Origin of the sequence: Methylobacter sp. Wu8, from assembly GCF_036440755.1 — a bacterium.
GTDB classification, from domain to species: Bacteria; Pseudomonadota; Gammaproteobacteria; order Methylococcales; family Methylomonadaceae; genus Methylobacter_A; species Methylobacter_A tundripaludum_A.
The window spans coordinates 1-115,343 of sequence record NZ_JAZGVT010000070.1; the positions used below are offsets into that span (position 1 = coordinate 1).

Here is a 115,343-nt window from a genome sequence, read left to right on the forward strand (position 1 = left end):
CACCCCCACTTTCGTCCCAACGATTAACAACTGTGCAGTATAAATATCGGCTAACGCGTCGTTAGAGCGTACACGATGCGCAAAAAGCGCGCATCGCGACGCTCAACTCAAAACGTTAGCGCCTTCACCCAAGGGGAATCCATATGAATAGATTTGCTTATCGCGTGTATTACGAATACAACGGCCCATCAAAATCCGATCCGCTCCGCTCGCCCAAAGATCCACATGAAATTGCCGAAGCACTGAAAAATTTCCCAAATGAGTTACCACATTTTCTTTCCGACCAAGACGCTACGGTCTCCGATGAGCCAACCCAAACGGATGCCAATTCAATCATTGTCTTTGTCGTAACAACCCTAAGCGAAGCAGCAACGGACGAAGCCGTTAAACGGTGCCTAAACGGACTCGACCTATTCGGCCAAAAGCTGAAGAACTTCCAAGCGGGCCGGGGTTTGTAACCCCGGCCTTAACGTTTTTACAGTGTTTGAGTTAAGTGACTACAGTTAACCAACGCAAAACATTATGGACGGAGCAATATGCCCCGACTGGCGGGGGGGCTGGTAGCCTGTAAGATGAACCGTTTGTAGATACTAAGGTTGGACGTGTCTTTTATACTCAATATCACGCTGTTTCAACACAGCAGATTTCGAAATTGACGACGGTTATTCCTCCACGGTTTTTCCAAAATGTTGGGCAACGAAAAGCTGTTGCCCAACCTGCACGAAGAGGCGAAAAGCCGCACAGTCAGATAATTTTAAATGTTAGGCATAATCGGGTATGCTTGTCCCTCTCTTTTACCCGGCGCGCCGATGCTCACGAGCCTTGCCTAAGGTACAAGACTGATCGTTTGATTATGAAATACGCCTATTTACCACTCTAAAAAACGGAGCCGCTCATGTCTGAAACTAACCGCACCACTTGGGATTTTCTGGTCGACACATACTGGTATGTGACTTACCCGGATCTGCCCGCTCTTCAATTTTCGCCCGATGATAATGCGTTGACCTGGAAAGGTGATCAAACCGTGTGGCATATTTCCGGCTATAAAAACGGCTATTTCTGGGGCGTATCTTCCGCTCTTTTGTTTGATCAGGGGGAAAATAACAGCAAACATTCAGGCTCTCCCCGGCAGTGGAGCCTGTTGGGTACGGTGACCGCCGACGGGCAGGTGCAAATTACCTTTATTCGCAGCGGTCGCCGAGAAGATGCCATCATCACCGGCTTTGGCCGTATGAGTAAAATCGGCGAACAATGGGTGTTTCAAATGCAAATGAGCACATCGTCCAGCGGCAACCAAACCTTGCATTGGGCTAATATGATGCAAACAAAAGAAGGCGAGGCCAGTTGGGATCAATTGCCCGGTGTGAATTATTCAGTGCCGGCGATGCTGGAAGGGGCGAGCTATCCTCAATTTGCCGATGCGTAAGTGTTAGTCTTGTAGGTTGGACATGGTTTTTATGCCCAACATTACGATGTTTAAATATGACGGCGATTTGGGATTTGATTACGGTCATTCCCGTCACTGGTGTCAAAATGTTGGGCAACGAAAAGCTGTTGCCCAACCTACGCTCTGGGTCGCTTTACCACTTAACCGCAGCGAAAGCGCGCGACAACACGGCTCGCGCCTCGAACATTGAATTTTTCGTATCTTCGACGCCGCGCCTGGCTTCGGCTTCGGCTTGTTCGGCGCTACGGGCGTGTTCCAGGGTGCGAGCCGAAGCCTCTCGCGCCTGATCCCGTAACGACTGTGCCTCGTCACGCAGTCTCTGGGCGTCATCGCGCGCTTGTTCAGCTTGGCGCTGGGCATTCTGCGTTTCCGCAAGCGCTTGTTGCAGCTGTGATAATACGAACTCGGCCTGGCGATGGAGTCCCCGTATTCTATCCGTCGAAGTTCGCGCTTCGCTGAGCCGTTGTCCAATTTCTTGAGCTCGACTGGCCGACTGTTCGCTAAATTGGGTCGATTGGGAGGCGTGTTCCTGAGATTGTCCCGCAGCCTGACCGGCTGTATCGGCGGATGCTTGAGCTTGACCGGCAAACTGAGCGGCTTGTTGCGCTTCGTTCTCTGCCTGACTTGCTGCTTGGGCTGCGGTTTGGGCGCTGCCGTTTGCATCCTGGGCCGAGTTACCGGCATTTTCAGCCTGTTGTTGGGCCTGTTCGGCACAATCTTGCGCCGTCCGCGCATGAGTCCCGCTCTCGGCTGCGGCCTGTGCGGCCGACTCGGCGTAAGCGCGGGCTTCTTGCCCGGCGCTGTTCGCATTGTCGGCGATGGCTTTGGCTTGCTCGGCATTGCCGGCTGATGTCTGGGCGTGTTCTTGAGATTGACCCGCCGCCTGATCGGCGGCATAGGCGGATGCTTGGGCCTGACTGGCAAATTCAGCGGCTTGTTGTGCTTCGTTCTCGGCTTTAATGGCCGCTTGGGCTGCGGTTTGTGCCTGTAGTTCAGCGGCGCGTTGGGATTGTTCAGCGTATTGAGAGAAATCTTCACAACGGTTTGCCGCCTGTCTGGCGCGGTCGGCTTCTTGATTGGCGATATCGACGGCTTCGGAAATATATTCGGACATGAGCGTTACCTTCTAGTTTTAATTTATTATTGTTTAAGGTCGATTCGATTCTATCAGCAAAAGTATTGTCTGAACAGCATCGGTATTATCCCGATAATCAGTATCTTGCCTGTTTTCGATAGCCGGTCATGCAGATTGAATACCGATATTACGATGATTCGATATGCGGCAGATTTCGGATTTGTCCGTGGTCATTCGTCACTAAAGACTAAGATATTGGGCAAGGAAAAAGCGGTTGTCCTTAACAAATCGCTTTCGTTGATGGTTCGGCAGGACCCACCACGAACGGAATCGACATACTAATTATTCCAGCAATGCGGCCAATTTCAGCGCCCGGTCAAGTTCCTCAAACGTATTGTAAAAATGCGGCGAAAAACGTATACCGCCGCCGCGCAAGGCGCAAACCACGCCGTTTTTCTGTAAATGCTGGTATAGCACCTCGTTTGCAACCGTCCGGTGCTTAAAGACGACAATGCCGGATTTGAGCCGGTTTTGCTTCGCCGACAGTAAAACCAATTGCCCGTTTTTATCAATCGCATCCGTTAAATAGCCGGATTTTTCTAAAACTTGCGCTTCGATAGCGGCCATGCCGGTTTCCAGCAACAACGACAAGCTGGCGGAATAGGCATGGATGCCCAGCATGTTGGGGCTGCCGCATTCAAAGCGGCGAGCGGAGGGGTGGGCTTCCCACGGCTGGTTTTCGTAATTATGAATATCTTTCATCATGTGCCAGCCGTACTGGGTCAGTTTCAGTTTGTTCCTGGCTTCGGGCGTGGTGTAAAAAACGCCCAAACCTTCGGGACCGAACATCCATTTATGGCCGTCGGCCATTACAAAATCCGCCTGATAAGCCTGCACATCGAACTGCACTGCGCCCAGGCTCTGGATCGCGTCGACGCAAAACAAGATGCCGCGCCGCTTGCAGAATTCTCCGATCCTTTCCAAGTCCATGCGCAGCCCCGAGGCGAATTGTATGGAGCTGATGGTCAATAAGCGCGTGTTACCGTCCACCAGCGCAAACAAAGCATCCTCGGGCGCATCCGCGCCGTGTAAATCGGCTTGGCGGAATTCCACGCCCTGATCGGCCAGGGATTCCCACGGCAACCGGTTGGAGGGGAACTCTTCGTTGCTGGACACGATGTTGTCGCCGGGTTGCCAGGTCAGGCCGTAGGCGACAAAGGACAAGGCTTCCGACGTGTTTTTAACCAGGGCGATATCATCGGCGGAAGGGGCGTTTAACAAAGTCTGCAATTGCGTGTGCAACTCGGCTTCCTTGTTCAGCCAGTCCAGGTAGAAATGCGAGCCGAAACGGGTGTTTTGTTCGGCAAACTTGATCACCGCGTCGCCGGTTCTTTTAGGCCAGGGGGCTACGGCGGCGTGGTTGAGGTAAATCAATTCGTCGGTCAGCGGGAATTCGGGGTGTTTCATGGTATCCATCTGCAAGTTGCAAGTTTAGGTTGGGATGGGTAATTTAATCACAAATATCGGGTTCGCAGTTTACAAACTGTTTGTAGGGCTGGATTGGATGACGAATCGGAACGGCGCTTGGTGCGTGCAAGCAACCGTTGCGGTTTCCGGCCGGATTTTCAAGCGCTGAATTCAATTCGGAAGATTATTAGGCGATAATAGCCGCTTTGCCCCGCCCGTATAATAATCAACAACAGGAACGATATTTTATGTCCACATGGTTAGCCTCGTCTTTTTTATCAAAAGACCGAATTGTCGCCAAACCGGGTTTTAACCGCTGGTTGGTGGCTCCCGCCGCATTGGCTGTGCATCTGTGCATCGGCCAGGTTTACGCCTTCAGCGTTTTTAATTTGCCGTTGACCAAGGTATTGGGCGTGACCGAGTCGTTGCCGGAAGATTGGAAGTTGACCGAATTGGGCTGGATCTTCAGTCTGGCTATTATGTTTTTAGGGCTCTCGGCTGCCTTTGCCGGAAAATGGTTGGAGCAAGTCGGGCCGCGCGTGACGATGTTCTGCTCGGCGCTTTGCTTTAGCGGCGGTTTTTTCATTGCCGCGGCTGGAATAGCGCTGCATGCAATCTGGCTGCTTTACTTGGGTTACGGCGTGTTGGGCGGCATCGGTTTGGGGCTGGGTTATGTGTCTCCGGTTTCGACTTTGATTAAATGGTTTCCCGACCGGCGGGGCATGGCGACAGGCCTCGCCATCATGGGTTTCGGCGGCGGCGCAATGATCGGCGCGCCGTTAGGCGTGTTGTTGATGAAGCATTTTGCGTCGGCGACATCGGTCGGCGTTGCCGAGACTTTCATGACCATGGGCGGTATTTACCTGGTGTTTATGATGATCGGCGCTTTCACTATCCGCTTGCCGGAAGAGGGCTGGTTGCCGGTGAATTTTCAGCCGGACACCCGGAAAAATAAGTTGATAACGGACAAGCACGTGCATGTCGAGCAGGTGCTTAAAACGCCGCAGTTTTATCTGTTGTGGCTAGTGTTATGCCTGAATGTGACCGCCGGAATCGGCGTGCTGGGCCAAGCCTCGGCGATGAGCCAGGAGATGTTCAAGGATCAAATCACGCCGGAAAAAGCCGCCGCGTTTGTCGGTATGCTCAGTTTCTTCAACATGGGCGGGCGTTTTTTCTGGTCTACGCTGTCCGATTACCTGGGCAGGAAAAGCACGTATTTCACCTTCTTCATGCTGGGCTGCGTGCTTTATTCGATAGTGCCTTATACCGGACGGATGAACAATGTCTGGCTGTTTGTCGGCTGCTACGCGGTGATTATGAGTATATACGGCGGCGGCTTCTCGACCATACCTGCCTATCTGGCCGATATTTTCGGCACCCAATACGTCGGCGCGATTCATGGCCGATTGTTGACCGCCTGGGCCACGGCGGGGGTTGCGGGGCCGGTGCTGGTCAATTATCTCAGGCAAAGCCAGATCGATCAGGGGGTACCCAAAGCCGATGCCTATAACATGACCATGCAGATCATGGCCGGCATTTTAGTGCTGGGATTTTTTTGCAATCTGGGCATCAAGGCGGTCGATGAAAAACATCATCTTAAGCATGATCAAGTGAATGATGAGTTTGATGCGGCGTAATGTTGCGTTAGGTCAATTCAAGTTCAGGTCTTTTTAAACAGCCCCGAGTCGGCGCTTGCGTGATCAGTTGAGGGATAGCCGACAACGGCAGAATGCTATCGACGCCGCCGAACTTAAAGGCTTCTTTGGGCATGCCGTAGACCACGCAACTGGTTTCATCTTGTGTGATAGTCAAGGCGCCGGCATCGTGCATTTCTTTCATGTCATGGGCCCCCGTCATCGCCCATGCCGGTCAGGATAATGCCGAAACCTGATATTGCGTGTCGCTACGTTACAGCAACATGCGTTTTCCGCTCTACTCGGCGCAACGCGTTGACACTGCATTCTCAGGCAACGCGTCACGGCCATTAAGTTAAGCGGGTTAGACAAAATGATTGCTGATGTGGGGAGACTTTAGTTGGCCTACACTTTGTAGCTGGCGCCTCTTTCGCCACTGTTGCCGCCTGATTCACTTGAACAGGTGCTCAATGGAGCGTTTACGCAGCCTGTACGACTGCCTGCGATTGCTCGCATCGAGCGCTGAGCAAAGCGGCGATAGTCGCAATGGTGCGGATTTCCCTGATGTCGTCGGTCAGGCGGCTTTCCAGGCCAAAATGTTCGCGCAGAACGGCCAAAATCTCGCCCAGTTTTACCGAGTCGATGCCCAAGTCCTCTTCCAGATCGGCATTGGGGGCCAGTAGTTCAATAGGGTAACGGGTCACTTCGGCTACCACGTTGGTTACCTGCGCCAGCAAATCCTGCTGATTGTTTGCCGCAGGCAATTGGCTGACGATGATCGCCGGTGCCGCCGCGGGCATTGCCTGAGGCCGGTCCAGACGGTCTTCAAGCAAAGCGGCGATAGTCGTAATAGTGCGGATTTCCCTGATGTCGTCGGTCAGGCGGCTTTCCAGGCCAAAATGCTCGCGCAGAACGGCCAAAATCTCGCCCAGTTTTACCGAGTCGATGCCTAAGTCCTCTTCCAGCTCGGCATTAGGCGCCAGTAGTTCGATAGGGTAGCGGGTTACTTCGGCTACCACGCTGGTTACCTGCGCCAGCAAATCCTGCTGATTGTTTACCGCAGGCAATTGGCTGGCGGCGGCTGGCGGTGCCTGAGGCCGGCCCAGCCGGTCGTCAAGCAAAGCGGCGATAGTCGCAATGGTACGGATTTCCCTGATGTCGTCGGTCAGGCGGCTTTCCAGGCCAAAATACTCGCGCAGAACGGCCAAAATCTCCCCCAGTTTTACCGAGTCAATGCCCAAGTCCTCTTCCAGGTCGGCATTAGGGGTGAGCAGTTCCCGTGGATAGCGGGTTACCTCGGCAAAAAGGTGCTGAATAGTGTCTAAGGTGGTGCTGTTAGTCGTCATAAATAAAGTCCTTTCATGGATTTTCAGAAGTTGATTAAACGCAAAGATAGATAATGGTAATTACGCACTGCCCGTTGAAACAATAAGCCGCACGCACATGGCGATGCTGCGGCAACGAATTGGAACGGAGTTGAACAGGCAGCAGGGTCACGGTGTTGGGTTGTGACCAATCCGAGTGTTGATCGTTGATGAGATCGGGTAGATCGACAATGATCGTGTCTGCGGCGCCCATGCTTGGCTGTGGCAGCCGGCCGGTCTTGAACAACGATTCTTTAAACGCCCAAAGCAGGGTGTAGCCGAAAATTTTCCGGTTTTGGTCGCTTCCCCCCAGTTGTTGCGCCCATCGGTGTTCGGATTCGGCGAATGAACTGCGGTAATAGGCCGCCTCCCGAAGCTCACAGGTTTCGACGTCAATACCTATTTCGCCGGTCGGATTTATGCCGACGCAGACCAGCCCGCCGGCATGAGCGACGGAAAGACCGCCTTTCACCGGCGATCCCTTCCAAAACAATTGCGGCGCTTTGCCCCGCTCGGGTGCCAAAATCTCGATTTGATGTAGTTCCTTCATGGGCAACGCCGCCAATGTTGATGGCGTCAGCTGTTGTACTTGATGGGATTCTGACGAGTCGGCAGCGCCTGACCGTTCCAAGCGTTGCCAAAAAAGGGCTTTAGCGGCCAGACGCCCGGCCAGCCACTCGCGCTGACGCCGGTGGTGCCGGAATTGTCGCCAACACTGTGTTTCACGGGCTGAGAGACAAGCCGGAGCCGCCAACACATGTTCGCAGCCCTCCATATCGATTAAGGCGACGTTGGGGGCGCGGTTCGAGCTATTCACAGAACCTCCTCCAGATTACTTGGAGCGGCGGCAGTCAACAAGGTTACCGAGTCGACCACGCCATAAGGCTGGGCAACCGTGCCGGTTATGGTCATCGCCAACTTGCCGTCGGCAGTGCGAACCTCCATCCAGTCGCCGAGTATTCGGCCATTGACGTGCCGGGAAGCGCTGGTGGTGATCGTCACCGGTTGCGGTGCGCGATTCAGCGCGTTGTCATTCAACGGCGCATCCCAGCGGATTGAACCGATTTCAGCCGCGACGCAGACCGGCATGGAACCGTCCGAATTCCAGGTGAGGATCGATAAGGTGAGCGCAGCGTCAATGGCTAAGAACGGCGTAATGCACTTTTCCAGCAGCGCTTCGTATTGGTGGTCGACAAACCGGAAATTGGCTTGGTGAGCACTCGTCCCTAAGGTGATCCAATGCAAGTGATGAAAAACTCCGCCGTGATAAACCGCAGCGCCGTCAGCGTTGTACGGATCCATGACGGTCATGCCGGAGACCGGTTGATCGCCTTGGTTTCTGGGTTGCAGCGCCACACCCGGTAATTCGCCCAAAACCACCTCGCATTCCAGATGACGCACATCGGCTTCAAGAACGACGCCTGAGCTATGCACAAAATCCGACAGCAACACGACTTCCACGCGTGCCTGCCGTCCTGTGCGCTCCAGAATCCGAATTTGGCTGCGTAGATTGGTCGGCGCGTCGCCGCTTAACTTGACGAAACGCAGGAACCGGCAATGGTCGAAACCGATGACCGGCAACTCCGGCAGCGCCGCTTTTGCCGCTTGGGCCGCCAGCTCCAGCTCGTAAGCGCCGGGTATGGTCGGTTTGCCGTTGACCTGATGCCCGACTGCAAAAGGAATGTCTGCTAAAGACAGCGACCAAGCGGGCGGGGCTGCCTGCGTTGGGACGCTGTCGGTCAGCGGGACTTGGAAAAACTCAAGTTCGCCGGCCGTCAGCAGGACATTGATCGGTTGGGCAGGCGGTCCCGCCAACAGCGATTGGAACAGCGCCTTGCCTTCCTCCGCCGTGACCCCGCGAATCTGCCGCTCACTACCCAATGCGGCAAATTCCGAGCCTCGGGTCATGCCGATGCTGTCCCAACCCAACCAAGCGATTGTCGACCAAGTGCTGGAGCCTCCGTCTGCGGTCATTCGCGCGGCAATCCGGTTCAAGGCCTCATTGGCGGCACCGTAATCCGGTTGGCCGTCATTGCCCATTACGCTGAACGCCGAGGTGAGCAAGTGATAATGCACCGTCCGGTTCGGCAGGTGGCGCCGGCAGGCCCCGTAAATGTGATGCAGGCCGGACACCTTGGTGGCGATGGTGCTGCGGATCTCATACAAGGTTTTCTTGGGTAAACGCCGCGAGGTCTGAATGCCTGCGCCGTGGACAACTAGGTCAATTCGGCCCAGTTCCTTGGCGACGTCGGCGATGACGCCGTCGACCGCCTTCTGGTTGGTAATGTCAACGGCACGATAGATGACAGTTCCGCGAAGCTTGCCCAATTGATTCAAAATCGCCTGTAATTCTCGGGCCGCTGCCAAAGCTTGATAACGCTGTCTGCTTTCCGACAGTCGGGCACCCGGTTGCAAGGTCATCTGTTCGCGGTAAAAAAGCGTCTCGTAATCCCGGAACGTTTGATCATCCATTGTCAGCACGGTTGCCGGTATCGCCGACAGGTCGGTTCGTCCGAGCAGGACTACGGTGCAGCCGATGCTTTCAAGCATCGATTCGACCAGGACGGCGGTCACGCCGCGGCCGCCGCCGGTGGCTACCACGACTGACGAGGCATTGAGCAGCGGTTGTCCCGGCGCTGCATAGGTCGGCCTTTCGGACAACATTAAGACGTGACGCCGACCGGCAAGATAGCAGGTCTCGACCGGCAAACCTCCGGTGCATCCATCCCCGAGTTCGGCAGACAGCTCCTGCAAACCGGTTTTTAGGTCAAGGGCGGTGGTCTGGACTATGCGGCAGGTTGCCGTAGGCAGTTCACGGGTTAGCGATTTGAGAAAACCGGCAACCAGGCCGGTTTCAGGATCAAGCAGGCCGTTCGTATCGGTTCCGCCCAAACATAAAGCGCCCAGCACCACCTGGCCGGTGCCAAGGTTTTCGTAGGCGTGTTGTGCAACAGCAAAAATCAACTCGACGAAACGGCTGTCCCAAGGTTGTTCCAGCAAGGCTTTTCCTGTTTGACGGCTTAAATCACGGACGGCGATGAGCGTATCGAAAGGAAAATCGGCCAAGGCGCGTAGCGACTCGGCAATGCTGGACTCGGATGTGGTGTCGACGGTCAAGGCGGCAGAACCCGGCAGAGCAATGGGGCTGACGATCCGATAGTTGAGGCCGGTCAGGCCGCCGTCAGCCGCCATCGCTTGGAAGCTTTGCGGATCGTCGGTCAGGAACAGAATGCGTCGGCTCGCCAGGGACAGGGCAGGGCGTTCCAGAGTCAGCGATTCAGGCACCAGGGTCGGCGTGTAATTGATGATCGGGGTCCCCGTTACGAAACTGTTGTGCTGGATTTCCGCAGGACTTGTTGTTCCGTTGGGCAGCAGGCGTATCTGCCGTTTAGCGGTAGCGCCCCAACGCAAGATCGTTGCCTGGCCCGATTGGGCGCGATCCAGCGCCGCCATCAATTCAACGACGCCTTCGGCTCCGCGGTAGTCCCACGCCGTAGCGCCGACCGCTTGAGCGATTCCGTCGGGTCGGCTTGCGGCGGTTTCGAGCTGTACCGTGCCCAGCACCGGCCAGCCTTGTGCCGCCGCTTCGGACAGCGTTGTCACGGCCAGCATCAGCGCCGCTTCGCCGACCGGTTTTGCGCCGCCTGCCGACTGACGCGGACTGGACAGGGCGGCCAGATTGCCGCCATGACTGTTGATTGCGCCCAGCAAGGCCAATTTACAGTCGCCGTGGCGCAGCAACTGGGTGGCGACTTCAAAGGTTTGCGCTAACGACTCGGCGCCTTTGTCGATCACCATATTCGGACCTTTAAGATTGAAGTAATTGGCTACCCGGCCGGCGACGACATTAGGCATGCAGCCGGGCAAGGTGTAAGACCCCGACGGACGGTTGCGGGTTTGTATCGCGGTATCGAGCTGTTCCAGCAGGGCCGACCACTCGCTGTCGTTAACCGGGAACTCGTTACGTCGGCCGCGTAACTGTCGGAACAAGCGGTCTTTGAAGATCATTTCGTTAGCGCTGATGCCGAGCGCTGTCTTGCCCTCGATTCCAACGATCACAGCGATGGATTCGGCGATGGATTGCCAATCCTTAAGGCCTTGCAACGCCTGCTCGACGACGAGTAAAGCCAACAGTTGGGCGGTGTCCATTTGATCGACCGCATCCGGCAGCAACGGCTTGCCGGTCGGCAAGCCCAATGCCGATTTGACAAAACGATGCGGAACGCCGCCCGACGCGGGTAGTCCGGCAACACCGCCCAAGGCATCGGGAAACAGGCCGCCGACGCCGACGATAGCCAGCGTGGTTGTCGTTGGCGGGTTTGCGGGAAGTACCGGCAAGCGATCATGGTAAGCGGGGAGATATTGATCCACGATCAAATGGGCGTTGGTTCCGCCGAAGCCGAAGCCGTCAACCCCGGCACGGCGCGGTTGACCGTCGCTGTTAGGCAGCCACGGCTGTGCTGCGGCGCTGATGCTGAAAGGCGAGTTGGCCAGATCGATTTTGTCGCTGGGACGCGTCCAAAGATGCTGGGCTGGAATCAGGCTTTGCTCCATGGATTTGCACAGTTTGATGACCGATGCGGCGCCCGCCAGCCAGCCGGTATGGCCTACGGTTGCCTTAACGCTGCCGAGGATAATGGCGGGATGACGGCCGCTAAGATGCCCGAACATTTGGCTCAATGCCTTAAATTCAGTGGCATCGCCGACTGGCGTGGCAGTGGCGTGGGCTTCGACGACTTGCACGGTGGCGGGGTCAATGCCGCTGTTTTCGTAGGCCCGGTGCATTGAAAGAAGCTGGCCTTCAGCTTGGGGTACGTTGACCGAGGGGCTTTTGCCGTCGCTGGAAAGGCCGATGGAGCGGATGACACCCCATATTTTATCGCCTGCGGCAACGGCGTCAGGTAAACGTTTGAGAACTAAAATAGCGGCTCCGCTTCCGAACACCACGCCGTCCGCACTGGCGTCCAAAGGCCGGCTACCACTGGATGACAAACCTTTGAATTGTGAAAACAGGCAACTGTTTGCCATATTGGCTTCATAGACGCCGCCCGCCAAGGCCACATCGCATTCGCCGTCGCGCAAGGCATGGATTCCGAGCGCCGCCGTATAGAGCGACGAGGAGCAGGCCGTGTCCACGACGTAACCGAATATCCCCTGGCCCACCTGACGGTCGACTACCGCTTCATACATATCGGATTGGGCCAGTGAGCGGATCGTCTCGGCTGAAACGCCGAGGGCAGCGTCCAGCGCGCCGATGAATCGCTCTTCGGCTGAGTCCGCAGCCGGTTGCAACATGTCGGCAATACAGGCGGAAAATTGGGCCATATCATGATCGATGGAACCATCGGCTGTAGCGCCGACCAGACATCGAATTCGTTCTGCGGCGATATTCGAGAGAGCCGCGGCTGACTCGCCGAGTGCTTCTGCCAAAGCAACGGCCAAGTATTGTTGGACTTTCGGCAGGGCAAGGAATTCGGCCCGGCTGTAGCGTAAGCCCGGATGATCGGCGTGATCCAGCTCGGGAGCCTGTCCAATCAGTAGGGAATAGGCTTTGTCCGGTTGTACCCCCTCCGGGCTAAGAAAATCATCGCGCATGTCAGGGTCAAGTTCGCCGAGATCGACGATGCCGCTCACGCCTTCCACAACATGATGCCAAAAGCCGGCGACGTCTTTAGCTCCTGGGAAGACTCCGCCCAGGCCGACGATGGCGATAGGTGTTTCCATCGCAGCCTGATCGGAGTGCGGAACCTCGGGATTGACTGACGCAATCGCCTCGGTCTGGCGGTCAGCTTGAGCGGCTATAGGCGTGGATGGGACCGGGGAACTGACCTGATCGGTTATTTTCAAACGGTCGATGCTGACCGATGCAGAGGTATCTTCGACCAGGGCGGGCAATGCCCGTAAATCGGCCGGTTCGCCAAGCGCTTTGGCAATGATCGTGGCGATCGAGTTGCCCTGTCCGCAGTGAATGAAGGTTCGGACGCCCTCGTCGTACAACTGGGTTAACGCAGTTTGGAAATCCAACGGGGTAATTAAGTGCGAGGGCAGTTGCTCTAAAATATCGCGACCATGACTATGCCAATGACCGTCCATCGGGGAAAAAAGATCGATTGTAGTGGCCCGGGCAGTGATGTGGCCTAGGCTGGCAGCAAACGCTCCGACGGCCGGACTCAGCAAAGAGGAATGAAACGGATAATGGCTGCGCAATGGCGTAAAACCAATCCCCTGTGTCGCCAAATGTCGGCCAAAACGGTCGGCATCCGCCGCATTTCCCGACACGACGGTTTGACGGGCATGGTTAACCACGGCAATTTCCAAACTGGAAGACCCCAGTTCGGCTAATGCCAAGCTCACCTCTTGGCGTGATTTGGGGATCGCAGCCATAATTCCACAACCCTTCAGGTCGCGAAGCGCGATGATCCGCCGGCAAATGATTTCCAGACCGGCGTCCATTGAAATCGCTCCGGAAACCGTCAAAGCGCCAATCTCACCAACGCTATGGCCTAGGACGCCGTCAACTTGGAGCCCGGAATTTAGCACCGCTTGAGCCGTTAAGACGCCGGATAGGTAAATGCCGATCTGGTCGAGGTTCGGACACTGATTGAGCAGGTTGTCATGCTCGGCATCGGTTTTTGCCATGACCAACGGCAGGAAGGCGTAGCCGAAATATTTCAGGGCCAGACGATCTGCGTCTGCAAAGGTCGCGTGAAATTCAGGGTAGGCCTCGTAAAGCGACCGTATAGTGTCGCGTTGATAGGAGCCTTGGCCGGGCAGCACTAAGGCGGTACGTGGGCTCGACGCCTTCAAAAGCGGTTTGGCGGCGGATTTATCGGTTTGGATATCGCCGGAATCTAAGGCCGTCGTGGGTTGGACATTGTCAAAATCGAAGAGCGTTTCGCCGGAGAGGTTGATAAATGCAGCGCCGTGATTTTTGCCTGCGGTCACCCGTTTTCCTAAAGCGCAGACTTCATCGGTGAACAGTTTCTTCAGAGCGCTGCCGCCTTCCAGCGCTGCCGCTGCGAAACCGGCTCCAGTCAGCGGCTCGTCAATGATCCCGTAATACTGGGAGAGCGATTCGGGCACCACCAAAAACTCTTTGGTATCTTTCTCCACGCAGAGAATTCGCTGAAAGCCGACGGTGACCGGCGTTCCGTCTTCTTTCACCGCCCTGACGCACAGTTGCAAGGAGGAGCGGGTGACTTCGCCATAGGTCAGCAGCAGGGCCAGCTTGTCGCCCAACCTGACTGGGGCAAGGTTGCGGCTGTAACCTTCGTAGGTCAGCATGACAAGATTCGCCAAGTCATCCCGCCAGCGGTTTTTGCCGTCCAATCCCGGCCCAAAGTAAAACGCTTCTCTCGCTGCGCATTGAAAACGAAAATTGGTCAGATAATGGTGTGATCCGTAAGCCATTGTGTCTTCGAAATGGATTTGATAGGGAATTGTGAAAAATGACATCGTGGTGTAACTCCTGGTTATATTAATGGTAAGTTTTGTTGTTTCTTTCATTTGAGGCTTAGCCGGGTTTTGAACGGTTCGTTGAAAACTTCGGTTTTGGCTGTAGATTGCTCTTAGTTCAGACAATAAGCATTGAGCCTAAGACGGCCTGTTTTACGCAGTGGAATGGCGCTGCCCCGGTTGTGCTTTAATTCTTAAGTGAGTTGTTTTGTCTCGCTGATCTTCTCTACAATCCTTGTTCCGTCTCCTTTTGCTGTGCGAAACAGCTGCGTAGGTAAGACATAAATTATTGGTGAGAGACTTCGGCTACCCACCCGCCGCCAAAAGCCCGGTAAATTGAAACCAGGGCAACGTACACCTCAGTCTCGGCCTTGGCTCGCTCATCGGCGACGGCAAGTTTGGTGCGCTGGGCGTCCAGTACGGAGAGATAATCGCTGGCGCCATGCTGATATAAGCCATTGACGAGCCGGTAGGCTTCTTCAGCAGCGGTTTCGGCTTCGGTCATTCGGTTGCGGCGCTCCAGCGACGAGACGTGCGCGACATAGGCGTTTTCCACGTCTTCCAGTGCGAGCAGAAAAGTCTTCTCGTAGTTCGCCGCGACTTGATCCAGCCTGGCGTCGGCGGCGGTAATGTGGGCCTGGATGCGTCCGGCATTGAATATCGGCGCGGTAAGGCCCGAACCGAGCGTATAAACACTCTCGGCAATACTTGAAAACCCGCTCGAAGCCAACGCGCCGAAACCGCCGCTAGCGGACAGCACCAGCTTGGGCAGCAAATCGGCCCGCGCCGCGCCGAGACGGGCGGCCATTGTAGCGACTTCGGTCTGCGCCAAGCGCAGATCCGGTCTTTGTTCCAGTAAGTCCGAGGGCAGAAGACGGGGGATGTCCGGCGAATTTGTAGGCAATGGCTCGGCATGAGCCAAGCGGATTTGCATTTTTTCCGGCGGCTCGCCCAGTAACACGGCAAGACGATGAATCAGGTTTGAGCCGGCGCTCTTGAGCGTAGGAAGCGCACCGGCAGTGGTGTTCACCAAGCTTTCCTGACGGGCGATGTCCCATTGGTTGGTCAAGCCGGTGCGGTTGAATACCTTTAACACTCTCAGGCGTTCCTGCTGGATGGCGATGTTTTTCCGCAAGATGGCTGTGCGTTTTTGTATCCCGCGCAGCTCTAAATAGTGGGTCGCTACTTGGGCCAGCAGTCCCACTTGGGCGGCATGTAGGGCCTGTTCGGCCCCTTCCGCCTGAGCGGCGGCAGCTTCCGCTTCCAACTGTCGGGTGCCGAACAGGTCGATTTCCCAGCGGGCGGACAACCCGCCGCTGATAATATCGGCAGTGGGTGTGAATAGCCGGATGCCTTGATCGCTCGGTACGCCGATGATCCGGTCGATCTTTTTTTCCCGACCGCCGCCGGAGTACAGGTCAATGCTTGGATAGAGCATCGAGTCGGCGACGGTGGTCATGGCTTTTGCTTCACGAACACGCGCTATGGCGCTCCTGAGATCGTGATTGTTCGCCAATGCTTGGCTAAGCAGGGCGTTCAGTTTCGGATCCTGGAACCCTTTCCACCATTCTTTAAGATCGGCCGGGTTAGAACGTGTTTGGGCATCGGGGGCGTGATGCCAATCTTTGGGGGGTGTTATCAAGTTCATTGGATTGTCGACACGGGTTGGGGTGCAGGCGCTCAAGTTAAGCAACGCCGCCATAATGGGGATCGGTAGCCAATGGCGTCTATTCATTGGGAGACTCCCTTGCTAGGTAACGTTGTGTTGACGGATGGCAAAAGCACCGATGTTTCGGCATTTAGCGGCGAGCGTTTCACCCTGAACCAAGCCGCATAGAGCGCAGGCAAAAAGAAAACCGTCAGGAAGGTGGCGATAGTGAGCCCGCCCATAATCGCGATAGCCTGCGGGCCGAAAAAATCGTTGCGCGATAGAGGGATCATCGCCAGGATGGCCGCCGCCGCAGTCAACAGGATCGGCCTAAAGCGCCGCACCGTCGATTCGACGATGGCGGTCCAGGCATCGAGCCCGGCTTTTTGATCCTGTTCGATCTGATCCACCAGGATCACCGAGTTGCGCATAATCATGCCGGACAGGGCAATGATGCCGAGCAGCGCCACGAAGCCGAAAGGCGCGCCGAACAACAGCAGGGCGAACGCCGCGCCGATTACGCCCAACGGCGCGGTGATGAACACCAAAAAGGTTCGGGACAGGCTTTGCAATTGCATCATCAACAGGGTCAAGGTAACGATCAGAACTAACGGAATCCAGACCAGAATCGATTTCTGCGAAGTCCAGGCGTCTTCTTTGGAGCCGCCGGTTTCGATAAAATAGCCGGTCGGCAGTTGCTCCTGGATAGGTTTAAGTTTCGGGATAATCTCAGCCGCCACGTCGGGAGCCATCTTGCCGTCGACGACGTCGGCGCGCACCGAAATGGCGGGGAAGCGGTTGCGCCGCCAGCGGACGCCGTCCTCGAATGCGGTTTCGAAGGTGACGAACTGCGACAGCGGCGCCGATCGACCGTTGCCGGTGCGCACAGTCACATCGGGCAGCTGGTCGGCGGCGGTGCGCAGGTTGTCTTGCGCCCGCCAGACGATGTCGATCAGCTTGTCGTCCTCCCGGAATTGTCCTGCGGGAATTCCCGTGTAGTGGGCTTGCAAGGCTTGCGACAGGCTTGAGGTGGAGACGCCGAGCGCACGGGCCTTGTCTTGATCGAGTACCAAGCGTAGCGACGGAATGCGGTCATGCCAGTCGTCGTTCACGTCCACGGTGCTGGGATTGGCGCGCATCACCTCGGACACGCGGTCGGCAATGCTCCGAACCGTCATGGGATCTTCGCCGAACACTCTGAACACCAACGGATAATCTATCGGTGGTCCGACGTTAAGACGCATGACACGTCCCCGCAGTTCCGGAAAATCGGTGGCAAAAGTGAGCCGAATGCGTTGCATGACCCGCTCGCGGGCCGCATTGTCTTTGGTCATCACCACAAACTCGGCCAGATTGGTATTGGATAACTGTTGTACGATCAGCAGGAAGAAGCGCGGAGTGCCGCTGCCGATATAGGCGGTGTAATTCACCACGTCTTCGTCTTTGCTCAAAATCGCTTCCATATGCTTGGCGGTCGCTTCGCTATGCGCAAAGGAACTGCCCTCGGGCTGCCACAGGTCAATGATGACCTCGGGGCGATTCGACAGCGGAAAAAATTGTTCGGGAACTTGGCTCAGCGTCGCCAAGCCGACACAAAATAGGGCGGCGGTAGCGACGATGACTTTTTTGCGATGATCCACGCACCAAGTCACCCAATAGCGCAGGCGATTGTAAAACGGCGTGTCGAACAAGTCGTGATGGTGCGCGCTATGCGGCTGGACCTTGAGCAACAGGAAACCCAAATAGGGCGTAAAAACGACCGCGCCGATCCACGACAGCAACAGCGAGATGCCCATCACTTGAAATATCGAAACGGTGTATTCGCCGGCTTGCGATTTGGCCAAACCCACCGGCAGGAAGCCGACGATGGTGATTAAGGTGCCGGTCAACATCGGGAAGGCGGTGGCGCTGTAGGCATAGGTCGCAGCAGTCATTCTGTCCATACCTTCTTCCAGTTTGCGCGCCATCATCTCGATGGCGATCATCGCGTCGTCTACCAATAAGCCGAGCGCCAAAATCAACGCGCCTAATGAAATACGGTGAATTTCCATGCCGAACAGCAACATGCATAGCAGCGTTCCGGCCAATACCAGCGGCACCGTCAGCGCGACCACCGAGCCGGTGCGAAAACCCAGGCTTAAAAAACTGACCAGCAGTACCGCCGCCAACGCTTCGAAGAAGGTGGACAGGAATTCGCCGATAGCGGTGTTGACGACGCGCGGTTGATCGGCGACTTGCTCGAGATCAATACCTATTGGGAGTTCGGCTTCTATTTCGGCCTTGGCGGCTTCCAGCGCCTTGCCCAGCGCCAGTACATCGCCGCGTTTGTTCATGGTGATGCCGAGGCCGACGGCTTCCTTGCCGTTGACGCGCATTTTAAGTTCCGGCGGGTCAATGTAGCCGCGCTTAACGTGGGCGAAGTCGTCAACGCGCAAGGTGCGGCCTTCAATATGCACCGGCAGGCCGGCGATGCTGTCCACCGAATCGAACTGACCAGTGATGCGGATCGGCAAATTACGCTGGGTGGTGTACACAATTCCTGCCGACAGCATACTGTTTTGCGCCTGCAAGGCTTCCGCGACCACGTTGGCGTCAAGCTCCAGTTCGGCCAGTCTTTTGTCGGAAAATTCGATATAAATTTTTTCGTCCTGTACGCCGAGCAGGTCGATTTTTTCGACATCTTTGACCCGCAGCAGTTGTTGGCGGACTAAATCGGCGGCTTTTTTCAGCTCGGCGTAACTAAAGCCTTCGCCCGAAAAGGCATAGATCAGGCTGTAAGTATCGCCGAATTCGTCGTTGAAAAACGGTCCGACGCTGCCGGGCGGCAGCGTCATGCGGATGTCGTCAACCTTTTTGCGCACCAGATACCAGAGGTTGGGGATTTCCTTGGGCGGCGTATCTTCACGCGGAGTCACGAAAATGACCGACTCCCCCGGCTTGGAGTAACTGCGCAAAATATCCAGATCGGGCAATTCCTGGATTTTCTTTTCCAGCCGGTCGGTCAGTTGTTGTTCGACTTCTAAAGCCGTTGCGCCCGGATAGAGGGTTTTGACCACCATCACCCGGAAGGTAAATTCCGGGTCTTCCCGTTGTCCGAGGCGGAAATAGGCGAATAGCCCACCCAACAGCAACAGCACCATGATAAAACCGGTGAAAGCGCGGTGTTTTAACACCCAGGCGCTTAGATTGAAGTCATTCATGACTGGAAGTCTTTGCCTGCGCCAGGATAAATTGTTGCGGCAAACGCACGGATTGGGCTTCGCGCAGGCGGTTTACGCCGGCGCTGACAATCAGTTGCCCGGAACTCAATCCTGTCACTGCAACCCGCTCGCCGGGCAGCGCTGCGCCGATTTGTATCGGCGTGGCTTTGACTGTAGACGTGCGTTCGTCAACCAGCCAGACACGGGTTTGTTCCGGCTTATTCTGGGGCGTAAAAATAGCCGAGAGGGGAACGGCGAGGCGGGAAGGCGTGATTGAAGGTATCCAAACCATTGCGGTCATACCAAGCCGCGCATCATCCCGGCCTTCCAGAAGAGTTGCTTTGACCCGATAGGTACGGCTGACCGGATCGGCTGCCGCCGCGATTTCGCGGATACGCGCCTTGATTTGTTTGTCGCTGTCGGCCCACAAGGTAACCATGACGTCTTGGCGCTGTTTGAGTTCGGCTACGCGGTGCTCGGGAATGTCGATATGGATTTCCTTTTCATCGAGTTGGGCCAGCCTGATAACCGGCTGACCGGAGGAGACGACTTGCCCGGTTTCGATTTCCAGCGCGGTCACCACGCCGTCGCGGTCGGCCCGCAAATCGGTGTAAGTCAGTTGGTTGTCGGCCTGACCGAGTTGGGCTTCGAGCGCCGCAACCTTTTGCTGCGCGGTAATGTAAAGCGTTTGGCGGCGATCTAACTCAGGCTTGCTGATGATGTTCTGATCGAACAATTCCCGGTATCGGCTTAAGTCGTCTTTGGTGTATTCGCTGTCGGCTTTAGCGGATATAAGCTGAGCCTTAATATTCAGCGCGGCAAGCCGGAAATCGCCGGGATCAAGCCTTGCCAGCAACTGCCCTTTATGCACTTGCTCGCCTATATCGACCAAGCGGCCGGTTAGTTTTCCCGCCACCCGGAATGATAAAGTCGTCTCAAAACGCGCTCTAACCTCGCCCGAAAACGGCCTGTCGTTCAGTGTCTCTTGGCTTGTTATGCGAACAATATTGACGGGGCGAACAGAGGGCTGCTCTTGGTTGCGATGCGTACATCCAACTAATGTCAAAAGTAATACCGTTATCAAATGGTTGATAGGGGTATTTTTGAATAGCAAAGGTAAGCGACCTCTACAGCGAGAATTGGGGGAATTCATCTGCTCTCCAGTTAATGTAGTTACACACGTAATGAGAACATTGGATACGTCCAACGGTGCGCGTTCGAAACAGATTGCGCGGTGTGGTAATGTTCTGTTGCGATACAATTTAAACTAAGCGATTGAACAGCGCGTCACCCGTTCGGGTGAAAAAGGAAAATAATTTTCAACTATCCGCCCTAGTGGGTACTGGATTCCGGGCGCTATAAAAACACGCAGTTTGCCCCCATCAACCTAACCTTTTTCCGTTGAATAATGCCGTTAAGTTAATGAAAGTCTTCTGTATTTGGAGTGCAGGCTCCGCCTGCTAATGCAAGCACCTAAAGTGGGCGCTTTAGGTGCTTGCACTCCAGCGATCACTATTTTTTATGTGAGCTAAAAAATCGTCTAACTTAACGGCATTATTTCCGTTGTAGAAAGGATGCATGTGAACTTATTGAGATGGGTATTGTTTTAGGCGAATAATAAGCAGGTGCGGATCAGATTTTTGTTATAACCGTCTTAGCTGGGGCTGCAAGCATGCCGAAACCTGTAGTCAGCAATTGTATGAGTTCGGATTGACGATGCGTTTGGGTTTTCTCCAGCACCTGTTTTAGTTGGGTTTTTACCGTGTTGTTGCTGATGCCTCGTGTTTGGGCATAATCGCTAACCGTTTGTCCCCGCAGCAAAGCGACCGCAAGTTTGGCTTCGGCCGGGGAAAGACCGTAGCATTGAGTCAACAGACTATCGTCCAAGTTAAGCGGCAGATCGGGGTCGCAAAGAAATAATGCAACGCTCGGCACCGAGCCGATGAAAGGTAACGGTTGGTTTTGTAGCGATACCACTATTGCCGATAAAGGACGGCTTGAGTTGCCTCGGTGCAAGTTCATCGCATTGCCGTGCCCCAGTTCTATGGCATTGCTGATTAACTGACGCAAGGCACGGGTTTCATTGGCGTTATCCGCTTGGCAGCGGCCAGAGGTATTGAGACGAAAGCCGTCTGAACAGCGGATTAAAGATTCCGCCCTGTGATTGACAAATACGGCTTGGCCGCATTTATCGAACAAGACCAACCCGACCGGCAAGCGGTTCAGCAGCTCAGTGTCTGTGTTCAGTACACTTTTAACTTCGGAAAATTTTTTGTGGATCATGCAAGAGCGGCGTAAATGCGGCACCAAACGCGCGAACAGCGCTGTTTCGTCGGCAGAAAAGGGTTGTTGTTTGGATCTGAAAATCGACAGACGCACCGTCAGCGTATCCTGCTTGAGAAGATGACCGATCATGGCATGAAAATAATCCTGCGGTTTAAGCCAATCGTTATACCATTCAGTCTTGACAAATTCCTGCACGGGAAACAAGCGATCAGATGTTATCAGTTCGCCTTCAGGTAAATTTTTGGAGTTTTCAAGCCAGACATTGACCTTGGAATAATACCGCTCGTAAGACACGACGGTTTCAGGGTCGGTGCGGACGGTTTGAATAAAGGAAGATTCATCGCTACGGCAAGTGGAGTTGAGACTGGCAAAATCCACCAGATGAAGCGCTGTACCCCTGCTTTTGAAGGTATCTGACAACTGTTCCAAGAAAATTGACCATAACTCCGGCATGACGGCGGCATCGTAAATTGCCTCAATTAAACTATCATATTGGCTTTTATTCATAAGGTGGATTCAACTCCGAATGCAATCTCAATAAGGGGGGCGTAACGGTTAGGTTCTTTTAAACAGCGCCCGGGTAGGAGCCTGCATGATCAGTTGCGGGATGGACGACAGCGGCAGAATGCCATCGACGGCGCCGAGTTTGACGGCTTCTTTGGGCATGCCGTAGACCACGCAACTGGCTTCATCTTGCGCTATGGTCAGCGCTCCGGCATCGTGCATCTCCTTCATGCCGTGCGCGCCGTCATCGCCCATGCCGGTCAGGATGATGCCCACGGCGTTAGCCCCGGCAGATTGAGCGCTGGAGCGGAATAGTACGTCAACCGATGGGCGGTGTCTACTGACCAGCGGGCCGTCTTTGACCTCAACCTGATACTGCGCGCCGCTGCGTTGCAGCAGCATGTGCTTGCCGCCGGGAGCGATCAACACCAAGCCGGGCAAGGCGCGGTCATTTTGCGCGGCTTCTTTTACCGTCACCTGGCAAATGCCGTCCAGCCTTTTGGCAAATGCGGCGGTAAAATGTTCCGGCATGTGTTGCACCACGACAATAGGCGGGGCGGTACGCGGCAGTTGGGTGAACAGGTATTCCAAGGCCTGGGTGCCGCCGGTCGAGGTGCCGATCACAATGACCCGGTCGGTCGTTTGCACCATCGGCTTTGGGACGCACGCACTGAGAGTGTTTGCCGGGGCGCGGCTGGGCGAGGTTGAGGCGGACTTGATGACGCTGGGGCGGGAGCCTGCGGCGGCTTTGATAACGTCGACAATGGCAGTTTTGGATTCTTGCAGGAAACCGCGCAAGTTTACCTTCGGCTTGGTAATAATATCGACCGCTCCGGCACTCATCGCCTGCATAGTCACTTCCGCGCCTTTTTCCGTTAAGGTGGAGCAAATGACCACCGGAGTGGGGCGCTCGCTCATCAGTTTTCTAAGGAAAGTCACGCCGTCCATGCGCGGCATTTCAATGTCCAATACGATGACATCAGGCCATTCGGTTTCCATGCGTTTCATCGCGAAAATAGGGTCGGGCGCTGCGCCGATGACTTTTAATCCCGATACGCCGTCCAGTAAGCCGGTTAATACCTGTCGCACCACGGCGGAGTCGTCGACAATCAATACTTTAATTTCAGTTGGCATGTTGTTTAATTATTGAGTGCGGTTACCAGAAATCGGCCTGATTCGGCGGCTGCTGTGTCTGTGCAGTGGTGTTTTTTTCCAGGAAACGTTTTTCTTGTTTAATAACGGCTTGTTCTTCGCTTCTTTCAATGGTTTTGACATAAACGGAGAAATCGCTGGCCAGGAAAAAAATATTGCGGCCTATAGGGCCGCCCAAGGCGGATGCTATTAATGGGATGCGCTCGGTACGCAAAAAAGTTTTAATAAACTCGCAATTGACCGCGCCTATGGATTGCCCGCCGCGTAATTCATTGCCCAATTTCAGCACATCGCCGCCGCCAAAGGCTTTGGCTTTTAAATGGATGCGTTGCGCGCCCTGTTTCAACATTTGATTGATCAGCAGCTCCATCGCATGGATGCCGTAGCGTCCGCCTTCCGAGCCCAATAAGGCCGCATTATGGGCTGCATGCTGCTGAGCCAGCAGGAAATGATTCATGCCGATCACATGATTTACCGGATCATACAAACATGCCGCCACGCAAGAACCCAGCAGGGTGGAAATTATTTCATCTTTTTTAGTGACATAACTTTCGCCGGGATCGATGATGATGCGCGGCAGTCCCTGATATTGCCCTATTTGCATGGTTTTTGATAAATGGAAGGCGCCACTACGGATAATCCGGTTTTAATGTTGTGCAACGTTTCGGAATGGCTGATAAAAAAATAGCCGCCCGGTTTTAACGCCGAAATGACGCGCTGGACTATATCTTGCTTGGTTTCGGTGTCAAAGTAGATCAGCACATTGCGCAAAAAAATAACATCAAATTGCCCAAGGCTTTTGGGGAGCGGGGTTTTAAGGTTGATCTGGCCGAAACTGACGCGTTTTCTTATCTTTTCATCGACGCGAAAATAGCCTTCTTGCGAACGCACGCCTTTCAGGCAATATTTATCCAGGAAACGCTTATCCATATTATCCAGTCTATCCATTAAATAAACGCCTTGACGCGCGGTGTCCAGCACTTCGGTATTGAGATCCGAGCCGAATACTTCCCATTTTCTCATGCCCAGAGTCTCGGCCAATGTCATGCCGATGGAGTAACTTTCTTCGCCTGTCGAGCTTGCGGCGCTCCACAGGCGGAAATTATCGCCCCGCCAGGTTTTAACAATCTGTTCCTGAAGGAAATCAAAATGCTTGGGTTCACGGAAAAAATAAGTTTCATTGGTGGTCAGGATATTAACCATCAATTGAAATTCCTGGGGATGTTGTCCTGTATTCAGCAATTGGTAGTATTGCCCGTAGGTTTGCAAACCATAATGCAGTAAGCGCTTGGCTAAGCGACTGGCCACCATGATTTTTTTTTCCGGGGTGAGCGCAATGCCTGCGTGATCGTAAATAACGCGCCTGAAATGGGAAAACTCTTCGGCGCTTATGGGTTCTAAGCTGATAATAAATTCCTGCTTTAAGTGATCTTAATATGTCATCTCGACCGTAATAGCGCCTATATAAAACCGTATGGTCTATAGGGAGGAGGATGGCTTAAGGCGCTATGCGAAAATAAAGCTCGTAAGCAATTGATTATAGATTCTTTGTAAAAGTCAATATAATTAAAATGTTATTGCCGTATATTCCGTACAGTTTTGAATGGATATAAGTATGATTACATACTAAACTATGTCCTTCGCAAGAACAACGGGGATTTTAATGCAGCAGATCCAGAACAATGCCGACGGTAAATTTTTGTACATTTCACTTTCTGCATTGCCGGTAATATTGGGTGGTATGGTCGTGGGGTGGCAATACGGCGCTACCTTATATAATGTGTTGTTCAGTGTGCTGCTGGTGTTTTTCGGGATTGGAAGCGGTTTGTTTTTGTGGCGCCGCCATGATAACGAATTGGCGCAAACCAATTTCCGCTGGGCTCAGGACGAAAACAGCAAGATAGCGGCGGTTTCGACCTATACCGGCGAGTTGGAGCGGCTGCTGCTGACCATCAGTCCTATACTTTCCCAGCACGTAATGGTTTCGCGCGAGCATACCGAGCAGGAAATTACTTCGCTATCGAGCCGTTTTTCCTGCATGGTCAACGAACTCCAACTGATTGTAGACAGCACCGATAATGCCTTTGGCGGGCGGCAAAGCAACCACCTGGACAGCGTAATCGATGCCTGTCGCGATTTGCTGCAACCGATTCTGGACTTGCTCGGACAGCTTCGTCAGGCAGAGCAAAAAGCCGTTGATGACGCAGTCTTGTCCCAGGCCGAAGCCAATATCAACCAGACATTAGCCCTTTTGAGCCAAGTTCTGGGCCATTACCGCGATGATGCCTGCGCGCTTAGAAACCATGCCGAGCAAATTCGCGGCGAGATCAATAATGTCCTGGTGGCCTTGCAGTTTCAGGATCGCGTCAGCCAGATATTAACGCAAGTCGAAAACAACTTGCTGAATCTACAAAAAACCATCGAAAGAATTCAACAGCAGGGCAGTAATCGCGACGGCGATATGCTTGAAGTCGATAAAGCCGTAGAGCATATAGAAGAAAACTACAAGTCGGTCAGTTCCCGGGCTAAGCATTCGCCGGACGACTCAGACGATGATTTAACTTTTTTTTGATGCGAATCAAGAACGTATTTTTTAATTCAACACTGGGCTTTAACTTATGGCAAAAACAATTATGATCGTGGACGACTCGGCCTCAATGCGGCAGGTTGTCAGCATTGCCCTAAAAGGTGCGGGTTATGAGGTGATCGAAGCGTGCGACGGCAAAGACGCGTTAAGCAAACTGACTGGGGTGAAAATCCATCTTATCGTCAGCGATATTAATATGCCGGTTATGGACGGCATTACCTTTGTTAAAGCCGTTAAGCAACTCGACCATTACAAATTCACCCCCATCATTATGCTGACTACTGAAATGGAAGACGATAAGAAACGGGCCGCCAAAGAGGCCGGTGCTAAAGCCTGGGTGACCAAACCTTTCCAACCGCCTATCCTGCTCGCAGCCATTGCCAAATTAGTGCTGCCGTAACCTTATCCGAGAGATGCCATGACTGCAAAAGCTAAGAAAAATGACGGGACAGTTCAATTGGCCATTAAGGATGACATGACTATCTACAATGCCGAATCGCTCAAGGAAACCTTGTTGGGGTATTTTCATCCCGGTACACGGGAGTTGCAGCTTGATTTGTCGGCCGTCACTGAAATAGACAGCGCGGGTTTGCAATTGCTGTTGTTACTGAAGGCCGAAGCGCAAAAACGAGGGTTTACGCTGCGATTGTTGCGGCACAGCGAAGCGGTGATTGAGGTTTTTGAGCTGCTCAAACTCGGTATGTATTTTGGCGATCCCATTGTTATCCCCGCTAATTGGAAAAAATCATGAGCGATATGAACCCCGCCTTAGAAACCTTTTCCCAGGAAGTCGACGAATTACTGACGGCAATGGAAGAAGCCTTGTTAGGCTTGGAAGGCGCGCCCGACGACGCGGATTGCATCAACAGTATTTTTCGCGCGATGCACACCATTAAAGGGTCTTCGGGATTGTTTGGGTTCGACGATGTTGTCGCTTTCACCCATGAGGCCGAAACCGTATTGGACCGGGTTAGAAACGGCGAGCGTTTGATTGATGCAGAACTCATCTCGGTTTTGCTGGCCTGTAAAGACCACACGGCGCAGCTGATTCAGCACGTTCTTTTCAATGAGGGCGAACCGCTGCCGGAAGCGTTGCAGCAGCAAAATCAGGCGCTGATTGTCCGGTTAACCGGAGTACCCGCCGCCGGAGGCATGCCCTCGACCCAAGAGGAAAAAGCCGATCATTTTGAAGTCGATCCCAATACGTCTAACAGCAGCGACAATTGGGTTATCAGCCTGGCTTTTAAAAAGGACGCCCTCCGAAACGGCATGGATCCGCTATCGTTTATCCGTTATCTGCAAACGCTTGGAAAAATAATCGAAGTGATTATCACCATGCCGGCGCTTCCGCGCATTGAGGATATGGTTCCCGAGGATTGTTACCTCAATTTTAAAATAGCTTTTAACAGCAGCGCCGATAAAAAAACGATAGAAGACGTGTTCGAGTTTGCCGAGGACGATTGCGATATTCATATCTTGCCGCCGAATTCCAGGCAGGAACACTACGTGCAGTTGCTGGCGAATTTACCGGAAGATCAAGTCAAGCGCTTAGGCGAAATGCTGGTCGAGATCGGCGCCTTGACTGAAAAAGAAGTTGCGAACACGCTTCACGAGCAGCGCGAAGATGATGATGCCGAGGCGAAACCGCTCGGCGAAAGGCTGGTGGAAAAAAATATATTGCAGCAACCGGTCATAGAGCAGGCGCTTAAAAAGCAGGAAGCAGTCAAACAAAAGATTAACAAGGAGTCCAATTACATCCGGGTAGACGCCGCCAAGCTGGGTTATCTTATCAATCTGGTCGGGGAATTGGTTATTTCGGGCGCCGCGATGCGACTGATGGTCGATAAGCACGGCTTGTCCGATGTCGACGACGTCGCCTCGACCATGAGTCATCTGGTGGAAGATATACGCGATACCGCATTGCAATTACGCATGGTGCAGATCGGCGAAACGTTTACGCGCTTCCAGAGAGTCGTGCATGACGTCAGCAAGGAATTGGGCAAGCAAATTCAATTGCAAATAACCGGCGGCGAATCCGAACTGGATAAAACCGTAGTGGAAAAAATCAACGATCCGCTGACCCACCTGGTGCGCAATTCGCTTGATCATGGCATTGAATCCCCCGAAGTGCGCGTGCGGGCGGGAAAACCCGAAAAAGGCACTATACAGTTGAACGCCTATCATGACTCGGGACGCATCGTGATCCAGATCAGTGACGACGGCAAAGGCCTGGACCCCGAAAGAATCGTCGCCAAAGCGATAGCCAAAGGGCTGATTAAGCCGGATCAAGTCCTCAGCAAGAGTGAAATTTACAGCCTTATTTTTGAACCCGGCTTGAGCACTAAAGAGGAGGCGAGCAACCTGTCCGGTCGCGGCGTCGGTATGGATGTGGTCAAGCGCAATATCGAGGCATTGCGCGGCAGTGTTTCCGTAGACAGCGAGTTGGGGCAAGGCACTTCGGTAACAATCCATTTGCCGCTAACGCTGGCGATTATCGATGGGTTTATGGTGGAAGCGCAACAGGAACGCTATATCATACCGTTGAGTATGGTCGAAGAATGCGTCGAGATGAACAGCGACGAATGGCAAATCGACGACGTTCAACATTACGTCAATCTGCGCGGGCAGGTTTTGCCGTATTTGCGTTTGGGCGATTTCTTCCACAACAATAAAAAACACACGCGCACTGAACGGGAAAGCTTGGTTGTCGTGCGTTTCGGCGAGGCCAAGGCGGGTTTTGTTGTCGATGAGTTGCATGGCGAAAATCAAACCGTAATCAAACCGCTCGGCAAGCTGTTTGAGAATCTCGACGGTATTGGCGGAGCAACTGTGCTGGGTAGTGGTGATGTGGCATTAATTCTCGACGTGCAAGGGCTTATTCATCACGCAAAAAAGCGGGCGAACCCTGCTTTGGCGTTGTTGTCGGGTGTTTAAAAAGCCAGCGCAGCAGGCTGTGGCTGAATTTTTAACAGAACGACAATCCAATTATCAATATTGGGGTTCCCAAATTGAGCTTCAATCTAAAAACAGGCCAGGTACTCTATGAATAGTAACGACTTAATAATGAAAATATGCATATACACGGGAGTCTTGCCATGCTGAAGAACCTCACTATCAAAGCCCGGCTGATTTTGGTTGTAGGACTAATGTCAGTGCTTGCTATTGCGTTAGGGGCTCTCGGTTTGAACGGGATGAAAAAAGCCAATCAAGGTTTGCTAACCGTTTATGTCGACCGTACTGTGCCTATGGGCCAGTTGGGCGAAATTAATGCAAAGTTACTGGCTAATCGGCTGGCAATTACCAATACCTTGGTGTTCAAGGAAGAAAGTCAAAAAAATATCGATCTCGTCAGACAGAATATTATCGATATTAACAAGATATGGGATCAGTACATGTCAACCTATCTAACGGTGGAAGAGAAAAAACTGGCCGATAAATTTGCAATCGATCGTAAGCGATTTGTGGTTGAAGGCTTAAATCCCACCATGGAATACCTGCTTGCCGGCAATGCCGAAGCTGTGGAGAAGACCGTCAGGGAGTCAGTGCGCCCATTATTCGTACCTGTTGCAGAAGGCATCAATGCGTTGATGCAATTACAGCTGGATGTCGCCAAACAAGAATACGATCTGGCTCAAACCCGTTATGAAGAAAGCCGTTTTATTTCGATCGTTCTTCTGACAGTGGGTTTGTTATTGTCGGTATTCATCGGTTTTATGTTGATTCGAGGTATTTCACGCTCTTTATTTGCGATGCAACAGTTTTCCGAGTCTTTAGCGCAAGGCGACCTGACCGTTCGTATCGACCTTGAACAAAATGACGAAATCGGCATGTTGGCTAAATCAATGACAAGTATGCGTGACCAGCTCAGCAGCGTTGTGCAGCAAGTGCGCACCAATTCCGACGCCTTGGGCAGCGCCTCGCAGGAAATCAGCGCGACCGCCCAATCCATCAGTCAAAGCGCTACCGAACAGGCAGCGGGCGTTGAGGAGACCACGGCTTCCATCGAAGAGTTGAGCGCATCGGTTAAACAAAACGCCGATAACGCTAAATTAACCAACGGCATGGCGACAACGGCTGCGGAAGAGGCCGCCAATGGCGGGCAGGCGGTGAAACGCACCGTAGACGCGATGAAGGAAATCGCTGAAAAAATCAGCCTGATTGAGGACATCGCCTATAAAACCAATCTGTTGTCGCTCAATGCCGCGATTGAAGCAGCCTTGGCCGGCGAACACGGCAAAGGTTTTACCGTTGTCGCAGCCGAAGTCAGGAAGTTGGCGGAAAACAGCCGGATAACCGCGCAAGAAATCAATACGCTGGCCAAAAACAGCGTCAAGATTGCCGAAGACGCGGGTAACCTGTTAGCGCAAATGGTACCCAATATTCAGAAAACAGCCGATCTGGTCGAAGAAATTACCGCGTCTTCAGAAGAGCAGGCGCAAGGCATAGGCCAGATCAGCGATGCGGTCGGCCAGTTGGATAAAGCGGCGCAACAAAACGCATCGGGTTCGGAACAGCTTGCCGCCACGGCGGAAGAGTTGAGCGGCCAAGCCATGCAGCTGCAACAGGTTATGGCGTTCTTTAAAGTGAATGCGAACCAAAGTCGCACCGCTAAAGGCCAAACGAGACAATCCATCCTTCCCGGCAAACAGACGGGCGCCAACAAAAAAACCGCTCCTCATTTTACTTCGGCCGGATCTTCTCCGGTAACACCGGCGCCCATGCCGGTCAGCAAGGCGGGAGGAACCAAACCTGAATTTAATGAACATGATTTTGAACGATTTTGACAGGTAGATGAACCATGAACCAGTTAATACATAAGCAAGAAAACAAAACCGAGTTAGCGGCTCAGGATCAACTACGCCAGTACCTGACTTTTCGGGCAGGCAATGAAAATCTGGCTATCAGCATTTTGGATGTCAAAGAAATTATCGAAATCAACACGATTACCGACGTGCCGATGACGCCCGAGTATATACGCGGCGTCATTAATCTGCGCGGTAACGTCGTTCCGGTCATCGATTTGTCGGCGCGCCTGGGTCGGCAAAGCAGCGAAATAACCAAACGCAGCTGTATCGTGCTGGTGCAGGTTGAATACAACGAGGATGCCCAGTTACTGGGGATGTTGGTCGACGCCGTCGATGAAATTCTGGAAATACCCGAGGCGAATATCATGCCGCCGCCCGATTTTGGCGCCGATATTCGAACCGATTTTATTCAGTCGATGGGACGGGTGGGTGACGAATTTATTATTTTGCTGAATATTAACCGCGTGCTTTCGATAAAAGAATTATCTCAGCTTAAACAAGTTGCCGAATACGAAGGCGGCAACACAAACAAAGAAACCAGCTTCACCGCACTGAACTGATAATCCACACAAGGACTCATTTTTATGAACATAAAAGACTTAAGTATAAAAACCAAGATATTAACCGGTGCGTTGCTGTTGGTATTGATTACCTGCGGATTCGGAATGCTGTCAAAGCTCTATATTGGCAAAGTGTCCGATTCGCTGTTCGGCATTACCGATAACAACGGCAAGGCGGTTGAATACGCAACCGGGGTCGAACGGATGGCGCTGTCGACCATTATGGAAGAAAAAAACTATTTGTTGCAGGAAAAGGACGAAGTTCACCAGCGCGCCGAACAGAACGTCAAGGAACTGATGGGTTTCCTGGATAAAGTGGATACCGTAGCTAAGCAATACAAGAACACTGAGCTGTTGGAGCAGTCGAAAACGGCAAGGGAAGGCACTGCGCAATACGCCGATAAATACCGGGCGGGAGTTGCCGCACTGAAAGCGAACAAACAATCCGTTGCCGAGATGGTGGAAAACGGCAATTCCGTAGCGAATGCGGCCGATATCATGCTTAAAAAGCAGGTAAACAATTATAGCGAAGCGATGAAAAAAGGATTAAGCGCACAGGAGCTTGATCAGTTCGTCCAGCGTTATATCATCACGACCAATATCTATATCAAAGCGATGCAAATCATGCGCGCTGAAAAGGAAGAAGTTAATTACAAGGATCGCGTTGCCTGGAAAAAAATGGAAGTTTTATTGCCGGAGCTAATGGACTTATACGACGATCTGCAAAAAATTGTCGTGAAAGAAGACGAAATCAAATTGATTACAGACGCCCGTAACGGAACGCGAAATTACACCGAATCAGCCAAAAGCTGGATAGAAAACGACAATAAACTGAAAGTTATTTTGGCCGATATGGCAAGTCTGGGCAGTAATGTGATCAAGCAGGCGCAAGACGCCGAAGCCGCCGGTTACGCCCAGTTGGGCAATGCGCGTACCGAAGCCGAGCAATTGGTCAGTGACGCCAACAAAATCATCATCGGCACGATCATTCTGGCGATAGTGTTGGGCGTTATCATTGCGTTGTTTTTGGCTTCGATGATCACCAAACCGATTATTCTGGGGGTTAAATTCGCCGAGTCCCTGTCGGAAGGGGATTTGACCGCACAGATCGATATTGACCAGAAAGACGAGATCGGCGTTCTGGCCAATGCGCTGCAAACCATGCGCGACCAGCTCAGCAGTGTTGTACAGCAAGTGCGCACCAATTCCGACGCCTTGGGCAGCGCCTCGCAGGAAATCAGCGCGACCGCCCAATCCATCAGTCAAAGCGCCACCGAGCAGGCATCGGGCGTTGAAGAGACCACTGCTTCCATCGAAGAGTTGAGTGCGTCGGTTAAACAGAATGCCGATAACGCCAAAGTGACCAACAGTATGGCGACAACGGCTGCGGAAGAGGCCGCCAATGGCGGGCAGGCGGTGAAACGTACCGTAGAGGCGATGAAAGAAATCGCCGATAAAATTGGATTGATTGAAGATATTGCTTACAAAACCAATCTATTGTCACTCAATGCCGCGATTGAAGCGGCGCGTGCCGGTGAACACGGCAAAGGCTTTACCGTCGTCGCAGCCGAAGTCAGGAAGCTGGCGGAAAACAGCCGGGTAACCGCCCAGGAAATCAACAGCTTGGCTAAAAACAGCGTCAAGATTGCCGAGGACGCAGGCATCCTGCTGGAAAAAATGGTGCCTAATATTCAGAAGACCGCCGATCTAGTCGAAGAAATTACCGCGTCTTCGGAAGAGCAGGCGCAAGGCATAGGCCAGATCAGCGATGCGGTCGGCCAGTTGGATAAAGCGGCGCAACAAAACGCATCGGGTTCGGAACAGCTTGCCGCCACGGCGGAAGAGCTGAGCGGCCAAGCCATGCAGCTGCAACAGGTTATGGCGTTCTTTAAAGTGGGCGACCGTTAATCCGGTTGCCGGTTGGCTTCGTTCCCATACTCTCGAGGATATGGACGAGTTAAGGAGTACAAACCAGATTTGTGCCCCTTACTCAATCAATTATTTCACGCTCTCCTGCGTGAGAACGCATTAACGAGGTGATTTTATTTGGGAGGTATGTTTTGAGTTTTTGCTTAGAATGTAAAAAACAAAATGTTAATCGAGTCGGGTGCGTCGTGCGAGCCAAGGGATGGCGGTTTTTTTCAACCATCGGGAAAAGCGCGCGCCGGCGCACCCTACAGCAACGGGAACGTTGTTCAACTTTCACAATAGAAAAAACATTGTTTTTAACAGCGCTTCCTTAACTTAAGGGCATTAATGCTCAGCGAGTGGGAACAAGAAAAATAGCGACGTTCAAAATTCGTTTTGCAACATCAAAAAGTATTTAAATTATCCAACTTCCAAGAAAAACACCCCATGAAAATTAACTTGCCGATCACCAATGTGGAGCGCGCGCTTACAGAGACTGATTCCATTGTTACCAAGACCGACTTAGAGGGGATGATTACCTACGCAAATGAAGATTTTATTCGGATTTGCGGGTTTACTAGAGAAGAGCTGATTGGCGTCCCGCACAATATAATCCGTCATCCTGACATGCCGGTAGAAGTCTTTGCCGATTTGTGGCAGTCGATGAAATCGGGTCGTCCATGGACCGGCGTGATCAAAAATCGTTGCAAAAACGGCGACTTTTACTGGGTTCAGGCCAATGTTACGCCCTACTATGAGAATGATAAGCTGGCCGGTTATATGTCGGTACGCAGCAAACCCAGCCCAAAGCAGGTTGCAGAGGCCGCCGAGGCTTACCGGAAGTTTCGCGAAGGCAAGGCGGGCAATACCCAAATACAGCATGGAAAAATCGTCAAAAAGACATTGCGGGGAAGATTTCCGTCGCTGGAAAACATCAGCATCAAAGCCCGTTTATTGATGGTTATCGCTATCATGTCAATTTTGCTGTGCATTGTCGGCGCCCTGGGGCTTTTCGGTATGAGCAAGGACAGCGAAGGATTGCTTAACGTTCATGACCATCATATGTTGCCTTTGAACCGGATTTCCCAGATACAGAAATTGATGTTGATTAACCGGCTGAGTATTTCCTCCAGTCTGTTCAACCCGGCTCCCGAATCGATTCAGAAAAATACCGCCGAAGTCGAACGCAACATCGCCGTTATCGCCAAGATTTTGGAGGCATACCTTGAAAGCCCGCTTAATGCGAGTGAAAAAAACCAGGCGAATCAATTCAAAAATGACGAAAGTCGTTTTGTGACCGAAGGTTTGCAACCGGCTATTTCAGCATTGCGCAGTAATAACGTCGCACTTGCCAGTAAGATTATCGAGGATAAGGTCGCTCCGCTTTACGAATCGGTCAATGAGGAAGCTCAGAATTTATTGCAATTACAGATAGACGATACCAAGAATGAATTCGAGGCGAGTTTGTCTCGTTATTACAGTACCCGTGACAGCGCCGGTATCTTGATCGCTTCGGGTATTTTGCTGGCGTTGTGGCTAAGTTTCTCTTTGCTGCGTTCCATCGCCAGCCCGCTGAAGGCTACGATCAGGCATTTTGGACAAATAGCCCAGGGTAATTACAATCACCCGATTGAAATAGGCAGTATGGACGAGGTTGGCAAGGTGACGGCGGCGCTCAAGGCGATGCAGATCAAGCTCGGCTTTGATGTCGCAGAAGCCAAGCGCATTGCCGATGAGCATCTGCGCATTAAGATTGCATTGGATAACGTCAGCACCGGCGTAATGATTGCTGACAATGACCGTAACATCATTTATGTCAATAAAGCGGCAGCCGGTATGTTCGGCAAAGCCGAAGCAAGCATCCGCGAGCTGTTGCCGGATTTTTCCGTTGATAATCTGGTCGGCGCTAATATTGACGCCTTTCACAAGAATCCAACGCATCAGGCACAGTTACTCGCTAATGCCGCCGGCAGCTTAAGCCCTGTCAATATTGCTTTGGGAGAACGCTATTTGGTGGTGACCGCCAGTCCGGTAATCAACCCGCAAGGCAGGCGTATGGGGACGGTCGCGGAATGGCTGGACCGCACTGCGGAAGTCATGGTGGAAAAAGAGGTGGCCGTTATTCTGGTGGCTGCTGTGATGGGTGATTTTACCCAACGCATTGTTATGCAGGGTAAGACAGGTTTCTACCGTGAGTTGAGTGAATCGATCAACCAGTTGATGCAAACCAGCGAAAGCGGCCTTAATGAAGCGGTGCGTGTGTTCAATGCCTTGTCCCACGGAAATCTGACTGAAAAAATCATTAATCACTATTCAGGCACCTTCGGGCAACTCAAGGACGACGCCAATTCCACGGTGGACGATCTTAATGATATTCTCGGCCAAGTTAAGGAGGTCGCGGAATCGATTCATATTGCCGCAAAAGAAATCGCGCACGGCAACACATCGTTGTCTCACCGCACCGAAGTGCAGGCAACCAGCTTGGATCAAACGGCGACCAGTATGCAAAAGCTGACCTCGGCGGTACAGCAAAATACTGAAAACGCCAAGCACGCCAGTGAACTTGCCGTTAGTGCTTCAAGTACCGCGGCTAAGGGCGTTACTGTGATCGGTCAAGTTGTAAAAATGATGGAAGGCATCAATGAATCTTCGCGCAAGGTTGTCGAAATTATCTCTGTGATAGACAGCATCGCCTTTCAGACTAATATACTCGCACTCAATGCCGCAGTTGAGGCGGCCCGTGCCGGGGAGCAGGGCCGCGGCTTTGCGGTAGTGGCCGGAGAGGTGCGAAGTCTCGCGCAACGCGCTGCATCCGCCGCCGGGGAGATCAAAAACCTGATTGGCGATTCGGTTGAGAAAGTTGAGGACGGCAGTAAACTGGTTTCTCAAGCCGGAAAGACTATGGAAGACATCGTTAACTCTATCCGTGGCGTTACGGCCATCATGTCCGAGATCAGCGCGGCTTCTGTCGAGCAAACTGCGGGTATCGAGCAAGTGAATATGGCCATTTGCCAGATGGACGACGTAACCCAGCAAAATGCCGCTTTGGTTGGGCAAGCCACAGCCTCGGCGGAGTCGCTGGAAGAGCAGACGCAACAGCTGACGGTTACGGTAGCGCACTTTAAAATGGAAGGCGATGCGGATTCTTATCTTGCCGAACCGGCTGAAAACGAAACTGAAGCCGACCATGTTCCTGTGGGGCACATCGTTAAACTGGATCCGCAATCGGCAGATAGCGGCGGATGGGAAGAGTTTTAGCGTTGAGGAAGATTGGGATTGTTGTTGTAATGCCGGTCAGTACCAGAATCCGCCTAAATGCCAGCGGGGTTTTCTGATCGATTTACGATAGTGGGCGGGGATGTAAAACTTCTCGTGGATTGAATATTGCAGAGTTTGCCGGGAAGGCTTCTTTAGGCTTAACAGCTGTTTTATTCTTTCTTCGGTTTCAGGATGGGTTCTGAGGATTGATGGAATCGATGCGCCATGACCGCTGCGGCCAAACAGCATATCGAAAACCGAGGATTCGTAGAGTTTTAATTTTCTTAACGCCATTGCCAGACCTTCGGGGTCGCCTGTTAATAAAACGGCGTGGCGGTCGGCGTCAAATTCCTTCATTCGGGATAATGAAAGTTGCAGCGAACTCATAATCGTAGGCGCCATAACGAGCACGCCCAATGCAGACCAGGAAATGGTAACCAGACCCATGAAATACAGCGGTAAATTGAAAAAAATCAATAGAAAACCCGTTAAAGACAAGGCGCTGGTGACTCTGCTGATAATGTCGGCATAAGTCATTACCCGCACATCATTATGCCGGATATGACTGATTTCATGCGCCAGCACGGCAATAATCTCCCGTTCGCTCAACGAATTCAGCAGGGCGTCGCTGAGGCCGATGGCCGAGTTTTCGGACGTGCCTACGGAAAAAGCATTCATGATTTGGCTGGGCAGGTAGTAAATCGCGGGAAGCGACGGCAAATCGGCGCGGGCGGCCAGTTCCCGTATTATCTGATAAAGGCGGGGCGCATCGTTTTCCGACAGCAGCTTTCCCTTATACATGGAAAAGATAAAAGACGGCGATATGTTCGGGCTAATAACAAGTATCATCACGCCCAGAGCTGCCGCCCATAAAATACCCGTGGCCCCGGCCAAAATAAAACCCAGCAGCGACAAAATAGCGCCCATGCAAAGAAAGAGCGCCAAGGTATGAATGAAGTTTTTTAGATTGTGGCTGACCGTCATGAGGAACCTTTTGCAGCAAGCGCTTCAATATTACGTTTGGCCAGTGCATCGATCACGGCGCTTAATGAGCCTTTCTTTTGTATTTCTTCGCTAAAACTCGAACGGTAATTAGTCACCAGGCTCACACCGTCAATCATAATGTCGTAGACTTTCCATTCGCCTTTACTCAGGAACATCCGGTAATTTACATCGACAGGCTGACGGCCGGGTTGCAGAACTTCCGTTTTGACGATGACTTTTGTGGCCTCATCCGCCATTTCAACCGGCATGTAACGTATCGACCAGTCGTTATATTCCACAAACGCCCTGGAATAGGTTCTGACTATCAGCGTTTGAAATTCATGTTTAAAACGCTCTTGCTCCCCGCTTGTTGCTGTTTTCCAGTATTTTCCCAAAACTAACGGTGCGATTTTGTCGAAATCCGTATGCGGGTCAATGACGTTGTGAACATACTGCGCAACTTGAGCAAAATTCTTGGTAAAGGATTTATCCCGCAGTTTTTGCTGTAGTTGTGTCGAAACATTTTGTATGACCTGCTGCGGGGGCTGCAAATTATCGGCCATTGCTTTGGTAGCCGGCATTAGAACGAGCAGTATCGTAAAAAATAAACCGACTGCGGCATATCGTTTAGTTGTATTTCTCATAATTAATTGATGTTACACGGTTCTTATCTGTTGCAGAAAGGTGTCGCTGACGCGACGGTTATTGGGATCGGGTTCTCGCGCCCGAAAGCGAGTTACTTTCTTTTACGTCGCCTAAAGCGCGTACTGTGGGTGCTCTCGGCAATTGCTCCGTGCATTTCTGTCTCCTGCATAATCCAGAACTCGTGGGTTATGCAGCAGAAATCGACGAAAACTGCGTGTCTTTTTGCGGTAAAAAGCGCCAATCCCGGTGGATTGCGTGTCGACGACTATAAGTCTGAATGAGGGGAGTGTCAATTAGCGATAAAATGCTTGATTCATAAAGTTTCTCCGATCATTGAACAATTGAAATAAAACCCCGCTAGTATTTGCGGATTGCCTAACGTCGTTCTGGCTTACAGGGTAGAATAGGCAAAGTGTCCGCATCTTGCCGGGTGTGGATGATTTAGTTTGAACACACAGTCCGATTGGGCGATTGCAAGTTACATCGGCAATAAATCTGAACCGCAACCATTGAGTTAAGCGCATATGAAACACCACGATATGACCACTCCACCGGATTTGACATTGAGTACCGGCACTGGCCCGCAGCAACGGCGCATGCCGGTTTACGAAAACTACCTGCCGCCTTGCAATAATGCCTGTCCGGCCGGTGAAAACATCCAGGCTTGGCTGGATTTAGCTCAGGCCGGACGCTATCAGGAAGCCTGGAATAGCTTACTGGAAAATAACCCGATGCCCGCCGTGCATGGCCGCGTCTGTTACCATCCTTGCGAATCGGCCTGCAATCGGGTGGCGGTCGACGGAGCGGTCAGCATTCATGCGGTTGAACGCTTTCTTGGCGACATGGCCTTCGAACAGGGCTGGACGCCGCAGATCGTCGGCGAAAAATCCAATAAACGGGTGCTGGTGGTCGGGGCGGGACCCAGCGGCTTGTCGGCGGCTTATCATCTTGCCCGTTTGGGCCATGACGTTGAAATCAGGGACGCGCAACCGATAGCGGGCGGCATGATGCACTTCGGCATTCCGTCTTACCGCTTGCCGCGCGAAGTGTTGGCTGCCGAGGTCAAGCGTATCGAGGACATGGGCGTAAAGATCACGCTGAACCGGAAAATTGAAGATTTAAAAGCGGAAAAAGAAGCCGGGAATTTTGATGCGGTTTTTGTCGCCGTCGGAGCGCATATAGGACGCTCGATTGATATACCCTTATACCGCGAAAGCGACACTAGGGATGCGGTCACTTTCCTACACAACATCGGTTTGGGCAAACCGTCCAAGATCGGCAAACGGGTCGCCGTCTACGGCGGCGGCAATACCGCGATGGATGCGGCGCGGACCGCCAAGCGGTTGGGTGCGGAAACTATGGTCATTTACCGGCGCGACCGCAAAAACATGCCCGCGCATGATTTTGAAGCCGCCGAAGCGATCGAAGAAGGCGTGGCGTTTCACTGGCTACGCACCATCGTAGGCATTGACGGCAGCCGCATTCAGGTTGAAATCATGGCCCTGGACGACAAAGGCCGGCCGCAAGCCACCGGCGAGTTTGAAATCATCGAAGCCGATACGTTGATTTTGGCGCTGGGGCAAAATATCGATTCCGAGTTATTAAAAACCTTTCCGGAAATTGAAGCGCAAAGCGACGGCGTGGTTCCCGTTAACGACAACATGATGACCGCCGCAGCAGGCGTTTTTGCCGGAGGCGACATGGTACCCAGCTTGCGCACCGTGACCATTGCGACCGGACACGGCAAAAAAGCCGCCAGAAATATCGACGCTTACCTGCGCGGCACTCAATATCAGCATCCCGGCAAGAAGCACATCGTCCTGCATGAAGAACTCAATCTTTGGTACAGCACCGATGCCGACCAGTCGGAACAACCCACGATGTCGCCGCTAGTGCGGAATAAAAACTTCGACGAAGTGTTGGGCGGGCTGACCTTGGAGGAGGCGACTTACGAAGCCAGCCGCTGTTATTCCTGCGGCAACTGTTTCGAATGCGACGGCTGTTACGGCGCTTGCCCGGAAGGAGCCATTATCAAGCTCGGCAAAGGCCAATTCTACGACGTGAATTACAACCTTTGCACAGGCTGTACCGCCTGCACCTTGCAGTGTCCGACCGCTGCAATTCACATGATTGATAAATAGCGGACACGGATGGCACGGATTTGACGGATTAGCACTGATAAAATGGGGATATTGAAAGACAAAAGGCGAAAGGCAAAGGGCAAAGAAACCACCTTTCGCCCTTTGCCTTTTACCTTTTGCTAATTAAATCCGTCGTGCAACCTCATCCGCGTTCCATTATTGAATAGTTACAAATAAACTTTAGTTGCCAGGAAATCCACCATGACCAAACAAGTTACTATCGACGGCGGCGAAGCGGCCGCCTACGTTGCGTACAGAACCAATGAAGTCTGCGCAATTTACCCGATCACCCCGTCTTCATCGATGGCCGAGTTTTGCGACCAATGGACGACGGAACATAAAACCAATCTTTGGGGCGGCATTCCGACTATTGCCGAAATGCAAAGCGAAGGCGGCGCTGCCGGAGCTTTGCACGGCGCGTTGCAAACCGGCGCTTTAGCCACGACCTTTACCGCATCTCAAGGATTGTTATTGATGATCCCCAATATGTACAAAATTGCCGGTGAGTTGACCTCGACCGTCATCCATGTCGCCGCACGTTCGTTGGCGACGCAGGGATTGTCCATTTTCGGCGACCATCAGGACGTGATGAGCGTGCGCATGACCGGTTTTGCGCTGCTGGCTTCCTGCAATGTCCAGGAAGCCCACGATATGGCGCTGGTCGCCCAGGCCACTACCTTGAAATCGCGGATTCCGTTTTTGCATTTCTTCGACGGTTTCAGGACTTCGCACGAAATCAACAAGATCACCTTGCTCGAAGACGATCAAATCAGGGCCATGATCGACGATGTGCTGGTGTTTGCGCACCGGGATCGGGCGTTAAACCCCGACAAGCCGATGATGCGGGGAACGGCGCAAAACCCGGACACTTATTTCCAGTCCCGCGAAAGCTCGAATATCTATTACGAGCGCACTGTCGAGGTGTTCGATGAGGTGTTAAAACAGTTCGAGCAGGTCACAGGCCGAAGCTATAAAGCCTTTGAATACCACGGTTCCGCAACAGCCGAGCGCATTATCATCATGATGGGCTCCGGCGTTGAAACAGCCGTCGCCACAGCGGAAAAACTCAATCAGAAAGGCGAGAACGTCGGCGTGCTGAACGTGCGCCTTTATCGCCCATTCAGCGCCAAGAACTTTCTGGCGGCGCTGCCTGAATCGGTGCGGCACATTGCGGTATTGGACAGAACCAAAGAGCCGGGCAGTAGCGGCGAACCGCTGTACAAAGACGTTATCACCGAGTTGAGCCAGGCTTTCGCCCACGGCCAGCTTCTTACCATGCCGCGCGTGATCGGCGGCCGTTACGGCCTGTCCAGCAAGGAATTTACGCCATCGATGGTGACCAGGATTTATCAGGAACTGCAAGCCGAACAGCCGAAAAACGGTTTCACGATCGGCATCATCGACGACGTGACTTTTACCAGTCTCGCGGTCACGGAACATATGGATATAGAGTCGGACAACGTCGTGCGGGCGATGTTTTACGGACTGGGTTCCGACGGTACGGTCGGCGCCAATAAAAACAGCATCAAAATCATCGGCAGCGAACCCCAGTATTTTGCGCAAGGGTATTTTGTTTACGATTCGAAAAAAGCCGGATCGCAAACCGTATCGCATTTGCGTTTCGGCCCGGAACCCATTAAGGCGCCTTACCTGATCGAATCGGCCAACTTTATCGCCTGCCACGACTTCAACTTTATTGAAACCACGGATATGCTGGAACGCGCCAAACAGGGCGCAACTTTCCTGCTAAACAGCCCGTTCGATGCCGGGCATATTTGGGGGCAATTGCCTGCGCGCGTGCAAAAGCAATTGCTGGACAAAAATATCCAGTTTTATGTGATCGATGCGGTCAAAGTTGCGCGTCAAACCGGCATGGGCAGACGCATCAACACGGTCATGCAAACCTGTTTCTTTGCGTTGTCCGGCGTCATGCCGAAAGATGAAGCGATCAAAAAAATCAAGCAATACGCCGAGAAAACCTACGCCCGTAAAGGGCCTGAAGTCGTACAGCAGAACTTTGAGGCGATAGACCAGTCTCTGGCGCATTTGGAAAAAGTAACCCTGCCTATAACAGTCACCGCGCTTGCAGACACCGGTCTTGGAAAGTTCGCCAATGCGCCGCGCTTTGTTCAGGATGTGACCGCGCAAATGATCGCAGGCAAGGGCGACTGGATTCCGATCAGTTTCCTGCCTGTCGACGGCACTTACCCAACCGGCACCACGCAATGGGAAAAACGCAATATCGCCCAGGATATTCCTATTTGGGAGTCCAACCTGTGCATTCAATGCGGCAACTGCTCAGCCGTTTGCCCGCATGCGGCTATTCGCGCCAAGTTCTACACAAAAGACCTTTTGGAGCAAGCACCGGAAGGCTTTAAAACCGCCAATGTCACTTCGCGCGGCTTCCCTGACACCCGCTACACATTGCAGGTTTTCCCGGAAGATTGCACCGGCTGTAATTTGTGCGTAAAAGCTTGCCCGGCCGTGTCGGAACATGATGCAAGTATCAAAGCCATTAACATGACACCCAAGGCTGAACACCTTGAAGTCGAGAAAAGGTCTGTGGCTTTCTTTGAAAGTTTGCCTTACAACGACCGCGCTCGTGTCGATTTCTCAAATATTCGCGGTGTGCAATTTCTGGAGCCGCTGTTTGAGTTCTCAAGCGCTTGTTCAGGCTGCGGCGAAACCCCGTACTTGAAAATGATCAGCCAGTTGTTCGGCGACCGCATCCTGGCGGCCAATGCCACCGGTTGCTCGTCCATTTACGGCGGCAACCTGCCCACCACACCCTGGTCGAAAAATGCGGAAGGAAAAGGCCCGGCCTGGTCCAACTCGTTGTTTGAAGATAATGCGGAATTCGGCTACGGCTACAGGCTGACGACCGATCAACATGTCGCGATGGCGCATCGGCTGCTAACCGAGTTAAAAGATGAAGTGGATGCCAAGCTGGCTGGCGAAATACTCGCAGCGCCTCAAAGCGAAGAAAGCGATATTCGCAAACAGCGCGCACGGGTAGTGCAATTACGCGAGCAATTGGAAAAGCTCGGTACTCACAAGGCCGGAGAATTGTTGTCGATTATCGATCATTTCGTGCGCCGCAGCATCTGGATTATCGGCGGTGACGGCTGGGCCTATGATATAGACTACGGCGGCATCGACCAAGTGCTGGCGACCGGATCGGACGTCAACATCCTGGTTATGGATACCGAAGTTTATTCCAATACCGGCGGTCAGGCTTCCAAGTCCACGCCTATCGGTGCGGTCGCCAAGTTTGCCTCGGGCGGTAAAGTCACGGCGAAAAAAGACCTGGCGCTGCAAGCCATAGCCTACGGCAATGTGTATGTCGCCAGAATTGCGTTGGGCGCAAGTCCGCAGCAGGCGCTACAGGCCTTCCGCGAAGCCGAAGCCTACAACGGCCCTTCGCTGATTATCGCCTACAGCCCCTGCATAGCTCACGGCATCAACCTGGAAAACGGCCTGGAACAACAGGAAATGGCCGTAAAATCAGGCTACTGGCCGCTGTACCGCTACAACCCGACCTTGCGCGGACAAGCCAAAAACCCGTTTATTCTGGACTCGCTACGCCCGACTATTCCGCTGAGAGACTATGCCTACAACGAAACCCGTTACAGCAGCCTAAGGCGCAGTAATCTGGAACAAGCCGACAAGCTGATGGATTATGCGCAGAAAGTGGTTGACCAAAAATGGGCGCTGTACGAAGAAATGGCGACGCGGGATGAGCATGAGTTTTTGCCGGATACGCGTATAGCTAGGAAATTATAAGCGTAAATGAAGCCTCTTAATGATGACTGATGGCGTTTATATTATGAATTTAACAATTAGAGAATTTAAATGGATTTGAAAGAAGTCTTTGACGAAGTTTCGAGCCAAATGAAAAGTGATTTTGTAAAAGCACAAAAATCACTTACCCATTCCGGTTTAAAAGGCGACGCAAATGAAGAGGTTGTAAAAAAATTTCTAAGACAATATTTGCCGAAGTCTTTGGATATTACTACGGGGATGTTAGTTGATTCAGAAGGTAATCAATCAAAACAGCTTGATATTATAATTTGTGATTCAACTAAAACACCTATTTTTTATCAATCCGGTGAAACAAGGGTAATTCCAATAGAATGTGCTTATGCAGTAATTGAGGTAAAAGCTTTTTTAGATAAAACAGAGTTAGAAAAGTCGTACAAAAATATGCAGAGCGTTAAAGCCCTTAATAAAAAAGCATATTTTGAGGATAAAGGAGTAATTGTAAGTACCAAAACTTTGTATGGAAAAGAATGGGATTATTGGCCTATTCAACATTTTGTTTTTGCATTTGATTCTCCTAGTCTTGATTCTGTTCTGAGTAATTTAAATGCATACCAAAACCATAATGAACCTCACAAAAGAATAGATTCAATCTGTATTTTAGAAAAAGGAGTTATTATGAATCAGTCTCAAGATGGAATGTTCTCTGCATTGCCAGATTCAGGATCTAAGGTAGTTGCAAGAGGTACATCAAAACCTTTATTGTTTTTTTATACTCTAATAAGTATTTTTTTAAACCAAGCGAGTATGAAGTATTTCAATTTAATGCCATATATTAAAGAAATGAAATTTTAAAAGCGCTGTCTCATTCCCACGCGCCGCGTGGGAATGCAGTCTAGGCGCGCTGCGCCACGAGGATTAAATATTATGGGCCGTAGTCGCTATCGAATCTGCCATGAAAAAGCGCCGCATTTTTTAACATGACGGTATTGAACTGGATACTGCTATTCACTCGTCCGCAAACCGCAGTTCTGTATGTTTGCACTGGTTCCCAAGCTCCAGCTTGGGAACCCAGATGAGGAAGCTCTAGCTTCGCGAGACTGGAAGCTGGAGCTTCCCACACCGAATTCCCAAGCTGGAGCTTGGGAACTAGCCCTCACCTTAATGGCAGTGATGTAACGCTGATCGGGTGGAGATGTCTCGTTCCCACGCGCCGCGTGGGAATGCAGTCTAGGCGCGCTGCGCCACGAGGATTAAATATTATGGTCCGTAGCCGCTACCGAATCTGCCATGAAAAAGCGCCGCATTTTTTAACCTGACGGTATTGAACTGGATACTGCTATTCACTCGTCCGCAAACCACAGTCCTGTATGTTGGGCGGAAAGCAATAAAGCCCAACATTTCCAACGGGAACCATCTCCCAACAACATTAACAATGTGTCGCTAGCGCGACGCTTGATTTAATCGGGTTCTCGCACCCGAGGGCGAGATACTTTCTTTTGCTTCGCCAAAAGAAAGTATCCAAAGAAAAGGCGACCCGGTTGCCGCTTTGATCCTGCGTTCCTCGCTTTCGACGGGGGTTGCCAGAAGGGCCATCCTTGGCCCTCTGGCAACGTGCGGCATCCCTGCCGCACCCCTAACGGGCTGTTCCCGCCGAAAGCTCCGGTACTCGGCGCGGCATACGGGATTAAATTCGTACTACCGGCACATTTTCTTCGCTCTCACACAGCGATTATTCAGCTGGAGTTTGGGAACTAACTAGCCGAAAAGGCGCGCGATGCGCCCTCACCGCTGCATTCTCACGTGGCATGTGGAAACGAGGTAAAATCCTGTTGAAGATTAAACAAAATCAAAATTTAAAACACCGTTACGTTAACCGGGGGAGATCGACATGAACGACAAGCAACGCGTCGCCGAACACGCCGCTCAATTAGTCAAACACGGCATGCTGATCGGCTTGGGTACCGGCTCGACCGCCAACTATTTTATCGAAGCCGTCGCCCGCCGTTGTCGTAAATCAATGGGGTCAGACTCGATTGATTTTTGATTAAAAAACCTCTAACGTTGTAAGATGGATTCGCCGCAGGCAATTCACCATAGCTACGCCGGGCTGACATTGGCGTTGTACGACGATTGACGGTTTGTTACGCGAAACCATCCTACATGCCTAACTGGTTCTGTTGACGTTTTACTAATCCGGTAGAATCGATCATTTTGAGTAGAATGAACCGGATAAATTTAAGTGATGAAGAATGGCTGCGAATATTGGCAAACTTAAAGAAATTGACAGGCATTCATGTCGGGCAGCTAGGCACGTGCAGACAATTTATTAGTGCGTGCTTGTGGATATTACGTTCGGGATCGCAGTGGCGGGTTTTGCCGCCAACGCATGGTAAGTGGAATAGCGTATTCAAGCGTTTTTCACGCTGGTGTGCCAATGGCGTCTGGGAAAAGCTCTTCGGCCATTTTTCTGAAGCCTCGGATTTACAGGATGTTTCTATGGACGGATCGGTGGTTAGGTCGCATGCCAGCGCGGCTGGGGGCAAACAGCTCTGCCGATAATGAGGCTGGGTCGTTCCAAAGATGGTTTTAGCTGTAAGATCCACGCGCTCTGCGATGCTTTAGGCATGCCGATTAAGTATATCCTGACAGGCGGCCAGGAAGCTGAATGCAAGCAAGCGATACTCTTGCTTGAAAACGTTAAAGCCTCTGCCGGTTTAGCGGATAAGGCTTACGACATAAACATTAAACATTGCGCGATTAAAGGCGTTTCATGAAGCCGGGCGAGAGCGTTAGATCGTCAAAACGTCTACGCCTTATCGTCAAACAGCTTTTTTCCGGTCAGTTGATGAGGATGCGCCGGTTGCGGTTTTTGAGCTCCGTCTAGCGCGTCCATGTGCCCCGTTTTTAATCCCGATTCTTCAAGCTGGTTTTTCAAATAATCAAGGTTGTGTTTGATGAGCTCAGTCGTTTGAATGGCCGGGCTCTTAAAGAAGGTATTGATAATATCGTTTTGGTAGGAAACCAGGCAATGAATCGTACCCAATCCCGGTGGTGTAATCGTGATGTTGACCGACCAGTCGTGGCTGCCGGATTGTTGGTTGTTTTCCTTGTCCCGCTGCACTTCAATCCTGACCGATTCCGCCTGTTGCCTGTCAATAAAAGGAATGTCGATAATCCATAGCTGCTTTGGGTTGTCGTCCTTGGGCAGGGAGGTCAATTGGTCCAGCACTATCTTGGCGACGGTGTTTTCGGTTTTATGTTGCAGGTTTTTGAGCAGGTCAAGATCGACTTGATTTGATGGCTGCTCGCCTTGATGCACAATTTCCTGCTTTAAGGCTTGGATAAATTTAAGCAAGTTGCCTTTGAAATCATCGGTAATGAGTCCGGCAGTGCTTTTCGGCGTCTCTATCGGGGGGCTTGCCGGGTTTGTCTTTAACGGCGCTGATTCGGCTTCGGTAATAGGCTTTGAAGCAGGAACTCCAGGGCTGTTAAGCAAGGGCTCTTTTTGCGTCAGGTTCTGCAATATTTCCGCAGCGATACGTTGCAGCGACTGGGGGACGCTGGCATTTTTTATCAGTTGGGGCAGCTCTTTAAGTAATTCGGCCTGAGTCATTGAGGACGGCAACTTGGCTTCAAGAAACACCCCTGAATTGACTATCGATTGCTTGAGGCCCTGACTGGTGATCAGCTGTTCTTTAGGCGGCAGGTTCTGGATTATTTTTGCGGCAATATCCTTCAGAGCTTGAGGCACGCTGTCGTTTTTCATCAGTTGCGGCAAATCTTTTATCAACTGATTTAACATGATCGGTGAAGCTTCATGCCGCGGCAGAAACTGTTTTACAAATTCGGTTATTTTGGCTTCGGGAATGTTGGTTGAGGCTGGGATAACCTTGAATTCAGGCGTGGGTCCTGTTTTAACGATTTCCAGATTAAGGCTTTGTCCTGGTTTTAGATCCGGCGGCGCATTGGTCAATTGCGCTCGATCAATAGTGATAAGGCCGGTTTGTTTGTTGCCTGCATCCGCAGTCGATGAAACCTGCAATTGGATTTTATTTCCGGCGATACTGATTATTTTCGCGTCCAGCGGCTGTGTCGGCAGGAATGAGGCGGGAACGCCGCCTTGTTTTTCATCGGCAACCGGCCTGCCGATTGCGGCGCTTCCGGCATTAGCGACAGTCGTCCGCGCCGCGCTTGCGGTATTTCCGCCATCATTCGCAGTCGGCCGCATCGGTTCCTTACCGATTGCAGCACTTCCACCATCCCTGGCGTTCGGCTGCATCGGTTCCTTACCGATTGCAGCACTTCCACCATCCCTGGCGTTCGGTCGCATCGGTTCCCTACCGCTTGCGACACTTCCACCATCCCTGGCGGTCGCAATTAACCTCAAGCGCAATTCGGCGGCTTGGGTTTTTAGTTCGGGTAATGAATCGAGCACTTTAAATTCTACGACAGGGGCGACCTGGGTAACCTGGATTTTTAAATCCTGCCCGGGTTTTGGCGTAATCGGCTGGTTGCTTTGCACGGTGACATTCTTGTCGCCGAGGCTCAGGGTAATGGCGTTTTTTGCCGCTTGTATGTCCGCGCCGATTACTTTTACGTCCAGCTGCTGCCCAACCTTCAGGTTTAACGGGTTTTCCGCCAACCTGCTGGAAGCTAACAGGCTTTGGGTGTTGATCGGCGAGTTAATGTCCATTGCAGGATAGATTCGATTTCATTTTTGGCGGTATCCACTCTATTCATGCCGTCATTCGCATTTAAATGGGCAGGTCGTTTATTTATCGATATTGGCCGATTATTGTCATTGCGAAACTAATTGTCGGCATGGATCTACATATCTTTAAAATCGCCGGGAAATTTTCGCCGGCGAATAATTTGCAATTTCTTTACGGCAGCTGCAAATGCAGGATCGGGATAAGTCATTATGGGTTCGATGCCGAAGTCTGTTTTAACCAAACTTACGGGGCGGTATTGCTGAGCTTGTTATTGGTTTTGCCCACGTTGCGTTTCTTTAATATTCAAACAAGCCCGCAAAGTTTAGTTTAAAATCTACCGTTTAGTCGAACCGTATTGCATCTATCTTAGCGATGAAAACAACGCCATCTGAAGTTTTAACAACCTTATCCACCATCCGCGATTATATCCGCTGGGCCGCCAGCCGGTTTACCGAGGCCGGGGTGTGTTTCGGCCACGGCACTGAAACCGCGCTGGATGAAGCGGCGGCGCTGGTTTTACATACCGTCCGCCAACCCTATAACTTGGCCGACGCCTATCTGCAAAGCGTTTTAACGCTGACTGAGCGCCAGGCTGTGATCGATATGGTCGACAGACGTATCAACGAGCGCATACCGGCCGCCTATCTGACGCATGAAGCCATTTTTGCAGGCCTGTCGTTTTATGTCGACCAGCGGGTGCTGGTGCCGAGATCGCCTATCGCCGAATTGATCGAACAGCGTTTTGCGCCTTGGGTCGATGAAGAACAGGTCGAACGTATCCTGGATTTATGTACCGGCAGCGCCTGCATCGCGATAGCCTGCGCTTATGCCTTTCCCGCCGCCGACGTCGATGCGGTGGATTTATCGGCGGATGCGCTGGCGGTCGCAAAAATCAATGTCGCCAAGCATGATCTGGATGATGCGGTAAGCCTTTACCAGTCGGACTTGTTTAAAGAACTGCCCGATGTCCGCTATGACATCATCGTCAGCAATCCGCCTTATGTGAGCCATGAAGAATGGGAACAATTGCCCGCAGAGTTTCGCGCCGAGCCCGATATGGGGTTTAAGGGCGGACACACCGGACTGGATATTGTTTTGCGCATCCTGGCCGATGCCGACCGTTATTTGGCGGAGCAGGGGATTTTGATTGTGGAAGTGGGCAGCAGCGCCGAAACATTGCAGAACGCCTTCCCCGATGTGCCTTTTTACTGGCTGGACTTTGAACGCGGCGGCGACGGCGTGTTTTTGCTGACGGCCGAGCAGGTCAGTCAATATAACGAATTATTTTTAGCGGCTTTATAACTATGTCTGGAAACACAATAGGAAAATTATTCACCGTCACCTCGTTCGGCGAAAGCCACGGTCCCGCGATAGGCTGTATCGTCGATGGCTGCCCTCCGGGCATGGCCTTGACCGAAGCCGATTTGCAGGAAGACCTGGATCGCAGGAAACCCGGCACCTCACGTCACACCACCCAACGCCGCGAAGCCGATGAAGTCAGGATTTTGTCCGGCGTGTTTGAAGGCAAAACCACCGGCACGCCTATCGGATTGCTGATTGAAAACACCGATCAGCGCTCCAAAGATTATTCGAAAATCGCCGATACCTTCAGGCCCGGCCATGCCGACTACAGCTACCAGCACAAATACGGAATCAGGGATTACCGGGGCGGCGGACGCTCGTCGGCTCGCGAAACCGCCATGCGGGTTGCGGCGGGCGGCATCGCCAAAAAATACCTGAAGGAAGAGGCCGGTATAGAAATACGCGGTTATCTGTCGCAGTTGGGGCCGATAAAAATCGAAAAAGTCGATTGGTCTATTATCGACAGCAATCCGTTTTTCTGCCCCGATGCGGATAAAGTCGCGGACATGGAAGCCTATATGGATGCGTTGCGCAAAGAAGGCGAGTCCATCGGCGCAAGAATTGAAGTCTTGGCAACCAACGTGCCGCCGGGTTTGGGCGAGCCTATTTTCGACCGGCTCGATGCGGATTTAGCCCATGCCTTGATGAGCATCAATGCGGTCAAAGGCGTGGAAATCGGTGACGGTTTTGCCTGCATCGACAGCAAAGGCACCCAGTTTCGCGATGAAATCACCCCGGACGGCTTTTTAAGCAATCATGCCGGCGGCATTTTGGGCGGCATTTCCAGCGGCCAGAATGTAACTGCCAGTATCGCTTTGAAGCCGACCTCCAGCTTGCGGCTGCCGGGCAGAAGCATCAACCTGCAAGGCGAGGCGATTGAAGTGGTTACCGAAGGCCGCCACGATCCTTGCGTCGGCATACGGGCAACGCCGATTGCCGAGGCGATGATGGCGATAGTGATTATGGATCATCTGTTGCGGCATCGGGCGCAAAACTTGAACGTTCAATCGGGACTGCCTGTTTTAAGATAAGAGACAGTTACCCTCATTTCCACGGGCGACGTTACTACTATTTAGTAAAGGATTAAACTGGTTAAGCTGGTTCCCAAGCTCCAGCTTGGGAACCCAGATCGCGAAGCTCTAGCTTCGCGAGTCGGGAAGCTAGAGCTTCCTGCACTGAATTCCCAAGCTCCAGCTTGGGAACTAGCGCTTACTAAAATCCAACTTAATGGCACTGACGCGTGCGTGGGATCGACTGAAGATGAGCAATTCAATGTCAATTCCATACTGGCGCCTGTCAGGCTTTTACTTCTTTTATTTCGCCACGGTAGGGACTTTTCTCCCTTACTGGAGCCTCTATTTAAAAGAAAGCGGCTTTAATCCGGTTCAAATCGGCGAACTCTTTGCGTTGCTGGGCGGCACAAGAATTATCGCTCCGATGCTATGCGGCTGGATTGCCGATCATACCGGCCAAAATTTACGCATTATCCGCATAAGCTCTTTTTTAACCGCTTTACTGTTCGCCGGTTTTTTGATTATTGACGGTTATTCCTGGTTCGCCTGGGTAACGGTCGCCTTCGGCATTTTTTGGAACTCCACGTTGCCGCAATTCGAGGCGGTAACCTTATACCATTTAAAAGACCAAGCGCATCGCTACAGCCGGATAAGGCTGTGGGGATCTATCGGTTTTATTGTTTCGGTGCTGGGCGTAGGCCGGTTATTGGATGTCCTGCCGTCCGACATAATCCCGGCAGCGGTTACTTCATGGATGGCGATGATCTGGCTGGTCAGCTTGATGACGCCGCCGGCTCAGGCGACCCATCACGAGACTGCCGCTATCGGCATCCTGCAAATCATAAAAAGACCGGAAGTGTTGGCGTTTCTGCTGGCGAGTATGTTGTTACAGTTCGCCCATGCGCCGTATTACGTTTTTTATTCGATTTACCTGAAACACTACCAGTACTCGGCAAGCCTGACCGGATTTCTTTGGGCGCTGGGTGTTTTTGCCGAGATTGTTTTATTTATTTACATGCGCCGGGTGTTGAAGCGGTTTTCCCTGCGGGCGATTTTATTGGCCAGCAGCCTGCTGTCGATAATGCGCTGGTTGATAATTGGCTGGTGCATCGATTATTTTTGGTTGTTGATTTTTGCCCAGCTATTGCACGCGGCAACCTTTGCCGGTGTTCATGTCGCCGCTATTCATTTGGTTCATCAGTATTTTGGCGACCGGCATCAGGGTAAAGGCCAAGCGCTCTACGCCAGTTTGGGGTTTGGTCTGGGCGGGATGCTGGGCAGTTACTACAGCGGCTATTATTGGGATTCGTTGGGGGCTCAGTCCGTCTATTCAATGGCGGCGGTTTTTTGTAGCATTGCTTTTGTGATCGTCTATATCTGGGTTGGGAGGGAAAGTTCTCAAGATAAGACGGTCTTGGGTTAAAATAGCGCCGGGTTAGTTCAACCCGACTTGTAATTTTTTGGGAAATAATGTGTTTGAAATCATAAAAAGCGGCGGCTGGATGATGCTGCCGATCGTACTGTGTTCCATTGGCGCCATGGGTATTATCGCGGAACGTTTTTGGTCTTTGCGTAGAAAGAAAATTATACCGCCCGAGCTGGTTGCGCAGGTATGGCGATTGTCGCGCGAAAAAAAGCTGGATGACGCCACTTTGCGGCAATTGAGAAACAGCTCTCCGCTCGGCTGTATTTTGGCCGCAGGCCTCGCCAACAGCCATCACGGCAGGAAATTCATGAAGGAATGCATTGAAGAAACCGGTCGCAGGGTTGTGCATGACCTGGAGCGTTTCCTCAATACCTTGGGTACTATCGCAGCCGTCAGCCCTTTGCTGGGTTTGTTAGGCACCGTATTCGGCATGATCGATATTTTTGCCTCGCTGTTGCAGCATGGCGCCGGCAATCCCGCCGTTTTGGCTGGCGGCATCTCGGTGGCGTTGATTACGACCGCGTCGGGATTGACCGTGGCCATCCCCAGTCTGGTTTTTCATCGCTATTTTGAAAGGCTGGTCGACGAATATGTCGTCACCATGGAAGAGGAAGCGTTAAAACTGGTCGATATGTTGCACGAAGACCGGACGTCCTGATGAAGTTCCAGCGTAAAAAAAGGGAGAATGTCGATATTACGTTGATCTCAATGATCGACGTGCTGTTTGTGCTGTTGCTGTTCTTCATGGTCTCTACAACCTTTAGCCAACATACGGAAGTCAATATCAAGCTTCCCGAGGCGGAAGGATCTGCGGCTGAGGAACATCCCAAAACAGTTTCCCTGATGATCGATGCAAACGGTATTTACTCGTTGGTCGGTGATGACGGGCTGGCTCATCAATTAGCCGATCAAACCAGGACCGGCTTAAAACAGGAGCTGGGCGAACTTGCAGTCAATTCAAAGGATGTCCCTTTTATCATCAACGCAGACGACAAAACGCCTAACAAGGCGGTCATGACGGCGCTGGATATTGCCGGTCAGGTCGGATTCAGCCGTATCACTTTTGCCACCCTGCATCCGGCCGAATAACCATGAAAAAAACCTTATCCCGATGGCTGGTGGACATCTGGTACAAAGACCCGTTTATCGGCGTGTGGCTTATGCCGCTGGGTTTTGTATTCAGCGATTTCGTTAAATTCAGGAAGTTTTTGTACCGTATCGGCGTGTTAAAAAAACACAGCCTTCCGGTTCCGGTTATCGTGATAGGCAACATTACCGTCGGCGGCACCGGCAAAACGCCGTTGATTATCTGGCTGGCCGAGTTGCTTAAAAGCCAGGGTTTTAAGCCCGGCATTATCAGCCGAGGCTACGGCGGGCAGGCTGAAGTCTGGCCCCAGTGGGTCGATGCAAACAGCACGGCGGAACAGGTCGGAGACGAGGCTTTGCTGATCGCCAAGCAAACCGCCTGCCCGATGGCCGTCAGTCCGCTGCGGGCGGATGCAGGGAAACTGCTGCTTGAAAAATCGGACTGCAATGTCATTTTATCCGACGACGGCCTGCAACATTACGCGCTGAACAGGGATATTGAGATCGCCGTGATTGACGGGGAAAGGCGTTTCGGCAACGGCTATTGCCTGCCGGCCGGGCCGTTACGTGAACCGATAGAAAGATTGCAAAGCGTCGATTTTAGAGTCGTGAATGGAGAGAAAGCGGAAGACAACGAGTTTTCGATGCAAATCACCGGCAATACGGCCGTCAACCTCGCTACCGGGCACCAAAAACCGTTGCAGGAATTTAACGTTACCGGTTGCCATGCCTTGGCGGGCATCGGCAACCCCGACCGGTTCTTCAAGCTGCTGGAGTCAGCAGGTTTGACCTGTAAAACCCACAGCTTCCCGGATCATTATAAATTCCAGGTTAGCGACATCTTGTTTTCAGATTCGGAGCCGGTATTGATGACCGAGAAGGACGCGGTAAAGTGCATGGCGTTCGCAGGCGACCGGCATTGGTTTGTCCCGGTAAAAGCCGTTCCTGAAATGGGTCTTGCCGAGCAGTTATTAGGGCTGCTACGAGAAAAGATCAAACCTGACCATGTAAAATAAATTACTCTGAAAAATACAAGGTGGTTCTATGATTACACTAGACCAACAGCTTGAGCATCAGCTTGAGCATATCGCAGTAGAACAGGGTATAAGCGTCTCTCAGCTGATCGAAGACTTTATCCTTGACTACCAATCAGAAAGGGAAGCAGTTGCTCGCGCCGAACAATCTTATGCTGAATACAAGCGTACAGGTCAAACCGTGTCTTTAGATCAACTAATAAAAGACAATGACTTGGAAGATTGAATTTACTGTTCAAGCTGCAAGACAGTTTAACAAGTTGGTTAAACGGTACAGCAAAGAATCAGCACCTTCCTTACTTCCCGCTTGGCTAAATTGGATGATCCAAGGCGACTGGGAAAACGACTACAAGGTCCGTTGTCCGAATTCTGGTCATACAGAGTCGGCGATTACCGCTTATTGGCAGTATTTGAAGGTGATCGTTTTATAATCGTTCTTAACGACATTGCTCATCGAAAGCATATTTACAAATAGCTTTAAGCCACCTGTCAAAATGTTCGGAATGGAGTTGTAAACTCTGCATAAACAGAGCTGTAGACTGGGTAGAGCACCAAAAGTAGGCGCTTTATGCGACGCGAAACCTAGATTTATGACCGTCGATGCTGGGTTTCACTGTATTCAACCCAGCCTATTGAACTAATCTAGTTGAAACGGTTTTTTCATGTGGGCCGCAATGAAAGGTGTTATCCGTTCCATCATAAGGTCGATAAATTCTTGGTGTTTTTCTGGAGGCAAGCTTTCATTAGGGTGAATTCCCAATCTCTCAAAAGCAAACTGTGCCGCTTCTGTCACCAGACTGCTTCTTTCTCGGACGTAAGGAAGCCCAACGGAATGGCGCCGAAAAGTGTTGGGCTTCGTACCTCAGCCCAACCTACGCACTACGCACTGTTGCGGATTTACTATTTGCACAATTATCCATACTAAATCCTTTGCCATATAATTTGTGACTCGCTCTGTTAATGATGTTAGGAATTGGGTCTAGTTGTATTCGCTTAACTGCACTCCACGACTGAAATACACCAAATTTTGAACTTTTATTTAACAACTTAATTAATAGTAATGCGCGTCTGGCAATATATTTTTGCTGCTTAGTTTCTTTTAATTTATTGTAATTTTGCAAAACTTTTATCAGAATTTCCGTTTGTAAGCTTAACAATGATAAATGACGATGATAACGACCAAGTTTATTAATATTACTTGCCGCTCTTTTCGTAAAATGTTCTGGAAACCAGATAAGCCGACTATTTTTTGTTCCGATTATCAAGTTTTTAACAGCTTGTTTTTGATGACTTATTTCTTTATCATCAATACAAAAGTTATCAGCTACTTGATTAACTTTCCAGTCCCTATCAAAGCCACATAATCCGTTAACTAAATACCTAAAAGTATCTGTATCTTTATATTTGTGTAGATTTTGGCAGTGTTCATTCTGTGTTTCTTTCGCCTCAATAATGGTAGTTATGGTAAACGGATCATGTGGTAAGCAAATATTATTTAATGTTGGAGCAAAAGACAAAGACGAAAAAAGTTTTTGGTAGAGATGATTCGCTTGTTGTTGTGCTAATTCTTGGAGCGTGCTTGCATCTGATTGACCGTCTTCATAAGTAATATCATGCTTGCCATGTCGTGCGTCAACTGCGTTATTTATGGTTTCTTCCAAAGACGAGTTGGGTTTTATAAAAACCGTTGCAATTATTCCTATTCCAAAAGGATAACAAAAATTATCAAGTCTTATATCTGTTTTGGTTGATTCGGTTTTTATTTTAGGCGCTTTATCTTTTAACGGTAGTAAATGAGTCCATCCCCTATGATATGAACTACCATAATAACTTTTATCCGATAGCACTGAGTAATAATCATTTTCTGAAATATCATCAAGTTGGAGTTCAAGATAGTGTTTCCAGAAAAAAGATCGGTTAAGGTAATGCTGCCATGAATCATTTCCATCATCGTTCCACGGCAATAACCATTCACTTGACTGTCTGTTAAATAGCTGTTTAAAAATATCTCTTTGTATATAACTTTTACCCAACACATTTTTCTCCATCTTCCCTAATAAACTAACCGTCCATATACAGGAAAAGCGCAATTGTTGAATCTTCATTTAGTGTATTCCTCGGCTTTAAGTTTCATTTATTTTATGTTAGAATGCTTTTCCTTTACAGGAAAGCTACAACGAGAATCACCTAGAGCTGTAGCTGCTCAACAGGCTTTCTCGCCGAATAAAGTAACTACGTTAATTCAGTAGTTCGCCCTTACGCATATGCAATAACGGGTTTTGACTTTTAAGAGAGAAGGTAAATGAAAATTTACCTTCTCGACTTAAACAAAAATATGGTGAACTTGTTGTTCCTCTGAATATTCGCTATTGTCAACCGTTTTTTTGAAAGGCACTCTATCTCCATACCAAGTAATTACTGCTTCTTGATCAAATTTTTTGACGTCTTCTAATAGAGCATAAATGTCTTTATAACTGGCTAAATCATTCATTTTATCTTCCAGCGCATAACGTTCTGGAGCGTCTTTATTCCAACTAATATGTACAGTAGGAATGAACCAGCTTTCATCGCTATCTTCAATAGCAAATCTAAAGCGATTCATAGCCTTTTTATCTCTGTCCTCTAAGCAGTTATACCAAAGAGGGGGGAATCTTAGATTTTCGATTTTTGAAAGTTTTTCAAAAACAGCTAAGGGGGCATCTTCACTAATATCAATCTTTGATAAAACAGATTGTGAATTATCGGAACATATTTTTTTTATGAAATTTATTAGAGTTTTATGCTGTTCCGCCCTATTATTATTAGGTTTAGCAATCAATGAATGATCAGCGCCTGAAATCTTTACATAATCAGGGAAATAAATGTTTGCAGAAGAACGTTCAACAATCTGTGTTGAGATAAGAAAATTTATTATTTTATTTTGCGTTAGTGTGTCTTCTACTAACTCTTTACCATCTATCTCAGACTCATGCCTAAGTTTCCAGGAAAGAAATCCATCGTGTATAGTAGATAACTGCTGGTTTTTAATAAAATATAAAGTTTCAGCTTGCTGATTTCCAAATAGTTTGATGAGAGGATATAACAAATTGGCATATCTTGAACCTAATGAAGGAGAAGCAACCAAAAAAAGACCAATTTTAATTTTTCGATTTATTAATTCTTGTTCAGATTCAATAATCAATTGTCTAACAACAACTCCTCCCATACTGTGGCAAACGAAGATAACATTTTGATTAGTGTTTATACCGTCCATATCGAAACGATTTTTTAGGCTCTTAACAATATCCTCTAGATCAAAAGTGCCACTATCAACGCCTGATTTATAGTTAAAAACATAAATACCTATAGAATTTAACTCCGGTTCGTCTTTAAGTAATTTTGGCCAATATGTACCGTTGGAGTTTTTCCAACATTTTATTGAATTGGATAGAATTCCATGCACAAAAACAACTGACGTATTCCCATATGGTTTACGTATCCACTTACTTTCTGGCTTACTTCTCTGCTTGCGAAGCTTCTTACATTCTAGGTTACGTTTACACCGATTCCACATACTTTTCTTTTGCCTTATTTTTTCAGTATTCAACCATAGATTTTAGTTTTTCAGTTTATATTTTATAGAAGTTAAGTATGTTTGGGTTGTAAGCTGGAACCCTCGTCGCTTTTATGTTTTTCGGGTTTATCATGTTTGTTTAAAATTTTTACTCTAAAGTGGACCCTATTGTCCAGACAAAAAATACCTTAATTTAAGATAGAGCCCTGTTCACACTCCAGCTGAATGGCGCTGTCCCAGTTTTGCGGCACGAGGTCTGATGTTTCAATTCAAATTCACAGCATTGGTATGATAAAAAATGGTGGCCACATTCCGTTCCTACACAGCTGTTAAGGCCGGTCGGTTTTAACTAAAAAATCAACGCACTCGGAGGGGTTCAGGTTATTTCACTCTCTCAATATGAATCATAGTCGCCCGTAAAGAAGCCAGCACATCGATAAACAAACAAACCATTGAGCTGAAAATAAACAACACGCTGAGCACGACAAATACAACCAAGACTTCAGTGCTGATTTGATCGGTAAACCGCGAAGAGATTGAGCCCAGCATAAACACGCCGCTGCTTATCGCGCTGCATAACAGCAGGGCGAAACTCCACTTGAGCACTTGACACCGGTACACCATCGAGTTGAGTTCTTTCTCCAGTTTTTCCGCGGTTGAACTGGTTTTCAGCTCCTCGTAGATGTCTCTGAGTCGGCCGATGGCATGGGTGTAACGGGCGTTCAAGGTCAATACAAAGATGCCGATGCTGGAAAACAAAACCAGGGAGCTGGTTACCAGTTCGACAATGCCATCCAACCTCGACAGCATTAACCCTCCTGGCCGTCAATTCTGGCACTGGTTAATATCGGTCCGTAAACAAAGACGAATAAGGAGAAGGCCGCCAGCCAGGAAAGCGTCGAGATATAGATTAAAGTTTCGTACCATCCCGGCATCGCTATCGGCAATAAAACCCGGAATAATGCGGCGACATTGATCAATACAAACGCGACGGCTATCGCATTGGAAGCTTTCATCGCACGGCCGGTATGGCCTAGCGATACCCGCGCCATCATGCCCAGCGTTAATACGCCGATACCGCCCAGCGTAAAAGCATGCAACGCCAACGACGGCGACACCAACGAATAAGCCGATAACACGGTCAACAAAAAGCCGAGGATCACCCAGCCGTAACCGGCATAAAGCACCCATAACAGCGGTACATAGATGACGCGTTGCACATACCAGCCGGACAGCCTGGCGATATTAACGATAACGGCGGCAACTGCCGCCAAGGCCAGCAAGGTTCCTGAAATACCGAACAGTTGCAGGGCGAATACGATAACGGCTGAAGCTACCGATACGTTATCCAGCAACGGGTTTCTGATAATCAGCGTTCCCGGTATGCCGCGCTCGGTAAAGAATGGAAACACCCGCCCGGCAATGATCAAAATTAAAATAATAATAGTCGCAACCGCCAGCTGGATGCCGGTTGCAGCGGAGTTAGGCCGCAAGCCCAGCATTTCAAGGTGGATCATGCCGTTACTTAGCGCCAACAGCAGCAACAGCCCGATGAAGAACAGATTGCGGTACTGCTTTGCCTCAATGATCGGTTTGCTGACTTGATAAGCCAAGACGGGCAGAAATGAAAAATCCACCAGCGCAATCAAGGCGTCAGGCAACAGGCCCGTATAAAACGGCAGGATGCGCCCGTAAAGCCATAACAGGCACAAGTTTGCCAACGGGTCGCCGGTCAAAGTCTGTTTGCCGGTCCAGTTTTTGACTGCGGTCAATAAAAATCCTGCGATGACGGCAACCGCGTAACCCAGCAGCATTTCGTGCGCATGCCAGTAGTTGTTGGAGAAATAATGTTCCGATGTTAACGTGCCGTTGAATATGGCGTTCCAGAAGACAATCAGAATCAGCGCCGCAAGGCCTGCCAAGGCGAAAAAGGCTCTAAATCCCAGCGCAAAAAGCGGATAATCAAAAATAGGTTGTGATTTCATGGTGTGTTTTCCAGCGGCTCTGCTCAGTGTTCGAGAATTTGTCTAATTATACTCATTTCTCTGTTGAAAGAGCCTTTTGTGTTTCCAAGATGATTTTTTTTACTTTACTCAACACTTGCTGTTGTTGCTCTGAAGGCAGTTTGGCGAAGTCCTGTTCAAATTCGTCCAGGGTATAGGCCGGGGCGCTTGATAAGGCAAGGCCGCAATCGGCAACGACCCGATTAACAGGTTCGGCGGCATTTTCCAAGGGTATGGCGGCGGACAGAACCTTGCGGATCATGGTGTTGACGCGAATAAAAACCGATTGTCCGGTCAGCAAGTCGTCGATGATGCGTTTGGCATGCTCTTCCGTATAGCCTCTGCGTTTCGAGTCCTTGAAGGTTTTCATCTGTAGTTTAACGGGGGGATTTTTGTCGATTTGGTATTCAAAATCAAAAGCGCTGCCTTGCGAGGCGATCAAGCTGTCGGCATTAATGACCACTTGCAGGGCATTGTCCTTGCAGATGATTTCCAGTCTGATGTTGTCATAAAGACCGCGGGGCGGCAGCGGCGACAGCGCAAAGCTATAGTTTCGATTGGTCAATCGGTCGCTTTCCTGGTGATAGCTCCAGGTATCGGCGGCAATGACAGTAAAGGGACAAAGAAACAGCAGCGCCAGAAGGAGTCGCCGGGCGGCTTTGTTAAATAACGCGGTCGACGGAATGGAGTAGGGTAATGCAAAAATATAGCGGCGTGTCATTTTGGATGTCCCCGTATCTAACGGTTATAAAAGTTAAAGCTTATTCGATCAATTTGAAAAAGCTTTTTGGGGCGCCGCATATCGGGCAATCCCAGCTATCGGGAATGTCCGCCCAACGGGTTCCCGGTGCAATGCCGCTATCCGGGTCGCCTTTTTCTTCATCGTAGATGTGTTCACATTCCAAGCAGTGGTATTTTTTAAAGTCCGACATGTTTCACCTCGTTATGGGTAGTCTACGCGTGTTGGAAGCCGGGCGCACGCTTAGCCTTTACCGCGAGTACGGGTTCTGGGGTTGGTGCTGGTAGGCGATTTGTCTTTGGATATTTCCAGCGTCTCAAAGCGTTTTTCAATAAATTGAATGATTAAGTCGGCGATGTTCTTGCCGCTGGCGTTTTCAATGCCTTGCAGTCCGGGAGACGAGTTAACCTCCATAATGACAGGGCCATGATTGGAGCGCAGCATATCGACGCCGCACACATTCAGTCCCATGATTTTTGCCGCTCGCACTGCGGTAGAGCGTTCCTCGGGCGTTAAACGCACTAAAGTGGCGGAACCGCCGCGATGTAGATTGGAACGAAACTCCCCCTCTGTGGCTTGGCGTTTCATCGCGGCAACGACCTTATCGCCGACTACAAAGCAGCGAATGTCGCTGCCGCAGGCTTCCTTGATAAATTCCTGCACCATGATATTGGCTTTGAGTCCCATGAACGCCTGAATAACGCTTTCCGCGGCATTATGGGTTTCGGCCAGAACCACGCCGATGCCTTGGGTGCCTTCCAGCAGTTTAATGACCAGCGGAGCGCCGCCGACCTGGGCGATTAAGTCTTCAATGTCGTCAGGATTATTGGCAAAGCCGGTTACCGGCAGACCGATGCCTTTTCTGGCAAGCAGCTGGGTTGACCTTAACTTATCGCGGGATCGTGATATGGCTACCGACTCGTTCAAAGGCAATACATTCATCATCTCAAATTGCCGCAATACCGCAGTCCCGTAGAAAGTGACTGAAGCGCCGATCCGGGGAATAACGGCGTCGAATCCCGTTAAATCTTCGCCGCGGTAATGAATGGATGGGTTGTGCGAAGTAATGTTCATGTAACAACGCAATACATCCAGAACCCGTACCTCATGGCCCCGTGCTTCTGCGGCCTGAACCAACCGTGAAGTCGAATACAGTTTGGGGTTGCGGGATAAAATAGCAATTTTCATAAAGACTTAAATTCTCGATTTAACACGGTAAGATAAACGTATATTTTGACATGAAATAAGGCCGGACGCTTTAGAAATACTGGGACCGGTGATGGTATACAAGTAGCTGGAATGTTTTTACCGCGAAGAGCATGAAGGCTTGATGAACAAACCGCCTCGATTTTTTTAATGCCTGAAGTCGGCGAGAAGGTTGTTTTTAATCAAAAAATCAAGCCGATTCCGGCCTTAAGTGCTGAATCTTGTTTTGAGAGCCAGCGCCGCGCCATGCAGGGCTTTGGCAAGGGTAGGGTGGGCGTGTATGGTTCTGGCCAGGTCTTCGCTACTGGCGGAAAACTCCATGGCCAGCACGGCTTCGGCAATCATTTCGGAAGCTTGCGTGCCGATGATGTGAATGCCGAGCAGAGCGTCGGTTTCTGCGTGTGCGATAATCTTAACCATGCCTTCCGTTTGGCCTAAAGCTTGGGCGCGAGCGGTGGCTTTTAAGGGGTAGACGCCGATTTTGATCGGCTCGCCCATCGCTCTTAAAGCTTGTTCGGTCTGGCCGACCCAGGCAATTTCGGGTTCGGTAAAAACAACGCTGGGCAAAAGATCATAGTTGATAGGATTATGGAGACCGGCGATTTGTTCGGCAACAAATAGGCCTTCCTCTATGCCTTTGTGGGCAATCATCGGACCCAGCAAGGTCAGGTCGCCGATCGCGTAAACGCCGGGCAGGTTGCTGCGGCAGTTTTCATCGACATAGACATAGCCGTTTTCATCCAGCAGTAAATCGGCTTCGGCGGCGGCCAGATTTTCGGTGTTGGGTTTCCGGCCGGATGCAACAATCAGTTTATCGACGCGCAGCGCGTGAGTGCCTTCACTATCCTGATATTCTACCGTGACTTTTTTGTTGCCTTTTTTTGCGGAAATAACCCGTGCGCCCAAACGCAGTTCCAGCCCCTGTTCGGTGTAAATACGGTAAGCCTCGCGCGCGATTTGCTGATCGGTCATGCTTAAAAATGTTTCCTGCGCTTCCAACAGGATGGTTTCGGCGCCAAGCCTGCTCCAGATGCCGGCTAATTCAAGGCCGATAACGCCCGCGCCGATTATGGCCAGTCTCTTGGGGACTGCGTCGAGATTTAAAGCCATGCCGGAATCAATAATAAATGCATTGTCGATTTGTGCGCCGGGCAAATCGACCGGGGAGGAGCCTGTAGCCAGAATGATATGCTTGGCTCCGATTATTGATGAAGGCGATCGATCCGCCGGCGTAATTTCCACCCGTCGTTCATTAAGCAATTTGGCTTTCGCTTGAATGCAGGTAATTTTGTGCTGCGCAAACAAGTCGGCAATTTGTCGGCTGAGTGTTTCGATAATATTGTTTTTGCGCTGCATCATCAGCGTAATATCCGCAGTAACGGCATCGGCCTGGATACCGTGTTGCTTCAGATTGTGGTTGAGCGAGTGATAAATTTTCGCCGATTCCAATAAGGCTAAAGACGCAACACAACCGGCGTTGAGGTAGGTGCCGCCCAAGCTGCTACGGCCCTTTTCATTATGCCAGTTGTCAATACAGGCGGTTTTCAGGCCGAGCTGGGCGCAACGGATGGCGCTGGAATAGCCTGCCGGCCCTGCGCCGATAACGATTACATCGAACGGCTGTATTTGTTTTTTTTGCATGGTCTTATATGTTAAGTAATAAGTGGGCGGGCGCTTCCAGGCATTCTTTGATAGTGACTAAAAATTGCACGGCTTCGCGGCCGTCAACCAGACGATGATCATACGATAAAGCCAGGTACATGATCGGCCTGATAACAATCTGCCCGTTTTCAACCACAGCGCGCTCTTTGATCGCATGCATACCCAGGATGGCGCATTGCGGCGGATTGAGTATCGGCGTGGACAGCATGGAGCCGAAAATACCGCCGTTGGTGATCGTGAAGGTGCCGCCTTTCAAGTCGTCGTAGGTCAGGGTGCCGGATCGGGTCTTTGCGCCGAAATCGACGATGCTTTGCTCAATGCCGGCAAAATCGAGTTGATCCGCATCGCGCAGCACCGGTACGATCAGGCCGCGCTCGGTGCTGACCGCAATGCCGATGTCGTAGTAGCCGTGATAGATAATGTCGTTGTCGTCAATGGAGGCGTTGATCGCCGGAAAGCGCTTTAAGGCTTCTATCGAAGCCTTAACAAAGAACGACATAAAGCCCAGTTTGACATGGTGCTTTTTTTCAAAGCGTTCTTTGTATTGGTTGCGTAGATCAATCACGTTTTGCATGTTGACTTCATTAAAGGTGGTCAACATCGCGGCATTTTGCTGGGCCTGTAACAGGCGTTCGGCCACTTTGGCCCTTAGCCGGGTCATCGGAACACGCTGCTCCGGTCTCAGATTTGAGCCCCCCCGGCGTTCCGTCGTCTCCTTAGACGTCGGTTGACTGATGGCGGTAGGAGCTTCCACCTTTGTTGAAGACGGGGGGATTTCGGCTTTGGCCGCAGGTACTATGAGCTGGGCTTCCTGCAGGTTTTTTTTATGCAGATAATCCAGGACATCGGTTTTAGTCAGGCGGCCGTCTTTTCCAGAGCCTTTAATGGCCGATGGATCCAACGCATTTTCAGCGATTAACCGGCGTACCGAAGGGCTTAGCGGTATGTCGGATTCTTCTTGCTCGGATTCTGCGCTGGCCGCCGTTGTCGGGCTTGCTTCTATAGCTTGGGGTTCCAGTAAGGCGAGCACGTCGCCGCCGACCACAATGGAGCCGTCTTCCTTGAGTATTTTGCCTAGGATGCCGGATTCCGGCGCCGGGACTTCGAGCACCACTTTATCCGTTTCAAGGTCGACGAGATTTTCGTTCTTGATAACGGTGTCGCCGGGCTGCTTATGCCAGGCGATCAGCGTTGCGTCGGAAACGGATTCGGGGAGGTTGGGGACTAAGACTTCAATGCTCATGTTATTTTCCTGAAGGTTTGCCGTAAAGAGCCGATTGAACGACGGCTTTTTGTTGTTCTATATGGACGCGAAAATTGCCGACAGCGGGTGCTGCCGAGGCCTCGCGACCGGCATAAGTCATGCTGATTTTGGGGCCCAGATTGTCGCTAAAGTGATGTTTGGACTGATACCAGGCGCCTTGGTTTTGGGGTTCTTCCTGGCACCAGATGAATTCCTTGAGTTGCGGGTATTTGCTAACTTCCGCTCTAAATAACTCGTCGGGAAAAGGATAGAGCTGCTCAATGCGCGCAATAGCGACATGTTTGAGATCGTCCTGGCGCCGTGCTTCCAGCAGATCGTAATAGACTTTACCGGCGCACATGACCAGACGGGTCACTTTTTTCGGATTGATGTCGTCCTGCTCGCCGATGACGGATAGGAACTGGCCGGAGGTTAAATCTTCCAACGTGGAAACCGCCAGCTTATGCCGCAGCAGGCTCTTCGGACTCATCACGATCAACGGTTTGCGATACGGACGCAGCATCTGGCGACGTAACAAGTGGAATATTTGCGCAGGCGTGGTCGGACTGCAAACCTGCATATTATGTTCGGCGCACAATTGCAGATAGCGTTCCAGGCGGGCGGAGGAGTGTTCCGGCCCCTGGCCTTCAAAACCGTGCGGCAGCAGCATCACCAGGTTGCACATGCGGCCCCATTTGGTTTCGCCGGAACTGATAAACTGGTCGATAACGACTTGCGCGCCATTGGCGAAATCGCCGAATTGCGCTTCCCAGATGACCAAGGTGTCCGGCATCGTCGTGCTGTAGCCGTATTCGAAACCTAGCACGCCCGCTTCGGATAGCAGGGAGTCGAATATCTGAGCATTGCCCTGATCTTTGTCCAGATGTTTAAGCGGCGTATAGGTTTTATTCTGCAATTGATTATGTAACACAGCATGGCGATGCACAAAGGTGCCGCGCCCGACATCCTGCCCGGTCAGTCGAACGTCGTATTTCTCCATCAGCAAGGTCGCATAGGCCATGTTTTCGGCAAAGCCCCAGTCCAGCGGCATCGCTCCCGCCGCCATTTTACGGCGGTTATCCATGACTTTGGCGACCCTGGGATGTAACTCAAAGCCGGTCGGCAAACGCTGCATTCTGTCGTTGCAAAAGCGTAGGCGATCCATGGAAACAGCCGTTTTACAGGCTGATTTCCAGTCGCTGCCCAGGAATTTATTCCATTGATTGGTGTAAGGGTAGGGGCCGTCGGTTAGCACAGGCCTGGACACCACTTCGCCGGCTTCGAGCAGTTTTTGGTAGTTTTGCTCGAGCTCTGTCGCTTGCTCATCGGTGATAAGCCCGGCTTTAATCAGCTTCTCGGCATAAAGCTTCCGCGTCGTTTTCAGTTTGCGGATTTTTTTATACATCAACGGCTGGGTGGCCGAGGGTTCGTCGGCTTCATTATGCCCAAGCCTGCGATAGCAAATAAGGTCGATGACGACATCCTTGTTAAAGGTCATCCGGTAATCCAGCGCCAGTTTGGTGACAAATATAACCGCGTCGGGATCGTCGCCGTTGACATGAAAAACCGGGGCCTGGATCATGCTGGCCACATCGGTGCAATAAAGCGTGGAGCGTGCATCCTTCGGGTTGCTGGTGGTAAAGCCGATTTGATTGTTGATGACGATATGCACGGTTCCGCCGGTGGAAAAAGCGCGGGTTTGCGACATGTTCAGGGTTTCCATGATAATGCCTTGACCGGAAAAGGCTGCATCGCCGTGGATTAATATCGGGATGACCGTGTTGATGCCGTTTTCCCCCGCCCTGTCCTGACGGGCCTTGACCGAACCTTCGACCACCGGATTGATGATCTCCAGATGCGATGGATTGAACGCCAATGTGATATGGGTCGGCCCCCCCGGCGTGCTGAGGTCGGATGAAAATCCCATGTGGTATTTGACATCGCCGGTACTGACGCCCGGCGAAAGCGGCGAAGTGCCGGCAAATTCATTAAACAGGCTGGCGGGGCTTTTGCCCAGAATGTTGACCAGCACATTCAACCGGCCCCGATGCGCCATGCCGATTACGATTTCATTAACGCCTTTTGCGCCGAATCCTTGAATTAATTCGTCCAGAATCGGAATCAGTGATTCGCCGCCTTCCAGAGAAAAACGCTTTTGACCGACGAATCGATTGTGCAAATGGCTTTCTATGCCTTCGGCGGCGGTCAGTAATTTGAGCAGCCAAAGTTTTTTTTCAGGTCCCAAGTCCAGGTTGGTTTTGGAACTTTCCAAACGGTTTATGATCCAGCGCCTGATCTGGGTATCGGCGATGTGCATGTATTCGGAGCCGATACTGCCGCAGTAAATCTCTTGCAGGTTGGCGATAATGTTGCGCAAAGGCAGCCGGTCGACTCCGTAAAGCGCGCCGGTGTCGAACAGCGTGTCCATGTCGGGCTCGGAAAGACCGTAATAAGCAGGATCCATATCGGCGGGCGGGGGCAAGGTCCTTCCCAACGGATTATTGTTGGCAATCTGGTGTCCGCGGACCCGGTAATGATTGATGAGCCGGGCAACAGCCGATTGTTTTTTGACGCTTTCTTCGGTAAAACCTTGTAACTTTGCCAGTCTGCCTTGAGATTTAAGCGCAAGTTGCGCAAAGCGCTCTACGACAGGGCTGTGAGGCGTTTCAAAATCGGCGCCGTTGTGAATTTCGTTGAATTTTTTTTGCCAGCTGGCTTCGACAGAATCCGGGTCTTCCAGGAATCGTTCATACAGATTCTCAACAAAGTCGGCGTTGCTGCCATAGAGAGAAGAGGAGTCTTGAAAAAGTTTAAGCAGCTTACTCATTATGAATGTCCAATTTATTCTGCAAGGATTTTGTCTTGTCTGAACGCTTAAGTAGTATATTACCAACATTTAACCCATGTACTGACTAAAATATGCTGCGCTTAGTCAGGAAATACAGCCAAGATGTTTTCTTCCAAAGTATAGCCGGAATGATTTTATGATAGACAAAAGAAATATTGTAATTAAAGTTAAATATCCGGTATCTGGAAAAGCGCCGGAGAATCCGACGCCCAAGATGGTAACAGAGTGGAATGTTAAAAGGATTCTGCTTGCCGCCGGCGTGCTGGTTCTGATCTTATCGTCGTTGTTTTATGTTATTAATAACGATACGCAAGAGACAAATTCAGATAATACTGCGGCGATAGTTTCCGCGGCAGAAAAACAGGTGACGCCGGAGGATGATAATAGGGAAGCGGATATAAAGAGCCGGGATATACCCAGCCAGTCAGGCGCAAAAGCTAACCCTTCAGTTAAGCCGGAAAAAGAGCTTATTAAGAAAAGCAAACAAACTACCGGTATTGCTGCTAAGGAAGTTATAAAAAAACAATCCAGTAATAAATTTAATAAAGAACAATGGAATTCAGGCGATAATCATAATGTGTCGAGAGCGTGGCTAACCTATAAGATTGATAATAAAGCTCCGGGAGCCGAGGTAGTTAAGGTTTTGGACGTTAGCCGTGAAAAACCGGTATGGGTTGATTATTTTATTGAATTAAGGGCGATGAATGGTAAGCGTGTTTATCATGAGTGGCTTAAAAACGGTGTGGTTGTTTCCAGGAAAGCATCGGTTATGTCAGGAGATAGCTCGCGCACATCAAGTCGAAAGTTATTATCCGATTCCGAGCAAGGTAACTGGGCCGTGAGGCTGGTTGATGAAAAAGGCCGGTTATTAAATGAAAAGAAATTTAAAGTCGAATAACTTTTAATCGGTATATTGATTGTTAGATAATTGAATATATTTATAATCGGTTATATGATATATAATATATGTTTTTTATTTAAGGGCAAAAAAATGACTGAATATCAAGATCTTTCTGAACATGAGCTGCAAGCTGTTATTGAAAACGCAGAAAAAGCCTTAAAAAATAAACAGGCTAATAAGCGTAAAGAAGTCATAGCGCAGATTAAAGAATTGGCGGCATCTATCGACCTTATTGTAGAAATTCACGAGCCTGAGAAGAGACCTGTTCGCAAGGGCGCAAAAGTCGCCATTAAATATCGTCATCCCGACGATCATAGCAAAACATGGACCGGACGCGGCGTGGCGCCAAGATGGATGCAGGAGTTGCTGAACGCCGGGCGTCAGCGCTCTGAATTTGAAGTATAGTGTATTAAGCAATATGCATGCAGGAACGCTGACTGCCCGACGGGGCTTCATCGTTCCCGCGCCGCTCACCCGCATTTACCCGTCGTCGCGTCGGTTTTCACCGGTACATTCCTCCTTGTTGGAGCAAGTTGCAATTGCTCTACCCGCCACTTTTTCCGACTGTAAAAACATCTGTTTAAAAATACGGAAAATAGTCTGTTATATGATATAGTCATCTCAAATGAGAATGATTGCTGATAACTTTGGGCAGTTGTTTCTTAGAACACTTTAATTTTGGTGGTTAATTTATGACAACAAGCTTAAAAAGCCTGGCTGTGGGCGATTCTGGAAAGGTAGTGGGCTTTGAGCAATCGGGTAAGGCTTATCGTAAACGGCTGTTGGCTATGGGCTTGACGCCGGGAACCGAGTTCAGCATTACCCGGTTTGCGCCGATGGGAGATCCAGTCGAAATTAAATTGCGCGGATTTTCATTAACCCTGCGTAAGGATGAAGCGGCAATATTATTGATAGAGAAACTCTGATGAAAACTGATTTTACGGTTGGTGTTGTCGGTAATCCGAATTGCGGCAAAACCACACTATTCAATGCGCTTACCGGCGCCAGACAGCATGTCGGTAATTGGCCCGGCGTTACGGTCGAGAAAAAAACCGGCGAATACAGCTACGATCATAAACTGATCGAATTAGTCGATCTGCCCGGCACCTATTCGTTGGAAGCCGCCGACGATCAGGTTTCCCTGGATGAAAAAGTCGCCCGCGATTATGTCGCCTCCCAGCAGGCCGATTTAATCATCAACATTGTCGACGCCTCCAATTTGGAGCGAAACCTGTATTTGACCTCGCAACTGATCGAGATGCGGGTGCCGATGATTTTAGTCCTTAATATGATGGACGCGGTTAAGCAACGCGGCATTAAAATTGACATTGGCTTTCTCGAGCAGTTTCTGGGCTGTCCGGTTATTCCGATTACCGCCTCAACCAAGGACGGTATCGGCATATTGAAGGCCGCAGTCAATAACGCCGCTATCGCCAAGCCGATACCTTCGATAAAAATCAGCTATATCTCCGCGTTGGAGCAGGCCATCGATGAAATTTCGCCGTTGTTGACCGAGACGGCGCAACAGCATCATTGCGACCTGCGCTGGTTGTCCGTGCGTTTGCTGGAGAACGATACGCTGGCTCAGCAGATGGCGGGGGCAGCATTGTTGCCGACAGTCGCCGAATTACAGCGCCGGGTGGAATCCGAGACCGATGATGAAATAGACATACTCGCCGCCGACGCCCGTTACGGATTCGTCAATGAACTGACTGGTGGCGCAGTCTGCAAACTGAACGAAGTCAGCCGTCACACCACGGAAAAAATCGACAACATCGTTTTGAACCGCTTTTTGGGCATCCCGGTTTTCCTGTTAGTCATGTACGCGATGTTCATGTTTACGATCAACATCGGCAGCGCTTTCGTCGATTTTTTCGATCAAGCCGTAGGCGCTTTGTTGGTTGACGGTCTAAGCCTTGCGCTCACCGAGCTGAATTGGCCGCAATGGCTGATTGTCTTAATCACCAAGGGCGTAGGCGGAGGCATCCAGGTGGTCGCCACCTTCATCCCTATTGTCGGTTTTCTGTTTATGTTCCTGTCGGCGCTGGAAGATTCGGGTTACATGGCTCGGGCGGCTTTCGTGATGGACAGGTTCATGCGCATGATCGGCTTGCCCGGCAAATCCTTCGTGCCGATGATCGTCGGTTTCGGCTGCAATGTCCCTGCGATTATGGCGACGCGGACGCTGGAAAACCAGCGCGACAGGATATTGACCAACCTGATGAACCCGTTCATGTCCTGTGGCGCCAGATTGCCGGTTTACGCCTTATTCGCCGCCGCATTTTTCCCGGTCGGCGGCCAGAATCTGGTTTTCGGTTTGTATCTATTAGGCATAGCAGTCGCGGTACTGACCGGATTAATCATGCGCCATACCCTGTTTAAAGGGGAGTCGGCTCCCTTTATTATGGAATTGCCCGCCTACCACATGCCGACATTACGCGGCGTCTTTATCAGAACCTGGGACCGGCTCAAGTCGTTTTTGTTCAACGCCGGCAAAGTCATCGTACCGATGGTGCTGGTGCTGAATTTTCTTAATGCGCTGGGTACGGACGGTACATTCGGGCAGGAAAACAGCAATAAATCGGTATTAAGCGAGATAGGGCGCAGCCTGACACCCGCGTTTAAGCCGATGGGCATAGAAAAAGACAACTGGCCTGCAACGGTAGGGATTTTTACCGGCGTTCTCGCTAAAGAAGCCGTGGTCGGAACCTTGGATGCCTTGTACAGCCAGCTCGGAACGGATGATTCAGGCGCTGGCGATAAAGCGCCGTTCAATCTTGAACAGGCTTTAATAGACGCCTGTTTAACCGTGCCGAAAAAACTGCAAGACGTTGCGGACAACCTGCTGGATCCATTGGGCCTGAATATCGGCACCGTCAACGACATAGCGGCGGCTGCCGGCGAACAGGAAGTCAATGCCGGTACATTCGCCGCGATGCAGCAAAGTTTCGACGGTAAAGCCGGGGCTTTCGCCTATCTATTGTTTATCTTATTGTATGCGCCGTGTGTAGCGGCAACCGCTGCAATTTACCGGGAAACCAACCGGAACTGGACTTTATTCGTGGTGTTCTGGACCACCGGCATTGCCTACATGACCGCAACTATTTTTTATCAAACGATAACCTATAGCCGGCACCCCGACTATTCATTGGTATGGATAGCCGGATTAATCATTGCATTTTCAGCCGTATTGCTAGGCCTGTGGCTGCTCGGTAAAAATTCCGACGCAACCGGCATAAAACAAAGCCGGGAGTCTTTAAGTGATCCTGTCTGATTTGAGAGACTATTTAAGGGAGCAGCGCCGAGTTGCGCTGGCGGATATAGTCACTCACTTCAACATGGACGCCGATGCCTTGCGGGGCATGCTGGACAAATGGATCAGCAAAGGCAAAGTGCGCAAATTGCCGTTGACGTCCTCTTGCGGCACCCGTTGTTGTCAGTGCGATGCTGCTTTGACAGAGATTTATGAATGGGTTGATGAATAAATTCGTAACTTTTCATTAATAACCGGGAAACCCAAAAAACGGTTTAAAAATTACCACTCTATATTCGCTACTTACGCTATTGAACTTAACCCAAGTTAAAGTTATCGAAATATGCGCATTCTCTGTATTCTTGCACTTATAATTATCTCAATTATTGAGATAGGCCCCATTCCTATCACCCCGATTGTCTTGCTTTACGTTGTACTGTTTCGCCCGGCATGGTTTTATGAATGGGTAATCAAGATATACGACAGAGACTAAAACCGGCTGCAAGAAAAAGTGACGCGATTTTTTGGGGCTTGCGCGGCCAATATAGGAATGTAGGTTTTGTATCGGGTAAATAAAATTGAATGAGAAAACAAACGTAAAATATAAAACTGCTTAAGGAATTAGCGATAACCTTGATTTTTGTTGGCGTTGTACTGTTTATTGGACATGAGCTTGACCGATCGCACTTCAACCCTCTACTAAGAAGAAGCCGGATTAGTTTTTGGGTGGTTGAAAAAAACCGTATGAAAAGGTTTTTTTCAACCTTTAGCTTCTTTATCCCATGCTCATTTAGAAAATGGTCTTGATTTTGTTCATGTTATTAGACGTGCAGTTTGTGGCATGGAAATGGCTTAATAGTCTGTAAGTTTTGTTAAAAACCACTCGTATTATTTAACTTACATACATTAGGAATAGAATTGCCATGATATTTGAAATTGTACTTACAAGTGTTTTTTGTATCGCTGTCTTTTATGCTCATATTTTCATCAAAAAAATAATGGCTGACTAATAGCTCATCACTTATCTGTAAACTTATCAATTTAAAATTGGAGCTGAACAATGTTAAAAATCGGTATTACCATCCTTGCGTTGCTGTTTTTAGCCGCGCCTGTTTTTGCCGAAGAAGAGCCCACGATGCATCAAGTCTATTTGGCGGCTGAGGCAGGAAAGTTTACTGAGGCTCAGGCTATGATGGATAAAGTGTTGCTTGCCCATCCCAACAGCGCCAAGGCGCACTTCGTAGAAGCCGAATTGCTGGCAAAACAAGGTTTGCTCGGCAATGCCGGCGTCGAGCTGGCTACCGCCGAACGCTTACAGCCCGGATTGCCCTTTGCGAAGCCGGACGCAGTGAAGAATCTTAAGAGCCGTATTTCTTCCGCTCCAAGCGGAGTGGCGCAGCCAAACATTGTCCGTCAAAATTTGCCGTCTGCCGTTAAAGATTGGACGCCGTGGGTTCTGTTGATCTTAGGTATCGGTTTAGTTGTGCTGTTAATCGGCTATATGAGCCGGCGAAATTCCAACGTAATACCGGCTGATAGTTATGGCGGTCATGCCGCCAACTCAACCATGCCTGCCGCCGCGAATGGAGCCTCTCCGGTAATGGGGCAAGCCGCTGCCGGAGGGATGGGCTCCGGTATTATCGGAAATCTGGCAACGGGGGCGGCCTTGGGCGCCGGGGTCGTGGCAGGCGAAGCGCTGATGCACCACTTTATCGATGGCGACAAGAATAATGTTATCCCCGAACAACCGCACCGCGATGCCTCCTCCTCATGGAGCGCAGCCAGCAACGTCAGCGAGAATGACGATATGGGCGGCGCTGATTTCGGTATCGCGGATGCATCTTCATGGGATGACAGCGGGATTGGCGACGGTGGAGACGACTGGACCTAGCGTTGTATGAGACCCAAAGAGAAGTACTCGATTAACAGAGCCAAATAATGACATCGTATCCCGCCATAGTTGCAACCATTGCGATATTACTTGTTGCTTGCACTGAAAAGGCGGCAGACAGCAACCAGGCAAAAACAGTCGCGCCTCCTGTGATTAATATCACGGAAGACAGGATCGCCCAATTGCAAAGAGAAGCGCAGGCGGGAGACCCTGATGCGCAATATAACCTCGCTTATCTGTATGAAAATGGGCTGGGCGTACCCAAGAACGAAGTCAAGGCGCTTGATTTATATCAGCAAGCCGCAGATCATGGGCATTCTGCGGCTCAAAATAATCTCGATGCGATGAGTTCAGTCAAGTAAATGAAACCCTGTAAATATGCTTAACCAAATCAAACTGTTTTTTGAACAACATCTTGCGCTATCAGCACCGGAAAGCACTTCGGAAGACAAACTGCAACTTGCGACTATCGTCTTATTCCTGGAAATGATGCACATGGACGATAAAATCGAGCTAAAAGAGCAAGCCGTTATTTTATCCCTGATTCAGCGGAATTTTTCTTTAACCGCTGAGCAGGCAACCGCTTTAATAGAATTAGCCGAGCAACAAAGAAAACAGGCGACCGATTATTTCCAGTTTACCTCCTTAATCAACAAGGAATGCAGCCAGGAACAAAAAATTCGTTTAATTGAGTCGCTTTGGAAAATTGCTTTTGTTGACGGCGTGTTGGATATGAACGAAGAGTATCTGGTGCGAAAAATTGCAGACCTTTTGCATGTACCCCATACCGCTTTTATTATGGCCAAGAATCGGGTAAACGAGGAACCTGTCTTGTGATTAAGGATGAATACCAAAAACAGTATGAAGCAGCATAATTCAAACAACATCTCTCATCATATTTTGCCGAATTCCGCGACGATGGTGGGTGTCTGCATCATGGTCATCAGTATCGTCAAGAGCATGGCTCCGGGGCTGACGAACTACCTGATCGATAAAGCCGTTGCTATCGACAGCTTATTGTTCATGATCAGTGCGTTACTGTCATTTTTATCGATTCGGCTAGAGCGCTCCACTGTGGGCTTGGAGCGGTGGGCGGAAATTATCTTTTTACTGGGATTGGTGTCGATGACGCTTATTACAGTGATTTTTTCTTTTGAAATTATTTAATCTAAAAATCAGCCTATACGGCGCCGGTTATCGGACAGCGTATCGACGGCTGAATTATTGAACCGAACCAAGACATCTTTTACAGTGATTTTTTATATTAAATGAAACCGATTTTTTATCGTCCTGCCCAGTTGCGCGGCTTGGCCTTCCTGGGTTTGCTGCTGCTGGCTCTCGCCATACTCGGCGGTATGATCTGGCGGAATGTACATCACTTTGAAACGGTTTTTTCTTATGTCAACTATTCCCACCGCATCCAGAATGTATCGGTAGGCCTACAGCAATCGCTGATTGAATATCTGACCGAAACGGTGTCGGATTCGCATCCCGAAGCACTGACCAAAACGCTGGGCGAGATGGATGCTTTAATGATGGATAAGCGTTATTTGTCAGAGGAGACCAGAGCCAGTCTGGAAACAGTCCGGGCTATGTTGGCCGATTTGTCCGCACTCAAAAAAGACGAACAACATCATCATCTGTTAGCGGCCCTTAAATTGATGGATAAAACGCTGGATAACGAGACCTTGCAGCGTGATGAGTTACTGGAAAATATCAGTCTGGATACCCAGGCCGAACTGTACGTGGCCTTGGCTATATTCACCGCGATTTTGGTTGTGGCGCTATTGTTTTTACGCTACAGGATCCTGCATCCGCTCAACGATTTGAGAGAATTGTTGCAACATTTGACTGAAGAGAATTTCACTTCGATTACCACCGATCATCTTGATCCTCTGCTGTTACCGGTGTTTGTCAGCTATAACGATATGGTCAAATATTTGGCCGAATTGGAGGATGCAAACCGCTTACACGCTCAATCATTGCAACATGAAGTCAGGCTGGCCACCCAAGCCTTACTGGAGCAGCAATACAGTCTGGCGAGAGCCGACAGGCTGGCCGCAATCGGCGAAGTCGCCGCGGAATTGGCCCACGAGATACGCAATCCGTTGGCGGGGATTCAAATGGCAATCCGCAATTTGCGTCGTGAGATTGATGACAGGGATCAACTGGAAAGGCTGGACTTGATCAATGCCGAACTGAAACGGATGGCGATATTGCTTAACGATATGCTCGGGCAAAGCCGTCATTCGCCGGAATTGGCTACCGCTTTTGATGTCAGGACCCTAATCCGGGATTTGGTCGCGTTGACCCGCTACCAGATTGCCGAGAACATCCATCTGGACATAGAGATTCCCTGTGCATTGCCGGTACACCTGCCCGAGAGCGGGTTGAGGCAGGCTTTGTTGAACCTGATACTGAATGCGGCCGATGCGCTTGAAGGCAACTCGGGGACTGTTTGCATCAAGGCCCGTACCTCCAGGCAAGGACTGCATATCGACGTGCAGGATGACGGCGTCGGTTTTTCCAAGGACATGCTGGAGCACGGCATCAGGCCATTCCGCACCAGCCGTCAACGCGGCACCGGGTTGGGGCTGGCGATGGTGCAGCGCTTTGTCAAAGACGTCGGCGGTACAATCAGCCTTAGCAACCAGCCGACTCATGGTGCATGCGTATCCATATTCCTGCCCAACGAATGCCTAATCAGAGATTAAATCATGATAGAAACCCTGCTTATCATTGAAGATGAAAAGCTGCTAGGTTCCGAGCTGTCGCGCCATTATCGGCAGTCCGGCTGGGAAGTGGTGCTCGCGGCCAATCTGGGAGAGGCCAGGGAATTATTGCTGGATAAAAAGCTGGAGCCGTTGCTGATTCTTTCCGACATGAATTTGCCGGATGGCAATGCGCTGGATTTTATGGAAAAAATTAAAACAGAGATAGGCAATACCGAATGGTTGTTCTTAACCGGTTACGGCAATGTGCCGGATTCGGTCAGGGCATTGCGTCTGGGGGCTTACGACTTCCTGGAAAAGCCCTGCGATCTGGATCGGCTTGACCTGATCGTCGCCAGCGCCGCACGTAGTGCGTCGATCCAGCGGCGGGTTGTCGATCAAACCAAGAACCGGCATCGGCGCTATACACCGAATGCTTATGTCGGCCATAGCCGGCAGGCGCAGGGTGTGCGGCAATTATTATCCAAGCTGACGCAAGTACCGTTCAGCGCGCTGATTATCGGGGGCGAGAGCGGCACCGGCAAAGGTTTGGCTGCGCGAATACTGCATTACGGCGGTTCCCGCGCCCAGCAGCCGATGATTGAAGTGAACTGTGCGGCGTTGCCTAGGGAGCTGCTGGAGTCGGAATTATTCGGTCATGAACCCGGCGCATTTACCGGAGCCGCAGGACGGCATCGCGGCCTACTGGAACAGGCCGACGGCGGCACGCTGTTCATGGACGAAATCGGCGAAATGCCGCTGGATTTGCAGGCCAAATTGCTCAAAGTGATTGAAGATCACAAAGTCCGGCGCTTGGGCGGGGAAAAGGAAATTCAGGTCGATGTGCAGATAGTCGCCGCCAGCAACCGCGATCTGGAAAAAATGGCCCGGGACGGCAGTTTTCGCGCCGATTTATACCACCGTTTAAGCGTGTTCAAACTGATCTTGCCGCCGTTGCGCGAAGCGGTAGAAGACCTTGACGAACTGGTGCCGCTATTTGTCGCCGAATACAACGCCAAAGCCGGACGCCAGGTTAAAGACATTCCCGATGCGGTGTGGGACAAATTAAAAGCGCATTGCTGGCCGGGAAACGTCAGGGAGTTGCGTAACGTCATCGAGCGCTGCGTATTGTTTTCCGATGGGCCGACCTTTCCCGGACAATGGCTGCAATTGCCCGGCCAGCCCTCCGTGGAGGCTTTGCAAACCGAACAAGGTATTTGGTTGCCCTTGGATGGCAGCATGGCGCTGGATGATATGGATTGCTTTATTATCAAGACCGCTCTGGAGAGGGCGGACAACAACCTGACCGCCGCAGCCAGAGCACTCGGAGCCACCAGGGAAACGCTACGCTATCGGGTGCGGAAATATAACCTGAAAATTGCTGATTGATTTTGGTGATGGGTTGGGGCTATGCATTGCTACCAATACAGCCGATACAATAAAAATACCGCAAACCAGCGCTGCTGGTATCTGCAACCCAATTGAAACGTCCCTCGACAAAAGATTGACGCCATTCATCGGAATGTCCGCATAAACTGCAAAAAGCAACTTCAAGCAAAGCAGGTATAATGAACCGATTGAGCAGACAGTTTAAAACTGCGCCAAGCCAATATTCCGATTATAAAAAATGAAAAACATATTTGAATTTGCCGAGGCATTTTTTCAGCTGACCGATGTCGATGATAAATTGGCGCTGACGCATCAAGCATGGCACACTTACACCACGGGCGACTTAACGTTCAGCTCGGATCAGCCGGTTTTACCGATAGATCAGGTAATATTTCCCGGGCGGCCGGAGTTGTTGGCGCCGCGGCAGATGCCCCGGCGGAAACTGACCACGCCCGACGGTGTTGCGGCTTTTTTTCATGCCATTGCCCATGTTGAATTCGTCGCCATTTACCTGGCCTGGGATATTTTGTACCGTTTTCGCGGCATGCCCGAACAATTCTACCGGGACTGGCTGCGAGTGGCGGATGAAGAAGCCCAGCATTTTGCCTTAATCAGGGCGCATTTGCGGGCCATGCAGCTTGATTACGGCGATTTACCGGCACACAGCGGTTTATGGGATCATGCCAAAGACACGGCCGATGATTTACCGGGCAGATTGGCGATGGTCCCCCGCTGCATGGAAGCGCGGGGGCTGGATGTGACGCCCGCGTTGATTGAAAAATTCAGGGTGCGGGGTGACAATGCCAGCGTGGCAATTTTAACGCGCATTTTGACCGACGAAGTCGGGCATGTGGAATTGGGTTCTTACTGGTTTAAGTTTGTTTGTCAGCAACGCGGTTTTGATGCCGAAGCCAAATACCGGGAGTTGATCGATCAATACTATGTGGGCGGAAAACCTAAAGGCCCTTTTAACAGGGAGCTGCGCAAAATGGCCGGCTTTTCGGATGCCGAGCTGGATTGGCTGGAATGTTAACGGCGTCAACTTTCAGATAGGAAATCGGAAAATACGATGACTGATACCTCAACAAATCAGGATACACCACCTACGCTGGACATCGTTGACCAGGGCAGAGGACAATCTTGTGTCAAATTATCAGGTAGTTGGAATCTTCGCGGGTTGCTAACCGCCCCCGATCTGGGCCGGAAAATTAGTTCATACGCGGCCAATAAAAATATTCAATGGGATATGACTCCTGTCGATGTGCTCGACAGCGCCAGCGCGTTGATTCTCTGGAAAGCATGGGGGAAAAAGTTGCCGCTTGCATTGCAGTTGAAGCCTGAGCATCAGCGTTTATTTGATCTCTGGCAAGCTCAGCCTCCCCCTGAATCCGAACCGGGTGGATACAGTTCAAGCCTTGCTATTAAATACGTGTCTCAACTGCTCGCCAACTTTTGGGGGCAGTTGCTGCAACTGGTGACTTTATTGGGTCAACTGTTTTTGGATATGGGCTATTTGTTGCTGCACCCGGGCGACATTCCCTGGTCGGAAATTTCCATTACGATTTATGAATCCGGGGTCCGCGCTTTGGGCATCACGGCGCTGGTCGGATTTTTGATCGGCATCGTGCTGAGTTATTTGTCGGCGTTGCAATTGAAGATTTTCGGCGCGGAGATTTATATCATCGATATTCTGGGCTTGAGCGTCATTCGTGAGTTAGGACCCTTGTTGGCGGCCATTCTGGTTGCGGGCCGTTCAGGTTCGTCCATGACCGCGCAAATCGGTATCATGCGGGTGACCGAGGAACTTGATGCGCTCTCGGCGATGGGCATATCCCATTCCTTGCGCCTGATTCTGCCCAATGTGATGGCTTTGACTATCGTCCTGCCCCTGATAGGCATATGGACCAGCGCGTTGGCGTTAATCGGCGGCATGGTTTCGGCGCAAAATACATTGGACATCAGTTACCTGCAGTTTTTCCTTAAATTGCCTGATGTGGTGCCGTTGATAAACGTTTTGATCGGCCTGCTGAAAAGCGCCGTTTTCGGTTTGATGATTGCGCTGATTGCCTGCCACTTTGGTTTTAGGATCAAGCCGAATACCGAAAGTCTTGGCAATGAAACGACTAACTCAGTGGTGGCGGCCATTACCGTGGTGATTATGGTTGATGCGGTATTCGCCATTCTGTTTATGAATGTGGGGATGCCATGAGCGATCCCTACGCAATACGGCTGGAGCATGTCTGGACCCGTTTTGGCGATCCCGGCAAGGGTACTGACAAGATTGTTCATCGGGATATTAATCTTTGTCTGGAACACGGCGAAATTTTAGGACTGGTTGGCGCATCCGGCTGCGGCAAGACGACGCTGCTGCGCGAAATTATCGGTTTGCAAATACCCAGCCAGGGCGAGGTGTTCGTGATGGGGCAGTCTTTGAAAAATGTTGATTCTAATCACGACCAGCGCTTGCGTAACAATTGCGGCGTGCTGTTTCAGAAAGGCGCGTTATTTAGCGTTTTAAATGTGTTTGATAATATCGCCTTTCCGCTCAGGGAGCTGGGTTTTGATGACGAAGAGTTGATTGCGCGCATTGTGTTCATGAAGCTGGCGATGGTGGGTTTGGCGGGTAGTGACGCTTGGTTAAAGCCGGCCGCTTTGTCGGGCGGCATGATCAAGCGGGTGGCGCTCGCCCGTACTATGGTTCTGGAGCCCGGGCTGTTATTGCTCGATGAACCGACCTCTGGCCTTGATCCCATTTCCAGCGAGGATTTTGTCAAGCTGTTGTCCGATATGCATAAGGCTCTTCATTTTACCGTAGTCATGGTGACTCACGATTTGGATATATTGAGGGATTTGTGTACCAAGGTTGCGGTACTGGCGGATAATAAGCTGGTTGCTTTTGGACCGTTGGCCTCTGTTTTGGACTGCGAGCATCCTTTTGTCGAGGAATTCTTTCACAATAGGCGCGCTGAACGGGTATTTAAATATAAGGAAACTGCTCATGGGTAGAGAAAACCACGCACTGATTACCGGTCTGTTCTTGATTGCTTTGGTGACGGCAACGACGGCGATTATTTACTGGATCGGCACTATGAATAAGGAACGCAATCTCTACGTTGTTTCAACGCGAGCATCTGTGTCCGGGCTGAATCCCGAATCTACGGTTTTTTATCGCGGCATAGCGGTAGGGAAAGTGCGTAAGGTCAAGTTCGATCCTTTAGATTCCGGCATCATTCTTGTTCCGATTGAAGTCGATAAGAATATCGTGCTCAGTAAAGGCGTTTTCGCGACCTTGCGCTTAAAAGGCGTGACCGGCTTAACCCAAATTCAGCTGGAAGATTCGGGTACCATTTCCGAACGGTTATTGCCGGGGGACGATCCCTTGTCCCGTATCCCGTTAATGCCGTCGATAACCGATAAACTGATGAATTCAGGGGAAGATCTTTTGCATAAAGCCGATCATTTAATGCAGCGGCTCAGTTCGTTATTAAACGATAAAAACGAAAAGAATATCGGTGATCTTTTAAGCAACCTGACAACATTGACGGACAAGCTGTCCGAGTTGCAAAAAAGTGTTGATAAGGCGCTCATCGGTGTACCCGCATTGACGACGGATGCCCGAAAAACCCTGACGAACATCGACGGCTTGACGCATGATTTGCAGGGCTTAACCCGTGAAGTGCAAAATCTCAGCATAAAAGCGGGCAGTCTTGTCGATAGCGGGAAAGCTACCGGCGATGCACTGGGGCAGTCGACGCTACCGAAAGTTAACAAGCTGCTGACTGAGTTGCAGTCGACAACGCAGCAGGTAAAAAGAGTCGCCACGATGCTGGAAAATAATCCGCAGGAATTGTTGCTGGGGCCAAGTCAACGAGATGCAGGGCCGGGCGAACCGGGCTATAAGGAGCAGCAATGAGATACTTATTAATCGGCTATCTAGTATTTTTCACTGTAGCATGCAGCGATGCAGCCAAGCCGCCTGAATTGCATGATTTCGGTTTGCCCGTGTCAACCGCGACGCATCAGGGTAGGGCGTCGGTTAACATCAATGCGCCGACCTGGCTTTGGGATAACCGTATCCGTTACCGCTTGCTTTTTGCCGAGCCTTCCCAAGTCAGGTATTACGGTTTGGATCGCTGGATTGCTTCGCCGCCGGAATTGTTTGAACAGTTTTTGATTTTCAGCGGCAAAGCAAAAGATTACGCGTTGATAATTCGGCTTCAGGATTTTGAACAGCAATTTGAAGCGCCTGAACGGGCTAAAGTGGTGCTGCGTTTCTCCGTGGAAGCTTATGCCGCCAATAATAAAAAAATCGGCGTTCAGGAGTTTTACCTGCAACAGTTTACTAAAACGCCAGATGCTGCCGGTGCAATCAGCGGCTTTACTGATTTGACGCACCAGGCTGCGGAAAAGATCCAAGGTTGGCTGGCAGGGTTGCCGAATCGTCAGGATTAGTTATTTAGTTGGATTGTTTAGTTTTTTTCGGGCAAAAAAAACCTCCCAGTGCCGTGAGGGCAAAGGGAGGAGAGGTGTACAGACACTGGATAGTTCTGAACTTTCACACTACGAGGAGGTATATGAAACTTTTCGAGATAGGCTGTTCAGCCCCGATCTCATGACAATATTGTTGGAAATAGCAACGCTGCAATAAAATATGTCGGACGATTCGTTAATTGGCTAGTCCGATGAGAAAAATGCAATTTATTATCTGATGGCTAAAGATTATACAGATGCAGTTATATGCTTACAATGCAGCGTTAAATTAATAGATTGTTTTCATTTTGTTGATAGTTATTAAGGGATCTATCCTCTTAAGTAATCGATTGTCTTTTCGTAAGCAACCTGAGCTATAGCAAAGTTAACTCATAAACTTGTTTAATATCCGATAGTTGTTGCGTTTAAGTCTGTCAAAGGCATCGATTAAACGGTATAATCGCGCAAAACATTCATACAGTTAAAGAGAACCTAGTGGATATCAAAGAATACATGAAAGGCCTGGGGCAAAAAGCCAGGAAAGCAGGTCGGGAAATAAGCCGCACCGAGTCAGGCAAAAAAAATCTGGCCTTGCTGAAAATTGCCGCAGCTATTGAAAACAGTCATGAGCTGTTGATTGCGGAAAACCGCAAGGATTTGGATGCGGGCAAGAAAAACGGCCTGGATGCGGCCTCGCTGGACAGGCTGGAATTAAAGCCATCCGGTATTCAAGCGATGGTTGAAGGGTTAAGACAGGTCGCCGCATTACCCGATCCGGTCGGCGAAATCACTGATTTAAGTTACCGGCCCAGCGGCATACAGGTCGGCCAAATGCGCGTGCCTTTGGGCGTGATCGGCATTATTTACGAATCCCGCCCCAATGTGACGGTCGATGCGGCGGCCTTGTGCCTTAAATCCGGCAATGCCTGTGTCTTAAGGGGCGGCTCGGAGTCCATCCATTCCAATCAGGCGATTGCGGCCTGTATTTCCCAAGGCCTGCAAGCGGCGGGTTTGCCGATGGAAGCCGTGCAAATCGTCGCGACGGCGGATCGCGCGGCGGTCGGCGAACTGATCACGATGAACCAATACGTTGACGTGATCGTGCCGCGCGGCGGCAAAAGCCTGATCGAACGCATTTCCAAGGACGCAACAATTCCAGTCATCAAGCATCTGGACGGCATTTGCCATGTTTATATCGACGACACAGCCGACATAGACAAAGCGGTCAGGATTGCGGTCAACGCCAAAACCCATCGCTACGGTGTTTGCAATGCAATGGAAACTTTGTTGGTTGCCGAGAGCATTGCCGCAAAAGTATTGCCGCTGTTGGCCGAAAAATACAGCGAAAAAGGCGTCGAATTACGCGGTTGCCTTAAAACCTGTTCTTTAGTTCCAAACTGCATCAGAGCGACTGAGGAAGACTGGGACACAGAGTATCTGGCCCCGATTCTATCGATCAGGATAGTCGACGGCATCGATCAGGCGATGGATCATATCAATCGGCATAGCTCAGGGCATACCGAAGCGATTGTGACCGAAGATTACACCTTGGCCCGCCGCTTCTTGCGGGAAGTGGATTCCAGCTCGGTGATGGTGAATGCCTCGACCCGCTTTGCCGACGGCTTTGAATACGGACTGGGCGCCGAAATCGGCATCAGCACCGACAAGCTGCATGCACGCGGCCCGGTAGGCTTAAAAGGGCTGACCTCATTAAAATACATCGTTCTGGGTGACGGCCATATCCGGCAATAAATGATCGGCATCTTCGGCGGCACCTTCGACCCGGTACACTACGGGCATTTGCGTTCGGCGCTGGAAGTCAAAGACATCTTCGGGTTGGATGAAGTCCGGTTGATCCCCTGCGCTAATCCGCCGCACCGCGAGCAACCCACCGTAACCGCCGAGATGCGCTTGCAGATGCTGGAGCTGGCGATAAAAAACCAGCCGGGGCTAAAAATCGATACCCGGGAACTGGAAAGGTACGATTTGCATCAAGTGCCGTCGTATATGGTCGATACGCTGGCGTCTTTAAGGCAGGAATTCCCGACCGAATCCTTATTGTTGTTTATCGGCACTGATGCGTTCAAACATTTAACCGGCTGGCATCAATGGCAGCGGTTATTCGACTATGCGCATATCGTGGTGATGACCCGGCCGGGCTTTGAAAGACAGCAGCTCGATGATTTTTTTAAAGCCCGGCTGGCCGGAGTAAATGAGTTGGCTCAGGCTGCCGCAGGAAAATTATGCTTCCAGCAAGTCACCCAGCTGGAAATTTCGGCGACGGCGATCAGGGACATAATTGCAAGAAAACAGAATCCGGGTTTTTTATTGCCCGATGCTGTCATAGAATACATCAAGCAACACAAGCTTTACGAGACACGTTGATCTCATTATTTACACTAGGAATTTGAATGCAAGCAGAAGATATATTGAAAATTGTCCAGGATGTTTTGGATGAACGCAAAGGACAAAACATAACGACACTTGATGTGCGGGGCAAAACCAGCTTTACCGATTATATGGTCGTAGTAACCGGTACTTCGGATCGTCACCTGAAGTCGTTATGCGAGTATGTATCGGAAAAGTTAAAGGAAAACGGAGTAAGGCCCTTGGGTGTTGAAGGCGATTTAGGCTCGGACTGGGTGCTGCTGGATTTGGGCGATGTAATTGTCCATGCGATGACCGCTCAGGCGCGCGAGTTTTATCAGCTTGAGAAACTGTGGTCGGTTGAGGGTTCTAAAGAAGGCGAGCAGCAAGTCTCGTAGTTTTGTAGATACCGACGCTAGTTCCCAAGCTCCAGCTTGGGAATTCTGTTCTGGAAGCCCCAGCTTCCCGTGTCGCGAAGCTGGGGGCTTGGGAGCCAGCACAACTTAGACTCTGTCGCGCCAATAATCCGGTCGTCGACGATGCGGAGCAACAACTAAGACTTCAACATCAGCACCAACCAGCCGGTAGAGAATATTGTACGGGAAACCTGGAAGCCGGTAACGCCGAATATCGGGTGGGAACTCAACCTTATAGCGGAGTGGGGCCGCGCAAACCTTGGTCATTGCTGCATCGAAGGCTGCAAGATAACGCACACCAAGGCCCGGCTGCCGGGATTCGTAATAGGTTACGTGTTCGAGGTGTTCAACTCGCGCCCTCGGGTTGAAGAAGTAACTCACTTAAGAAGAGCCTGAGCCTCTCGACGCACTACGTCGGCTGGAATGCGCTGAACTAACCCTTGGTCTAACTCGGAGGCACGATGTGCGGCCTCTTGAAACCAAAGTTGCTCAATCTCCGTGTCTGACAGGTCATCAAGGCTGGACAGTAATTGCTCAGCTAATTGAGCGCGCTCCTGGGGCGGAAGGGACAACGCTTCATGACGGATTGTTTCGATGTTCATTTGATCACCACTTATTTAAAAATAGCGCTAACGCAAAGTTAAGTTTAATTATTATAACATTACGGTGCAATACGCTGTGCTATTGCACCCTACATATGCGCCTTACCGCGTTACAAAACATCCGCCTTACAGCGTTGTTACGAGCAATTTTATTGCGGTAAAATGACATTGATTGCCGCATCCTTTTTGTCAGTCCAGCAACTGCTGATATTTTTCTGTTTACACCTCTGATATGCATTTTCTCCAAGAAGCTCTCGGGTTTTATCTAAGTTCGATTGCTGAACTGTCGCTCCCCATATAGTGGTCCCCGAAATCCAGACAGTAGTTTAAGCTATGCTCTGAGCTAAATTAGAGGCCGAAAATGAGTGAAAAGAAACGGAAGATTTTTACCGGAGCGCAAAAAGCCAAGGTTGCCTTAGAGGCCGTCAAAGGCATGAAGACGATCAATGAAATTGCTCAAGAACATGGGGTACACCCGAATCAGGTGAGCCAATGGAAAAAAGAGTTATTGGAAAATGCGGGCAGCCTGTTTGAAGGCAAGCGAGGGCCGAAACCGGCTAATACGGCAAGCGACCCGGACCGGTTATACGCCAAGATTGGACAATTGAACATGGAATTGGACTGGCTTAAAAAAAAGTCTGGGATCAGCCTTTAAATGACCGCCAGAGCTGGATAGAGCCAAATGCCCCTGTTGCGTTATCAACGCAATGCAGGCTTCTCAAGATCACACGCTCAGTGGTTTATGAGCAGAAAAAGCGCTTATTGAAAGAAACGAATGAGTGCGAACTCGTGTTATTACGCTTGCTGGATGAAGAGTACACAAGGCACCCGTTTTATGGCTCACGGCGCATGAAGCTTTACCTGAGTGAATGCGGCTATAGCGTCAATCGCAAGCGGGTGCAGCGATTGATGCAAACATTAGGCTTGGTCGGCATGTCCCCCGGCCCGAATACCAGTAAACCGCATCCGCAGCACAAAATTTATCCGTACCTGCTCCGTGGCGTTGACATTATTCGACCCAATCAGGTGTGGAGTACCGACGGCTGCCCCGCGGATTTGTTTATCTGGTGGCGATTATCGACTGGTACAGTCGGAAGATGTTGTCGTGGCGACTGTCGAACACCATGGATTCAGGGTTTTGCGGGGACTGTTTGGAAGAGGCCATCAAGCTGTACGGTACACCGACCATTTTCAATTCCGACCAAGGATCGCAATTCACCAGCGATGCCTTTACCGGCGTGTTGCTCAAGAACCGCATCACGATCAGTATGGATGGACGAGGCCGGGCATTGGATAATATTTTTGTCGAGCGGCTGTGGCGAACGGTGAAATATGAAGAAGTTTATTTAAAGCAGCACAGCAACATGCCGGATTTGTTGATGGGATTGGCGCAGTACTTCCAATTCTATAACCAGGAACGCTGGCATCAAGCGCTGGGGTACAAAACGCCGGATGACGTCTATAAATCGGCTAGGGGCGGCGGAGCAAAGATTGTCGATAAATTTAACGGTACGGATGAGGCATCAGCCTCCGTGCTGGAAAACTGGGACAGCGCCATTCCGCTGGAGTACGAACAGAGCTCTATCTTAAATTAAGGTATTTTTTGTCTGGACAATGGGGTCCACTTTACCATTTGTAATTATCACGCCAGCCAACAAAATAAATCTTGTCAGCTTCTTCTGCTATGTTTTTGTACTGCGCAACATCATGAGGTTTCGCTTTCTGATGCTCAAATGCTTGTTCAGGGATTTTTCCATTAAACTCAGAAAAAAAGTTCCAAGGGCTAAATGGTCGCTTTGGATCAAATTCAAGTCCCAGTACCTCACACAACCTTTTATAAGTTGATCTATCGAGGTTGTGATCGATAACGAAACCGTTGTTGACTTCTAGCTCGAAGCTAAAGTTTTCTGCTTTAACGCCAAACAGAAGAAGAAAGGGGGAGCCGTCAATAAAGAAGAATACGTCAAATACTGCTTTGCTTGCTTTGTATTCAAATTTGTACCTCTCAATATTTTGAGATTTCATGCTTTTGTATAAGGGGATTAGTCCATCAAGTTTCATTAATACCTCCCAACTACCATTACTCATAGCGTACTTTTGACTGAATTATTAGGCATTAGAATTGCGGCGACTTCTCAATTCTTCTATCCATTCTGGACTATATTCTCCTTCCAATTTACACAAGGAATCGTTACAAATACGCCCGCGTTCGTGTAGATGTAAATCGATTGCCTTGGACAATGGGGAATACGGTTTCTAAAACTGCACTGGCGACAGAAATTGCTATTTCAGCCTCGGTTGATGACGGCATTTGCGCCCGATGAACAAGATGGTCTCGTTTTTTCTGTAAGTCTTTGATTTCTGACCATAGCTTTTGATCACTGGTAGGGCGACAAAATGAATTGAGGTCAATGTTAGCAACACTATTCAGCGATTCGAAAAGTAAATTTTCAATCCTATCTAAGCCGTTCCTAACAACAAGGTCGGTAATGAGTGTTGATGTAGGTAAGTTATGAATTAATCCATGTACTATTGGCTTTAGTAATGCGGTTTTTACAGCAACTTCTGTGGCTATGACTGCAAAAAGGAAGGCGGCAGAAAAAAAACCAGCATCCCGAAGACGTAGAGATTCTTCCAGGGCTAAATAAGCAGGTTTTGCCGCCTCTGGATAAGATAAAAAATATGATTGAAGTCGCTCACTCGTAAAGTCATTAATTATCTCAGGATAGAGTTGTTCTCGCATTTCATCGTAGAAAGCATCCATTGCAGCGTCGTTTTCATCGTAACTCATTATGCTTCTCCTAGATCACACCTGCTAAAGGTGTGTTGTAAATCTGCCTAGCTATAATTAAACATCCTAATAGATGTAAAACATTTCATCATGTTGTACAGTCAGTATGCTCTAAAATAAATTCATGTGGCGACATATAAAAGCACGGGTAATTGAATCATGAATGCTCACAACTAGCAATGGCACTGACCTAGCCGCTAAGTTCTGCAAACTTCTTGAGCGGATGTTGGGTTAACGGCAATACTCTCTGGCGCAACAAACAGCCGTTAACCCGAGATGACTTTAGACTTCTTTGTGGTTAGCCGTCAAAGTGGGCAATGATTTAACTAGCTTCATAATGCCATAACCTAAAACTATATAAACCAGGGCGGAACTGACATACAGCGGGTAATACATAGCTACCCGTGCAAAATACTGACCCCAGGATAAATCAGGATAACGGCCGGAAAGCACATAAAAGCTGCCGTTTGAAATGGCGAATGCAGCCGATGTCGCCAGCGTTATCACACCAAACTGCATTAAAAGTTCAGTCATTTTAAATGTCGAACAATAACGGCCTGCAAACCACATGACCGCATAAGTGGGAATCAGGAAAACATAGGCGGGCGACACGCACCAGCTGCTGGTACCGTTTGAGATGGCGATGGTGTCGATCAATCCGGCCAGAACCACCAAGAAGGGGAATAAGGCTTTTTTGCGGTAAAAACCGGCAAAGAAAAAAACCGCAAGCGTTGCATCGGGCAGATGCAATACGTCGCCAAAGTGATGAAAGCGCGTCAGCGCCATCAGTGCGATCAGAGGGATAGGCAAATAGTCTGCTTGCAGCCATTGTTTTATGTTCATGGTGTTTCTCCAAAGGTTAGTTGTTGTAGTGGATTGAAAGAAAGAAATTCCGGTCCGCGGTATTGTAGGTGCTGATGGTTTGATACTGTTTATCCAGCAGGTTGTTCAGTTTTGCGCTCAGCATCCAGTTTTTATTTAAATGATAGGCTGTGCGTAAATCAACGGTTACATAGCCGCCAACCTTGGTTCTGTTTTGCGCATCGTCAAAACGCTCGGTTTGAGCCATTACATGAGCGCCCAGGTCAAACTGTCCGAATGAGCGCGACAAATCATAAGACAAGGTTTTTTCCGCGCGGCGCGGCAGCCGCATGTCGGTCTCGCGATTTTTAGGGCTTAACAGGTTCATGTTCAGCTTGCTGTTCCAGCCCATCAACTGCGTCCCGATTTCAGCTTCAATGCCGTCAATTTGCGCCTTGCCGACGTTTTCCGCGCTGGATAGAAAGGTTGTCGGGTTGGTGACGTTCACGATCAAATTGTCGATATGGGTATGATAGCCGCGAAGTTCCCATTGCAGCCCATCATGGTCGCCGGCCAGCCCCGCTTCGAACGAGGTTGATTGTTCGGCTTTCAGCGAGGGATTGCCGAATCCCGGAAAATAAAGCTGATTAAAGGTCGGTGCTTTAAACGCATTGCCAAAGCCTGCAAACGGGCTGATGCCGTAGACCCCGTTATAACGCCAACCGAAATTGCCGGTCAGCTGCTCGCCGAAGGCCTCGTTTTTATCCCCGCGTACCGATGCGTTGATAAAGTGGTTGTCCAGAATGCGGCTGTGCAATTCGGTAAAAATACCCGCATCATAGCGGGAAGTTTCGTTGTAGGCGGTTGAACTGTCGACCTGATCCAGGCGGTAGTCGGAACCGATGACCAGCTGGTGATCATCGGACAAGGCGACCTCGTTCAACCAACTGACGTTCCAGCGGGTGCTGTTGAAGCTACTGGAAAATGCTCCATCAGGCGCAAAATTGTCGCCGTCGTCGCGGCTTTGTCCCAGACGCAGTATGGAGCGCCAGTTATCGACAATGTTTATACTGGCTGTGGTGCCGAGAGTTTGCTCCATAAATTCCGTTTTATTTTGGGCGGTGCCGTCGTATTCGTTTTTCCCCTCGGCCCGCATAAAAAACGTCTCAACTTCGGCATTGTTGTCGAAACGGTGGCCTAAGCGGGCGTTCAGCGCCGTGTTCAGGTAACCGTCCTTGTCGGGTTGGTTTAAACCTTTAATAGACTGCCGGGTATTAAAACCCTGGGAACCGAACTGCGATGAACCCAAACTATACCAGCTGTTTTTCCATTTGCCGCTGACAGTGCCGGAAGCGCGGTAAGTATCATAAGTGCCGCCGCCCGCATCCAGGGTGATGCTGGGCTTTTCATCTTGATTGCCTTTGCGGGTGAAAATCTGGATAACCCCGCCTATCGCTTCCGAACCGTAGAGGCTGGATTGAGGGCCGCGGATAATTTCCACCCGCTCGACCTGATCGAGAGGAATAAATTGAAAGGGTGTGGTGCCGGAAGTGACGGAGCCGACTTTAATGCCGTCAATCAGCACCAGTACATGGTCGGCATTGGTTCCCCGCAGGTAAATATTGGTATCCTTCCCATAGCCGCCGCTTTGCGACATGTCGATGCCGGTCGTGCCGCCTAACAGTTCCGGCAGGGTTTTGGCCTGCAAGCGTTCAATGTCTTTGCGGGTATAGACGGTGGCAGCAGCCGCCAGCTGGTTTTTAGCCGTTTCTGTTCGGGTGGCCGTAACAATTTGGTCGGGAAGGTTTTGCACAGTTTCCTGCGCATGTAACGGGGTATTAAACCCCGTGAGCAATAATGAGCCGAAGATGATTTTTTGCATGATGTCCTCTGCGCCGCCCGCGCATGATGGTTGTGAGTACACAACAGAGGACAAAGGAAAACGAGAGATGACGCGGAGCTGTACTGTCATTTTCGCTGACAGCCCTCCGCTGTACCGAATTACACTCTCGGGCCGGTCTCCGGGCTTATAAGTGGCGTCAGCCTGAGTCATCACCTTCCCATGCGTGAGCACAGTGGCGTCTCGATGAAACTTTTACTTATATACCGTTGCGGGGGCAGCGTCGGATTTGGCGTGAACCTTACCGACTTCCCGTTTAACCATTGGGTCTGAAAAACCCTCTGGAACCTGAAAGCAAGGCGCAATTATAGGGAGATATATTGATAAAGCAAATTTTACTGGGTAATACCTGATGACAAAATCCGATCCATCAGCTATTGGCCGGAAGTGTTTTAGTCGTCATGTCGGCAATCCCTGCCGGAATGACGATGTGCTTTTTAACTTGACGCTCTTATGAGCGTTCCGCTCAGTAGAAACCCAGGGCAGAATAGATAAAATTTCACCAGATTTTCGTTAGAAATTGACCGTGACTGTTGCCCGCACCATTCTCGGCTCGACCGGGTGTTTCATAAGCCCTGTCTGCGATGCGGCGCCGGCGGGATAGGCATATTGATAGGCGTAGGCAATGTCGTTGGCGGTCGAATCGAAAATATTGAACATATCGAGTTCCAGTTTATATTGCTTTTGTTTGTAACCCGCACCCAGATTGACGACACTGGTAGAGCCGGCCCGGAACGTACCGGACGAATCCAATGGCATGTCGCCGAAATGACGCAAGCGTACCGTGCCGAACAGGCCGTTAGGCGCAACCACGGTAGCACCCGTCGTGATGACCCTGCCCACCGAGTTCGGGATATAGCTGTTGGTTTCGCCATCTGGAGTCGCCGCATAACGCGCCGAAGTCAACGCGAGGTCGGCATCCAGCGTTAACCAATCTGTAGGTTTGTAGTAATTGGTAAACTCTACGCCGTAGCGATGGGACTTTCCGTTCACCTCGGTTGTACCGGCATCGCCAATAAACACCAGCTCCTCGTCGTTCTCCAGCCACCATAATGCCAGGGTGCTGTTCAGGCCGTTGATAAAGTTGCTGCGGATTCCGGCTTCAGCGCCGCGTGATTGGGCCATAGGCGAGATTCTGGCGGCGCTACTGTCCAGTGCCGCGCCGGTACCCGGATCGAATTGCAGCGTAGTGCCGCGCGCATCGTTGGAGTGGTAGCCGAAACCGCCATTGATAAAATATTCGGTTTTAAACCAGGGTCCGATGACCAGGCTTAGCTTCGGGCTGACTAGCGCTTGCCCCCGATTGCCTGAATTTGCCGCATTAATATCAGGATCATGCATGGCCGTGTCGAGCACCGTGACATCGTTATGGATAAAATCGCCCCTCAAACCGGCAATGGTGCGGACTTTTTCATGCCAATAAGTCTGGTTCTTCAGATAAACGCCGGCAGTGGTCTCGCTGATATTGCTGTGACTGACCGTGCTGAGATATTGTCTGTTAACGGTGTGATCCAAGCCCAAGCCCATGATTTCATCGTGACGAAGCTGGAAACCCACGGTGTTGTCCATATCAAAACCGAACAGCTTGTTGTAGCGGGTATGTTCGATATTGCCTCCGGTCTGTACCCGACGTTCAAACTGGTGAATCTGATCGCCGTCAACCGGGTTATCCGCATAACCGGTAAAGTTGGAAAATAAATTCAGATCGTAGTAGAGCGCATAGATATTGGCGTCATTTTTCCAGTTGCCGCCTTTGTTCCAGAGATTGCTTGAAAAACTGTAGCGGTTGGTTGTGCCGCCGTCCGTAGGGCTCATGGTGTCGTAAAGGCCGAGCGTGCCGTTATCAACCAAGGCTTGAGGGATCTGGTTGGTTGCCGTCCAGTCGTTGGTATAACCCTTTCCGTTAGCCGACAGACCCCAGTCGCCCTTATCCAGGGTGTAACGCAGCATGCCGTTGAATTTTTTCGAATCTTCCGGCTGTTGCCAGACGCCGTTGTAGAAATTGAATTCGCCGGCGTAAAGCAGATCGCCGTTGCCGATTTTGTTGGAGTTAGCCAGCAGGGAACGGTAATAACCGAACTCGCCGCCGGTAAACTTCAAAATGCCTTCAGGCAATTTGTCCATCGAGAACATTTTCGAATAACCGGCCGAGGAAAAATCGCCGACTTCCGCATAATACGGACCCTTGCCGTATTCAATCTTGTTCACCAACTCGGGAATGACGCTGTTAATGTCCATATAACCTTGTCCATGAGCATGGGTAGGCATGTTCATCGGAATGCCGTCGACATAGGTCGTAAAGTCGGTGCCGTGGTCGAGATTGAATCCGCGCAGGAAATATTGATTGGCCTTGCCGGAACCGCTGTGCTGGGTGGCTACTGCGCCGGGTACCACTTCCATCAGTTCGCCGTTACGGGAAAGCGGGCGGTATTCAAATTGCGCCTGGCTGACCTCGCCCTGGGATGCCGAACTGGTCGCACCGATAAGAGTTTTCGCCCGCCCGTCTTCTGTAACGACCATTTCTTCGAGCCTCACGGATTGAGGTTCCTTTGTCTTGGCGTCTGCTTGAACCATTACGCCGTTCAGGCCCAACAAAATTCCGATACTAAGGTGGATTTTAGCCTGATAGGGATGGCGATATTTTTTTCGACTGCCAAGCCGAGTTATATCGGGAAAATTTTTCAGAGTTTGCGGTGTATGTAACTGGGTATTAAAACCAGTGGCTAATAATGGGCTGAAGATGAATCTTTGCATGTGTGTTCTCTCTGCGCCGCCCGCGCATGATGGTTGATTTACACAACAGAGGACAAAGAAAGCGAGAGATGACGCGGAGCTGTACGGTCATTTTCGCTGACAGCCCTCCGCTGTACCGAATTAAACTCTCGGGCCGGTCTCCGGGCTTATAAGGGGCGTCAGCCTGAATCATCACCTTCCCATGCATGAGCACAGTGGCGTCTCGATGAAACTTTTACTTACATACCGTTGCGGGGGCAGCGTCGGATTTGGCGTAAACCTTACCGACTTCCCGTTTAACCATTGGGCCTGAAAAACCCTCTGGAACCTGAAAGCAGGAATGATTATAAGGGGTAGGGGGGATAAAGCAAATTTGCCGGATGTGAGTTTTGAGCAATTAGTTTAGTAGGCGGAAATAAGCCGAATTCAGCGGCAGCGAGAGGCGTTTCCGGCTTACGCTAATATTGAATGAAGAACAGAAGAGTTAGAGAAGACTTGGTATTGACGGTGCTCCGGCGCATGATTCCTGGGCGCGGCGCTAAAAGCAGTTATTCGAAATCGCTCAGATACAAGTTTTCGATTAATTGCCGTTCTTCTTGTGTGAGCAAAATATTGGAAAATTTCAGTTCGGAACGGCCTTGCTCGGAAAGCTGCTGGTGCCTTCGGTCAGGCGCCCGGCGCTCATTGCAGCGTCTGTTTTGGTCGCGGCGATCCGATTTCGGCCAGGCCACATAATTCTTTTTTACATGTTCCACCCACTCCGGGGAGCCGAACGGATAGGGGGCTATGCGCCTGTCAGCCGTGCGTCGACTCTTTGATGTGCGCCGCGAATTGCGCCGACAATCAGATAAATCCACTGTTCATCTCCTTATTTATTTGCTTTAGTTCCATTTTTATCATATTTAAAGGAGGAAATCCAACCCCGGAGCTGGGTTATTACTCGATTGGCTTCCGTCTGGCCCCAGAATAAGAAGATTATCCGGTTGATCTCCATTCGCAATTTGGTTTTTACGGTTGCATTAATCCTCGATATTTTCCGGCGTGACTCTCAACATTTCATCAACACTGGTTATCCCGGTCGCTACCTTTTCCGCCGCACTGAGGCGCAATGGTCGCATGCCTTCAAGCATGGCCTGTTTTCGCAGTACGTTGCTGTCGCAGCCGCTGACCATGAGTTTTTTTAACGCCGGTGAGTTGCTGAATATTTCATAAATACCGATGCGGCCCGAATAGCCGGTATGCCTACATTCTTTACAACCGACCGCTTCGTAGATATGGGCGGGAGTCGGGGCTGTGTAAGGGGTGATTAATTGCGACCACTGTTCATCGTTTATGCCGACCCGTTTTTTGCATTCCCGGCATAAAACCCGCACCAAGCGCTGCGCCATTACGCCCAACAAAGTCAGTTGAATCAAATAAGCAGGCACGCCAATGTCCAGCAAACGAACCACCGCCGAGGGCGCATTATTGGTATGCAAGGTCGAAAACACCAGATGCCCGGTAAGCGACGCCTGAATCGCCATTTCCGCCGTCTCCAGGTCGCGGATTTCGCCGACCATAATAATGTCGGGATCCTGCCGCATTAAGGTGCGTATGCCGCTGGCGAAGGTCAGGCCTATATTGGCTTTAACCTGTAACTGGTTAAAGCTGGGTTCTATCTGCTCAATCGGATCTTCTACAGTGCACAGGTTGACTTCGGGTGTAGCCAGATGTTTCAGGGTTGAGTACAGCGTGGTGGTTTTTCCTGAGCCTGTAGGGCCGGTGACCAGGATGATGCCGTGCGAGTGTTGAATCAATCGGTTCCAGATTGTCTTTTCATAGTTGTTGAATCCCAGCTGTTTATAATCGCGGGTCAATACTTCGGGGTCGAACACGCGCATGACCATTTTTTCGCCAAAAGCGCTGGGCATCGTGGAAAGCCGCAACTCTATTTCTTTTGCCCCTGCGATATGGGTTTTAATGCGGCCGTCTTGCGGCAGTCTTTTTTCGGCAATGTTCATCCTGCCGAGAATCTTTAACCGGCTCATGACCGGATTCATAATGGCCGCGGGCAGTTGATAAACATCATGTAAAATGCCGTCGATTCTAAAGCGCACGTTGCCCTGGCTGCGGCGTGGTTCGATATGAATATCGCTGGCGCGCTGGTCGAACGCATATTGCAGCAGCCAGTTGACCAGATTGACGATATGCTGGTTTTCCGCATCCAGATTGCTGATCTGGCCCAGTTCCACCAATTGCTCGAAATTGTACAGGGTGTTGGCTGTTTGACCGGCGGAGTTATCGGTTGCTCCTTTTAAGGATTTTGCAAACGCGTAAAATTCGCCCAAATACCGCCTGATTTCATCGGGATTGGCTATTACCCGGGTTATCCGGCCCGGTTGGATTTTTTTAAGGTCAGCCTCCCAAGCGCGGATATAGGGTTCCGCGGTCGCAATGACGGCTTCGTCTTTGCTCACTTTGATCGGTAGAATGTTGTAATTTGCCGCATAAGCGTGACTGTAAATTAAGGTCACGGATGGAATGTCGATTTTTAACGGGTCGATGTAGTAATAGGGCAGGTTAACTTTTTTGGCCAGCCATTGGGTTAGGTTTTCAAGCGTTAAGGGTTTTGCCAGTTGGCTTTGGTCGGTTACGCCGCATTCGACAAGGATCTTGAGCGGGTGTTTGGTTTGTTGGCTGGGCGATTTTCCATATATTTGGCACTTTTTAAAGTCAGAGTCGGAAATCATCCCGTCTTCCTGCAACCAATGTAAAACCTGGCTAAGGGTTAATTTGGCCTCTTGCCGCCCATTGTCGTCAATTAATGAATGATGCATGGAATATATGTTGTATTTTGTCGGTATCGGTATTTGAGGAGGCTATGACCGGCGATTATTCCGCACGGAACGCTTCAATACATCCCAGACCGAACGCAGGTTGGATTCAGGTTCAGGTAAAATCAGGGTAATTGCTATCTCTTCAACGGCCGCAACGATGCAGATCACGGCGGCCACGCGGAACGGCCATGCCGGGCCGCCCAGGAACAGCACGTACAAGGTCAGGCCCATAGCGCCGGCGGCGATTTTGACCGCCCAGGTATGGTAGCTGGTAAAACGCCCGAACTTGAAAAAACCCGCCAGCGCCGGTAACAGACAGCTGGCGACAATCAGGCTGACGTAAAGCAGTTCACGGCCCACCATATCCGGCCACAACCACCAACAACACAAGGCTATGGTCAGATAATTGACGACGTCCGCCCAGCTGTCCAGGGTTGCGCCGAACTCGGTAACCTGTCCGGTCAAGCGGGCGGCCATGCCGTCCAGCAAATCGGTAAGAAAAGCAACCGCCAGCAACGCCATAAAGGCGATGCCGTGTCCATGCCATGCCAACCACAGTAACACCGGCGCCGCCACAAAGCGAAATCCGGTCAACAGGTTGGGCAAGGTCAGTTTTGATTGCGTACTGTTCATAAGGTAAACGTGGCGGTCAATGGTGCATGGTCTGAAAGCGTATGCCACGGTGCGTGGCCCAGCCGTTCGCACGATACCGGAGTCAAGCCGCGGTAATAAATGCGGTCCATCGGTAAAAAAGGCATCCAGGACGGAAAGCTTCGCGCGTAGCGGCCGTGAGTCTTGCGGAAAATTTCCTGCAAACCCAAATGATCGTGCAGCTGCCGGTCAGCTTGTCCCAGCCAGTCGTTAAAATCACCGGCTATGATCAGCGGCGCGTCATGTGGCACATGGCTGTCGAGACGCGCACATAACTTGCCTATCTGCAGGCGGCGCTCTTTGCCGATCAAGCCGAAATGTATGCACACAATATGCAGATCCTGATTGCTCTTCGGCAATCTTATAACGCCATGCAGCAAGCTGCGGCTGGCCCAGGGGAAGGGCGAGACATTGATGTTTTCCCAGCGCACGAACGGGTGTTTGCTCAGGATGGCGTTGCCGTGATGACCGGCATTGTATACCGCATTCTTGCCGTAGGCGTGGAAAGGCCAGGTGTTTTCGGCGAGAAAATCAAGCTGGGACAAAACCGGCCAATCCGGGATTTTTTTCTCGTGGCGCTGGTGCTCGCCCTGCATTTCCTGCAAGAACATCAAATCGGCGTCGGCGGCTATCAATGCATCCCGTATCTGGTGCAGTACGAAGCGCCGGTTGCCGACATTAAAGCCTTTATGGATGTTGTAGGTTAATACCCGTAATCCTTGTTTATTCATAGGTACTTTAGTGAGTGAAGTCAGTCTAATAAGGCCGCTTGCGGATATGCAACCGGTAAAGCACCGGCGAGATCCATTCCTCCATCAGGAAAAACAGCGCCACTATCAGGATGATGTCGATCAAACCCAGCGCCAGCGGTTCTTTTAACAGCCATATCGGCAGCAGCGATTCGGGTACCGTGTCCAGGCCTCGCGCCCGGCCGCTGTCAGTACAGCCTATCCGGCGCTTGGTAAAGCTTGCCAGCAAATCTCCGGCCATTGCCAGAGCGCCGAATAATGCCCCTGTTAAGGGCGCTATTCCGATTGGAATTGCTGCAAGGGTTGTCAATAAAACAGCCGAGCATACGCCGCGCCAGGTTTTGGCGCGGCCGAACAAGCGCTGTCCGTCAGGCAATGTTAATCCATAATCCACCGGCCAGGCCCAGCGTCTGCCTAATGCTTTAGCAGCCAGCACCGGCGCGCCGTTCGCGGCAACAAGCAACACGATAGCCTGGATGATGCAATAGAAACACAACGATAGTTCGGTCATGCTGAAAACCTCGTATTCAGGCAGTTGCATCTTATTTGACCATAGTCGGCAATCCATGTCGATTCAGACTTATGACCGACCGATACGCGTATAAAACAGGCTGCTTAAAAATGCTGTAAAATGCTGTAAAATGCCCAAAAGGCGAGTTATGCCACTTAACTTCAATTACGAGAAAACCATGATAGATAAAAAACTGCTTGATATTCTGGCCTGTCCTTTATGCAAGAGTCCGTTGATTTATGACAAGTCCAAGCAGGAGCTTATCTGCAAAGCCGACCGCCTTGCTTTCCCTATTCGTGACGACATTCCGGTCATGCTTGAAGATGAAGCCCGCGAATTAAGCAGTGACGAAATCGACGCATACTCCAAATGAGTGTGCGTTTTAAAGTCGTGATCCCGGCACGATACGGGTCGACACGATTGCCGGGCAAGCCGTTGCTGAACATTGCCGGCAAACCGATGATTGCGCATGTCTGCGAGCGCGCGCAGGAAGCCGATGCCGACGAAATTGTTGTCGCTACCGACGATCAGCGGATTTTGCAGGCCGTCACTGATTTGGGCATTAAAGCGGTCATGACTCGTGCCGACCATCAAAGCGGCACCGAAAGAATTGCAGAAGTCGCGCGGCTTTGCGACTGGGCCGGCGATGAAATCATCGTTAACCTGCAAGGCGACGAACCGCTGATTCCGCCGGCTTATATCCGTGATGCCGCTGAAGCATTGGCAGATCAAGAGCTCGCAGGCATAGCGACGCTGGCCGCTGAAATCAACGATCCCGAAGAAATTTTCAATCCCAATGCGGTCAAGATGGTTTTGAACAAAGCCGGTTATGCGCTTTATTTCAGCCGAGCGCCCATTCCTTGGGAAAGGGATGCGTTCAGCCGCTCAGGCGGCACGCCTTCCGGGAAACTGCCGTACCTTCGGCATATCGGCATGTACGCTTATACGGTTGATTTTTTAAACCACTACTGCCTGTGGGATGCGTCAAAGCTGGAGTCGGTCGAATCGCTGGAGCAGCTGAGAATACTGTGGCACGGCGAAGCTATCCGGGTAAAAATCGTAGATAAAACACCGGCCGCCGGCGTCGATACGCAAGAAGATTTGCTGCGCGTGGAGCAAGCCTTACTCGCCGTATAGCGTATTCCGGCCTACAGGGCTGTTTCGGTTTGACATAGCTTATTAATAACAGTACTTTGGGCAACATTTTTTAACTTTAACTTAAACACCGGTTTTTCAAGAGCAGTCAATGGAACAATTTCAAAGAATAAGTCGATTACCTCCCTACGTTTTTAATATTGTTACTGATCTGAAAGCCAAAGCACGAGCGGCCGGGGAAGATATTATCGATTTCGGCATGGGCAATCCCGATCAGGCCACGCCTGACCATATCGTCAATAAATTGATTGAGTCCGCCCAACGCCCCGATACCCATCGGTATTCGGTTTCCAAAGGCATCCCCCGGTTAAGAAAAGCCATCTGCACCTGGTATAAAAACCGCTTTGATGTCGATTTGGACCCGGATACCGAGGCGATTGTGACGATAGGTTCAAAAGAAGGTTTGGCGCATTTGGCGTTGGCAACGTTAGGGCCAGGGGATGTCGTGCTGGTGCCGAACCCCGCTTATCCGATCCATCCTTACGGCGTGGTGATTGCCGGGGCCGATCTCAGGCATGTGCCGATGGTTCCGGGCGGCGATTTTTTCGATGAGCTGCATAAGGCCATCATCGATTCATGGCCCAAGCCGAAAATGCTGATCCTTAATTTTCCGGGCAATCCGACCACGCAGTGCGTGGAGCTGGACTTTTTCGAGAAAATTATCGCTGTCGCCAAAGAGCATAACATCTGGGTGGTACAGGATATTGCTTATGCGGACATCGTTTTCGACGGCTACAAAGCACCGTCGATTCTTCAGGTCGAAGGCGCAAAAGACATCGCGGTCGAGTTTTTCTCACTGTCGAAAAGCTACAACATGCCGGGCTGGCGTGTGGGCTTTATGTGCGGCAACAAAGAACTGGTAAGCGCATTGGCGCGGATTAAATCTTACCTGGACTACGGCACGTTTACGCCGATTCAAATTGCCGCGATTGCAGCCCTTGAAGGCCCGCAGGAATGCGTGGCGGAGATTGCCGAGATGTACCGGAAACGGCGCGATGTGCTGTGCGACGGTTTAACCGCAGCAGGATGGCCGGTTGAAAAACCCAAAGCCACGATGTTCGTTTGGGCGCGTATCCCCGAAGCGTATCAACACATGGGTTCGCTCGAGTTTTCAAAAAAACTGCTGGCGGAAGCGAAAGTGGCGGTTTCGCCGGGCGTCGGTTTCGGTCAGCATGGCGACGATCATGTCCGGTTCGGCCTGATCGAGAACGAACACCGGACGCGCCAAGCGGTTCGCGGCATACGCAATATGATGAAGAAAGACAAGGTCATATAATAATTTTTTAACTGGAGTTTGATTTGAAACCGGTAAAAGTAGGTGTATTAGGATTGGGTACTGTCGGCGGCGGCACCGTCAATGTGTTGAAGCGGAACGCGGCGGAAATCGCCCGCAGGGCAGGGCGTGAAATTATTATCACCCGCGCTTCGGCCAAGGATTTAAACAAGCAGCGCATTTGCGACACGCAAGGCATCGCCTTAACGACCGATCCTTATGAAATTATTAATGACCCCGAAATTGAAATCGTTCTGGAGCTGATCGGCGGGGCCGGCCCGGTCAAAGACATGGTGCTGAAAGCCATAGAAAACGGCAAGCATGTCGTTACCGCCAACAAGTCGCTGATTGCATTGCACGGCAACGAGATTTTCGCCAAAGCCGGCGAAAAAGGCGTGATCGTCGCGTTCGAAGCCGCTGTCGCCGGCGGCATTCCGATAATCAAAGCGATACGCGAAGGCTTGAGCGGCAACCAGATCGAATGGCTGGCGGGCATTATTAACGGCACGGGTAATTTCATCCTGACCGAAATGCGCGACAAAGGCCGTGATTTTGCCGACGTATTGGCCGAGGCCCAAGCCCTGGGTTACGCGGAAGCCGATCCTACCTTTGATGTGGAAGGCATAGACGCCGGTCATAAATTGACCATCCTGGCATCGATCGCTTTCGGCATCCCGTTGCAGTTCGACAAGGTTTATACCGAAGGCATTACCAAAATCACCCGTACCGATGTCGAGTATGCGGAACAGCTGGGTTACCGCATCAAGCATTTGGGTATCGCCCGCAAAACGCCGGAAGGCATCGAATTAAGAGTGCATCCGACGCTGATCCCGGAACGTCGTCTGATCGCCAACGTCAACGGCGTCATGAATGCCGTTTTGGTTAAAGGCGATGCGGTCGGGCCTACGCTTTATTACGGAGCCGGAGCCGGAGCCGAACCTACCGCATCGTCCGTCGTCGCCGATGTGATCGATGTGGTCAGGGCCTTGACCAGCGACCCGGAAAACCGCGTGCCGCATCTGGCGTTTCAGGCCAATGCCTTAGTGGACATTCCGGTATTGCCTGCTGACATGTTCAGGACCGCTTATTATTTGCGGCTTAATGCGGAAGATAAACCGGGCGTTTTGGCTGAAGTGACCCGTATTCTGGCCGAGCATCAAATAAGTATTGAAGCCATCAGCCAGAAAGTACCGCTGAACAATGAAACGTCGGTACCGATTATCATACTGACGCAAATCACGCTGGAAAAAGAAATGAACGCGGCTATCGCTGAAATTGAAGCGTTAAAAACCGTTAGCGGTAAAGTCAACCGCATCCGCCTGGAAACTTTGGGATAAATAAAACATGTCTACGCAAAAACACTACACCGGCTTGATTGAACGCTACAGAGACCGCTTGCCGGTCAGCGCAAGCACCCGCATCATCAGCTTGAACGAAGGCAATACGCCGATGATTCAACTGCAAAACATTCCCCGCTTGATCGGCAAGGATGTTGAGATTTACGTCAAGTTCGAAGGCTTGAATCCGACCGGTTCATTCAAGGATCGCGGCATGACCATGGCGGTTACCAAAGCCGTGGAAGAAGGCAGCCAGGCGATTATCTGCGCCTCAACCGGCAATACCTCCGCCGCTGCCGCAGCCTACGCGGCGCGCGCCGGCATCAAAGCTTTCGTGTTGATACCCGAAGGCAAGATTGCCCAGGGCAAGCTGGCGCAAACGCTGATGTACGGCGCTGAGATTATCCAGATTAACGGCAACTTCGATAAAGGCATGTCGCTGGTTAAGGAAATCGCCGACCATGCGCCGGTCACCATCGTGAACTCGATCAACCCGTTCAGGCTTGACGGACAAAAAACCGCCGCCTTTGAAATCGTCGATGACCTCGGTTTCGCGCCCGACTATCACTGCCTGCCGGTCGGCAATGCCGGAAACATAAGCGCATACTGGAAAGGCTATACCGAATATGCCGCCAGTCGTGTGTGCAGCACTCGCCCGGTCATGTGCGGTTATCAGGCAGCCGGGGCCGCGCCGTTCGTCGCCGGTCACATGATTGACGAACCGGAAACCATTGCCACGGCGATACGCATCGGCCATCCGCAATCCTGGGATTTTGCCTGGGCCGCGCAAAAAGAATCCGGCGGCTGGTTTGACAAGTTCACCGACGAACAGATTTTAGCCGCGCAAAAAATGCTGTCCCAGTATGAGGGCATCTTTTGCGAGCCGGCTTCGGCGACATCTTTAGCTGGAGCCTTGCAGGACATCGGTTCCGGTAAAATCCCCGAAGGCAGCAAAATTGTCTGCACCTTGACCGGTAACGGCTTGAAAGATCCCGATACCGCTATCTCGCAATGCGCCGCAGCGCATCCGGTGACGATTGAAGCCAGTCTGGATGCGGTTAAGCGGGCTATTTTGGATTGTTTATAAAGACAAATTTCACCACGAAGACACGAAGTTCACGAAGAAAAATAAGGCAAAAACTTCATGTTCTTCGTGTCTTCATGGTGAATTAATCCATTTTTCTGCAACTCATCCGAGAACGATCAAATAATGTAAAGCCGATGGCGATGTCGGCATATTCGACTTACGAAAACGGTGTTCGTCAATAGTGTGCGAATGCGCTCTTGTTCGGATTACATGGGTAGCTTACACTTTACAGATAGTTATTTTTCAGGAGATGCGTTATGACGGCTGTGACATTTGATACGCTTAAATTCGTTGAAAAACTAAAATCTGCGGGTGTACCCGAAGAACAAGCCAAAGCAATGTCGGAAGCTTTCCGTGATGCATCCGGTGAAGCTGATTTAGCAACCAAGCGCGATCTTAAAGATACTGAATTAAGATTAGAGTCACGCATTGACAAGCTCGATACGCGTATGGGAGGGGAGTTGATGCTGGTAAAATGGATGCTTGGCGTTATTATTGCGGCTGAGGCTATGCCGTGGTTTGTTAAGCTATTTACATAGCTAAGCAAAGTTCACTGTGCGTACCTTTTTTGAGAGTTAGGGATTTAATTAAAGCCCAACCTTCTATCTTTTGGCACGCGCACGGCACGCCCTACGCTAAGTTTTCAATAAAACCTTCGTGTTCTTCGTGTCTTCGTGGTGAATTTTTGTAAAATTTAAAGCCGACCAATGTCGGCTTTTTTATTGGAAACCCCATGTATTATCAAGGTGTAAAAAAAACCATAGTTACCCGTCCTGTCCCGAAAAAACGCGCTAACCTGGGCCAAATGCATCCCATATTGGAGCGCATCTTTTTAGCCAGGGGCTTAACTTCGGAAGCGGAACTGGACAGGACGCTGGCAAAACTGCCGTCGCCGTGGCTGCTGTCGGGCATGGAAGCTTTGGTCGGGCATTTGATCACGGCAATCAATGAGCGGCAAAAAATTTGCATCGTGGCTGACTTCGATGCCGACGGCGCTACCAGTTGCGCGGTGGCTATCAAGGGCTTGCAATTGCTGGGGGCTGGGGAAGTTTTATTTGTTGTACCCAACCGCTTTGAATACGGTTACGGCTTGACGCCTGAAATCGTCGATCTGGTTCAGCTGCAAAACCCTGATGTGATTATTACCGTCGATAACGGCATATCCAGCATAGACGGGGTTAGGGTAGCTAAAGAGTTGGGCATAAAAGTCCTGATCACCGACCATCATTTGCCGGGTCATGAGTTGCCTGTTGCGGACGCCATCGTCAATCCGAATCTGGCCGACGATCAATTCCCCAGCGGCGCGCTTGCCGGTGTCGGCGTTATGTTCTATGTGTTGATGGCTTTAAGGAGCCGGTTAAGGGAACAGAACTGGTTCGAGCTTAACCAGGTTCAGGAGCCTAATCTTGCCCAACTGCTTGATTATGTCGCATTGGGTACGGTCGCCGACGTGGTGGCGCTGGATCAAATCAACCGGGTTCTGGTGCATCAGGGTTTGTTAAGAATACGCACGGGGCGGGCGCATCCGGGGATCAATGCACTGATCGAGGTATCGGGCAGAAAACCTGAAGCCATTTTTGCCTCCGATTTGGGTTTTGCGCTGGGGCCTAGGCTTAATGCGGCAGGGCGTATGGACGATATGTCGCTGGGCATTCAATGCTTGCTGACCGATGACCCGGCGCTGGCAAAAACAATGGCGCTGCAACTCGATGAGCTGAACAATGACCGGCGGGAAATCGAAGGGCAAATGAAAAACGAGGCCACGGCCTTGTTAAGTGAGATGAAACGCCTGGATGAGCACCATTTGCCGGCGGGGGTCTGTTTGTTTGATGCAAACTGGCACCAAGGTGTTATCGGTATTTTGGCGTCGCGGATTAAAGACCAACTGCATCGTCCCGTTATCGCCTTTGCGCCTGCCGGAAAAGACGAGATAAAAGGCTCGGCCCGCTCGATTCCCGGCGTTCATATTCGAGATGTGTTGAGTGACATTGCCGCCGCACATCCTAAATTGCTGAGTAAATTCGGCGGACACGCGATGGCCGCAGGTATGAGTTTAAAAATGCACGACTACCCGCCTTTTGCGCTGGCTTTTGATGAAATGGTCAGAAAGCGTCTGGCAACTATCGATCTGGAGCAAAAAATCTATTCCGACGGCGAGTTGACCGAACAGGAAATGACTATCGAATTTGCCGATTTGCTGCAAAATGCCGGTACTTGGGGGCAGGAATTCCCCGAGCCCGTGTTCGACGGGGTTTTCGATGTGATTCAATCGCGTATTCTCAAGGAACGGCATCTTAAATTGGTACTGAGAAAACCGCACGGCAATTTGTTGATCGATGCGATTGCTTTTTATGTGGATAAGCCGGAGAACTGGTTGGGGTTGCGGCATATCAAGGCGGCTTACAAACTGGACATCAATGAGTTCAGGGGTAATCGTAGCGTGCAGTTTATAGTGCAGTATCTGGAAAAAATCACATAAAAAAGGGCGGATAAACCGCCCTTTTTTGCAGATAACGCAATACTATTTTTGGGGTTCAGCAGGCGCTGCTGAGGGTGCGGGTTCTGCTGCCTTTTCAGCCGGTTTGGCGGGTTCTTCCGCTTTAGCCGGTTCCGTTGCTGCGGGAGCCGCCGCTTTATCGGCTTCAGCAGGCGCTGCTTCGGTAGCCGCAGGTTGTTGCTCTGCTGGAGCTGCGGCGGCTTCGGTTTTGGGTTTTTCGTCGGTCAACGGCACCAGAATTTCTACTTTCGCCTGTTTACGCAATGTTTCTATCATCTCTTGAACTTTTTTGCGTTGCAGGAAAGGCATCAGTTGGTCTTTAACCGCTTCCAATGGAGGAGGCGTTAATGCACGCGAATCTTCTTTTAAAATCACATGGTAGCCAAACTGAGTCTTAACGGGCTCTTTAGTGTATTTGCCTTTTTCCAGTGCGGCCACTGCTTCAGAGAAAGGAGCAACCATTTGCGCGGCGGAAAACCAGCCCAAGTCGCCGCCATTTTGCGATTCTTTGGCATCCAATGAGTTCTTGTTGGCTAATTTCGCAAAATCTGCGCCTTTATCCAATTCAGCGATCAGTTTTTTAGCTTCCGCTTCGGTTTTAACCAGGATATGGCTTGCCTTGTACTCAGTACCCTTTTCAGCGGCAACTTTGCTGTCGTATTCGGCTTTGATTTCCGCATCGGTTACCGGGTTGGCTTTGAGGAAGTTTTGCAGGTCGGCTTGAGTTAACAATGCTTTTTTCGCGGCTTCAAGCTGTGCTATGAGTTCAGGCGATTTGTCCAGTTGCTTTTGTGTGGCGTCTTGAACCAGCAATTCGCGCTGAACGAGTTCCTCAATCAGTTTTTCTTTAGGGAAGGTCTGTCCGTGGCTACGTTCGGCAATTTCTTTTTCCAACGTTTCAAGCGTTGATTTGGCGATATACTGACCGTTGACGACAGCAACAGCATCAGCTTTATCAATAGCAGGGGCAGCAGTCGTAGCAGGAGAAGCGCTGTCAGCGGCTTTTTCTTGGTTACAACCGGCAAGCAATGCCGTGCCGACAACAAGCAGAGGGATAAATTTTTTCATTTATAATTTTCCTTTGGTTTCTTCAGAGGGTGAGAGAGCATTAATGCCTAAGGCATGAATTTGTTGTTTCATCATGTCGCCCAGCGCGTTATATATAAGCTGGTGCCGCTGAACTAAAGATCGCCCCTCAAAAATTTCAGCGACGATAGTGACATGATAGTGTCCTCCGCCGCTACGTGCGCCGGCATGTCCGGCATGCGCCGAACTGTTATCAATGATTTCTAAAAGCCCCGGATTAAAGGCTTCATTCAGCAACTGTTTGATTAATTCGGATGTCATTGTGGCAAGACCTTTTTAAATGGTTTAACGGTAACTTTGGCGTAAACCCCGGCGTCGATATAGGGATCAACATCCGCCCACTGTTGGGCCGCTGTCAGGCTGTCAAATTCGGCAACCACCAGACTGCCGGTAAAACCGGCCGCTCCGGGGTTGTCACTGTCAACTGATGGGTGAGGGCCGGCTAAAATCAGCCTGCCGGCATCCTGTAACTCTTGCAGACGCTTGAGATGCGCCGGACGCACGGATAGTCTTTTTTCCAAGCTATCCGCTATGTCTTCGCTGATAATGGCATATAACACGTTTTATTCCTCTGTATCGGGTATGTATTTATATAAAAAGACCATTTGCAGCAAAATGAAAACAACCATTAAGGCCGGTACGCCGAACGTTTTAAAGGTAACCCAATCATCGGTGTCGTAATTGTACATGACATAAAGGTTGATAAAGCCTACGCTGATAAAAAAGCCGGCCCATAGGGTGTTTAATCGTTTCCAGATCAACGTGGGCAGGGTTAAGCTGCCGGACAGCATTTTTTCAATGAAGGTTTTTTTACCAACATATTGGCTACCCAAAAAGGCTGCGCCAAACAACCATTCTATGATGGATAGTTTCCATTTGATAAATTGCTCGTCCTGCAAATAGAGGGTTGCGCCGCCCATCACCAGGATCAAGCCCAAGGTAATCCACTGCATGGTTTCAACCTTGCGGTGTTTAAACCATGCGTAGACTACCTGAATGATTGTTGCCACGATGACAACGGCGGTAGCGACATAAATATCGTAAAGTTTAAACGCGATAAAAAATAAAAGTATAGGGAAAAATTCGAAAAGCTGTTTCATTAGTAGCCGAAAGTGGGGTGGTCAGGCGTAAGCATCTATTCCTGTTATCAATTGAGCACGTTGATCTTGCAGTGGCGCATTGAATTCCTGGGTGTAGGCGGAAAGTGCTCTTAAGGTTCGCGAGTTGGTTGGTTTGATAATATTGTCCTGGCTTGACGAATCAATGGCTAGGCTAACATTATCCAGCGTTTTTTTAATCTCTTCGGGTGAAGAGGCTTGATTAGATTTTTTGTTTTGCTCATCTATTGAAACAGAGAGTTCATTTTTATCTTTATTTTGCGCACTATTATTCCGGCCAACTTTCTGGTTCAGGCTAATAGGCTGAAAAATTAATGATGAACTATGAATTCTCATATATGAGGTGAGTCGTTATGCATATCTAACTGTTGTTCATTGTAAAATCTTTGATGCGGAATGTACATGCTTGAATGGTCGTTTCTGCTAGAATATCGATTATTTTTGGAGCGGATCTGTGGATAAAAACACAAAAACAGAACTAGAGGCCGGCGCGTTCAGACGTTTAGTCGGTCATTTGCAAAAAAACACCGACGTTCAAAATATCGACTTAATGATTTTGGCTGATTTTTGCAGAAATTGTCTGGCCAAATGGTATATGGCGGAAGCGGTGGAACAGGGCGTAGAGATGGATTATGAGCAGGCTAGGGAAGTCGTTTACGGTATGCCTTATAACGAATGGAAAGATAAATTTCAAACCGAAGCCACTGCGGAACAGTTAGCCGCTTTCGAACGCAAACAACAAGCCAAATTACAATGACAGACAAATACGATGCTATATTTTCCGGCGTTATCGGCCAAGATTATGAGCTGCTCAACTTAATCTGCCCTTTAGCAACCAAAATGAGCCGACTGGTAGGGGATGCGGTCTCGGACTATGCTGCGCATACAACCGGTAATCTCACAGTGGTGGAACTGGGCGGCGGCACAGGGATTACCACTTTATCGCTGCTAACCGCGTCGGACAAACTGAATATCTTGAGCATTGATAACGAGCCGGTCATGCAGGAACAGGCCAAAAAGCATCTGCATAAATGGGCGACAGAAGGCAGGCTGGCTTTTTGCGGCGATGATGCGTTAACGGCATTGAAAAACATTGCAACCGGTAGCGTCGATATAGTGGCTTCCGCTTATACCCTGCATAACTTTCTCGATACCTATCGCAACGAAGTCATACAAGAAGTTTTCAGGATTTTGACACCGGGCGGCCGCTTCATTAACGGCGACCGTTACGGCTTGGATGATGTTTCCAAGCATACGCGTACTGTCCAGGACGAAGTCAGCGGTTATTTCAAGGTATTAACCCAGATTAACAAGCTGGACGTACTGGAACACTGGATAGTGCATTTGTTTAGCGATGAATCGGAAAACCACGTTATGCGCGAATCAGTGGCGTTAAAACAACTGCGCGATGCCGGTTTTTCAAGCATCACCCTGAGCCACAGACTTGAAGTCAATGCGCTGGTGACAGCGACAAAGCCCGACTGATAAAAAGCGACCCATGAAGCATATTTTTCTGTTACTTGTGATGACGACCCAACTAAGCGGCTGCGCGAGTTTGGGCAAAGGTATGGCTGAAGCCTTTCTGGAAAAACAGCAAGCGGTCGATACCCGTCTTTGCGAAATATGGGGCAAGCCTTTCAAAGGACTTGCGCCGAATCTGGGTAATAAACAAGGCAAAATGAAGGTGCTGATGGTGCATGGGGTGGGCGATCATTCGCCGGGATACTCCACGCAATTTATAGAAAAACTGGCTAAAGAACTGGATTTACCGGTGATGTCGTCGCAGTATAAAAACATCGGCCTAACCAGCCGCCTGGATAACAGCAAAAACCTGGGCAACTTGAGAATCAACCGATTTTTAAGCAAAGACAGAAGCAAGGAGTTGCTGTTTTATGAATTAACCTGGTCCATCATTACCGCCAAGCAAAAAGAAGTGCTGGCCTATGATAATTCAGGGGAATATTCATTTCGCAGAGCCGAAGTCAATAACATGATGAAGCTGTTCTCCAATGATACCGGGCCTGATCCGATTATCTATCTGGGAGAGAGCAGGAATGACATATTGGTTTCATTCGGCCAATCTTTCTGCTGGATGACCAAAAGCAACTGGAACGACTTGCCTGACGATAAAGTACAAGCCTGTTCATTTAATGACGACAGCGCCGCAAAAAACATGCTGATTGATCAGTATGCCTTTGTTTCGCACAGCCTGGGCAGTCGGATTATTGTTGACGGTATGCAACGCATTGCTTCTTTAGTGGACCAGCGCGACGCTGATTTCAGTGCGGCATTAAAGCGCAAAGAAATCCCCATTTATATGATGTCCAATCAACTGCCGATGTTGCAGTTGGGGGAAAAACTACCCGATGTCAGCAATCAAAAAGAAGCGTATTGCAAGGAGAATGGAGAAAAGTACAGTCAACGCATGTTGGCTAAAACACCGATCATTGCCTTCAGCGACCCTAACGATTTGCTCAGTTATGCGATTCCGCACGGCTTCGTGGAAAAATATCTGGATTCAAGGTTATGCACTGAAGTCACCAATGTTAATATTAATGTGGCGACCATCCTTGACGCATTCGGTCTGGGTAAATTCGCCAACCCTATCGACGCCCATGTCGGTTACGATACCGATGACCGAGTGATTGCGCTTATCGCCAAAGGCATTGGCGACTCCAATACCTCCGGGGTTGTGAAAGACCGTTGCCGATGGGTTGAGACGATAGATTAGGCGGGAGTTGTGCCGGACCCGAGACGAATATTTTGCGCCAGGCACGAATCCAGCGCTGTGAACTTTTGCGAGCATAACGAAAGCGATGCTCGGAATAATCTGGAATTTATTTAGAATAAATTGCTGAATTTCTATAAAATTACCCATTACTGTAACAATTCTTCAGATCAAGTCTACATGGACCTAAAATTTCTCGATTTTGAACAACCTATCGCTGAATTAGAAGCGAAAATTGAAGAACTCCGCAATGTCGAGTTCGACAATAATATTAATATTTCCGATGCGATTAAGCAGCTGGAAGATCGAAGCCAAGCGCTGACAGAGACTATTTTTACCGATCTTTCCGATTGGCAGATTTCTCAGCTATCCCGGCATCCGGGTCGTCCCTATACGCTGGACTATGTCGAACATATTTTTACCGATTTTCATGAGCTGCATGGCGACCGCGCTTATGCCGATGATCCGGCTATTATTTGCGGATTAGCGCGCCTTAACGGAGAGTCGGTTATGGTGATCGGCCATCAAAAGGGCCGCGATACCAAGGAAAAAATTTATCGCAACTTCGGCATGCCGCGCCCGGAAGGTTACCGCAAGGCGTTACGCATGATGAAAATGGCGGAACGTTTCAAAATGCCGGTTATTTGCCTGATCGACACGCCGGGAGCTTATCCGGGCATCGGCGCGGAAGAGCGCGGCCAAAGCGAAGCTATCGCCAGAAACCTGTTTGAAATGGCCAAGCTCAAAACGCCGATTATCTGCACCATCATCGGCGAAGGCGGTTCCGGCGGTGCGTTGGCCATCGGCGTCGGCGACCGTTTAATCATGCTGGAATACAGCACGTATTCCGTAATTTCCCCGGAAGGCTGTGCATCCATTCTGTGGAAAAGCGCCGATAAATCACAATTGGCTGCCGAGGCGATGGGTATTACTTCGGATCGTATACGTGAGCAGGGATTTCTCGATGAAGTCGTCAGGGAACCTTTAGGCGGCGGGCATAGGAACTTTAAAGCGATTGCCTCGAATTTGAAGGAAGCGCTGGTTCGCCATATGCACGAGTTGAAGAGTGTACCCGTTGATACAATGATGGAAAGGCGCTATCAACGGATTATGAATTTTGGGGTTTTTGAGGAAAGCGGGAAGTAACGCTTAGGTGCAAGGCGAAAGGCGAAAAGCGAAAGGTTCGCTGCTTTACGAGGATTTCCACGAGAGTATTTCCAGGCTTGATCTTGAGCACGGGCGGCAAAGGCTTTATGTCGCCTATAGTGGCGGAGTAGATTCTCATGTGTTGCTGCATTGTTGCGCTTCAATACCTCGACCCAAAGATAAGATTACCGCCGTTTACGTTCATCACGGCCTGCAAGCCGAGGCTGAATCCTGGGCTAAGCATTGCGAAAAAACGGCAAAAGAACTAGGCGCCGAGTTTTTAACGTTACGGGTTAATGCCAAACCGACGCCGGGCGAAAGTCCCGAAGAAGCCGCCAGAAACGCCCGATATGACGCGTTAAAATCGCTCATTAACGCCGGGGATGCGTTGCTGCTTGCCCAGCACCGGGAAGACCAGCTGGAAACGGTGTTGCTGCAATTGTTTCGCGGCAGCGGCTTGCGAGGACTATCCGGGATGCCGGAGCGCATGGCTTTCGGGGCGGGCGTTATGCTCAGGCCTTTTCTGGATACGCCCAAGCAGGCGATTATCGATTACGCTCATGCACATCAGTTAAGCTGGGTTGAAGATCCCAGCAACCAAAGTAATGATTATGACCGTAATTTCCTGCGCAATGCGGTTGTGCCGTTACTGAAACAGCGCTGGCCTGCAATCGATAAAACCGTAGCCCGTTCGGCAAAGCATTGTGCCGATGCACAGTTGCTGGTCGAGGAAGTCGCTGATGAATTGTTCGGCGCGGTTTTAAATCCAGAAGACAAGACCTTATGTATCAGCTGGCTGATGGAACATCACAGCCATCCGCGGCAACTTATCCTCAGGCATTGGTTTCGGTACTTGGGGCTAAAAATGCCTTCGCAGGCTTTTATCGGGCGAATTTTAAGTCAGGTGGTTGCGGCGGGCGAGCATCGCGATCCGGTATTGTCAGGACAAGGGTACAACATTCGCCGTTACCGGAATAAACTGTATTGTCTGACGAATCAATCGGCACAAGAATCCCTGCAAGACCTTGTTTGGCCTGTCGGACAAATGTCGATAAAAGTCAGCCATGACCGGACATTATTCTGTGTGCCTTCATCGACAGGGATACTCCGTGAACAATGGCTAAACGCTAAGGTCGAGATCAGATTCCGCAGGGGCGGTGAAAAAATCTGCCTGCCGGGGCGTCAAGGTCATCATTCGCTGAAAAAACTGTTTCAGGAAGCGGCTATTCCGCCGTGGGAAAGGGATGTGACGCCTTTGGTTTACCTGAATGGTAAGCTTGCCGCCGTGGGCGATAAATGGATCAGTGCCGCGTTCTACGATGAAAAACCTCAGGCTTGCGTCAGTTTGTCCCTGCAAAGTTAAGAATTAAACCCAAAAGACAATGACGAATTTTGTATTGTCGATTAAAATGCACCAGTTTTACCTAACTTCATCAGTTTTCACTGAAGTCTAAAATCCTACATGACAAAATACATCTTCATTACCGGCGGCGTCGTCTCGTCACTTGGCAAAGGCATTGCCGCATCTTCGCTTGCCGCTATTCTTGAGTCTCGCGGCCTCAAAGTCACCATGACCAAGCTCGATCCTTACATCAATGTCGATCCGGGTACGATGAGTCCTTTTCAGCACGGCGAGGTGTTTGTTACTGAAGACGGTACCGAAACCGATCTCGATTTAGGTCATTATGAGCGGTTTCTTAAAACCACGATGACTAAAAAGAACAGCTTCTCGACGGGACAGGTCTACGAAAGTGTTTTGCGCAAAGAGCGTAAGGGCGAATATCTGGGCGCGACGGTCCAGGTTATCCCGCATATTACCGATGAAATTAAGCGCCGTGTATACGAAAGCGCCGACGACTGCATCGATGCCAGCGGCAGGATAACCCAGGGCGCGGTCGATGTCGCCTTGATTGAAGTCGGCGGTACGGTAGGTGATATTGAATCCTTGCCGTTTCTGGAAGCTATCCGGCAGATGCGTTTTGAGCTGGGCTCCGAACGGTCGTTGTTTATTCATTTAACACTGGTGCCGTACATTCGTTCCGCCGGTGAAATAAAAACCAAGCCGACCCAGCATTCGGTAAAAGAACTGCGCAGTATCGGCATACAGCCGGATATTTTGATTTGCCGTTCCGAACAGCCGATACCGCACAGCGAACGCCGCAAAATTGCGTTGTTTACCAATGTGGAAGAAAAGGCGGTTATTTCTGCGGTCGATGCTGCTTCGATTTACAAGATTCCGTTGTTATTGCATGAACAAGGCTTGGATGACATTGTCGTCAACAAGCTGCGTCTGGACGTGCCTCCGGCGAATCTGACCGAATGGGAAGCGGTCGTTGATGCGCTGGAACATTCCGTCAATAAAGCGACCATCGCCATTGTCGGTAAATATGTCGATCATTCCGATGCTTATAAATCATTGAATGAAGCGCTGATACACGCCGGTATCCGCACCCGCACCAAGGTCAATATTGTTTATATCGACTCGGAAACGATAGAGGATGAAGGCGTTGCCAAGCTGAAAGGCATTGACGCCATTCTGGTGCCGGGCGGCTTCGGCGAGCGCGGCGTGGAGGGCAAAATTGCCACGGTCAGGTATGCGCGGGAAAATAAAATCCCTTATCTGGGTATTTGTCTGGGCATGCAGGTTGCCGTTATTGAGTTTGCCCGCAATGCGGCCGGATTGGAAGGCGCGCACAGCACCGAATTCTTGCCCAAGTCGCCGCACCCGGTGATCGGCTTGATTACCGAATGGATGTCCGAGGACGGCCAGTTGGAAATCCGCAGCGAAGACTCCGATTTGGGCGGTTCCATGCGCCTGGGCGGTCAGCAATGCCGGTTGCAATCGGATTCACTGGCTTTCCAGCTATACCAGAAAGATGTGATTACCGAAAGGCATCGGCATCGTTACGAGTTTAACAGCCAGTACCTGGAAAAACTGGAACAGGCCGGCATGCGTTTTTCCGGAAAATCTATCGACGGCCGTCTGGTCGAAGTGGTGGAAATACCCGATCATCCGTGGTTCCTGGCTTGCCAGTTCCATCCTGAATTCACCTCGACGCCGAGAAAAGGCCATCCGCTGTTTTCCGGTTTTGTCGTCGCGGCTGTTGAACATAAAAAAGGTACAGTGTAATGAAATTATGTGGTTTTGAAGCGGGTCTGGATCAGCCGTTTTTTTTGATAGCCGGGCCCTGCGTT

At 50.5% G+C, this 115,343-nt stretch carries 100 protein-coding genes, 1 pseudogene and 2 riboswitches (1 of these 103 running past the window's edge); of the genes and pseudogenes, 58 read left to right on the forward strand and 43 right to left on the reverse strand.

Annotated elements, in window-relative coordinates; translation table 11 throughout:
- The first annotated feature begins 143 nt into the window (after nucleotides 1–143).
- Together V3O24_RS13520 and V3O24_RS13525 are read left to right on the forward strand one after the other, a co-directional pair.
- Entirely contained in the window at nucleotides 144–458 is a 315-nt protein-coding gene (locus V3O24_RS13520) for a hypothetical protein (RefSeq protein WP_331307623.1), read from the forward strand.
- A gap of 437 nt (nucleotides 459–895) precedes the next feature.
- On the forward strand, nucleotides 896–1,426 hold the full coding sequence (locus V3O24_RS13525; protein WP_331307624.1) for a hypothetical protein: 531 nt from the start codon (nucleotides 896–898) through the stop codon (nucleotides 1,424–1,426).
- Nucleotides 1,427–1,580: 154 nt separating this feature from the next.
- Here V3O24_RS13525 and V3O24_RS13530 read toward each other — a convergent pair whose 3' ends face one another.
- Complete coding sequence (locus tag V3O24_RS13530) at nucleotides 1,581–2,561, reverse strand: hypothetical protein (protein ID WP_331307625.1); 981 nt, start codon at nucleotides 2,559–2,561, stop codon at nucleotides 1,581–1,583.
- A 303-nt stretch (nucleotides 2,562–2,864) separates the two neighbouring features.
- A complete protein-coding gene (locus tag V3O24_RS13535) occupies nucleotides 2,865–3,989 on the reverse strand; it encodes an aminotransferase class V-fold PLP-dependent enzyme (protein ID WP_331307626.1) in 1,125 nt (374 codons plus the stop codon).
- A gap of 248 nt (nucleotides 3,990–4,237) precedes the next feature.
- Here V3O24_RS13535 and V3O24_RS13540 point away from each other — a divergent pair, with 248 nt between their 5' ends.
- The gene (locus tag V3O24_RS13540) at nucleotides 4,238–5,626 is read left to right on the forward strand and encodes an OFA family MFS transporter (RefSeq protein ID WP_331307627.1); all 1,389 of its coding nucleotides are present in this window, start codon (nucleotides 4,238–4,240) and stop codon (nucleotides 5,624–5,626) included.
- 7 nt (nucleotides 5,627–5,633) lie between these two features.
- Here the strand turns inward: V3O24_RS13540 and V3O24_RS13545 are convergent, their stop codons facing one another.
- The 11 genes from V3O24_RS13545 to V3O24_RS13595 form a co-directional block, all read right to left on the reverse strand.
- Nucleotides 5,634–5,828, reverse strand: a complete 195-nt coding sequence (locus V3O24_RS13545) for a chemotaxis protein CheB (RefSeq protein ID WP_308555273.1) — start codon at nucleotides 5,826–5,828, stop codon at nucleotides 5,634–5,636.
- 274 nt (nucleotides 5,829–6,102) lie between these two features.
- Complete coding sequence (locus V3O24_RS13550) at nucleotides 6,103–6,969, reverse strand: phosphopantetheine-binding protein (RefSeq protein ID WP_331307628.1); 867 nt, start codon at nucleotides 6,967–6,969, stop codon at nucleotides 6,103–6,105.
- A gap of 34 nt (nucleotides 6,970–7,003) precedes the next feature.
- Entirely contained in the window at nucleotides 7,004–7,804 is an 801-nt protein-coding gene (locus V3O24_RS13555) for a 4'-phosphopantetheinyl transferase superfamily protein (protein ID WP_331307629.1), read from the reverse strand.
- The gene (locus V3O24_RS13560; RefSeq protein WP_331307630.1) at nucleotides 7,801–14,442 is read right to left on the reverse strand and encodes an SDR family NAD(P)-dependent oxidoreductase; all 6,642 of its coding nucleotides are present in this window, start codon (nucleotides 14,440–14,442) and stop codon (nucleotides 7,801–7,803) included. Before V3O24_RS13560 ends, V3O24_RS13555 begins: the two co-directional genes overlap by 4 nt.
- Before the next feature lie 286 nt (nucleotides 14,443–14,728).
- On the reverse strand, nucleotides 14,729–16,177 hold the full coding sequence (locus V3O24_RS13565; RefSeq protein ID WP_331307631.1) for a TolC family protein: 1,449 nt from the start codon (nucleotides 16,175–16,177) through the stop codon (nucleotides 14,729–14,731).
- Nucleotides 16,174–19,290 (reverse strand): efflux RND transporter permease subunit, encoded by a 3,117-nt coding sequence (locus V3O24_RS13570; protein WP_331307632.1) that lies wholly within the window; start codon nucleotides 19,288–19,290, stop codon nucleotides 16,174–16,176. Before V3O24_RS13570 ends, V3O24_RS13565 begins: the two co-directional genes overlap by 4 nt.
- Nucleotides 19,283–20,356, reverse strand: a complete 1,074-nt coding sequence (locus V3O24_RS13575; RefSeq protein ID WP_331307633.1) for an efflux RND transporter periplasmic adaptor subunit — start codon at nucleotides 20,354–20,356, stop codon at nucleotides 19,283–19,285. Before V3O24_RS13575 ends, V3O24_RS13570 begins: the two co-directional genes overlap by 8 nt.
- Nucleotides 20,357–20,922: 566 nt before the next feature.
- Entirely contained in the window at nucleotides 20,923–22,083 is a 1,161-nt protein-coding gene (locus V3O24_RS13580; RefSeq protein WP_104424315.1) for a LuxR C-terminal-related transcriptional regulator, read from the reverse strand.
- 48 nt (nucleotides 22,084–22,131) lie between these two features.
- Nucleotides 22,132–23,214 (reverse strand): chemotaxis response regulator protein-glutamate methylesterase, encoded by a 1,083-nt coding sequence (locus V3O24_RS13585; protein WP_331307634.1) that lies wholly within the window; start codon nucleotides 23,212–23,214, stop codon nucleotides 22,132–22,134.
- A gap of 22 nt (nucleotides 23,215–23,236) precedes the next feature.
- Complete coding sequence (locus V3O24_RS13590) at nucleotides 23,237–23,836, reverse strand: chemotaxis protein CheD (RefSeq protein WP_104424313.1); 600 nt, start codon at nucleotides 23,834–23,836, stop codon at nucleotides 23,237–23,239.
- The gene (locus tag V3O24_RS13595) at nucleotides 23,827–24,642 is read right to left on the reverse strand and encodes a protein-glutamate O-methyltransferase CheR (protein ID WP_104424312.1); all 816 of its coding nucleotides are present in this window, start codon (nucleotides 24,640–24,642) and stop codon (nucleotides 23,827–23,829) included. The genes V3O24_RS13590 and V3O24_RS13595 overlap by 10 nt, the downstream gene beginning before the upstream one ends.
- A 253-nt stretch (nucleotides 24,643–24,895) precedes the next feature.
- On the opposite strand from V3O24_RS13595, the gene V3O24_RS13600 reads away from it, so the two are divergent.
- From V3O24_RS13600 to V3O24_RS13635, 8 genes are all read left to right on the forward strand, one after another.
- Nucleotides 24,896–25,804, forward strand: coding sequence for a hypothetical protein (locus tag V3O24_RS13600; protein ID WP_104424311.1), 909 nt, complete (start codon nucleotides 24,896–24,898; stop codon nucleotides 25,802–25,804).
- A gap of 46 nt (nucleotides 25,805–25,850) precedes the next feature.
- On the forward strand, nucleotides 25,851–26,219 hold the full coding sequence (locus V3O24_RS13605) for a response regulator (RefSeq protein ID WP_104424310.1): 369 nt from the start codon (nucleotides 25,851–25,853) through the stop codon (nucleotides 26,217–26,219).
- Between the two features lie 18 nt (nucleotides 26,220–26,237).
- Nucleotides 26,238–26,570: an STAS domain-containing protein gene (locus V3O24_RS13610; RefSeq protein WP_104424309.1), complete on the forward strand. Its 333-nt coding sequence runs from the start codon at nucleotides 26,238–26,240 to the stop codon at nucleotides 26,568–26,570.
- On the forward strand, nucleotides 26,567–28,753 hold the full coding sequence (locus V3O24_RS13615; RefSeq protein WP_331307635.1) for a chemotaxis protein CheA: 2,187 nt from the start codon (nucleotides 26,567–26,569) through the stop codon (nucleotides 28,751–28,753). Before V3O24_RS13610 ends, V3O24_RS13615 begins: the two co-directional genes overlap by 4 nt.
- A 161-nt stretch (nucleotides 28,754–28,914) precedes the next feature.
- Nucleotides 28,915–30,603 (forward strand): Tar ligand binding domain-containing protein, encoded by a 1,689-nt coding sequence (locus V3O24_RS13620; protein WP_331307636.1) that lies wholly within the window; start codon nucleotides 28,915–28,917, stop codon nucleotides 30,601–30,603.
- Nucleotides 30,604–30,617: 14 nt separating this feature from the next.
- On the forward strand, nucleotides 30,618–31,184 hold the full coding sequence (locus V3O24_RS13625) for a chemotaxis protein CheW (protein WP_104424306.1): 567 nt from the start codon (nucleotides 30,618–30,620) through the stop codon (nucleotides 31,182–31,184).
- A gap of 24 nt (nucleotides 31,185–31,208) precedes the next feature.
- A complete protein-coding gene (locus V3O24_RS13630; protein ID WP_331307637.1) occupies nucleotides 31,209–33,092 on the forward strand; it encodes a methyl-accepting chemotaxis protein in 1,884 nt (627 codons plus the stop codon).
- A gap of 447 nt (nucleotides 33,093–33,539) precedes the next feature.
- Nucleotides 33,540–36,350, forward strand: coding sequence for a methyl-accepting chemotaxis protein (locus V3O24_RS13635; RefSeq protein ID WP_331307638.1), 2,811 nt, complete (start codon nucleotides 33,540–33,542; stop codon nucleotides 36,348–36,350).
- Nucleotides 36,351–36,386: 36 nt separating this feature from the next.
- Here the strand turns inward: V3O24_RS13635 and V3O24_RS13640 are convergent, their stop codons facing one another.
- Together V3O24_RS13640 and V3O24_RS13645 are read right to left on the reverse strand one after the other, a co-directional pair.
- Nucleotides 36,387–37,334 (reverse strand): zinc metalloprotease HtpX, encoded by a 948-nt coding sequence (locus tag V3O24_RS13640; RefSeq protein WP_331307639.1) that lies wholly within the window; start codon nucleotides 37,332–37,334, stop codon nucleotides 36,387–36,389.
- Nucleotides 37,331–37,978 carry an ABC transporter substrate-binding protein gene (locus V3O24_RS13645; RefSeq protein ID WP_104424303.1) on the reverse strand — a complete coding sequence of 216 codons (648 nt, stop codon included), beginning with the start codon at nucleotides 37,976–37,978 and terminating at the stop codon, nucleotides 37,331–37,333. The genes V3O24_RS13640 and V3O24_RS13645 overlap by 4 nt, the downstream gene beginning before the upstream one ends.
- A gap of 540 nt (nucleotides 37,979–38,518) precedes the next feature.
- Between V3O24_RS13645 and V3O24_RS13650 the strand changes: the two genes are divergently transcribed.
- The 6 genes from V3O24_RS13650 (at nucleotide 38,519) to V3O24_RS13675 (ending at nucleotide 46,656) form a co-directional block, all read left to right on the forward strand.
- The gene (locus V3O24_RS13650) at nucleotides 38,519–40,120 is read left to right on the forward strand and encodes an NAD(P)-binding protein (protein ID WP_331307640.1); all 1,602 of its coding nucleotides are present in this window, start codon (nucleotides 38,519–38,521) and stop codon (nucleotides 40,118–40,120) included.
- A 201-nt stretch (nucleotides 40,121–40,321) separates the two neighbouring features.
- A complete protein-coding gene (gene nifJ, locus V3O24_RS13655; protein ID WP_331307641.1) occupies nucleotides 40,322–43,903 on the forward strand; it encodes a pyruvate:ferredoxin (flavodoxin) oxidoreductase in 3,582 nt (1,193 codons plus the stop codon).
- A gap of 69 nt (nucleotides 43,904–43,972) precedes the next feature.
- Nucleotides 43,973–44,734 carry a DUF6602 domain-containing protein gene (locus tag V3O24_RS13660; RefSeq protein WP_331307642.1) on the forward strand — a complete coding sequence of 254 codons (762 nt, stop codon included), beginning with the start codon at nucleotides 43,973–43,975 and terminating at the stop codon, nucleotides 44,732–44,734.
- Between the two features lie 1,036 nt (nucleotides 44,735–45,770).
- Complete coding sequence (locus V3O24_RS13665; RefSeq protein WP_331307643.1) at nucleotides 45,771–45,926, forward strand: hypothetical protein; 156 nt, start codon at nucleotides 45,771–45,773, stop codon at nucleotides 45,924–45,926.
- 176 nt (nucleotides 45,927–46,102) lie between these two features.
- Nucleotides 46,103–46,441, forward strand: coding sequence for a transposase (locus V3O24_RS13670; RefSeq protein ID WP_331307644.1), 339 nt, complete (start codon nucleotides 46,103–46,105; stop codon nucleotides 46,439–46,441).
- A 65-nt stretch (nucleotides 46,442–46,506) separates the two neighbouring features.
- Nucleotides 46,507–46,656 (forward strand): hypothetical protein, encoded by a 150-nt coding sequence (locus tag V3O24_RS13675; protein ID WP_331307645.1) that lies wholly within the window; start codon nucleotides 46,507–46,509, stop codon nucleotides 46,654–46,656.
- A 32-nt stretch (nucleotides 46,657–46,688) separates the two neighbouring features.
- On the opposite strand, the gene V3O24_RS13680 is transcribed toward V3O24_RS13675, so the two are convergent.
- On the reverse strand, nucleotides 46,689–48,575 hold the full coding sequence (locus V3O24_RS13680; RefSeq protein ID WP_331307646.1) for a flagellar hook-length control protein FliK: 1,887 nt from the start codon (nucleotides 48,573–48,575) through the stop codon (nucleotides 46,689–46,691).
- A gap of 391 nt (nucleotides 48,576–48,966) precedes the next feature.
- Here V3O24_RS13680 and prmB point away from each other — a divergent pair, with 391 nt between their 5' ends.
- The 7 genes from prmB (at nucleotide 48,967) to V3O24_RS13715 (ending at nucleotide 54,741) form a co-directional block, all read left to right on the forward strand.
- Entirely contained in the window at nucleotides 48,967–49,896 is a 930-nt protein-coding gene (gene prmB, locus V3O24_RS13685; RefSeq protein ID WP_331307647.1) for a 50S ribosomal protein L3 N(5)-glutamine methyltransferase, read from the forward strand.
- A 2-nt stretch (nucleotides 49,897–49,898) separates the two neighbouring features.
- Nucleotides 49,899–50,987, forward strand: coding sequence for a chorismate synthase (gene aroC / locus V3O24_RS13690; protein ID WP_331307648.1), 1,089 nt, complete (start codon nucleotides 49,899–49,901; stop codon nucleotides 50,985–50,987).
- 241 nt (nucleotides 50,988–51,228) lie between these two features.
- Nucleotides 51,229–52,392: an MFS transporter gene (locus V3O24_RS13695; RefSeq protein WP_331307649.1), complete on the forward strand. Its 1,164-nt coding sequence runs from the start codon at nucleotides 51,229–51,231 to the stop codon at nucleotides 52,390–52,392.
- Between the two features lie 49 nt (nucleotides 52,393–52,441).
- A complete protein-coding gene (locus V3O24_RS13700; RefSeq protein WP_104424295.1) occupies nucleotides 52,442–53,053 on the forward strand; it encodes a MotA/TolQ/ExbB proton channel family protein in 612 nt (203 codons plus the stop codon).
- Nucleotides 53,053–53,484 (forward strand): biopolymer transporter ExbD, encoded by a 432-nt coding sequence (locus V3O24_RS13705; RefSeq protein ID WP_331307650.1) that lies wholly within the window; start codon nucleotides 53,053–53,055, stop codon nucleotides 53,482–53,484. The genes V3O24_RS13700 and V3O24_RS13705 overlap by 1 nt, the downstream gene beginning before the upstream one ends.
- A gap of 2 nt (nucleotides 53,485–53,486) precedes the next feature.
- Nucleotides 53,487–54,497 (forward strand): tetraacyldisaccharide 4'-kinase, encoded by a 1,011-nt coding sequence (gene lpxK, locus V3O24_RS13710; RefSeq protein ID WP_331307651.1) that lies wholly within the window; start codon nucleotides 53,487–53,489, stop codon nucleotides 54,495–54,497.
- A gap of 28 nt (nucleotides 54,498–54,525) precedes the next feature.
- Complete coding sequence (locus V3O24_RS13715; protein ID WP_331307652.1) at nucleotides 54,526–54,741, forward strand: hypothetical protein; 216 nt, start codon at nucleotides 54,526–54,528, stop codon at nucleotides 54,739–54,741.
- Nucleotides 54,742–55,152: 411 nt separating this feature from the next.
- Here V3O24_RS13715 and V3O24_RS13720 read toward each other — a convergent pair whose 3' ends face one another.
- From V3O24_RS13720 to V3O24_RS13770, 11 genes are all read right to left on the reverse strand, one after another.
- Complete coding sequence (locus tag V3O24_RS13720) at nucleotides 55,153–55,308, reverse strand: hypothetical protein (protein WP_331307653.1); 156 nt, start codon at nucleotides 55,306–55,308, stop codon at nucleotides 55,153–55,155.
- A gap of 79 nt (nucleotides 55,309–55,387) precedes the next feature.
- Nucleotides 55,388–56,620, reverse strand: coding sequence for a hypothetical protein (locus V3O24_RS13725; RefSeq protein WP_331307654.1), 1,233 nt, complete (start codon nucleotides 56,618–56,620; stop codon nucleotides 55,388–55,390).
- 218 nt (nucleotides 56,621–56,838) lie between these two features.
- On the reverse strand, nucleotides 56,839–58,101 hold the full coding sequence (locus V3O24_RS13730) for a hypothetical protein (protein ID WP_331307655.1): 1,263 nt from the start codon (nucleotides 58,099–58,101) through the stop codon (nucleotides 56,839–56,841).
- Between the two features lie 348 nt (nucleotides 58,102–58,449).
- A complete protein-coding gene (locus V3O24_RS13735) occupies nucleotides 58,450–58,878 on the reverse strand; it encodes a DUF2721 domain-containing protein (RefSeq protein WP_104424289.1) in 429 nt (142 codons plus the stop codon).
- Complete coding sequence (locus tag V3O24_RS13740) at nucleotides 58,878–60,053, reverse strand: NnrS family protein (protein ID WP_331307656.1); 1,176 nt, start codon at nucleotides 60,051–60,053, stop codon at nucleotides 58,878–58,880. The genes V3O24_RS13735 and V3O24_RS13740 overlap by 1 nt, the downstream gene beginning before the upstream one ends.
- A 52-nt stretch (nucleotides 60,054–60,105) precedes the next feature.
- Nucleotides 60,106–60,792 carry a hypothetical protein gene (locus tag V3O24_RS13745; protein WP_331307657.1) on the reverse strand — a complete coding sequence of 229 codons (687 nt, stop codon included), beginning with the start codon at nucleotides 60,790–60,792 and terminating at the stop codon, nucleotides 60,106–60,108.
- A gap of 40 nt (nucleotides 60,793–60,832) precedes the next feature.
- On the reverse strand, nucleotides 60,833–61,003 hold the full coding sequence (locus V3O24_RS13750) for a rubredoxin (protein WP_331307658.1): 171 nt from the start codon (nucleotides 61,001–61,003) through the stop codon (nucleotides 60,833–60,835).
- Nucleotides 61,004–61,053: 50 nt separating this feature from the next.
- Entirely contained in the window at nucleotides 61,054–61,998 is a 945-nt protein-coding gene (gene rimK / locus V3O24_RS13755) for a 30S ribosomal protein S6--L-glutamate ligase (protein WP_331307659.1), read from the reverse strand.
- Between the two features lie 225 nt (nucleotides 61,999–62,223).
- Complete coding sequence (gene lpdA / locus V3O24_RS13760) at nucleotides 62,224–63,657, reverse strand: dihydrolipoyl dehydrogenase (protein WP_331307660.1); 1,434 nt, start codon at nucleotides 63,655–63,657, stop codon at nucleotides 62,224–62,226.
- Nucleotides 63,658–63,661: 4 nt separating this feature from the next.
- On the reverse strand, nucleotides 63,662–64,921 hold the full coding sequence (odhB, locus tag V3O24_RS13765; protein ID WP_331307661.1) for a 2-oxoglutarate dehydrogenase complex dihydrolipoyllysine-residue succinyltransferase: 1,260 nt from the start codon (nucleotides 64,919–64,921) through the stop codon (nucleotides 63,662–63,664).
- Nucleotide 64,922: 1 nt separating this feature from the next.
- Entirely contained in the window at nucleotides 64,923–67,751 is a 2,829-nt protein-coding gene (locus tag V3O24_RS13770) for a 2-oxoglutarate dehydrogenase E1 component (RefSeq protein WP_331307718.1), read from the reverse strand.
- Nucleotides 67,752–67,905: 154 nt separating this feature from the next.
- Between V3O24_RS13770 and V3O24_RS13775 the strand changes: the two genes are divergently transcribed.
- The 19 genes from V3O24_RS13775 to rsfS all read left to right on the forward strand — a co-directional run bounded on the left by V3O24_RS13775 (nucleotide 67,906) and on the right by rsfS (nucleotide 85,149).
- Nucleotides 67,906–68,667, forward strand: coding sequence for a DUF2914 domain-containing protein (locus V3O24_RS13775; RefSeq protein WP_331307662.1), 762 nt, complete (start codon nucleotides 67,906–67,908; stop codon nucleotides 68,665–68,667).
- Between the two features lie 93 nt (nucleotides 68,668–68,760).
- A complete protein-coding gene (locus V3O24_RS13780) occupies nucleotides 68,761–69,075 on the forward strand; it encodes an H-NS histone family protein (RefSeq protein ID WP_104424419.1) in 315 nt (104 codons plus the stop codon).
- A gap of 287 nt (nucleotides 69,076–69,362) precedes the next feature.
- A complete protein-coding gene (locus V3O24_RS13785; RefSeq protein WP_104424280.1) occupies nucleotides 69,363–69,596 on the forward strand; it encodes a FeoA family protein in 234 nt (77 codons plus the stop codon).
- Nucleotides 69,596–71,944, forward strand: a complete 2,349-nt coding sequence (gene feoB / locus V3O24_RS13790; RefSeq protein WP_331307663.1) for a Fe(2+) transporter permease subunit FeoB — start codon at nucleotides 69,596–69,598, stop codon at nucleotides 71,942–71,944. Before V3O24_RS13785 ends, feoB begins: the two co-directional genes overlap by 1 nt.
- Entirely contained in the window at nucleotides 71,931–72,155 is a 225-nt protein-coding gene (locus tag V3O24_RS13795) for a FeoC-like transcriptional regulator (RefSeq protein WP_331307664.1), read from the forward strand. Before feoB ends, V3O24_RS13795 begins: the two co-directional genes overlap by 14 nt.
- 828 nt (nucleotides 72,156–72,983) lie before the next feature.
- Nucleotides 72,984–73,814, forward strand: a complete 831-nt coding sequence (locus V3O24_RS13800; protein ID WP_331307665.1) for a hypothetical protein — start codon at nucleotides 72,984–72,986, stop codon at nucleotides 73,812–73,814.
- Between the two features lie 47 nt (nucleotides 73,815–73,861).
- On the forward strand, nucleotides 73,862–74,176 hold the full coding sequence (locus V3O24_RS13805) for an SEL1-like repeat protein (protein ID WP_331307666.1): 315 nt from the start codon (nucleotides 73,862–73,864) through the stop codon (nucleotides 74,174–74,176).
- A 16-nt stretch (nucleotides 74,177–74,192) separates the two neighbouring features.
- Entirely contained in the window at nucleotides 74,193–74,651 is a 459-nt protein-coding gene (locus V3O24_RS13810) for a TerB family tellurite resistance protein (protein WP_104424276.1), read from the forward strand.
- A 6-nt stretch (nucleotides 74,652–74,657) separates the two neighbouring features.
- Complete coding sequence (locus V3O24_RS13815) at nucleotides 74,658–74,981, forward strand: hypothetical protein (protein ID WP_258076657.1); 324 nt, start codon at nucleotides 74,658–74,660, stop codon at nucleotides 74,979–74,981.
- 101 nt (nucleotides 74,982–75,082) lie between these two features.
- The gene (locus V3O24_RS13820) at nucleotides 75,083–76,528 is read left to right on the forward strand and encodes a HAMP domain-containing sensor histidine kinase (protein ID WP_331307667.1); all 1,446 of its coding nucleotides are present in this window, start codon (nucleotides 75,083–75,085) and stop codon (nucleotides 76,526–76,528) included.
- A 3-nt stretch (nucleotides 76,529–76,531) separates the two neighbouring features.
- The gene (locus V3O24_RS13825) at nucleotides 76,532–77,914 is read left to right on the forward strand and encodes a sigma-54 dependent transcriptional regulator (RefSeq protein ID WP_104424274.1); all 1,383 of its coding nucleotides are present in this window, start codon (nucleotides 76,532–76,534) and stop codon (nucleotides 77,912–77,914) included.
- A 238-nt stretch (nucleotides 77,915–78,152) separates the two neighbouring features.
- Complete coding sequence (locus tag V3O24_RS13830) at nucleotides 78,153–78,947, forward strand: ferritin-like domain-containing protein (RefSeq protein ID WP_331307668.1); 795 nt, start codon at nucleotides 78,153–78,155, stop codon at nucleotides 78,945–78,947.
- Nucleotides 78,948–78,983: 36 nt separating this feature from the next.
- A complete protein-coding gene (locus V3O24_RS13835; RefSeq protein ID WP_104424272.1) occupies nucleotides 78,984–80,123 on the forward strand; it encodes an ABC transporter permease in 1,140 nt (379 codons plus the stop codon).
- Complete coding sequence (locus tag V3O24_RS13840; protein WP_104424271.1) at nucleotides 80,120–80,920, forward strand: ATP-binding cassette domain-containing protein; 801 nt, start codon at nucleotides 80,120–80,122, stop codon at nucleotides 80,918–80,920. Before V3O24_RS13835 ends, V3O24_RS13840 begins: the two co-directional genes overlap by 4 nt.
- A complete protein-coding gene (locus V3O24_RS13845; protein ID WP_104424270.1) occupies nucleotides 80,913–81,827 on the forward strand; it encodes an MlaD family protein in 915 nt (304 codons plus the stop codon). Before V3O24_RS13840 ends, V3O24_RS13845 begins: the two co-directional genes overlap by 8 nt.
- On the forward strand, nucleotides 81,824–82,366 hold the full coding sequence (locus V3O24_RS13850) for a hypothetical protein (RefSeq protein ID WP_331307669.1): 543 nt from the start codon (nucleotides 81,824–81,826) through the stop codon (nucleotides 82,364–82,366). Before V3O24_RS13845 ends, V3O24_RS13850 begins: the two co-directional genes overlap by 4 nt.
- Nucleotides 82,367–82,897: 531 nt before the next feature.
- Nucleotides 82,898–84,136, forward strand: coding sequence for a glutamate-5-semialdehyde dehydrogenase (locus V3O24_RS13855; protein WP_331307719.1), 1,239 nt, complete (start codon nucleotides 82,898–82,900; stop codon nucleotides 84,134–84,136).
- A complete protein-coding gene (gene nadD / locus V3O24_RS13860; RefSeq protein WP_331307670.1) occupies nucleotides 84,137–84,769 on the forward strand; it encodes a nicotinate-nucleotide adenylyltransferase in 633 nt (210 codons plus the stop codon). It abuts the gene before it with no gap.
- Between the two features lie 26 nt (nucleotides 84,770–84,795).
- Nucleotides 84,796–85,149, forward strand: a complete 354-nt coding sequence (gene rsfS, locus V3O24_RS13865) for a ribosome silencing factor (protein WP_104424266.1) — start codon at nucleotides 84,796–84,798, stop codon at nucleotides 85,147–85,149.
- Between the two features lie 395 nt (nucleotides 85,150–85,544).
- Here rsfS and V3O24_RS13870 read toward each other — a convergent pair whose 3' ends face one another.
- The gene (locus tag V3O24_RS13870) at nucleotides 85,545–85,769 is read right to left on the reverse strand and encodes an addiction module protein (RefSeq protein ID WP_104424264.1); all 225 of its coding nucleotides are present in this window, start codon (nucleotides 85,767–85,769) and stop codon (nucleotides 85,545–85,547) included.
- A gap of 361 nt (nucleotides 85,770–86,130) precedes the next feature.
- Here V3O24_RS13870 and V3O24_RS13875 point away from each other — a divergent pair.
- Nucleotides 86,131–87,274, forward strand: a pseudogene (locus V3O24_RS13875) (IS3 family transposase); the annotation flags it as partial.
- A gap of 121 nt (nucleotides 87,275–87,395) precedes the next feature.
- Here the strand turns inward: V3O24_RS13875 and V3O24_RS13880 are convergent.
- The 10 genes from V3O24_RS13880 to V3O24_RS13925 all read right to left on the reverse strand — a co-directional run bounded on the left by V3O24_RS13880 (nucleotide 87,396) and on the right by V3O24_RS13925 (nucleotide 98,721).
- Nucleotides 87,396–87,830: a DUF6037 family protein gene (locus V3O24_RS13880; protein ID WP_331307671.1), complete on the reverse strand. Its 435-nt coding sequence runs from the start codon at nucleotides 87,828–87,830 to the stop codon at nucleotides 87,396–87,398.
- 130 nt (nucleotides 87,831–87,960) lie between these two features.
- The gene (locus V3O24_RS13885) at nucleotides 87,961–88,560 is read right to left on the reverse strand and encodes a hypothetical protein (protein WP_331307672.1); all 600 of its coding nucleotides are present in this window, start codon (nucleotides 88,558–88,560) and stop codon (nucleotides 87,961–87,963) included.
- A gap of 282 nt (nucleotides 88,561–88,842) precedes the next feature.
- Nucleotides 88,843–89,403: a hypothetical protein gene (locus V3O24_RS13890; protein WP_331307673.1), complete on the reverse strand. Its 561-nt coding sequence runs from the start codon at nucleotides 89,401–89,403 to the stop codon at nucleotides 88,843–88,845.
- A gap of 16 nt (nucleotides 89,404–89,419) precedes the next feature.
- Nucleotides 89,420–91,243, reverse strand: a complete 1,824-nt coding sequence (locus V3O24_RS13895; RefSeq protein ID WP_331307674.1) for a TonB-dependent receptor — start codon at nucleotides 91,241–91,243, stop codon at nucleotides 89,420–89,422.
- A gap of 112 nt (nucleotides 91,244–91,355) precedes the next feature.
- Nucleotides 91,356–91,568, reverse strand: a riboswitch (cobalamin riboswitch).
- A gap of 206 nt (nucleotides 91,569–91,774) precedes the next feature.
- The gene (locus tag V3O24_RS13900; protein ID WP_331307675.1) at nucleotides 91,775–94,015 is read right to left on the reverse strand and encodes a TonB-dependent receptor plug domain-containing protein; all 2,241 of its coding nucleotides are present in this window, start codon (nucleotides 94,013–94,015) and stop codon (nucleotides 91,775–91,777) included.
- Nucleotides 94,016–94,128: 113 nt separating this feature from the next.
- A riboswitch (cobalamin riboswitch) is annotated at nucleotides 94,129–94,341 on the reverse strand.
- Nucleotides 94,342–94,542: 201 nt separating this feature from the next.
- Nucleotides 94,543–94,851, reverse strand: coding sequence for a hypothetical protein (locus V3O24_RS13905; RefSeq protein WP_331307676.1), 309 nt, complete (start codon nucleotides 94,849–94,851; stop codon nucleotides 94,543–94,545).
- Between the two features lie 162 nt (nucleotides 94,852–95,013).
- On the reverse strand, nucleotides 95,014–96,810 hold the full coding sequence (locus V3O24_RS13910; protein WP_331307677.1) for a GspE/PulE family protein: 1,797 nt from the start codon (nucleotides 96,808–96,810) through the stop codon (nucleotides 95,014–95,016).
- A gap of 42 nt (nucleotides 96,811–96,852) precedes the next feature.
- Nucleotides 96,853–97,443 carry a CDP-alcohol phosphatidyltransferase family protein gene (locus V3O24_RS13915; RefSeq protein WP_331307678.1) on the reverse strand — a complete coding sequence of 197 codons (591 nt, stop codon included), beginning with the start codon at nucleotides 97,441–97,443 and terminating at the stop codon, nucleotides 96,853–96,855.
- Nucleotides 97,440–98,192 (reverse strand): endonuclease/exonuclease/phosphatase family protein, encoded by a 753-nt coding sequence (locus V3O24_RS13920; RefSeq protein ID WP_331307679.1) that lies wholly within the window; start codon nucleotides 98,190–98,192, stop codon nucleotides 97,440–97,442. The genes V3O24_RS13915 and V3O24_RS13920 overlap by 4 nt, the downstream gene beginning before the upstream one ends.
- A 25-nt stretch (nucleotides 98,193–98,217) precedes the next feature.
- Nucleotides 98,218–98,721 (reverse strand): CDP-archaeol synthase, encoded by a 504-nt coding sequence (locus V3O24_RS13925; RefSeq protein WP_331307680.1) that lies wholly within the window; start codon nucleotides 98,719–98,721, stop codon nucleotides 98,218–98,220.
- Nucleotides 98,722–98,902: 181 nt separating this feature from the next.
- On the opposite strand from V3O24_RS13925, the gene V3O24_RS13930 reads away from it, so the two are divergent.
- The 7 genes from V3O24_RS13930 to recJ all read left to right on the forward strand — a co-directional run bounded on the left by V3O24_RS13930 (nucleotide 98,903) and on the right by recJ (nucleotide 106,052).
- Entirely contained in the window at nucleotides 98,903–99,094 is a 192-nt protein-coding gene (locus V3O24_RS13930; protein ID WP_104425042.1) for a Trm112 family protein, read from the forward strand.
- On the forward strand, nucleotides 99,091–99,858 hold the full coding sequence (gene kdsB / locus V3O24_RS13935) for a 3-deoxy-manno-octulosonate cytidylyltransferase (protein WP_331307681.1): 768 nt from the start codon (nucleotides 99,091–99,093) through the stop codon (nucleotides 99,856–99,858). The genes V3O24_RS13930 and kdsB overlap by 4 nt, the downstream gene beginning before the upstream one ends.
- Before the next feature lie 109 nt (nucleotides 99,859–99,967).
- Nucleotides 99,968–101,152, forward strand: a complete 1,185-nt coding sequence (gene alaC, locus V3O24_RS13940; RefSeq protein ID WP_331307682.1) for an alanine transaminase — start codon at nucleotides 99,968–99,970, stop codon at nucleotides 101,150–101,152.
- A gap of 23 nt (nucleotides 101,153–101,175) precedes the next feature.
- Nucleotides 101,176–102,486 (forward strand): homoserine dehydrogenase, encoded by a 1,311-nt coding sequence (locus V3O24_RS13945; protein ID WP_104424995.1) that lies wholly within the window; start codon nucleotides 101,176–101,178, stop codon nucleotides 102,484–102,486.
- A gap of 7 nt (nucleotides 102,487–102,493) precedes the next feature.
- On the forward strand, nucleotides 102,494–103,573 hold the full coding sequence (thrC, locus tag V3O24_RS13950) for a threonine synthase (protein ID WP_331307684.1): 1,080 nt from the start codon (nucleotides 102,494–102,496) through the stop codon (nucleotides 103,571–103,573).
- A 257-nt stretch (nucleotides 103,574–103,830) separates the two neighbouring features.
- Entirely contained in the window at nucleotides 103,831–104,112 is a 282-nt protein-coding gene (locus V3O24_RS13955; RefSeq protein ID WP_104424997.1) for a DUF1640 domain-containing protein, read from the forward strand.
- Between the two features lie 194 nt (nucleotides 104,113–104,306).
- Nucleotides 104,307–106,052, forward strand: a complete 1,746-nt coding sequence (gene recJ, locus V3O24_RS13960; RefSeq protein WP_104424998.1) for a single-stranded-DNA-specific exonuclease RecJ — start codon at nucleotides 104,307–104,309, stop codon at nucleotides 106,050–106,052.
- A gap of 42 nt (nucleotides 106,053–106,094) precedes the next feature.
- On the opposite strand, the gene V3O24_RS13965 is transcribed toward recJ, so the two are convergent.
- Genes V3O24_RS13965 through V3O24_RS13985 form a run of 5 tightly spaced genes read right to left on the reverse strand, consistent with a single transcriptional unit; the run spans nucleotide 106,095 to nucleotide 108,610 of the window.
- Nucleotides 106,095–107,138 carry a peptidylprolyl isomerase gene (locus tag V3O24_RS13965; protein WP_331307685.1) on the reverse strand — a complete coding sequence of 348 codons (1,044 nt, stop codon included), beginning with the start codon at nucleotides 107,136–107,138 and terminating at the stop codon, nucleotides 106,095–106,097.
- A complete protein-coding gene (locus tag V3O24_RS13970) occupies nucleotides 107,139–107,417 on the reverse strand; it encodes a BolA family protein (protein WP_104425000.1) in 279 nt (92 codons plus the stop codon). It lies immediately after the preceding gene.
- The gene (locus tag V3O24_RS13975) at nucleotides 107,414–107,716 is read right to left on the reverse strand and encodes a YciI family protein (RefSeq protein WP_331307686.1); all 303 of its coding nucleotides are present in this window, start codon (nucleotides 107,714–107,716) and stop codon (nucleotides 107,414–107,416) included. Before V3O24_RS13975 ends, V3O24_RS13970 begins: the two co-directional genes overlap by 4 nt.
- A 3-nt stretch (nucleotides 107,717–107,719) precedes the next feature.
- Nucleotides 107,720–108,256 (reverse strand): septation protein A, encoded by a 537-nt coding sequence (locus tag V3O24_RS13980; RefSeq protein ID WP_331307687.1) that lies wholly within the window; start codon nucleotides 108,254–108,256, stop codon nucleotides 107,720–107,722.
- 21 nt (nucleotides 108,257–108,277) lie between these two features.
- Nucleotides 108,278–108,610 carry a hypothetical protein gene (locus V3O24_RS13985; protein WP_104425003.1) on the reverse strand — a complete coding sequence of 111 codons (333 nt, stop codon included), beginning with the start codon at nucleotides 108,608–108,610 and terminating at the stop codon, nucleotides 108,278–108,280.
- 118 nt (nucleotides 108,611–108,728) lie between these two features.
- On the opposite strand from V3O24_RS13985, the gene V3O24_RS13990 reads away from it, so the two are divergent.
- The 7 genes from V3O24_RS13990 to kdsA form a co-directional block, all read left to right on the forward strand.
- Nucleotides 108,729–109,031: a DUF1244 domain-containing protein gene (locus V3O24_RS13990; RefSeq protein WP_104425004.1), complete on the forward strand. Its 303-nt coding sequence runs from the start codon at nucleotides 108,729–108,731 to the stop codon at nucleotides 109,029–109,031.
- Complete coding sequence (locus tag V3O24_RS13995) at nucleotides 109,028–109,759, forward strand: class I SAM-dependent methyltransferase (RefSeq protein ID WP_331307688.1); 732 nt, start codon at nucleotides 109,028–109,030, stop codon at nucleotides 109,757–109,759. Before V3O24_RS13990 ends, V3O24_RS13995 begins: the two co-directional genes overlap by 4 nt.
- 13 nt (nucleotides 109,760–109,772) lie before the next feature.
- A complete protein-coding gene (locus V3O24_RS14000; protein ID WP_331307689.1) occupies nucleotides 109,773–111,005 on the forward strand; it encodes a hypothetical protein in 1,233 nt (410 codons plus the stop codon).
- Between the two features lie 177 nt (nucleotides 111,006–111,182).
- A complete protein-coding gene (gene accA, locus V3O24_RS14005; protein ID WP_331307690.1) occupies nucleotides 111,183–112,148 on the forward strand; it encodes an acetyl-CoA carboxylase carboxyl transferase subunit alpha in 966 nt (321 codons plus the stop codon).
- A 7-nt stretch (nucleotides 112,149–112,155) separates the two neighbouring features.
- A complete protein-coding gene (tilS, locus tag V3O24_RS14010; RefSeq protein ID WP_331307691.1) occupies nucleotides 112,156–113,511 on the forward strand; it encodes a tRNA lysidine(34) synthetase TilS in 1,356 nt (451 codons plus the stop codon).
- A 99-nt stretch (nucleotides 113,512–113,610) separates the two neighbouring features.
- Nucleotides 113,611–115,278 carry a CTP synthase gene (locus V3O24_RS14015; RefSeq protein WP_331307692.1) on the forward strand — a complete coding sequence of 556 codons (1,668 nt, stop codon included), beginning with the start codon at nucleotides 113,611–113,613 and terminating at the stop codon, nucleotides 115,276–115,278.
- Nucleotides 115,278–115,343, forward strand: the start of a protein-coding gene (gene kdsA / locus V3O24_RS14020; protein ID WP_331307693.1) for a 3-deoxy-8-phosphooctulonate synthase. Its footprint extends 768 nt past the window's final position; only the first 66 of its 834 coding nucleotides appear in the window; it begins with the start codon at nucleotides 115,278–115,280; the stop codon falls past the right edge of the window. Before V3O24_RS14015 ends, kdsA begins: the two co-directional genes overlap by 1 nt.

What these genes read in the sequence shown, in the direction of transcription:
- V3O24_RS13520 (WP_331307623.1), top strand. Translation starts at nt 144, where the DNA reads ATGAATAGATTTGCTTATCGCGTGTATTACGAATACAACGGCCCATCA.
- V3O24_RS13525 (WP_331307624.1), top strand. Translation starts at nt 896, where the DNA reads ATGTCTGAAACTAACCGCACCACTTGGGATTTTCTGGTCGACACATAC.
- V3O24_RS13530 (WP_331307625.1), bottom strand. Translation starts at nt 2,561, where the DNA reads ATGTCCGAATATATTTCCGAAGCCGTCGATATCGCCAATCAAGAAGCC.
- V3O24_RS13535 (WP_331307626.1), bottom strand. Translation starts at nt 3,989, where the DNA reads ATGAAACACCCCGAATTCCCGCTGACCGACGAATTGATTTACCTCAAC.
- V3O24_RS13540 (WP_331307627.1), top strand. Translation starts at nt 4,238, where the DNA reads ATGTCCACATGGTTAGCCTCGTCTTTTTTATCAAAAGACCGAATTGTC.
- V3O24_RS13545 (WP_308555273.1), bottom strand. Translation starts at nt 5,828, where the DNA reads ATGAAAGAAATGCACGATGCCGGCGCCTTGACTATCACACAAGATGAA.
- V3O24_RS13550 (WP_331307628.1), bottom strand. Translation starts at nt 6,969, where the DNA reads ATGACGACTAACAGCACCACCTTAGACACTATTCAGCACCTTTTTGCC.
- V3O24_RS13560 (WP_331307630.1), bottom strand. Translation starts at nt 14,442, where the DNA reads ATGTCATTTTTCACAATTCCCTATCAAATCCATTTCGAAGACACAATG.
- V3O24_RS13565 (WP_331307631.1), bottom strand. Translation starts at nt 16,177, where the DNA reads ATGAATAGACGCCATTGGCTACCGATCCCCATTATGGCGGCGTTGCTT.
- V3O24_RS13570 (WP_331307632.1), bottom strand. Translation starts at nt 19,290, where the DNA reads ATGAATGACTTCAATCTAAGCGCCTGGGTGTTAAAACACCGCGCTTTC.
- V3O24_RS13580 (WP_104424315.1), bottom strand. Translation starts at nt 22,083, where the DNA reads ATGAATAAAAGCCAATATGATAGTTTAATTGAGGCAATTTACGATGCC.
- V3O24_RS13585 (WP_331307634.1), bottom strand. Translation starts at nt 23,214, where the DNA reads ATGCCAACTGAAATTAAAGTATTGATTGTCGACGACTCCGCCGTGGTG.
- V3O24_RS13590 (WP_104424313.1), bottom strand. Translation starts at nt 23,836, where the DNA reads ATGCAAATAGGGCAATATCAGGGACTGCCGCGCATCATCATCGATCCC.
- V3O24_RS13600 (WP_104424311.1), top strand. Translation starts at nt 24,896, where the DNA reads ATGCAGCAGATCCAGAACAATGCCGACGGTAAATTTTTGTACATTTCA.
- V3O24_RS13605 (WP_104424310.1), top strand. Translation starts at nt 25,851, where the DNA reads ATGGCAAAAACAATTATGATCGTGGACGACTCGGCCTCAATGCGGCAG.
- V3O24_RS13610 (WP_104424309.1), top strand. Translation starts at nt 26,238, where the DNA reads ATGACTGCAAAAGCTAAGAAAAATGACGGGACAGTTCAATTGGCCATT.
- V3O24_RS13615 (WP_331307635.1), top strand. Translation starts at nt 26,567, where the DNA reads ATGAGCGATATGAACCCCGCCTTAGAAACCTTTTCCCAGGAAGTCGAC.
- V3O24_RS13620 (WP_331307636.1), top strand. Translation starts at nt 28,915, where the DNA reads ATGCTGAAGAACCTCACTATCAAAGCCCGGCTGATTTTGGTTGTAGGA.
- V3O24_RS13625 (WP_104424306.1), top strand. Translation starts at nt 30,618, where the DNA reads ATGAACCAGTTAATACATAAGCAAGAAAACAAAACCGAGTTAGCGGCT.
- V3O24_RS13630 (WP_331307637.1), top strand. Translation starts at nt 31,209, where the DNA reads ATGAACATAAAAGACTTAAGTATAAAAACCAAGATATTAACCGGTGCG.
- V3O24_RS13635 (WP_331307638.1), top strand. Translation starts at nt 33,540, where the DNA reads ATGAAAATTAACTTGCCGATCACCAATGTGGAGCGCGCGCTTACAGAG.
- V3O24_RS13640 (WP_331307639.1), bottom strand. Translation starts at nt 37,334, where the DNA reads ATGACGGTCAGCCACAATCTAAAAAACTTCATTCATACCTTGGCGCTC.
- V3O24_RS13645 (WP_104424303.1), bottom strand. Translation starts at nt 37,978, where the DNA reads ATGAGAAATACAACTAAACGATATGCCGCAGTCGGTTTATTTTTTACG.
- V3O24_RS13650 (WP_331307640.1), top strand. Translation starts at nt 38,519, where the DNA reads ATGACCACTCCACCGGATTTGACATTGAGTACCGGCACTGGCCCGCAG.
- nifJ (WP_331307641.1), top strand. Translation starts at nt 40,322, where the DNA reads ATGACCAAACAAGTTACTATCGACGGCGGCGAAGCGGCCGCCTACGTT.
- V3O24_RS13660 (WP_331307642.1), top strand. Translation starts at nt 43,973, where the DNA reads ATGGATTTGAAAGAAGTCTTTGACGAAGTTTCGAGCCAAATGAAAAGT.
- V3O24_RS13665 (WP_331307643.1), top strand. Translation starts at nt 45,771, where the DNA reads ATGAACGACAAGCAACGCGTCGCCGAACACGCCGCTCAATTAGTCAAA.
- V3O24_RS13670 (WP_331307644.1), top strand. Translation starts at nt 46,103, where the DNA reads ATGAACCGGATAAATTTAAGTGATGAAGAATGGCTGCGAATATTGGCA.
- V3O24_RS13675 (WP_331307645.1), top strand. Translation starts at nt 46,507, where the DNA reads ATGCCGATTAAGTATATCCTGACAGGCGGCCAGGAAGCTGAATGCAAG.
- V3O24_RS13680 (WP_331307646.1), bottom strand. Translation starts at nt 48,575, where the DNA reads ATGGACATTAACTCGCCGATCAACACCCAAAGCCTGTTAGCTTCCAGC.
- prmB (WP_331307647.1), top strand. Translation starts at nt 48,967, where the DNA reads ATGAAAACAACGCCATCTGAAGTTTTAACAACCTTATCCACCATCCGC.
- aroC (WP_331307648.1), top strand. Translation starts at nt 49,899, where the DNA reads ATGTCTGGAAACACAATAGGAAAATTATTCACCGTCACCTCGTTCGGC.
- V3O24_RS13695 (WP_331307649.1), top strand. Translation starts at nt 51,229, where the DNA reads ATGTCAATTCCATACTGGCGCCTGTCAGGCTTTTACTTCTTTTATTTC.
- V3O24_RS13705 (WP_331307650.1), top strand. Translation starts at nt 53,053, where the DNA reads ATGAAGTTCCAGCGTAAAAAAAGGGAGAATGTCGATATTACGTTGATC.
- lpxK (WP_331307651.1), top strand. Translation starts at nt 53,487, where the DNA reads ATGAAAAAAACCTTATCCCGATGGCTGGTGGACATCTGGTACAAAGAC.
- V3O24_RS13715 (WP_331307652.1), top strand. Translation starts at nt 54,526, where the DNA reads ATGATTACACTAGACCAACAGCTTGAGCATCAGCTTGAGCATATCGCA.
- V3O24_RS13725 (WP_331307654.1), bottom strand. Translation starts at nt 56,620, where the DNA reads ATGAAGATTCAACAATTGCGCTTTTCCTGTATATGGACGGTTAGTTTA.
- V3O24_RS13735 (WP_104424289.1), bottom strand. Translation starts at nt 58,878, where the DNA reads ATGCTGTCGAGGTTGGATGGCATTGTCGAACTGGTAACCAGCTCCCTG.
- V3O24_RS13740 (WP_331307656.1), bottom strand. Translation starts at nt 60,053, where the DNA reads ATGAAATCACAACCTATTTTTGATTATCCGCTTTTTGCGCTGGGATTT.
- V3O24_RS13745 (WP_331307657.1), bottom strand. Translation starts at nt 60,792, where the DNA reads ATGACACGCCGCTATATTTTTGCATTACCCTACTCCATTCCGTCGACC.
- V3O24_RS13750 (WP_331307658.1), bottom strand. Translation starts at nt 61,003, where the DNA reads ATGTCGGACTTTAAAAAATACCACTGCTTGGAATGTGAACACATCTAC.
- rimK (WP_331307659.1), bottom strand. Translation starts at nt 61,998, where the DNA reads ATGAAAATTGCTATTTTATCCCGCAACCCCAAACTGTATTCGACTTCA.
- lpdA (WP_331307660.1), bottom strand. Translation starts at nt 63,657, where the DNA reads ATGCAAAAAAAACAAATACAGCCGTTCGATGTAATCGTTATCGGCGCA.
- odhB (WP_331307661.1), bottom strand. Translation starts at nt 64,921, where the DNA reads ATGAGCATTGAAGTCTTAGTCCCCAACCTCCCCGAATCCGTTTCCGAC.
- V3O24_RS13775 (WP_331307662.1), top strand. Translation starts at nt 67,906, where the DNA reads ATGATAGACAAAAGAAATATTGTAATTAAAGTTAAATATCCGGTATCT.
- V3O24_RS13780 (WP_104424419.1), top strand. Translation starts at nt 68,761, where the DNA reads ATGACTGAATATCAAGATCTTTCTGAACATGAGCTGCAAGCTGTTATT.
- V3O24_RS13785 (WP_104424280.1), top strand. Translation starts at nt 69,363, where the DNA reads ATGACAACAAGCTTAAAAAGCCTGGCTGTGGGCGATTCTGGAAAGGTA.
- feoB (WP_331307663.1), top strand. Translation starts at nt 69,596, where the DNA reads ATGAAAACTGATTTTACGGTTGGTGTTGTCGGTAATCCGAATTGCGGC.
- V3O24_RS13800 (WP_331307665.1), top strand. Translation starts at nt 72,984, where the DNA reads ATGTTAAAAATCGGTATTACCATCCTTGCGTTGCTGTTTTTAGCCGCG.
- V3O24_RS13805 (WP_331307666.1), top strand. Translation starts at nt 73,862, where the DNA reads ATGACATCGTATCCCGCCATAGTTGCAACCATTGCGATATTACTTGTT.
- V3O24_RS13810 (WP_104424276.1), top strand. Translation starts at nt 74,193, where the DNA reads ATGCTTAACCAAATCAAACTGTTTTTTGAACAACATCTTGCGCTATCA.
- V3O24_RS13815 (WP_258076657.1), top strand. Translation starts at nt 74,658, where the DNA reads ATGAATACCAAAAACAGTATGAAGCAGCATAATTCAAACAACATCTCT.
- V3O24_RS13820 (WP_331307667.1), top strand. Translation starts at nt 75,083, where the DNA reads ATGAAACCGATTTTTTATCGTCCTGCCCAGTTGCGCGGCTTGGCCTTC.
- V3O24_RS13825 (WP_104424274.1), top strand. Translation starts at nt 76,532, where the DNA reads ATGATAGAAACCCTGCTTATCATTGAAGATGAAAAGCTGCTAGGTTCC.
- V3O24_RS13830 (WP_331307668.1), top strand. Translation starts at nt 78,153, where the DNA reads ATGAAAAACATATTTGAATTTGCCGAGGCATTTTTTCAGCTGACCGAT.
- V3O24_RS13835 (WP_104424272.1), top strand. Translation starts at nt 78,984, where the DNA reads ATGACTGATACCTCAACAAATCAGGATACACCACCTACGCTGGACATC.
- V3O24_RS13840 (WP_104424271.1), top strand. Translation starts at nt 80,120, where the DNA reads ATGAGCGATCCCTACGCAATACGGCTGGAGCATGTCTGGACCCGTTTT.
- V3O24_RS13845 (WP_104424270.1), top strand. Translation starts at nt 80,913, where the DNA reads ATGGGTAGAGAAAACCACGCACTGATTACCGGTCTGTTCTTGATTGCT.
- V3O24_RS13850 (WP_331307669.1), top strand. Translation starts at nt 81,824, where the DNA reads ATGAGATACTTATTAATCGGCTATCTAGTATTTTTCACTGTAGCATGC.
- V3O24_RS13855 (WP_331307719.1), top strand. Translation starts at nt 82,898, where the DNA reads ATGAAAGGCCTGGGGCAAAAAGCCAGGAAAGCAGGTCGGGAAATAAGC.
- nadD (WP_331307670.1), top strand. Translation starts at nt 84,137, where the DNA reads ATGATCGGCATCTTCGGCGGCACCTTCGACCCGGTACACTACGGGCAT.
- rsfS (WP_104424266.1), top strand. Translation starts at nt 84,796, where the DNA reads ATGCAAGCAGAAGATATATTGAAAATTGTCCAGGATGTTTTGGATGAA.
- V3O24_RS13870 (WP_104424264.1), bottom strand. Translation starts at nt 85,769, where the DNA reads ATGAACATCGAAACAATCCGTCATGAAGCGTTGTCCCTTCCGCCCCAG.
- V3O24_RS13880 (WP_331307671.1), bottom strand. Translation starts at nt 87,830, where the DNA reads ATGAAACTTGATGGACTAATCCCCTTATACAAAAGCATGAAATCTCAA.
- V3O24_RS13885 (WP_331307672.1), bottom strand. Translation starts at nt 88,560, where the DNA reads ATGAGTTACGATGAAAACGACGCTGCAATGGATGCTTTCTACGATGAA.
- V3O24_RS13890 (WP_331307673.1), bottom strand. Translation starts at nt 89,403, where the DNA reads ATGAACATAAAACAATGGCTGCAAGCAGACTATTTGCCTATCCCTCTG.
- V3O24_RS13895 (WP_331307674.1), bottom strand. Translation starts at nt 91,243, where the DNA reads ATGCAAAAAATCATCTTCGGCTCATTATTGCTCACGGGGTTTAATACC.
- V3O24_RS13900 (WP_331307675.1), bottom strand. Translation starts at nt 94,015, where the DNA reads ATGCAAAGATTCATCTTCAGCCCATTATTAGCCACTGGTTTTAATACC.
- V3O24_RS13910 (WP_331307677.1), bottom strand. Translation starts at nt 96,810, where the DNA reads ATGCATCATTCATTAATTGACGACAATGGGCGGCAAGAGGCCAAATTA.
- V3O24_RS13915 (WP_331307678.1), bottom strand. Translation starts at nt 97,443, where the DNA reads ATGAACAGTACGCAATCAAAACTGACCTTGCCCAACCTGTTGACCGGA.
- V3O24_RS13920 (WP_331307679.1), bottom strand. Translation starts at nt 98,192, where the DNA reads ATGAATAAACAAGGATTACGGGTATTAACCTACAACATCCATAAAGGC.
- V3O24_RS13925 (WP_331307680.1), bottom strand. Translation starts at nt 98,721, where the DNA reads ATGACCGAACTATCGTTGTGTTTCTATTGCATCATCCAGGCTATCGTG.
- kdsB (WP_331307681.1), top strand. Translation starts at nt 99,091, where the DNA reads ATGAGTGTGCGTTTTAAAGTCGTGATCCCGGCACGATACGGGTCGACA.
- alaC (WP_331307682.1), top strand. Translation starts at nt 99,968, where the DNA reads ATGGAACAATTTCAAAGAATAAGTCGATTACCTCCCTACGTTTTTAAT.
- thrC (WP_331307684.1), top strand. Translation starts at nt 102,494, where the DNA reads ATGTCTACGCAAAAACACTACACCGGCTTGATTGAACGCTACAGAGAC.
- V3O24_RS13955 (WP_104424997.1), top strand. Translation starts at nt 103,831, where the DNA reads ATGACGGCTGTGACATTTGATACGCTTAAATTCGTTGAAAAACTAAAA.
- recJ (WP_104424998.1), top strand. Translation starts at nt 104,307, where the DNA reads ATGTATTATCAAGGTGTAAAAAAAACCATAGTTACCCGTCCTGTCCCG.
- V3O24_RS13965 (WP_331307685.1), bottom strand. Translation starts at nt 107,138, where the DNA reads ATGAAAAAATTTATCCCTCTGCTTGTTGTCGGCACGGCATTGCTTGCC.
- V3O24_RS13970 (WP_104425000.1), bottom strand. Translation starts at nt 107,417, where the DNA reads ATGACATCCGAATTAATCAAACAGTTGCTGAATGAAGCCTTTAATCCG.
- V3O24_RS13980 (WP_331307687.1), bottom strand. Translation starts at nt 108,256, where the DNA reads ATGAAACAGCTTTTCGAATTTTTCCCTATACTTTTATTTTTTATCGCG.
- V3O24_RS13985 (WP_104425003.1), bottom strand. Translation starts at nt 108,610, where the DNA reads ATGAGAATTCATAGTTCATCATTAATTTTTCAGCCTATTAGCCTGAAC.
- V3O24_RS13995 (WP_331307688.1), top strand. Translation starts at nt 109,028, where the DNA reads ATGACAGACAAATACGATGCTATATTTTCCGGCGTTATCGGCCAAGAT.
- V3O24_RS14000 (WP_331307689.1), top strand. Translation starts at nt 109,773, where the DNA reads ATGAAGCATATTTTTCTGTTACTTGTGATGACGACCCAACTAAGCGGC.
- accA (WP_331307690.1), top strand. Translation starts at nt 111,183, where the DNA reads ATGGACCTAAAATTTCTCGATTTTGAACAACCTATCGCTGAATTAGAA.
- V3O24_RS14015 (WP_331307692.1), top strand. Translation starts at nt 113,611, where the DNA reads ATGACAAAATACATCTTCATTACCGGCGGCGTCGTCTCGTCACTTGGC.